The 98,076-nt window shown below is 74.1% G+C and carries 84 protein-coding genes, 1 tRNA gene and 1 pseudogene; 49 read left to right on the top strand and 37 right to left on the bottom strand.

All coding sequences use genetic code 11. From position 1 onward, the window contains the following. Positions 1-195 precede the first annotated feature (195 nt). Positions 196-1,146 (top strand): deoxyribonuclease IV, encoded by a 951-nt coding sequence (locus ACFVX9_RS12995; protein WP_387981596.1) that lies wholly within the window; start codon positions 196-198, stop codon positions 1,144-1,146. Between the two features lie 75 nt (positions 1,147-1,221). On the opposite strand, the gene ACFVX9_RS12990 is transcribed toward ACFVX9_RS12995, so the two are convergent. Then, a complete protein-coding gene (locus ACFVX9_RS12990) occupies positions 1,222-1,428 on the bottom strand; it encodes a hypothetical protein (protein ID WP_063350286.1) in 207 nt (68 codons plus the stop codon). A gap of 451 nt (positions 1,429-1,879) precedes the next feature. Here ACFVX9_RS12990 and ACFVX9_RS12985 point away from each other — a divergent pair, with 451 nt between their 5' ends. Together ACFVX9_RS12985 and ACFVX9_RS12980 are read left to right on the top strand one after the other, a co-directional pair. Next, a complete protein-coding gene (locus ACFVX9_RS12985) occupies positions 1,880-3,262 on the top strand; it encodes an amino acid permease (protein ID WP_063351611.1) in 1,383 nt (460 codons plus the stop codon). 237 nt (positions 3,263-3,499) lie between these two features. Then, positions 3,500-3,919, top strand: coding sequence for a hypothetical protein (locus ACFVX9_RS12980; RefSeq protein ID WP_380486960.1), 420 nt, complete (start codon positions 3,500-3,502; stop codon positions 3,917-3,919). Between the two features lie 66 nt (positions 3,920-3,985). Here ACFVX9_RS12980 and ACFVX9_RS12975 read toward each other — a convergent pair whose 3' ends face one another. From ACFVX9_RS12975 to ACFVX9_RS12950, 6 genes are all read right to left on the bottom strand, one after another. Next, positions 3,986-5,815: an ABC transporter ATP-binding protein gene (locus ACFVX9_RS12975; protein WP_387981594.1), complete on the bottom strand. Its 1,830-nt coding sequence runs from the start codon at positions 5,813-5,815 to the stop codon at positions 3,986-3,988. A gap of 1,470 nt (positions 5,816-7,285) precedes the next feature. Then, positions 7,286-7,936: a VWA domain-containing protein gene (locus ACFVX9_RS12970; RefSeq protein ID WP_387981592.1), complete on the bottom strand. Its 651-nt coding sequence runs from the start codon at positions 7,934-7,936 to the stop codon at positions 7,286-7,288. A gap of 16 nt (positions 7,937-7,952) precedes the next feature. Then, positions 7,953-9,098 carry a hypothetical protein gene (locus ACFVX9_RS12965; protein ID WP_387981591.1) on the bottom strand — a complete coding sequence of 382 codons (1,146 nt, stop codon included), beginning with the start codon at positions 9,096-9,098 and terminating at the stop codon, positions 7,953-7,955. Continuing rightward, on the bottom strand, positions 9,095-10,297 hold the full coding sequence (locus ACFVX9_RS12960) for a protein phosphatase 2C domain-containing protein (RefSeq protein WP_387981589.1): 1,203 nt from the start codon (positions 10,295-10,297) through the stop codon (positions 9,095-9,097). Before ACFVX9_RS12960 ends, ACFVX9_RS12965 begins: the two co-directional genes overlap by 4 nt. After that, positions 10,294-10,710, bottom strand: coding sequence for a hypothetical protein (locus ACFVX9_RS12955; RefSeq protein ID WP_380431148.1), 417 nt, complete (start codon positions 10,708-10,710; stop codon positions 10,294-10,296). Before ACFVX9_RS12955 ends, ACFVX9_RS12960 begins: the two co-directional genes overlap by 4 nt. A 7-nt stretch (positions 10,711-10,717) precedes the next feature. Further along, on the bottom strand, positions 10,718-11,461 hold the full coding sequence (locus ACFVX9_RS12950) for a hypothetical protein (RefSeq protein ID WP_387981588.1): 744 nt from the start codon (positions 11,459-11,461) through the stop codon (positions 10,718-10,720). A gap of 173 nt (positions 11,462-11,634) precedes the next feature. On the opposite strand from ACFVX9_RS12950, the gene ACFVX9_RS12945 reads away from it, so the two are divergent. The 3 genes from ACFVX9_RS12945 to ACFVX9_RS12935 all read left to right on the top strand — a co-directional run bounded on the left by ACFVX9_RS12945 (position 11,635) and on the right by ACFVX9_RS12935 (position 15,208). Beyond that, a complete protein-coding gene (locus tag ACFVX9_RS12945) occupies positions 11,635-12,369 on the top strand; it encodes a Crp/Fnr family transcriptional regulator (RefSeq protein WP_063350279.1) in 735 nt (244 codons plus the stop codon). An 81-nt stretch (positions 12,370-12,450) separates the two neighbouring features. Then, a complete protein-coding gene (locus ACFVX9_RS12940; protein WP_387981586.1) occupies positions 12,451-14,943 on the top strand; it encodes a hypothetical protein in 2,493 nt (830 codons plus the stop codon). 31 nt (positions 14,944-14,974) lie between these two features. Beyond that, the gene (locus ACFVX9_RS12935; RefSeq protein ID WP_387981584.1) at positions 14,975-15,208 is read left to right on the top strand and encodes a hypothetical protein; all 234 of its coding nucleotides are present in this window, start codon (positions 14,975-14,977) and stop codon (positions 15,206-15,208) included. An 8-nt stretch (positions 15,209-15,216) separates the two neighbouring features. Here ACFVX9_RS12935 and ACFVX9_RS12930 read toward each other — a convergent pair whose 3' ends face one another. Beyond that, entirely contained in the window at positions 15,217-16,011 is a 795-nt protein-coding gene (locus tag ACFVX9_RS12930) for an FHA domain-containing protein (protein WP_380486970.1), read from the bottom strand. A 141-nt stretch (positions 16,012-16,152) separates the two neighbouring features. On the opposite strand from ACFVX9_RS12930, the gene ACFVX9_RS12925 reads away from it, so the two are divergent. From ACFVX9_RS12925 to ACFVX9_RS12895, 7 genes are all read left to right on the top strand, one after another. Next, positions 16,153-17,880 (top strand): serine/threonine-protein kinase, encoded by a 1,728-nt coding sequence (locus ACFVX9_RS12925; RefSeq protein WP_387981583.1) that lies wholly within the window; start codon positions 16,153-16,155, stop codon positions 17,878-17,880. Positions 17,881-18,084: 204 nt separating this feature from the next. Next, positions 18,085-18,273, top strand: a complete 189-nt coding sequence (locus ACFVX9_RS12920; RefSeq protein ID WP_063350276.1) for a DUF1508 domain-containing protein — start codon at positions 18,085-18,087, stop codon at positions 18,271-18,273. 108 nt (positions 18,274-18,381) lie between these two features. Next, positions 18,382-19,599, top strand: a complete 1,218-nt coding sequence (locus ACFVX9_RS12915) for a glycosyltransferase family 4 protein (protein ID WP_380372178.1) — start codon at positions 18,382-18,384, stop codon at positions 19,597-19,599. Next, the gene (locus tag ACFVX9_RS12910) at positions 19,596-20,837 is read left to right on the top strand and encodes a glycosyltransferase (protein WP_380486974.1); all 1,242 of its coding nucleotides are present in this window, start codon (positions 19,596-19,598) and stop codon (positions 20,835-20,837) included. The genes ACFVX9_RS12915 and ACFVX9_RS12910 overlap by 4 nt, the downstream gene beginning before the upstream one ends. Further along, complete coding sequence (locus tag ACFVX9_RS12905; RefSeq protein ID WP_380372172.1) at positions 20,812-21,693, top strand: SGNH/GDSL hydrolase family protein; 882 nt, start codon at positions 20,812-20,814, stop codon at positions 21,691-21,693. The genes ACFVX9_RS12910 and ACFVX9_RS12905 overlap by 26 nt, the downstream gene beginning before the upstream one ends. Positions 21,694-21,801: 108 nt before the next feature. After that, on the top strand, positions 21,802-22,917 hold the full coding sequence (locus tag ACFVX9_RS12900; protein ID WP_387981580.1) for an NUDIX domain-containing protein: 1,116 nt from the start codon (positions 21,802-21,804) through the stop codon (positions 22,915-22,917). 115 nt (positions 22,918-23,032) lie between these two features. After that, positions 23,033-23,449, top strand: coding sequence for a DUF6188 family protein (locus tag ACFVX9_RS12895; RefSeq protein ID WP_063350273.1), 417 nt, complete (start codon positions 23,033-23,035; stop codon positions 23,447-23,449). Positions 23,450-23,521: 72 nt separating this feature from the next. On the opposite strand, the gene ACFVX9_RS12890 is transcribed toward ACFVX9_RS12895, so the two are convergent. From ACFVX9_RS12890 to ACFVX9_RS12870, 5 genes are all read right to left on the bottom strand, one after another. Further along, positions 23,522-23,896, bottom strand: coding sequence for a hypothetical protein (locus tag ACFVX9_RS12890; RefSeq protein WP_063350272.1), 375 nt, complete (start codon positions 23,894-23,896; stop codon positions 23,522-23,524). Between the two features lie 77 nt (positions 23,897-23,973). Then, a complete protein-coding gene (locus ACFVX9_RS12885) occupies positions 23,974-24,369 on the bottom strand; it encodes a roadblock/LC7 domain-containing protein (RefSeq protein WP_350879110.1) in 396 nt (131 codons plus the stop codon). Between the two features lie 82 nt (positions 24,370-24,451). Beyond that, positions 24,452-25,486 (bottom strand): hypothetical protein, encoded by a 1,035-nt coding sequence (locus tag ACFVX9_RS12880; RefSeq protein WP_380424856.1) that lies wholly within the window; start codon positions 25,484-25,486, stop codon positions 24,452-24,454. A gap of 88 nt (positions 25,487-25,574) precedes the next feature. Then, complete coding sequence (locus tag ACFVX9_RS12875; protein ID WP_063350270.1) at positions 25,575-25,958, bottom strand: hypothetical protein; 384 nt, start codon at positions 25,956-25,958, stop codon at positions 25,575-25,577. Positions 25,959-26,597: 639 nt separating this feature from the next. Next, entirely contained in the window at positions 26,598-27,206 is a 609-nt protein-coding gene (locus ACFVX9_RS12870; protein WP_363370975.1) for a TetR/AcrR family transcriptional regulator C-terminal domain-containing protein, read from the bottom strand. Positions 27,207-27,417: 211 nt separating this feature from the next. Between ACFVX9_RS12870 and ACFVX9_RS12865 the strand changes: the two genes are divergently transcribed. After that, positions 27,418-29,028, top strand: coding sequence for an amidohydrolase (locus ACFVX9_RS12865; protein ID WP_387981578.1), 1,611 nt, complete (start codon positions 27,418-27,420; stop codon positions 29,026-29,028). Positions 29,029-29,158: 130 nt separating this feature from the next. After that, positions 29,159-30,721 (top strand): APC family permease, encoded by a 1,563-nt coding sequence (locus ACFVX9_RS12860; protein WP_387981576.1) that lies wholly within the window; start codon positions 29,159-29,161, stop codon positions 30,719-30,721. An 89-nt stretch (positions 30,722-30,810) separates the two neighbouring features. Here the strand turns inward: ACFVX9_RS12860 and ACFVX9_RS12855 are convergent, their stop codons facing one another. Beyond that, a complete protein-coding gene (locus ACFVX9_RS12855; protein WP_387981575.1) occupies positions 30,811-31,818 on the bottom strand; it encodes an MsnO8 family LLM class oxidoreductase in 1,008 nt (335 codons plus the stop codon). A gap of 95 nt (positions 31,819-31,913) precedes the next feature. Continuing rightward, positions 31,914-33,113 (bottom strand): peptidoglycan-binding protein, encoded by a 1,200-nt coding sequence (locus ACFVX9_RS12850; protein ID WP_387981574.1) that lies wholly within the window; start codon positions 33,111-33,113, stop codon positions 31,914-31,916. Positions 33,114-33,487: 374 nt separating this feature from the next. Between ACFVX9_RS12850 and ACFVX9_RS12845 the strand changes: the two genes are divergently transcribed. The 13 genes and pseudogenes from ACFVX9_RS12845 (at position 33,488) to ACFVX9_RS12785 (ending at position 48,804) form a co-directional block, all read left to right on the top strand. Beyond that, entirely contained in the window at positions 33,488-34,813 is a 1,326-nt protein-coding gene (locus tag ACFVX9_RS12845) for a DUF6271 family protein (RefSeq protein ID WP_387981573.1), read from the top strand. Then, the gene (locus ACFVX9_RS12840) at positions 34,810-35,313 is read left to right on the top strand and encodes a GNAT family N-acetyltransferase (RefSeq protein ID WP_363370988.1); all 504 of its coding nucleotides are present in this window, start codon (positions 34,810-34,812) and stop codon (positions 35,311-35,313) included. Before ACFVX9_RS12845 ends, ACFVX9_RS12840 begins: the two co-directional genes overlap by 4 nt. A 125-nt stretch (positions 35,314-35,438) precedes the next feature. Beyond that, positions 35,439-36,452 (top strand): alcohol dehydrogenase AdhP, encoded by a 1,014-nt coding sequence (gene adhP / locus ACFVX9_RS12835; protein ID WP_387981571.1) that lies wholly within the window; start codon positions 35,439-35,441, stop codon positions 36,450-36,452. A gap of 256 nt (positions 36,453-36,708) precedes the next feature. Then, positions 36,709-37,698, top strand: a complete 990-nt coding sequence (locus ACFVX9_RS12830; protein ID WP_387981569.1) for a hypothetical protein — start codon at positions 36,709-36,711, stop codon at positions 37,696-37,698. 218 nt (positions 37,699-37,916) lie between these two features. Further along, positions 37,917-39,542, top strand: a pseudogene (locus ACFVX9_RS12825) (AMP-binding protein); the annotation flags it as partial. Continuing rightward, complete coding sequence (locus ACFVX9_RS12820) at positions 39,543-39,944, top strand: thioesterase family protein (protein WP_244293727.1); 402 nt, start codon at positions 39,543-39,545, stop codon at positions 39,942-39,944. Beyond that, on the top strand, positions 39,941-42,340 hold the full coding sequence (locus tag ACFVX9_RS12815; protein WP_387981568.1) for an FAD-dependent monooxygenase: 2,400 nt from the start codon (positions 39,941-39,943) through the stop codon (positions 42,338-42,340). The genes ACFVX9_RS12820 and ACFVX9_RS12815 overlap by 4 nt, the downstream gene beginning before the upstream one ends. A 17-nt stretch (positions 42,341-42,357) precedes the next feature. Further along, entirely contained in the window at positions 42,358-43,329 is a 972-nt protein-coding gene (locus ACFVX9_RS12810) for a carbon-nitrogen hydrolase family protein (RefSeq protein WP_350879099.1), read from the top strand. Further along, positions 43,326-44,507: a cupin domain-containing protein gene (locus tag ACFVX9_RS12805; protein ID WP_387981566.1), complete on the top strand. Its 1,182-nt coding sequence runs from the start codon at positions 43,326-43,328 to the stop codon at positions 44,505-44,507. Before ACFVX9_RS12810 ends, ACFVX9_RS12805 begins: the two co-directional genes overlap by 4 nt. 57 nt (positions 44,508-44,564) lie before the next feature. Further along, the gene (locus ACFVX9_RS12800) at positions 44,565-45,467 is read left to right on the top strand and encodes a fumarylacetoacetate hydrolase family protein (RefSeq protein ID WP_387981564.1); all 903 of its coding nucleotides are present in this window, start codon (positions 44,565-44,567) and stop codon (positions 45,465-45,467) included. A 48-nt stretch (positions 45,468-45,515) separates the two neighbouring features. Next, a complete protein-coding gene (locus ACFVX9_RS12795) occupies positions 45,516-46,274 on the top strand; it encodes an Asp/Glu racemase (protein WP_363371001.1) in 759 nt (252 codons plus the stop codon). A 53-nt stretch (positions 46,275-46,327) separates the two neighbouring features. Beyond that, positions 46,328-47,182, top strand: coding sequence for a PaaX family transcriptional regulator C-terminal domain-containing protein (locus ACFVX9_RS12790; RefSeq protein ID WP_380486754.1), 855 nt, complete (start codon positions 46,328-46,330; stop codon positions 47,180-47,182). After that, complete coding sequence (locus tag ACFVX9_RS12785; RefSeq protein ID WP_387981562.1) at positions 47,179-48,804, top strand: amidohydrolase; 1,626 nt, start codon at positions 47,179-47,181, stop codon at positions 48,802-48,804. Before ACFVX9_RS12790 ends, ACFVX9_RS12785 begins: the two co-directional genes overlap by 4 nt. A gap of 144 nt (positions 48,805-48,948) precedes the next feature. Here ACFVX9_RS12785 and ACFVX9_RS12780 read toward each other — a convergent pair whose 3' ends face one another. From ACFVX9_RS12780 to ACFVX9_RS12765, 4 genes are all read right to left on the bottom strand, one after another. Next, on the bottom strand, positions 48,949-51,342 hold the full coding sequence (locus ACFVX9_RS12780; RefSeq protein WP_363371080.1) for an excinuclease ABC subunit UvrA: 2,394 nt from the start codon (positions 51,340-51,342) through the stop codon (positions 48,949-48,951). Positions 51,343-51,604: 262 nt separating this feature from the next. Further along, complete coding sequence (locus tag ACFVX9_RS12775) at positions 51,605-52,408, bottom strand: carbohydrate ABC transporter permease (RefSeq protein ID WP_063351601.1); 804 nt, start codon at positions 52,406-52,408, stop codon at positions 51,605-51,607. A gap of 131 nt (positions 52,409-52,539) precedes the next feature. Beyond that, the gene (locus ACFVX9_RS12770; RefSeq protein WP_380370330.1) at positions 52,540-53,550 is read right to left on the bottom strand and encodes a carbohydrate ABC transporter permease; all 1,011 of its coding nucleotides are present in this window, start codon (positions 53,548-53,550) and stop codon (positions 52,540-52,542) included. Positions 53,551-53,633: 83 nt separating this feature from the next. Continuing rightward, entirely contained in the window at positions 53,634-54,944 is a 1,311-nt protein-coding gene (locus ACFVX9_RS12765; RefSeq protein WP_387981561.1) for an extracellular solute-binding protein, read from the bottom strand. 426 nt (positions 54,945-55,370) lie between these two features. Here ACFVX9_RS12765 and ACFVX9_RS12760 point away from each other — a divergent pair, with 426 nt between their 5' ends. Next, positions 55,371-56,264 carry an IclR family transcriptional regulator gene (locus ACFVX9_RS12760; protein ID WP_387981559.1) on the top strand — a complete coding sequence of 298 codons (894 nt, stop codon included), beginning with the start codon at positions 55,371-55,373 and terminating at the stop codon, positions 56,262-56,264. Positions 56,265-57,261: 997 nt separating this feature from the next. Continuing rightward, positions 57,262-57,337: transfer RNA gene (locus ACFVX9_RS12755), tRNA-Val, on the top strand. A gap of 153 nt (positions 57,338-57,490) precedes the next feature. Here ACFVX9_RS12755 and ACFVX9_RS12750 read toward each other — a convergent pair. Next, a complete protein-coding gene (locus tag ACFVX9_RS12750; RefSeq protein WP_380486759.1) occupies positions 57,491-58,048 on the bottom strand; it encodes a universal stress protein in 558 nt (185 codons plus the stop codon). A 166-nt stretch (positions 58,049-58,214) separates the two neighbouring features. Then, positions 58,215-58,886: a TetR/AcrR family transcriptional regulator gene (locus ACFVX9_RS12745; protein WP_063350252.1), complete on the bottom strand. Its 672-nt coding sequence runs from the start codon at positions 58,884-58,886 to the stop codon at positions 58,215-58,217. 124 nt (positions 58,887-59,010) lie between these two features. Here ACFVX9_RS12745 and ACFVX9_RS12740 point away from each other — a divergent pair, with 124 nt between their 5' ends. Next, on the top strand, positions 59,011-59,829 hold the full coding sequence (locus ACFVX9_RS12740) for an MOSC domain-containing protein (protein WP_387981557.1): 819 nt from the start codon (positions 59,011-59,013) through the stop codon (positions 59,827-59,829). A gap of 125 nt (positions 59,830-59,954) precedes the next feature. Here the strand turns inward: ACFVX9_RS12740 and ACFVX9_RS12735 are convergent, their stop codons facing one another. Continuing rightward, on the bottom strand, positions 59,955-60,347 hold the full coding sequence (locus ACFVX9_RS12735) for a ribonuclease (protein WP_063350250.1): 393 nt from the start codon (positions 60,345-60,347) through the stop codon (positions 59,955-59,957). Between the two features lie 291 nt (positions 60,348-60,638). Here ACFVX9_RS12735 and ACFVX9_RS12730 point away from each other — a divergent pair, with 291 nt between their 5' ends. Next, the gene (locus tag ACFVX9_RS12730; protein ID WP_387981556.1) at positions 60,639-62,258 is read left to right on the top strand and encodes a carboxyl transferase domain-containing protein; all 1,620 of its coding nucleotides are present in this window, start codon (positions 60,639-60,641) and stop codon (positions 62,256-62,258) included. A 551-nt stretch (positions 62,259-62,809) separates the two neighbouring features. Next, positions 62,810-63,184 (top strand): transglycosylase SLT domain-containing protein, encoded by a 375-nt coding sequence (locus ACFVX9_RS12725; RefSeq protein ID WP_244293519.1) that lies wholly within the window; start codon positions 62,810-62,812, stop codon positions 63,182-63,184. A gap of 269 nt (positions 63,185-63,453) precedes the next feature. Here ACFVX9_RS12725 and ACFVX9_RS12720 read toward each other — a convergent pair whose 3' ends face one another. Then, a complete protein-coding gene (locus tag ACFVX9_RS12720; RefSeq protein WP_380342521.1) occupies positions 63,454-63,933 on the bottom strand; it encodes an HD domain-containing protein in 480 nt (159 codons plus the stop codon). 108 nt (positions 63,934-64,041) lie between these two features. On the opposite strand from ACFVX9_RS12720, the gene ACFVX9_RS12715 reads away from it, so the two are divergent. From ACFVX9_RS12715 to ACFVX9_RS12700, 4 genes are all read left to right on the top strand, one after another. After that, positions 64,042-64,965, top strand: coding sequence for an AEC family transporter (locus ACFVX9_RS12715; RefSeq protein ID WP_063350247.1), 924 nt, complete (start codon positions 64,042-64,044; stop codon positions 64,963-64,965). 119 nt (positions 64,966-65,084) lie between these two features. After that, positions 65,085-65,432 (top strand): hypothetical protein, encoded by a 348-nt coding sequence (locus ACFVX9_RS12710; RefSeq protein WP_159398553.1) that lies wholly within the window; start codon positions 65,085-65,087, stop codon positions 65,430-65,432. Between the two features lie 168 nt (positions 65,433-65,600). Further along, entirely contained in the window at positions 65,601-66,488 is an 888-nt protein-coding gene (locus ACFVX9_RS12705) for an alpha/beta fold hydrolase (RefSeq protein ID WP_380486766.1), read from the top strand. A gap of 183 nt (positions 66,489-66,671) precedes the next feature. After that, the gene (locus ACFVX9_RS12700) at positions 66,672-67,199 is read left to right on the top strand and encodes a hypothetical protein (protein ID WP_380370351.1); all 528 of its coding nucleotides are present in this window, start codon (positions 66,672-66,674) and stop codon (positions 67,197-67,199) included. A gap of 64 nt (positions 67,200-67,263) precedes the next feature. On the opposite strand, the gene ACFVX9_RS12695 is transcribed toward ACFVX9_RS12700, so the two are convergent. Further along, a complete protein-coding gene (locus tag ACFVX9_RS12695) occupies positions 67,264-67,527 on the bottom strand; it encodes a dsRBD fold-containing protein (RefSeq protein WP_063350242.1) in 264 nt (87 codons plus the stop codon). A gap of 317 nt (positions 67,528-67,844) precedes the next feature. Here ACFVX9_RS12695 and ACFVX9_RS12690 point away from each other — a divergent pair, with 317 nt between their 5' ends. Both ACFVX9_RS12690 and ACFVX9_RS12685 read left to right on the top strand, forming a co-directional pair. Further along, positions 67,845-68,825 carry a DMT family transporter gene (locus ACFVX9_RS12690; RefSeq protein WP_380487255.1) on the top strand — a complete coding sequence of 327 codons (981 nt, stop codon included), beginning with the start codon at positions 67,845-67,847 and terminating at the stop codon, positions 68,823-68,825. A gap of 90 nt (positions 68,826-68,915) precedes the next feature. Next, a complete protein-coding gene (locus ACFVX9_RS12685; RefSeq protein ID WP_387981553.1) occupies positions 68,916-70,145 on the top strand; it encodes a GNAT family N-acetyltransferase in 1,230 nt (409 codons plus the stop codon). Between the two features lie 49 nt (positions 70,146-70,194). Here ACFVX9_RS12685 and ACFVX9_RS12680 read toward each other — a convergent pair whose 3' ends face one another. The 3 genes from ACFVX9_RS12680 to ACFVX9_RS12670 all read right to left on the bottom strand — a co-directional run bounded on the left by ACFVX9_RS12680 (position 70,195) and on the right by ACFVX9_RS12670 (position 73,128). Then, on the bottom strand, positions 70,195-71,646 hold the full coding sequence (locus ACFVX9_RS12680; protein WP_387981551.1) for an MFS transporter: 1,452 nt from the start codon (positions 71,644-71,646) through the stop codon (positions 70,195-70,197). Next, positions 71,643-72,320 (bottom strand): ArsR/SmtB family transcription factor, encoded by a 678-nt coding sequence (locus ACFVX9_RS12675; RefSeq protein ID WP_380487261.1) that lies wholly within the window; start codon positions 72,318-72,320, stop codon positions 71,643-71,645. The genes ACFVX9_RS12680 and ACFVX9_RS12675 overlap by 4 nt, the downstream gene beginning before the upstream one ends. Positions 72,321-72,423: 103 nt before the next feature. Beyond that, the gene (locus ACFVX9_RS12670; RefSeq protein WP_380370365.1) at positions 72,424-73,128 is read right to left on the bottom strand and encodes a hypothetical protein; all 705 of its coding nucleotides are present in this window, start codon (positions 73,126-73,128) and stop codon (positions 72,424-72,426) included. 328 nt (positions 73,129-73,456) lie between these two features. Between ACFVX9_RS12670 and polX the strand changes: the two genes are divergently transcribed. Continuing rightward, positions 73,457-75,226 carry a DNA polymerase/3'-5' exonuclease PolX gene (gene polX / locus ACFVX9_RS12665; protein WP_387981549.1) on the top strand — a complete coding sequence of 590 codons (1,770 nt, stop codon included), beginning with the start codon at positions 73,457-73,459 and terminating at the stop codon, positions 75,224-75,226. Positions 75,227-75,392: 166 nt separating this feature from the next. On the opposite strand, the gene ACFVX9_RS12660 is transcribed toward polX, so the two are convergent. Both ACFVX9_RS12660 and ACFVX9_RS12655 read right to left on the bottom strand, forming a co-directional pair. Then, a complete protein-coding gene (locus ACFVX9_RS12660; protein WP_387981547.1) occupies positions 75,393-76,271 on the bottom strand; it encodes a carbohydrate kinase family protein in 879 nt (292 codons plus the stop codon). Positions 76,272-76,274: 3 nt separating this feature from the next. Beyond that, positions 76,275-77,258, bottom strand: a complete 984-nt coding sequence (locus ACFVX9_RS12655; RefSeq protein WP_363371028.1) for a pseudouridine-5'-phosphate glycosidase — start codon at positions 77,256-77,258, stop codon at positions 76,275-76,277. Between the two features lie 136 nt (positions 77,259-77,394). Between ACFVX9_RS12655 and ACFVX9_RS12650 the strand changes: the two genes are divergently transcribed. Both ACFVX9_RS12650 and ACFVX9_RS12645 read left to right on the top strand, forming a co-directional pair. Then, entirely contained in the window at positions 77,395-78,297 is a 903-nt protein-coding gene (locus ACFVX9_RS12650; protein ID WP_063350236.1) for a LysR family transcriptional regulator, read from the top strand. A 192-nt stretch (positions 78,298-78,489) separates the two neighbouring features. Next, the gene (locus tag ACFVX9_RS12645) at positions 78,490-80,154 is read left to right on the top strand and encodes a peptide-N4-asparagine amidase (RefSeq protein ID WP_387981546.1); all 1,665 of its coding nucleotides are present in this window, start codon (positions 78,490-78,492) and stop codon (positions 80,152-80,154) included. A 349-nt stretch (positions 80,155-80,503) separates the two neighbouring features. Here ACFVX9_RS12645 and ACFVX9_RS12640 read toward each other — a convergent pair whose 3' ends face one another. Next, entirely contained in the window at positions 80,504-81,208 is a 705-nt protein-coding gene (locus ACFVX9_RS12640; RefSeq protein WP_363371036.1) for a response regulator transcription factor, read from the bottom strand. 211 nt (positions 81,209-81,419) lie between these two features. Between ACFVX9_RS12640 and ACFVX9_RS12635 the strand changes: the two genes are divergently transcribed. Next, on the top strand, positions 81,420-83,003 hold the full coding sequence (locus tag ACFVX9_RS12635; protein WP_387981544.1) for a purple acid phosphatase family protein: 1,584 nt from the start codon (positions 81,420-81,422) through the stop codon (positions 83,001-83,003). A gap of 133 nt (positions 83,004-83,136) precedes the next feature. Then, positions 83,137-83,889, top strand: a complete 753-nt coding sequence (locus ACFVX9_RS12630; RefSeq protein ID WP_387981542.1) for a (2Fe-2S)-binding protein — start codon at positions 83,137-83,139, stop codon at positions 83,887-83,889. A gap of 70 nt (positions 83,890-83,959) precedes the next feature. Here ACFVX9_RS12630 and ACFVX9_RS12625 read toward each other — a convergent pair whose 3' ends face one another. Beyond that, a complete protein-coding gene (locus tag ACFVX9_RS12625; protein ID WP_380487274.1) occupies positions 83,960-84,712 on the bottom strand; it encodes a FadR/GntR family transcriptional regulator in 753 nt (250 codons plus the stop codon). A 179-nt stretch (positions 84,713-84,891) separates the two neighbouring features. Here ACFVX9_RS12625 and ACFVX9_RS12620 point away from each other — a divergent pair, with 179 nt between their 5' ends. Beyond that, positions 84,892-86,433 carry an APC family permease gene (locus tag ACFVX9_RS12620; protein WP_387981541.1) on the top strand — a complete coding sequence of 514 codons (1,542 nt, stop codon included), beginning with the start codon at positions 84,892-84,894 and terminating at the stop codon, positions 86,431-86,433. Between the two features lie 252 nt (positions 86,434-86,685). On the opposite strand, the gene ACFVX9_RS12615 is transcribed toward ACFVX9_RS12620, so the two are convergent. The 5 genes from ACFVX9_RS12615 to ACFVX9_RS12595 form a co-directional block, all read right to left on the bottom strand. Continuing rightward, on the bottom strand, positions 86,686-87,738 hold the full coding sequence (locus ACFVX9_RS12615) for a hypothetical protein (RefSeq protein WP_380487278.1): 1,053 nt from the start codon (positions 87,736-87,738) through the stop codon (positions 86,686-86,688). Positions 87,739-87,912: 174 nt separating this feature from the next. Beyond that, positions 87,913-89,493 carry an alpha-amylase family glycosyl hydrolase gene (locus ACFVX9_RS12610; protein ID WP_387981539.1) on the bottom strand — a complete coding sequence of 527 codons (1,581 nt, stop codon included), beginning with the start codon at positions 89,491-89,493 and terminating at the stop codon, positions 87,913-87,915. 206 nt (positions 89,494-89,699) lie between these two features. Further along, complete coding sequence (locus tag ACFVX9_RS12605; protein ID WP_063350231.1) at positions 89,700-90,326, bottom strand: bifunctional 4-hydroxy-2-oxoglutarate aldolase/2-dehydro-3-deoxy-phosphogluconate aldolase; 627 nt, start codon at positions 90,324-90,326, stop codon at positions 89,700-89,702. Between the two features lie 26 nt (positions 90,327-90,352). Continuing rightward, complete coding sequence (locus ACFVX9_RS12600; RefSeq protein WP_387981538.1) at positions 90,353-91,972, bottom strand: amidohydrolase family protein; 1,620 nt, start codon at positions 91,970-91,972, stop codon at positions 90,353-90,355. Further along, on the bottom strand, positions 91,972-93,273 hold the full coding sequence (locus ACFVX9_RS12595) for an amino acid deaminase (protein WP_380370398.1): 1,302 nt from the start codon (positions 93,271-93,273) through the stop codon (positions 91,972-91,974). The genes ACFVX9_RS12600 and ACFVX9_RS12595 overlap by 1 nt, the downstream gene beginning before the upstream one ends. A 126-nt stretch (positions 93,274-93,399) precedes the next feature. Between ACFVX9_RS12595 and ACFVX9_RS12590 the strand changes: the two genes are divergently transcribed. Genes ACFVX9_RS12590 through ACFVX9_RS12580 form a run of 3 tightly spaced genes read left to right on the top strand, consistent with a single transcriptional unit; the run spans position 93,400 to position 95,742 of the window. Further along, positions 93,400-94,503: a sugar kinase gene (locus tag ACFVX9_RS12590; protein WP_380370401.1), complete on the top strand. Its 1,104-nt coding sequence runs from the start codon at positions 93,400-93,402 to the stop codon at positions 94,501-94,503. 37 nt (positions 94,504-94,540) lie between these two features. Beyond that, positions 94,541-95,290 carry an IclR family transcriptional regulator gene (locus ACFVX9_RS12585; protein WP_380487284.1) on the top strand — a complete coding sequence of 250 codons (750 nt, stop codon included), beginning with the start codon at positions 94,541-94,543 and terminating at the stop codon, positions 95,288-95,290. Between the two features lie 26 nt (positions 95,291-95,316). After that, positions 95,317-95,742, top strand: coding sequence for a RidA family protein (locus tag ACFVX9_RS12580; RefSeq protein WP_371521326.1), 426 nt, complete (start codon positions 95,317-95,319; stop codon positions 95,740-95,742). Positions 95,743-95,855: 113 nt separating this feature from the next. Here the strand turns inward: ACFVX9_RS12580 and ACFVX9_RS12575 are convergent, their stop codons facing one another. Continuing rightward, a complete protein-coding gene (locus tag ACFVX9_RS12575) occupies positions 95,856-97,070 on the bottom strand; it encodes an MFS transporter (RefSeq protein WP_063350226.1) in 1,215 nt (404 codons plus the stop codon). A 179-nt stretch (positions 97,071-97,249) separates the two neighbouring features. Between ACFVX9_RS12575 and ACFVX9_RS12570 the strand changes: the two genes are divergently transcribed. Continuing rightward, positions 97,250-97,969, top strand: coding sequence for a DUF2470 domain-containing protein (locus tag ACFVX9_RS12570; RefSeq protein WP_380370405.1), 720 nt, complete (start codon positions 97,250-97,252; stop codon positions 97,967-97,969). The last annotated feature ends 107 nt before the right edge of the window (positions 97,970-98,076 follow it).

The following is a 98,076-nucleotide window of genomic DNA, read 5'->3' as shown; positions in this document are numbered from 1 at the left end:
GAGTTGGTTTTTTCCCTTTCCTGTTTTTGGCCGTTGGGATGGGGGGTTGGTTGTTTGTTGTTTCGTTCCCTGGCGTTCGTTTGTGTGTTCCATCCCCCCCCGCCCCCCCCCCCACGGCACGCCACCGGACCGACCCCGGCACCGCCGGCCGGGCCGCGTGCCACCGCCGGCCGGCGGCGTGACATCCTCGGGGCCATGACCACCGCACCCGCAGCGCCCCTCGGCACCCTCCGCAACCCGGTCGGCGCCCACGTCCCGGTGGCCGCCCGCGGGCTGGCCGGCACGGGGCTGGCGTACGCGCGCCGGGTCGGCGCCGAGACCGTGCAGGTGTTCGTGGCCAACCCGCGCGGCTGGGCCACTCCGCCGGGCAACCCCGCGCAGGACGAGGAGTTCCGGGCGGCCTGCGCCGAGCAGGGACTCCCCGCCTGGGTGCACGCGCCGTACCTGATCAACTTCGGCTCGGACAACCCGGCCACCCGCGAGCGCTCGGCCGACTCGCTGCGGCACTCGCTGCGCCGCGGCCAAGCGATCGGCGCACTGGGCGTCGTCCTGCACACCGGCTCGGCGGTCGGCACGGCGCCCGGCGGCGGCTCCCGGCGGGCCGAGGCGATGGCACAGGTCCGGGCCGACGTGCGGCCGCTGCTGGACGAACTGGACGCCCTCGGCGAGGACGCGCCCTGGCTGCTGCTGGAGCCGACGGCGGGCCAGGGCAGCTCGCTCTGCTCCCGGCTGGAGGAGCTCGCCGAGTACGTCGAGGCGCTGGACGGGCACCCGAAGGTCGGCGTCTGCCTGGACACCTGCCACGCCTTCGCCGCCGGGCACGACCTGGCCGTACCGGGCGGGGTGACGGCCGCGCTGGACGCCCTGGCGTCGGCGGCCGGGCCGGGCCGGCTGCGGCTGATCCACGCCAACGACTCCGAGGACGTCGTCGGCGCGCGCAAGGACCGGCACGCCAACATCGGCGCCGGGATGATCGGCGCGGAACCGTTCCGCGAGCTGTTCGAGCACCCGGAGACGGCCGGTGTCCCGCTGCTGGTGGAGACCCCGGACCGCAAGCACGGCGGGGACGGCACCGGGCACGCGATGGACATCGCCGTACTGAAGGAACTGCGCGAGCGGGCCGCCGCCCCCGCCCTGCCCGCCTGACCTGCTCGGACCGCCGCGCGGACAGCCGTGAGCCCGGAGGCCCACAGCGGCCCCCGGGCTCCGAGCTCGGACGGATCAGCCCTCGCTGTGCTCGTGGTAGTTGAACCAGTTGGCGTGCGGGCCGAACAGGCCGACACCCGCCGAACCGGACTCCAGGCCCTGCCCGGAGGACGGCACCGGCGTGTGGCCGAACGCCATGGCCGAGGTCGGCACGGCCACCACGGCGGCACCCGTCACGGCCACGATCACCGCGAGCTTGCGGATCTTCCCACGAAGCGACATCTACTGTCCCCTAGTTCGTCTCTGGTCCTCTGACCCGCGCCCCCGACCGGCCACGTCGACCGCCCGCAGGCTGGGCGACGCCCCACGGGGAGGCGCCGGGCCAACGTTTGCACACGAACGCGCACGCGCCGCGGCGCGCCGCAACCCGGCTGAGGCATCCGGGTGACGACATCCCTCCCCCGGGTGAACGCCCTCGGACACCCGGCCGCACGCCGAACGGCCGCGCCGGACCGGCACTGGACGAGCGCCCGTCCGACCGGCACTGGACGAGCGCCCGCCGGAGCGGCGCAGGACGAGTGCCCGTCCGACCGGCGCAGGACCGCAAGTCTTGCGGTGACATGCCAGGCCGACTGAACAAATCCCATCGATTTGGTACAGAGCGCCACCCGGTTCGAGCATGAACGGTGGCTCCACCGAGCACGAGCAGGACCACGAAAGGCGCACCACCCTCATGCAGACCAGCCCGGCCGCACCCCGGCAGGCGACCCGACCGAGCCCGCCGCAGACGCCGGAAGCGGTCACCGCGACACCCCGCAAGGGCGGCCGCTTCGGCCTGCCGACCGCCACCGCCCTGGTGATGGGCAACATCATCGGCGGCGGCATCTTCATGATCCCCGCCGCCGTGGCCCCCTACGGGACGGTCAGTCTGGTCTCCTTCGTCGTCCTGACCGTGGGCGCGATCGCCCTCGCGCTCGTCTTCGGGCAGCTCGCGCGCCGCAACCCGCGCACCGGCGGGCCCTACGTCTACGCCCGGGAGGCCTTCGGGGACTTCGCCGGGTTCCTGTCGGCCTGGTCGTACTGGATCACCACCTGGGTCAGCAACGCCGCGCTCGCGGTCGCCGCCGTCGGCTATCTCGACGTGCTGCTGCCCGTCGGCCACTCCATCGGGCTCAGCATCGCCGCCGCGATGGCCTTCCAGTGGCTGCCCGCGCTGGCGAACCTGGCCGGCACCCGCTACGTCGGCGCCGTCCAACTCGTCTCCACTGTCCTCAAGTTCATCCCGCTGCTGCTGGTCTCGGTGGGCGGTCTGGGCTTCTTCGACGCGCGCAACCTGGGCCCCTTCGACGCCACCGGGCACGGCTGGGCCGGCGGGATGACGGCGGCCGCGGCCATCCTGCTCTTCAGCTACCTGGGCGTGGAGTCGGCCGCGATGAGCGCCGGCCAGGTCCGCGATCCGGAGCGCAACGTCGGGCGGGCCAGCGTGCTCGGCACGGCCGGTGCGGCGGTGGTCTACCTGCTGGGCACGCTCGCGGTCTTCGGCACCGTCGCCCACGACCGGCTGATCCACTCCACCGCGCCGTTCTCGGACGCCGTGGACGCCATGTTCGGCGGCACGTGGGGCGGCACGGCCATCGCCGTCGCCGCGCTCGTCTCGATGACCGGCGCGCTCAACGGCTGGACGCTGCTGGCCGCCCAGGCGCCGTACGCGGCCGCCAAGGACGGGCTGTTCCCGGCCGCCTTCGCCAAGGAGCGGCGCGGCGTCCCGGTGTTCGGCGTCGTGACCAGCGTCGCGCTGGCCTCGGTGCTGACCATCCTCAACTTCGCCACCGGCGCCAAGGGCGCGTTCGAAATCCTGGTGCTGGTCACCACCTTCACCGCGACCGTCCCGTACCTGCTCTCCACCGCCGCGCAGCTGTACTGGCTGGTGCGCGGCATGCCCGACAAGGTCTCCGGGGGCCGGCTCGCCCGGGACGCGGTGCTGGGCCTGGGCGCCTTCGGCTTCTCCCTGTGGCTGGTGGCCGGCGCGGGTTACGCGGCCGTCTACCAGGGCGTGCTGTTCCTGTTCGCCGGGATCCTGGTCTACGTCTGGATGGCGGCCCGCCGCCGGGACTGACGGCCCGAGGACCGGGGCCGCGGCGGCTCGGAGTAACGAGCGCCTGACGTATCGTCACGCACCTTGCCGGAGGCGGCAGATGTGGACATCCTTGGCCGGAGGTTTCCCTCCCGGGCGGCTCCGCGCCATCGGCCGGGCCGCCCGCACCGGATAGACGGGAGGCCGGAACCTCCGCACCCTGCACCGCCGTTCCACGCGAACCTCCGTTTCCGTGAACCTTCGAGTACCGGGAGTGCCATGAAGATCCTGAGGCTGTTGACAGTCCCCGCCGCCGTCCTCGCCCTGACCGCCGGCACCGTCACCGCCGCCGCAGCGGCCCCGGCGCGGCCGGCCCTGAACGACGTCGTGGTCCTCGGCGTCGCCTCCAACGGCCAGACCGTGCAGGTCCACCCGGGTGACGTGGTCCAGGTCAACCTGCCGCCCTACCGCGACAGCACCGTCACCTGGCTGTCCTCCGTCCCGGCGACGACCGCGCCCTCGGTGCTGCCGCAGACCTCGGGCAGCACCGACCCCGACAACACCGCGCACGCGACCTTCAGCGCGGCCACCGCCGGGACGAGCGACATCACCTGGATCTGGCGCTGCGCCTTCCCGGACCGCGGCTCGGCCTGCCCGCCGTTCGTCTACTACCTGCGGACCACCATCGTCGTCTCCTGACCGCACGCACTCGAACGGCCGGGGTCCGCAGCCTGCGGATCCCGGCCGTTCGAGTGGGGGCGAAGGTCACCCGGGCCCGTGGTCCCGCTCACCGGGAAGCCCCGCCTCGGACACGTTCACCGCGACGGCCTCCGGGCGCCCGGCGGCCGATTCCGCGAAGCGGGGGCGCGGGGCGTCCGGCGGCTGGAGGGTGAGGACGTGGTCGGCCAGCGGGAGGAAGGCCGGGTCGTGGGTGATCAGGATCGTGGTGCGGCCCGCCATCAGGCGGCGCAGCGGGGGGATCAGCTGCTGGACGGTCTTCGGGTCCAGGCCGGTGGTGGGTTCGTCCAGGACGAGGACCGGCGCGCCGCGCAGGAAGGCCCGGGCGATGGCGACGCGCTGGGCCTGCCCGCCGGAGAGCTGGAAGCCCTCGTCGCCGATGACCGTGCCGTACCCCTGCGGCAGCGCGGTGACGAAGCCGTGGGCGCCGGCGCTGCGGGCGGCGCGTTCGATCTCGTCCTGCGGGGCGTCGGGCCTGCCGTAGGCGATGTTGTCCCGGATGGTGGCGTGGAAGAGCTGCGCCTGCTGGGGCAGGAAGCTCATCGCCCCGCGCAGCGAGGTGATGGTCAGGTCCTGGATGTCGACGCCGTCGAGACGGACGGTACCGGCCTGCGGGTCCAGGAAGCGGACCAGGAGCTTGGCGAGCGTGGACTTGCCGCTGCCGCTGGGGCCGATCACGGCCAGGACCTTGCCGGGGCTGACGTCGAAGCTGACGTCGGACAGCACCGGGGCGTCGTAACTGCCGGGGTAGGCGACGTGGACGCCCTCGAAGGAGACCCGGCCGCGGACCGCGCCGGCGTCCCGCGCGGCGGGGCTCTCCCGGACCGGACTGGACAGGTCGTGGATCTCCAGCAGGCGCTCGCCCGAGGCGCAGGCCGCGCCCGCGAGCGGGACGAGCCCGGCGAGCTGCTGGATCGGCTCGAACAGCTGCGCCATGAAGGCGGCGAAGGCGAGCAGACCACCCAGGCTCAGCTCGCCGCGGATCACCTGGAGGGCGCCGACGCCCACCACGACCAGCCCCGCGAGCATCTGGAGGACGTTGAGGAGGGGCTGGTAGAGGTCGGACATCCGGGCGGCGGAGAGCTCGGCGTCCAGCAGGGCCTTTCCCTCGCGGTGCACCCGCTCGACCTCGCGCTCCTCCTGGCCGCAGGTGCGGGTGACCACCACGTTGCGCAGCGTCTCCTCCAGCAGCGCGGTCACGCCGCCGGCGCGGCGCTGGACCTGCCGCTCCCGGATGCGGATGCGGCGCCCGAAGAAGCCGGTGGTGAAGATGAACAGCGGCGCGACGATCAGCGCCGCCAGGGTGAGGGGCCAGCTCAGGTAGAACGCCGCACCGGCGAACAGCACCAGGCTGGTCGAGGCCACCGCGCCCTCGACCAGGCCGGTCGCGACCATCTGCTCGATCGTCGCGATGTCGGCGGTCATCCGGGCCACCAGGTCGCCGCGCCAGCGGGTCTCCAGGGTGTCGGGCGGCAGGGTGTGCAGATGGGCCAGTGTGCCGGTCCGGAGCCGGAGCAGGTACCGCTCGGCGATCCAGGTGCCGGTGTAGGTGCCCGCGAAGGTGAACAGCGCCGCCGCCGCGGCCGCGGCGAGCATCGTGCCACCGAGCGGCCAGAATTCGGCGAAGTGCCGCGGCACCAGGACTTCGTCGATCAGGTCCTTGAACATCCAGACCGAGACGACCTCGCCGAAGGCGCCGAGAACGAGCAGCACCGCGCTCAGCGGCAGCCAGCGCACGTCCGGTCGGACCCACGGCCAGAACCGCCGGAACAGATCACGCAGCGAGATGACGGGCGAGTCCGCCACCGGCCCCTGGTCGATGGCCCGGTCGGCTGCCCGGTCCTCCGGACCCCCCATGGGCGTCGCACCGTGCATGGAGGAACCCCACTCAGGATGAGGGGCCGGCGGTGATACCGCCGGCCCCAGGGATGGGTGTCATGCCGGGCTGTTAAGCACAGCCCGGACCGCCCTTATCTGTCACCAGAAGCCAAACCGACGACGGCGGCCGTGGCGACGGCGGCGACGGTCACGTTCACGTCCGCGACCGCGGTCCCTGCGGTTGAAGTAACTCATCACGACTCCATTTCTTCCCTTGCATTGGCACGCCGCACGTCCACGGCCGACGCCGACGGCGCGGACCCGGGGAGCACGACAGAGACTGCCGTTGCCGTGAGACAGCCCTAAGCGGCGGGCACGTCAGGGATGTGCCTGCCAGAGCCGTTCTCACATCTCCAGTATCCGCCTGACGCCCCGGCTCGCAGCTTCTGGACGGCAACCGCGAACGGTCCTCGGCATGCGAAGGGCCCCCGGACGCGGCCGCCCGATCACCGCCCCGGCGGCCGGATCCGACCCTCCCGCCCGGCCCCCCGACGAGCCGGGTCGGGCGAGGATCCGCCCGGTCGACTCCTCGACTGACCCACCGTCAAGTGCCGTTCGTCCGGCGTCTCGAAACAGCCACCCCCGCGCACCGAGCGCCGCCGCCCACCGGTCGACCGCAGGCCCCCGCGACGACGGCTTCGGCGCGAGCCCCCGGCCCTCGCGCCCCTCCCCGAAGACCCCCGCCCGGGCCGCCGACCCCGCCCGCCGAGGCCTACCCGGATGGCGCAGCCGACCGACGGGGCGGGGGTGGGGAGTCCCGCGCGGCGAGAGGCGAGACCCCGCGTCGAGCCCCGCGGAAACCACCGGAACGACGCCCCGGCACCGCCGACGCCACGGCAGGTCCGCCTTGAGGAGGCGCCCCGGAGCCGCCTTCCGGGCGACTCCGGGGCCGCGCGAGAACCCGAAGCGACTGCGTTCGGGTGACGGCGCCACCATCGGCGCCACCATCAGCCCCCCGCCCCACTCCCCGCCCACTCCCCGGCCCGCCCGCCGGCTGCCCGTGTTGCTCGGCCCCTCAGTGGCCGCGCCGGTATCGCAGCTACGGGGCGGCGTTCCTCGTCACAGGAGCCTTCGTCCGGGATGCCCCTTTCCCTGGAGGGTGCTCCGAAGGAGACGCCGGTGTGGTGGGGGTGGTGGGGGCGGTCGTCGGCTCGGGCAACTGGGTGGGTGAGGCCGAGGGCGAGTAACTCGGCGACGGCGCCGCGGCGGGCGAGGAGACCTCAGGGGTCCGGGTCCGGGTCGGGGCCGGGGTAGGGGTCGGGGCCGGTTGTACCGGCACCGGCGTCGCCGGGTGCGAGCCGCCTCCGCCCCCGTTCGTCGAGGGGCCGCCGAGATGGCCCGCCACCTCGACCACGCCGCCGCAGGCGAGCAGCACCGCGGCCAGCACGGACAGCCCGGCGGAGGCCCTCAGCGCCCGGGGCGCCGTGGTACGCGGGTCGGTGTCCACGCTCAGTCCACGTATTCCTGGGCGACCTGCACGTACTCGAAGCCCTTGACGTCCGTGGCGATGTGCATCTGACCGGTTTGCGAGGAGGCGATCAGGGTGTTGAGCAGGCCGGTGATCGCCCCGCTCAGCGCCGACTCGGTGTCCGAACCGTCGGCGATGAACAGCGCCTTGGTCGCCACCTCCTTCAGCACGTCGCGCCTGGCGGCGCCGAAGCCGTAGGCGATCACGTGCGGGTGGCGCGGCCAGTTCCGGTCCACCAGCGTGCGGAAGGAGTCCTGCCACCTCGCGTCGGTCGGGGCGCCGTCGGTCAGGAAGAAGATCGCCGGCCGCAGCACGCTGTACTGCTGCGCCCGCAGGCTGCTGACGTCCTGTTCGATGCTCTGCCGCAACTGGTCGAAGGCCTTGCCGTACTCGGTGCCCCCGCCGCAGATCACTTCGGGCATGCTCGGGACCTGCTCCATGTCCGACATCGGGATCACCACGTGCACGTCGGTGGAGAAGGCGACCACGCTGACCCTGGCGAACTCCGAGACGCGCGGATTCGTCGCCAGGTTGTAGTGCAGACGCGAGAGGGTCGCGTTGAGCACTGCCTCGTGCGGCTTCATCGACGAGGAGGCGTCGATCACCACGTAGGTGGGCAGGCAGAGTGACATTGTGTGCACCTCTGAGCTAGTGGTTGGAGGCGATGACGATGACGATGACCAGGATCACGACGAAGGCGAGCACCCAGATCCACTTGGTGGACGAGCCGGTCTCGGGCTTCTGCTGCTCCTCGACCGTGCTGATGCGGGCGACGGCGGGGGGCTTCGGGGTCGTGTGCGGCACGGGCTGCGGAAGCACCACCGTCGGCTGCTTCGGGGGCAGTTGGGGCAGCGGCGTACGTGTCGGACGCGGCACGGCCCTGAGGTAGGGCCCGTTGTTCAGCGCCTGGTTCAACTGGGCGGCCGCGGGCCGTCGCTCCCGGTCGGTCGCGAGCAGCATGTCCAGCAGGACCTCGGAGACGGCGGGCTGGTTCAGCCAGTGGGACGCGGCGACGCCGTGGAAGGTGCTCGCGTCGCGCCGGCCGGTCATGCACTTGGCGACGAGCAGGGCGAGCCGGTAGCGGTCGGTGTACTGGTCCGCGTCGGAGCCCGGCGGCGTGAGCGGGTCGGCCCAGTTCGGCTGGTGGATGTCGGGCATCTTCTTCGGCTGGCAGCCGTCGACGTCGATCAGGTAGACGGAACGCCCCTCCGGGCTCCAGAAGGCGTTGGAGAACGACCAGTCCGAGTAGACCAGGCCCAGGCCCTCCAGGATCGCGGCGAGTTCCGTCAGCCGGCGGCAGGCAGCCAGTCGGCCCTCGAAGCCGGGGCACGGCAGGCCGACGCGCCGGATCGACTCGTCGGACTTCGCCAGCCAGTCGATCTCCAGGAACCGGCGCTCGCTGAACTTGCCGCGCCGCAGCTCGGAACGGTACTGCTCGGGCGCCATCGGGATCACGCACCCGACGGCCGGGTTCCCCGGCTCGCGGATCCGGGCCGCGGGCCAGCACGTCCCGGCGTACAGGCTCGCCCGCTCCGCCTCCGGCAGCGTGTCCGGAGCCGAGATCAGCAGGTCGATCCGGTGGCCGTCCTCCTGGTGCGGGCCGGGCCGGTAGAGCTTGGCCAGCCAGCCCGGATGGTCCGTCAGCGGCCGTACGGCGACGGCCTGGCCGTTGTGTTCGGAGATCGGCTCGGCGAGCGGTCCGAGATCGCCGAGGCCCACGGTCCTCGGCAACGCCCAGCCCCGCGGGTCCACCGCCGGGGCGCCGCCGCCGGCGACGGGATCGGAGTCGGTCATGTCCCGCTGCCGTTCCACACCACGACGGCGGTGCGGTCGTCGAGGCACTGCGGTGCGTCGAAGCCGACGTCGGCGGTGAACCGGGTGGCCGGGACCGGCGAGCGCCAGGCGTTCGCGAAGTACTCGTTGACGTTGCCCGCCCGGTCCGCCCACGCGTCGCCGATCCCGTCCGTGACCAGGGCGAGGGCGGCACCGGCCGCCAGGGTGACGTAACCGTCCACGGCCAGGTGCGGCGTGTCCGGCAGTCGGCCGGCGACCTCGTTCGAGACCACCGCGGCCGCGCGGTCCTTGGCTTCGCCGGCGGAGAACTGCCACAGCGGGACGCGCGGGTCGAGTGTCCAGGCCGAACTGTCACCGAGCCAGCCGACCCATGCCCGCGCCACGCCGTTCGCGTCCGGCTCGGCGATCACCGCGGTGATCAGCACGGTCGCCAGGTGCGAGGTGCCGACGCCGCGTCCGGCCGCGTGCGCGGCGATCGATTCCGCGACCCGCCCGTACAGCGCCTTGACGTCGAGCCGGTCGAAGCCGACCGCCTCGATCTGCTCGCGCAGCAGGGTGACGGCCTGGCTGGAGGCCGCGGTGGCCCCGATGTCGGACCAGGCCGCGCTGGACAGGCCGTCGGCCACGGCCACGATCGCGTACCGGCTGTCCGGGCTCCGCCCGATCCGGTAGGAGTCCTGTCGCGGCTCGGCGGGCTGGCCGCAGCGGTGGCCGGGCCCGACGACCGAGGCGGCGCGGATGGTGAGGGCACCGACCCTGGCTTCGTCGGCGGCGATGCCGTTCTGCACCGTGCGCTCCGGCAGCAGCCAGGGGTAGCCCTGTGCCCGCGCACCCTCGCCGAAGCGGGGCACGCTCAGATCGGTCGGCCTCTCGCGCAGGAACGGCCGGGGCCTGCCGGGCTGGGCCGTCGACACCGCCGGTGCCGCGACGAAGCGGCAGACCGGCGCCGTCGCGTCGGGCCGGGGCCCCCGTTCGGGCCGGTCCCGCTGCCGGGCGGGCGGCGCGGCGGCCTCGGACCCCAGCGCGGCCGCCGCGCCGACGACACCCACCGCCGCGAGGGCGAACGCGTTCACCAGCCAGCCGTAGTGCCGGTGCGGCGTGCCGACCTCGGCGAAGGCCCCGATGACGACGGCTGCGAGCAGCCCCGCCCGCACCCAGCCGTCCGTCAGACCGTCCCGCCGGCCGTCGCCCCCGCTCACGGCCGCTCCTCACGATCGCGGGACCTCGGCCCGGAGGCGAAGTGCTGGTCACCGTGCTGCACCGCGAACACCTCACCGGAACCGGTGGCGGAGTTGACCTGGACCACGACGTCCGGCCGTTGCGCGGTCCGCAGCGTCGCCAGAGCTATGACGTCCTGGGCGAGAGCCGGGTCCCGGTCGAGCAACTGGAGCAGGGCCTCGGTCCAGAAGTCCACGGCCGCGGCGTCGACCGCTCCCCTCGTGGCGGTCGACCCCCGCTCCAGCGCGACGGACAGTTCCCTGCGGCGGCTGCCGTGGGCCCGGGCGATGACGCCGCTCATCAGTCGCCTCGCCTCGTTCCACAGATCGGTGCCCATCGCGGACACCAGAGCGGTGGCTCCGCTCGCGGCCAGCTCGGCGAGTTCCTGGTTCATCGGCGCTTCAGCCCCCTTCGTTGTAGTGGATGTGCTGGCCACCTCGGCCGACGGCGAAGACCGTGCCCTTCCCCGTGGCTTGGACGAGTTGCTCCACGGCCCGCGGCTCGGCTTCCGCAGGCCGCTCGCGGGAGCCGGATTCCGGGCCGGGACCGCCGTGCGGCCCGACCGGGCTGCCCGGATACCAGAGCCAGGCCCGTGCGGCGTACTCCTTGACCCGGACCTCGGCCGCGGTGAAGGCACCAGCTTCGAGCCCCTCGTAGCCGTGCCCGACCGTCTCCTCGTAGTAGTGCTGCGACAGCACCGCGGCCACCGGGGTGCCGTCCGGACCGTCCAGGAGCGCATGCCGCAGCGGGGGCGAGTCGAGCAGCCGGGCGAGCGCCTCGAACGGGGTGCCGGAGACCGTGCCGTCCGGATCGGGCCGGACCTCCCCCGCGTGCGCGGCGGCCCGTACCCGCAGCCGGGTGTCCGGGCCGGCGTGCCGGTTGTGCTCGCGGATCCGCGCGCCCAGCTCCGGCAGCAGCGGGACCAGCAGTCCGGCCTTGGGCAACCCGGCCGGGGCGACGAGCCGGCAGCCGTCGCCGGTGTCCACGTACGCGAAGTCCCGCCGGTCCAGCTCCGCGACGCCGAGGGCGCCGAACAGCGCGGACCGCAGCACGCCGCGGATCTCCTGCAGCCGCTGCTGACCGCGGCCCGCGGAACCCGCGATGTCGCACGCCAGCAGAGCTCGGTACTCGTACCTCGGATTCACATTCCCTCCGCGATCACGACGAGGGCCGGCGGTTCGAGGATCGAACTGCCGTCGGCACCGAATTCCCGGTGCCGACACGATGGTTAACCAGAACGTAGAGGAGGGGTCCTCGGGTAAACCGGCTACTAATACGGCTTGTCCGGCTTCGGCCGGACGAGGAGGAGGAGTGACCGATGAGCAACACACGGATGCGCGGGGCCGGGGCCTACTGGCCGACGACCGGGCTGCTCGGCCGGGTCGGCGAGGCCGATCGCCGAGTCCTGCTGGAGCTCGGCCACGGCGTGGCCTACCCGGCCGGTCAGATCACCATCCGCGAGGCCGACACCTCGGACTTCTCGCTGCTCCTGATCGGCGGCACGGTGAAGGTCACCGCGCACGCACAGGACGGTCGGGACGCACTGCTGGCCGTGCGGATGGCCGGGGACCTCGTCGGGGAGTTCGCCGGGATCGACGGTCAGCCGCGCATCGGCACCGTGACCGCCTGCGGCCGGGTGCTGGCCCGCTACATCCTGCCCACCGAACTGCTGGCGTGCACGAAGCAGCACCCCGCCATCGGGCTCGCACTCAACGCGAGCGTGGTGGCCAAGCTGCGCACGGCGACCAGCCGGATCGTCGACTTCACCGGTTGCGACGTGCTCGGGCGGCTGGCCAGGATCCTGCACCACCTCGCCGTCACCTACGGGCGCCCCGGCCGCAACGAAGCCCATCTCCCGCTGTCGCAGCCGGAGATGGCCACGCTGGTCGGCGCCGCGGAGTCGTCGATCCACAAGGCCCTGCGGGCCCTGCGGGAGTCGGGCGCGGTCGTCACGGGCTACCGCAGGATCACGATCCTCGACCTGGACCACCTCGCCCGGATCGCCGCCGCGGCCGAACCGGCCGGTTCACGGGCGATCTCACCAAACAGGTAAAAGCGCCGGGTTCCGACGACGGGTCGGCGCCAGCATGACCGAGTGCCGGAACCCGAGCGTTGGAGAGGACCGGAGAAACAGATGCCAGAGAACAACGGTGCTCCGGACGGTTCCACGCGAATCCGGGCGGGCGACGTGTCCGGAACGATGATCGTCGGCAACCGGAACACCGTGACCAACCTCAACATCACCACCGGACACGGTTCGGCCATCACCGTGAACGCGGGGCCTCCGCCCAACCCGGTCAAACGTCAGCCGATCTCCCACCTGCCGCGTTCCGCCGCCGATCCGCTGATCGGCCGGGAACGGGAGCTCCAGGCGCTGCAACAGGCCATCGGAGCACGCCAGTTGGTGCAGGTCTGGGGCACCTCCGGGGTCGGCAAGAGTGCCCTGCTGCGCCACCTCGCCCGCACCCTGCCGCGCGGGCCCGAGGGCGCGGCCTACATCGAAGCCGGCGGACGGACGGCCGACGACCTCGCGCAGGCGATCTTCGACATCAGCTTCGACGCACCGAACTACAAGCCGTCGCTGGAGGTGCTGAAGGAGCACCTGAAGACCCTGCGGCTGCGGATCTACCTGGACGACGCGGGACTCGACGAGAAGGACCTGCACCGGCTCTTCGACCTGGCCGAGCACTCCACGTTCGTCTTCACCTCGCAACGCCGGTCGTCGGTCACCGGCGTCCACCCGATCCGGCTCGACGGACTGGCGGCCCCGGCAGGGGTGGTCCTGGTCCAGACGGTCCTGGCCCGCGCGCTGCGGCCCGACGAAGCGCGGACCGTGACGGCGCTGTGCGACGCCCTGCACGGCAATCCGCTCCGACTGCGGCGCATCGCCCTGTCGGCCGCGACCGGCAAGGGCCTGCCGGGCATCGCCGATCTCCCCGCGCTCCTTCCCGCGCTGCTCAACAGGCTCCGGCCGGAGGAGCGGGACCTGCTGTACCTGCTCGGCTCGCTCTCCGGCGCCGAGTTGGCCGCCCGGCAGCTCAACGCCCTGCTCAGCCGGACGGACAGCGACGCGCTCGCCAGCGGGCTGGTGCGGCACGGCCTGCTGGTCGCCTCGGAAACCGGCTACGGGTGTCCGCCGGACGTCGCCGAGTGCGTGCTCAAGAGCCGGATGACGCAGTACCCCGCCGCGCCGCTCTGCCGGGCGCTCACCGCGTGGGTCCAGTCGCGGGAGACCACCCCGGACGAGGTCGCGGCCCACTTCCAGGCCCTGGACGTCGCGGTGCTGGGAGCGGAGCGGAGCGGACAGGCGCAGCTCGGCGTGGAGTTGGCCCGTGCCGCCTCGCCGAAACTGGCGCTCTCCCGGCAGTTCGACGCGTGGGGCAGCCTCCTCGGAGCCGGCTGGGCCGCCGCGAAGAGCGCGGGAGACCGCGCGGGCGAGGAGTTCTTCCTGGGAGAGGCGCGCACCCGCCGCAAGGCGATCGGCCGGGCGGCACTGACGACGACCCTGGTGCTGGAGGCGGGGGCGCTCTGGCAGGAACTCGCCGCCCTGCAAGCGCACTCGGTGGCCCACCAGGCCGCCACGACGACGATCACCGCCGTGCCGCCGATCGACCCGGCCACCACGGCACACGCCATCGGCCAGTCCCCGCTGATCACGCACCCGGTGGTCAGCCCACCGACGGTCACCCACCCCGTCGTCCAGCCGGTCGTCCAACCACCGACGGTCACCCACCCCGTCGTCCAACCACCGGCCGTCACCCACCCCGTCCCCGCCTCCGGCGCTCCGGCGCCCGTGCACCCGCCGGGTACACCGCACGTGATCGACCTGTCCCAGTCCGCCCAACAGCCCCCGGCCGGGGGCCATGTGGCCGGCGCACACTCCCCCTCGCAGGCGGCGCCGCACCGAATCGACCTCTCGGGGGCGCACCATCCGCACACCGCGAGCGCCACCACCACGTCCAGCACGGGCCACGCGGTCACCACCGCCGGCGCAGCGGCCGCCAAGGGCGGAGCAGCCCTCGCCGTCGCCTGCGTGGTCGGCGCCTCAGCCGTACTCGGTGTGGGCGCCATGGTCTACACCCAGAACCAGTCGAACCTGGCTAAGCCGGCCCAGGTCACCTACCCACCGCTCCCGACACGGCCGATCTACACCCCCAAGCCGCCGGTCTACACCCCCGAGCCGCCTGTCCCTGCCCCCGTCGTCACACCGGACCCCGTCGATCCCGTGTGCGCAACGGTGGTCCCGGACCTGGGACGAGAGATCCAGCAGTACAACACCGACGCCGACACCGTAGACAGCGCGATCGGCTCCTACAACAACGCTGTGGGCATCTACAACTCGGGGCGGACCTCCACAGTTCCTGACGACAGCACGATGAAATCCAACATCGCCACCGTCCTCAACGACCTGCGCTCCACCGAGCGCACAGCACAGGGAGCCGCATCGAAAGCGCGGGACAGATCCGTGGCATCCGACCTCAAGAACATGCTGGCTCCCCTCCAGCAGATCGAGAGCCAATACCAGTCGTTCAGGAACCATCCGGGCGGCTCCAGCATCCACACAGCAAGTCCTACCTCGGCGCTCAACTCGGCCATAGACAGCCTGAAAACCCACTGCAGAGGCTGACCTCCACAAGACCAACCGAGAAAGGCCGACCATGCCTGCGGAATCCACCCCCGGCACCATCCACGCCGGAGACGTCTCCGGCACCTTCATCGTGGGCGACAACAACCACGTGACGAACACGAAGCATCACCCCGAGCAGCCGCAGCCCCAGCCGCGCCAGCAGAACTCGGCCGAGGACCAGGCAGCCGTCTTCGCCGTGGAACACGGCACCATGCACGTCACCTACAACCACAACGCCGAAGCCGCGCCCGAGACGGAGGCCTGAGAAACGCGTCAGCCCCGATCGGCCAGCAACTCCAGGTCCTGGGCGTTCAGCGTCGCCGTCTTCAGCAGTTCCCTGATCAGGTTGACGCTGAGCGTCGAGCCGACCGGCTCGCCGACCTCGTCGCGCGTCAGTCCGCGCACGCCCCGTCGGCGCAGCCGTTCGCGCACGTCCTCGACCGTGTTGGCGACCGACTTGTGGGTCCAGAACTTGGTCACGTGGGGCGAGGCGTTGACCAGCCGGGCGGTCTCCTCCCAGGCCGACGGGAGCGGGAAGGCGTCCTGGCCCTCCAGGTAGCGCCGGGCGAGCGCGGTGAGCACCAGCCGCTCCTGGAGGGAGAGCAGGTAGACCGTCTCGGGGGCCGCGGTATCGGCGCCGCTCGTGGAACGGGGGTGCAGGTCGTCCCCGTCCATGACGCGGACCTCCACCAGGTGGGACCGCCGCTTGGACGAGTTGATCACCAGCGGGGTGTACCCGGGCCCGATGATCCGCTTGTGGCTGGTGAGCATCAGCACGCCGTCGGGCAGTTCGATCGGCAGATTGCCGGTGTTGACCAGCCACCAGTCGCCGTCCGTGCCGGCGCAGGTGAAGACGCCGTGCCGACGGCTGACGGTCGGGTCGTCGACACCGACCGGTACGTGCACGTCCTCGCGGTCGCGCCCGAACAGCAAGGTGTACCGGCGCGGCGGCACGGCGTACCCACCCTCCGGGCCGAGCACGAAGATCGTCCCGGGTGGCGCCGAGGGCACTCTGCCGGAAGGACTGCCCGGCGGCAGCATCTGGGGTGGGAAGTTTTCGTACGCCATCTCACATACCTCCGCCTCGGGTCGCGCCAGTGTATGAGCGCACCGGGAGGACCAGTCCTCCTGCGGGCATGCGGTGTGTCGAGCTTGCAGAACCACCAACTCCGCTTGTCCGGAGTGGACTTGCCCGATAGCCTGCCCGCCGTGAGCGAGATCAGCCGGCGAGCTGCTGCGATCGACGGCATGGTCGCCGAACCACTCGGTCCGGGCGATCCGCAGGAGATCGGCAGCTTCAGCATCATCGGCCTGCTCGGTACCGGCGGCATGGGCGAGGTCTACCTCGGGGTCTCGGACAGGGGCTACGCCGCTGTCAAGCTCGTCCGGCCGCGGCTGGTCCCCGGCGAGCGCTTCGAACGAGAGGTCGGCATCCTCTACCGTGTGCCGCTCGGAGTCGGACCTCGGGTGCTGGCGAGCGACGCCACTCCGGAACGCCCGTGGTTCGCCACCGAGTACGTCCCCGGGCTCACGGTGGACGAGGCGGTCCGGCTGCACGGCCCGCTGCCCGCCGAAGCGCTGTGGCTACTGCTGGCCGAAACGGCCGCTCAACTGCGGGCCGTACACGCGTCCCGGATCGCGCACCGCGACATCAAGCCCGCCAACGTCATGCTGGTGCGCGACGGCGTGAAGCTGATCGACTTCGGCATCGCGCGCGCCGCGGACCAGGCGAGGCTCACCAGGAGCGGTGGCAGCTACGGAACGCAGGGCTTCTCGGCACCGGAACAGCAGACCGGGGAGGAGGACGTGGCAGCGCCCGCGGACGTCTACTCGCTCGCGGCGCTCCTGCTCTACGCCGCCTCGGGTCGCACGCCCGGCGCCGTCCCCGACGTGGAGCCGCTGCGCGCCGTGGACGCCGACCTCGCCGCCCTCCTCGGGCCCTGTCTCGTCACCGCCCCCGGAGCACGCCCCACCGCCGACGAGATCGTCCTGGCGACGCGCACGCACCGGCTCGCCCCTCCCCCGTCCTGGCCGCCCGAGGTCATGTCACGCATCGGCGCTCGACGTGCGTTCGCCGAAACGCCGGTCGGCAAGCTGGAGACCGTCCCGCCACCGGATACGAGCACGGACCCGAACCCCGACGTCGGGCCCGCACCCCTCGCATCACCTCGCCGCCCGCGCAAGCACCTGTTCCTGCTGCCGGTCGCCGCGGCGACCGCCCTCGGCGCGGTCGCGGTGTTCGTCCTCAGCCCGTCCACCTCCCCGCAGCACCACGACGCGCAGGAGTCCGGCGGCGTGCAGGTCGCCGTCGAACCCTTGGCCGGGACGACGCAAGGACCCTCCGCGAGCCCGAGCGCCTCGATCTCCGCCACCGCCACCGCCACCGCCACCGCCGAACCCTCTCCCCCGCCTTCAACCGCCCCGGCCGCCACCACGCGGGCACCCTCCCCGAGCCTGCGGCCCTCGACCTTCGCTGCCGCCAAACCCGCTACCCAGCCCCCGACCACCCCGCCTGGCGAAACGGCCACCCCGCCGAGCACGGCCACCGCCGCACCCTCAACGGCCGCCCCCAGCCCCACCTCGTCATCGATCCGCGGCATCAACGGCAGCGACGACCCGGCACAGGTCAAGGGCTCCGAGGCGGACACCGACTGGCTCGGCCCCACCGCCGCCTGTTCCGCCTGGCTGGACGACAACGGCTCCGGCTCGCTCGCGGGCGTGCTCAACACCTCCCTGATCCAGACCTGCGTCGCCGAGCTCGCCCGCAGCGACGGCATCACGTACACCTTCCGCGCCTCCGTGGGCGCCGCGAAGACGAGCTTCGTCCCGGACATCGGCTACACGATGTGGATCTGCGTGTGGAACGCGAACAACCGATCCGGCGAGCAGTGCTCCGCTCGCTTCGGTATGAACGGCACCACCCCGGTCCGCCGGTGAAACGAGGCTTCCGCAAGGAGCGCTCCCGGGCCACCACGCCCAGCCGCCCGCAGGCCCACAGCTCCCCCGCGAGCACCGCCTGACCCGAACGGGCCAGGTGGGCAGGGCCGGATGACTCGGATGCCCCAGCCGGCGGGCGGACCAACCGGGCTGGACCTACGGTGCGGTGCGAGGGGGTCACCTGAACGGAAGGCTGTTACAGGCATGGCTGGAAAGTTCGAGCTGTACAAGGACGAGAGCGGGATGCACCGCTTCCGGCTCAAGGCGAGCAACGGGACGGTCATCGTCACCGGGGACCCGCACGAGAGCAAGGACGAGTGCCTCAGGAGCATCGAGTCGCTCCGCAAGCTCGCGCCGTACGCGGAGCTCAAGGAGGCGGCCGGGTCGCACTGAGGCGGCGCGGTGCGGGCGCGGGTCGGCGGTGCAAATCGCCGACCCGCGTTCGCTTGTACGACAGATCCCTTTGGCCGGGTGCACGCCGGGCGCGGACAGAACACTGGCATGCGCGTCGTCATCGTCACCGAATCCTTTCCGCCCGAGGTCAACGGAGTCGCCCACAGCGTGCTGCGGACGGCCGAGCATCTGGTCCGCCGGGGCCACCAGCCACTCGTCGTCACCCCCGCACCCGCACGGGGCGCCGCGTGCCCGCCGCACACCTTCGGCGGCTCCGAAGCGGTGGAGCTGCCGGTGGTGCGCATTCCGTCGGTGCCGCTGCCCGGGTACCCGCAGGTGCGGATCGCGCTGCCGAGCCGGCAGTTGGCGGCCGCCGTCGCCGGGCACCGGCCGGACATCGTGCACCTGGCCAGCCCGTTCGTGCTCGGCGCGCGCGGGATGCAGGTCGCGGCCCGCCTCGGTGTCCCCGCCGTGGCCGTCTACCAGACCGACCTCGCCGGGTACGCGCACGCCTACCGGGCCGGGCGGGGCCTCGGGGAGGCGGCCGCCTGGCGGCGGATCCGGGCCGTGCACCGGGCCGCGGCCCGGACGCTGGCGCCGTCCACCCCCGCCGCCCAGGACCTCACCGCGCACGGAGTGCCCCGGGTGCAGCTGTGGCCGCGCGGGGTGGACTCGGTGCGGTTCCACCCCCGGCACCGGGACGAGGCGCTGCACCGGGCGCTCGCCCCGGGCGGCGAGGTGCTGGTCGGGTACGTCGGGCGGCTGGCGCCCGAGAAGCGGGTCGACCTGCTGACCGCCGCGTCGGCCCTGCCCGGGGTGCGGGTGGTGGTGATCGGGGACGGGCCGTCCGGGCCCGGGCTGCGGGCCTCGATGCCCGGCGCGGTGTTCCTCGGCCGCCGGACCGGCGAGGAACTGGCCCGCTGTTTCGCGACCCTGGACGTGTTCGTGCACACCGGCCCGCTGGAGACCTTCTGCCAGACCATCCAGGAGGCGATGGCGAGCGGCGTGCCGGTGATCGGCCCGGCCGCCGGCGGCCCCCTGGACCTGGTCGCGCACCACCGGACGGGCCTGCTGGTGCCGCCCCGGGACGGCGCCGCGGTGGCCCGGGCGGTGGCGGAACTGGCCGCCGACCCCGGGCGGCGGGCCGCGTACGGGCGCGCCGGACGGGCCGAGGTGACCGCGCGGACCTGGGAGGCGGTCGGCGACCTGCTGCTGCGGCACTACGCGGAGGTCCTCGCCGAGCACCGGGGCACACCGGCGGCTCCCCCTGCCGCTCCCCCGGCGGTCGTCGAGCCGGTCGCCGTCGTGGAGGAGCTGCCGGCATGACGGACACCGCCGACCGCGAGCCGCTGACCATCGTGCGGCTCGCGAACTTCGTCACCCCGGTCTCCGGGGGCCTGCGCACCGCGCTGCGCCACCTCGGCGCCGGCTACCTGGCCGCCGGGCACCGGCCGGTGCTGATCGTACCCGGGGAGCGGCGCAGCGAGGAGGAGGGCGAGCAGGGCCTGGTGGTCACCCTGCCCGGACCGGTGCTGCCGGCCAGCGGCGGCTACCGGGTGCTCACCGACCGGCGGGCGGTGGCCGCCGAACTGACCCGGCTGAAACCCGACCGGCTGGAGGTGTCCGACCGCACCACGCTGCGCTGGACCGGCAGTTGGGCCCGGCGGCACGGCGTCCGCTCGGTGATGGTGTCGCACGAGAGCGCCGTCGGGGTGCTGCGCGCCCAGGGGCTGCCCCGCCCGCTCGCCGACGCGGCCGCCGACCGGCTCAACGCGGCGACGGCCCGTACGTACGACGCGGTGCTCTGCACCACCGACTGGGCGGCGGCGGAGTTCCGGCGGATCGGCGTGCCCAACCTGGTCCGGGCCCCGCTCGGCGTGGACCTGGACGCGATGCGCCCGCTGCCGCCGGCCGCGCGGGCCCGGGAGCGGGCGCGGTACTGCGGGCCGGGCGACGTGCTGCTGGTGCTCTGCTCCCGGCTCTCGGCCGAGAAGCGGCCCGAGCGGGCGGTCGAGGCGCTGGCCACGCTGCGGGCCCGGGGGCTGCCGGCCGTCCTGGTGGTGGCCGGGGCCGGACCGCTGCGGGACCGGCTGGCGGCCCGGGCGGAGCGGCTGCGGCTGCCGGTGCGCTTCCTCGGGCACCTGGGCCGGCGGGAGGAACTGGCCAGGCTGCTGGGCTGCGCGGACGTGGTGCTCGCGCCCGGGCCGGTGGAGACCTTCGGGCTCGCCGCGCTGGAGGCGCTGGCCTGCGGGACTCCGGTGGCGGTCAGCCGCTCCTCCGCGCTGCCCGGACTGATCGGCCTGGCCGGGGTGGCCGCCGCCGACACCGGGGCCGGATTCGCCTCGGCGGTACGGGAGTTGCTGGCACGCCCGGAGCAGGCGCGGCGGGCCGGCGCCCGGGCCCAGGCCGAGCGGTACGGCTGGCCGGCCGCGGTGGCCGCGTTCCTCGCGGCCCACGGCGTGCGGAACCCCGGCACGCGCAACCCCGGCACGCGCAACCCCGGTGCACGCAACCCCGGTGCGGTGGAGGAGGGTTGGGATGAGCGTGCTCGGCACCGGGCGTGACCGGTCCGCGGACGGCCGGCCGGCCACCGGCGGGCCGGTGCGGTTCGTCGCGCTCGGGGACTCGCTGACCGAAGGGGTCGGGGACCCGGTCGGCGAGGGGTGGCGCGGCTGGGCCGCCGTCCTGGCCCGGTCGCTGGCACCCGAGGGCGGCGTCGAGTTCACCAACCTGGCGTGCAGCGGCGCCCTGACCGCTGATCTGACGAATCGTCAACTCCCCGCCGCACTGGCACTGCGGCCGCGGTTCGCGGCCGTGGTGGTCGGCGGCAACGACACCCTGCGGGCGGGCTTCGACATCCGGCGCACCACCCTGGAGCTGGACGCCACCCTGGGCGAACTCTCCAGCCACGGCGCCGTCCTGCTGACCGCCTGCCTGCCCGATCCGGGCACCCTGCTCCGCCTGCCCGCGCCGCTGGCCCGACCGCTGGCGCGGCGGATGCAGGCCGTCAACACCGTCGTGCACGCCCTCGCCGCCCGGCACCGGGCGGTGCACCTGCACATCGCCGAGCTGCCCTGGTGCGCGCAGCGCCGGCTGCTCAGCGTCGACCGGCTGCACCCCAGCGCCGAGGGCCACCACCTGATCGCCCGCGGGTTCCACGAGCTGCTCGCCGCCGCCGGCCACCCCCTCGGCCCGCCGCCCGTCGACACCCCCGCCGAGGCTCCGCCCGGCCGGGCCGCCGACCTGTGGTGGATGGCCACCCAGGGCACCCGCTGGGTCGCCGCCCGCAGCACCGACCTGCTGCCCGGGCTGCTCGCCCTGGCGGCGGCCGAAGGCCTCGCCCGGCTGCGCGGGTCCAGCGGGCGGCACGACGAGCAGATGGCCCGCGCGGCGGCCCAGGCCCTCGCATCACTGGGGTGAGGCGGCGCGGGCTCGGCTAGGACGGCTCGTGGGGGGAACCATGAAAGGGGTCCACCGAGTCGTCGGGGGGACACGGCCTTCGAACCGGGCCTGACGGAGGGAGCAGCGGTGGACGCGTCATCCGGGAGCGGGCGGGAGTTGCTGGCGGCGGCGGGGGTCCTGTTCCCGGACGAGCGGGGGCGGGTGCTGGTGGTGCGGTTGCCGTACGACCGGAAGCATCCGGTGGCGATCCCGGGCGGCGGGTGGGAGCCGCAGGACCGCTCGCCCCGGGAGACCGCGCTGCGCGAGGTGGTGGAGGAACTCGGGTTCACGCCCCGGCTGGGGCCGCTGGCCTGCGTCGACTGGACGCTCGACCACTTCCGGCCGCCGATCGCCGCGTACCTGTACTGGGCGCAGCCGCTCACCGCCGAACAGGCCGCGGCGATCCGGCCGGACGCGGCGGAGGTCGGCGGCTGGGCCTGGCTGACCCCGGAACAGGCGGGCCACGCGCTGCCGCCCCTGCTGTCCCGCCGGGTCACGGCCTGCCTGCGGGCGCCACGGTCGGCCGGTCCGCTGGAGCTGGAGGACAGCAGGCCCGTGGGGCACACCCTCGACCACCTGCCGGCGGACGAACCGCCGCCCGCGTACACGGGGCTGGCCGACGCGCCCGCCCTGGGCTCCGCCCCCGGCGGGCCCGGGTACGAGCCGCCGATGGACCGGGCCACCTACATCGCCACCCGCCCGCGGATCCGGGCCAAGGCCCGGGCCCTGTTCACCGACGACGCCGGGCGGGTCCTGCTGGTCCGGCTGCGGCCGTGGGACGGGCCGCGCGGCCGGGTGCCGTACTGGACGCTGCCGGGCGGCGGGATCGAGGCGGACCGGGAACTGCCCCGGGCGGCCGTCCGGCGCGAGATCCGCGAGGAGCTCGGCTGGGAGGTCGAACCGGGGCGGCTGCTGGCGCTGGACTGGCAGCCCGGGGCGGCCGCCGACCCGGAGGCCGACCCGGCCACCGGGCGGGACACCGCCGTGCTGGTGTCCGTGTTCGACGGGGGCACGGTGACGCAACGGATGCTCGGTTCGATCGCGCTGCCGGAGGAGGAGCTGGTGGAGTGGCGGCTCTGCGGCCCCGCCGAGGCACGGGCGCTGCTGACCGGCCCGTCCTGGGCCCGGACGGCCGCCGCGCTGGCCGCGCGGGAGCGGGCGGGAGGGCCGGCCGAGCTGGTGCGCGGACGCGCCGCCGGGTAGCGGCGGGCGGGCCGGGCGGGTCTAGCGGGTTCAGGAGGGCAAGTCAGGCGGGCCGGTCGGGCGGGGCTGTTGGGCGGGGCGGACAGGGCCGGGTCGGGTGGGTCACACTGGGGCCATGCAGAACGGGATCACGCAGCACGGGATCACGGAGGCGCTGGCCGGCCGCCGGGTGGCATCGGTCAGCGGCGGCGACCGACTGGACCTCACCCTCGACGGACCGGTGACCGTCCGGGTGGCGCACGAGTTCCGCCTCGCCGCGCCCTCCTTCACCGCCCCAGCGGAGGTCGAGCACTACTTTCCGGCGCTGACCGTCCGTCCGACCGGCACCCTGCTCGCGCTCGTCGGCCGGACCGTCGACACCGCCGAGATCACCCTCGCCGGCGGCCTGGAGCTGGCCTTCGCGGAGGGCGGCGCGCTGTCCGTCCCGCCGCACGCGCAGCTCGCGCCGTGGAGCGTGGAGACCGCCGAGGGGGCGGTGTGCGCGGGGCTGCCGGGCGGCGAGGTCCGGTGGACGGCGCCCGGCGCGGCCTGAGCCGACGCCGGAGCCGACGCGTCGTCGGTCGGACTCTCCGGCCTGTCCGGCCTGTCCGAGCTGTCCGACCTGTCAGACCTCCAGGTCGGCCTCGATCCTGGTGAGCTGGTGGCGGGCCATCGCCAGGTTGGCCCGCGCCTTGTCCAGCGCCAGGTAGAGGAAGAGGCCCTTGCCGGTGCGGCCGGCGAGCGGCCGGATCAGGTGGTACTGGCTGCTGAGAGTGATCAGGATGTCCTCGATCCCGTCCTGTAGGCCGAGCATGTCCATGGTGCGCATCTTGGCGCGGACCACGTCGGTGTTCCCCGCCGCGGCCACGTTGAGGTCCAGCCCGCCGGGGCCGTCGAGGGTGGCGAGCGCCATGCCGCTGTTGTAGTCCACGAGTGCCGCGCCGATGGCGCCCTCGATGCTGGTCATGGCCTGCTTGAGCGCGCCGGCTGCGTCGGTCATCTGGGTAACTCCCTTTCGATGGTGGGGTGCTGGGGTGATAGGTGCGGTCGGGCCGGGGGCCTGGCCGGTCAGGCCGGTCAGGCCGGGTCGCGGGGGTCCTTCGGCAGGAGGCTGTCGCTGAGCAGCCCGGCGATCCGCTGGGCCGAGCGGCGGGCCTCCAGGTGCAGCCGGCCGACGTTGACGTCCGGGTGCGCCAGCAGGGCCAGTACGCAGCTGCCCCCGGCCGCGTAGGTGGCGACGTAGCCGTGCTCGCCGCGCACCAGCGACTCGCGGAACTCGCCCTGGCCGGTGGTGTCGGCGAGCCGTTGGGCCAGCGACAGCGAGGCCGCCGTCATCGCGGCCAGGCCGGAGGGTTCCGCCCCGTGGGTGTCGTGCGCGACCAACAGGCCGTCCACGCTGGCCACCAGGCCACCCGCGAGGTGCGGGACGCGCTGCTTGACGGCGCGGAGCTCGGCGAGCAGTTCGGTCTCCAAGGCGATCAGTTGTCTCCTTCCGACACGCTGCTTGAGCACCCGCCTCATGGCCGGGACGGCGGGGTCGCGGGTGGAGAGTGGTTCAAAGTCGGGCCTCCAGAAGGGTTCGGACCCGGGTCAGCAGCGCGATGTCCGGGTCGGGGACGGCCAGCGGCGGGTGGGCCGCTGCCGTGGTGGGCGGGCGATCGGAGCGGGTGGGGGCCACGAGGCCGGACGGCGTGGCGCCGGTGAGGGTGGCGCCGGGGACCCGGCGGTGCAGGCCTCCTCCCGGCGGGCGGGCGGGGGCCGGCGCCTCGGCTTCCGCGACGGGCGCCGCGGGCCTCGGCGCCCCAGGTGCCCCAGGTGCCGCGGGTGCCCCAGATGCCCCAGGTGTCGCGGCGCTCGGTGCCACCGCCGACGCGGCCGCCGGTGCGGCGTGCCGCGGGGCGTCGAGCAGCCCGGCGGCGGCCAGGCGGCGGACGTCCGCCGTGACGCCGAAGCCGGACCGGCCGAGCAGGCGTGCCAGGTCCGCCGGGGTTCTTCGGCCGTCGGCGTGGTCCAGCAGTTCGCGCCGGCGGCGGCCGGGCGGGCGGTGCGACGGCCGTGGGACCGGCGCCACCGGGCGGACCGGCGCGGTGTCGAGCTGCGGCCAGGGCCAGATGCGTTCCAGCAGCCGGCCCCGGCGCTCGACCTCGCGGCGCAGCCGGCCGGGGTCGACCGTGGCCACCGGGCCCAGCCAGTGCCGGGCGTCGGGCTCGAACCGCCAGACGCCGCCGGTCCGGTCGGCGAGGACGAAGAACGCGGCGTCGAAGAGCGTGCCCAGGTGGCCGAGTTCGAGCTCGCCCCGGGTGAGCAGCCGCCGTTCGACGAGTGCCTCACCGACCCGGGCGCGCGGGCCGTGGAGCCGGAGCAGCTCCGCCCACTGCCCGGGGGTGATCCGGCCGCAGCCGGTGAGCAGTTCGGCCAGGCCGGGCGCGCGCGGGGAGTCGGCGTGGGCCACCTGGCCGTCGACGAGGTGCAGGTTGCCGAGCGGGCCGCACAGGGCGCCGGTGGCGCGGCGGGCCGCGAGCAGACCGAGGGCCTCGCCGGGGGTCTGCGGCGTGGCGGGCGGGCGGACGGCGGCGGGCGCGGCGTTCATCGGGGCCACCGCCCGGTGGAGCGCGGGCGGCGGGGGCGGCCCGTCCGGCGTGCTGGCCGAAACCCGATGGCCTCGGTGGGCGTCCCGCTCACCCCAGCACCAGTTCCTCGGCGAGCGCCTGGAGGCGGTAGCGGGCGGCGGCGAGGTTGCCCTGGGCGCGGTCGAGCCAGAGGTGGAGGACGAGGCGGCTGTCGAAGACGGTGTCGATGAAGCAGATGAGGTGGTAGCTGCGGCCGGCGGTGACGATGACGTCCTGTAACGGCGACCGCCGGTCCTCCGCCCCGGTGAAGGTCTGGCTCTCAACGGCCGCCCGTACCAAGTCGGTTGTCTCGGCGGCCGCGGTCTCGTGGTCACCGGTCGGGCACTCGCCGAGGCTGCCGAGTGCGAGTCCGCTGCTCCAGTCGACCAGGCTCGCGGAGCGTGCCCCGGAGATCGACATCGCTCCGGCGAGGCATTCGTCGATACCCGGCACACCGGCTCCTTCGAGGGGGTCTGGGCAGCCGGGCGCAGCACGGCACGGCCGGGCCGCCACCAGCAGTGGCGGGCTCGACACGGAAGGCTACTGCCGGATTCCATATGACGAACATTCCAATGGCATATTCACATCAGCAGCGTCCACTTCCGGCCAAGGTGTGACAAGGCGTCAGCCGCCGCTGCCGGGCGAACCCGCTGGCCCGGGGACGGTCGCGGACCGCAGCCCACCGCCACCCGCCGACCACCTGGCAGGGGAGCTTGGCCGAGAACCGGCCGCACGGCAGGGTTTCGACCGCCGACATGCGATAGGGGCCCGGGCAAACAGGTCTACACCACCGGGTCGCCGCCCGACTGCCGCCGGAGCTCCCGGACATGACGAAGGGGCCCGTTCCGCTGGACGGAACGAGCCCCTTCGGGTGGAGCGCCAGGCCCGGGTCGCACGGACTCTTCCTACTGAAAGTAGGACGTGCTCTGGTAGCACCGCTGACGCCTGCTCGGGAGTTTGTTTCCCTCCCGACGAGAAGAACATTAGCAGGTCATCACGCCTGCTCAGAAACCGGATGGAGGAACGGGACCGGACCCGGCGGAACTGCGGCGACCCGACCCCGGCGCGCCCCGGCTCCAGCACGGAGGGCGGTCAGGGCAGCAGCGCCCGGTAACCCGCGATCAGGGCGGTGAGGCCCAGCTCGAAGGCCCGGTCGGCGCGTTCGCGGCCGGCGGGGACGGCATCGAGGGCGTCGGCCAGGCGCGGGGTGGCGTCACGGTCGACGGCGTCGACCATGACGTCCGGGGCGACCAGGTCGAGGGCGGAACCGAGGATGAAACTCTCCAGGGCGGTGATCACGCCCATCACGTCCCGCGCGGCGAAGCCCGCACCCTCCAGGGTGGCGACGGCACGCTCGTACAACTCGTGCATGAACGATTCGGCGAGCGGGGCGGTGGCGAGCAGGCGGACGATGCCGGGGTGTTCGGCGAAGGCGTCCCGGTAGGCGTGCGCCCAGGTGCGCAGCGCCGCGTCCCAGGGCTGGTCCCACATCGACTGCTCGCCGATGGTGCGGACGAGTTCGGCACGCATCAGGGCGACGATCTCGGCCCGGCCGGCGACGTGGTGGTAGAGCGCGGAGGGGCTGACCTTGAGGGCGCCGGCGAGGCCGGGGATGGTGAGGTCGCCCGACTCGTCGACCAGCCGCAGCGCGGTGTCGACGATGCGCTGCCGGTCCAGCAGGGGTGTGCGCGGCCTGGCCATGCCGGTTCCTCGTCTTTCGGGGAGTTTTTCGGGGAGCCCTTCAGGGAGCCTTCCGGAGAACCCTCAAGATCATCGTTACCCAAGCGTTACTGAATGGCTTTCAATAAAACTCTTCCGCACCCGCCGGTGCCGCGCCTACGGTAACCGAACCCCATTCGGTTTAGGCAGGTCGCCCTCGTCGCCTGCCGCGACCCGGAGAGGACGCTCCCCCATGCGTGCCGACACGATCTTCACCGGCGGCCGGATCCACACCGGAGACCCCGCCCACCCCGCCACCCACGCCCTCGCCGTCACCGCCGGGCGGATCACCGCCCTCGGCGACGCGGCGCTCGCCCTGCGCGACGACCGCACCGAGACCGTCGACCTGGCGGGCGGCGCCCTACTGCCCTCCTTCGGCGACGGCCACCTCCACCCGCTGATCGGCGCCATCGGGCTGCGCGGCGTGCCGGTGCGCGACTGCACCAGCCTGGAGGAGCTCGTCGAGGCCGTCCGCACCTGGGCCGCCCGGCACCCCGAGGCCGAGTGGATCACCGGGGACGCCGTCGACCCGTGGCTCGCCGAGGGCGGCCTGTTCGACGCCCGGCTGCTCGACGCCGCCGTCCCCGACCGGCCCGTCCTGCTGCGCACCATGGACCACCACACCGGCTGGGCCAACAGCGAGGCGCTGCGCCGCGCCGGGTACGGGCCGGACACGCCCGACCCCGTGGGCGGCGAGATCGTCCGTCGCCCGGACGGCGCCCCGCTCGGCACCCTGCGCGAGTTCGGCGCCCTCAACCCCGTCCTCGCGCTCGTCCCGCCGCTCCCGCTCGCCGAGCAGGTCGTCGCCCTGCGCGAGACCACCGCCGCGCTCGCCGCCGCCGGGCTCACCTGGCTCCAGGACGCCTGGATCGAGCCCGCGCAGGTCGACACCTGGCTCGCCGCCGTCGCCGAGCACGATCTGCCCGTCCGGGCCGGGCTCGCACTGCTGCTCGAACCGGACGGCTGGCGCGCACGGCTCCCCGCCCTGGCCGCCGACCGGGAGCGGGTCGAGGCCGGCGGGCGCGGCCGGCTCACCGCCCGGGCGGTCAAGTTCTTCGCCGACGGCGTCGTCGAGTCCGGGACGGCCGCTCTGCTGGCGCCCTACAGCGACTGCCCGCACTCCCACGGCGTCGCCAACTGGACCGGCGCCGAACTGGCCGACGCCGTCACCGCCGTCGACGCGCTCGGCTTCCAGCCGCACATCCACGCCATCGGCGACCACGGCGTCCGGATCGCCCTGGACGCCGTCGAGGCCGCCACCCGCCGCAACGGCCTGCGCGCCCGCCGCCCGGTGATCGCCCATGTCCAGCTCGTCGACCCGGCCGACCTGCCCCGCTTCGCCGAACTCGGCGTGATCGCCAACTTCGAACCGCTGTGGGCCCAGACCGACCCGCTGATGACCGAACTCACCCTCCCCCGGCTCGGCCCCGAGCGCGGCGCCCGGCAGTACCAGATCGCCGCCCTGCTGCGCGGTGGCGCCCGGGTCTCCTTCGGCAGCGACTGGCCGGTCACCCGTTACGAGCCGCTGGCCGGTCTCGCCACCGCCGTCACCCGGCAGACCCCGGACGGCCTGCCGGCCGGCGGCTGGCTGCCCGAGGAGCGGATCGGCCTCACCGAGGCACTCGCGGCGTACTCGACGGGCGTCGCGCACCAGGCCTTCGAGGAGACGGAGTGGGGCGTGCTGCGCCCCGGGATGCGGGCCGACCTGGTGCACCTGGCGGCCGACCCCTACGCGGTGCCGGCCGCCGAGCTGGCCGCCGTCCCGGTGGCCGGGACCTGGCTCGGCGGCCGCCGCACGCACTGACCCCCCGGGATCCCCCCGTACCCCGCCCGCCGGAACGCCCCCCACGGCGTCCGCTCCCCCGTCGACCGCCCGCACCCGATCGGCGGCCGACCGCTCTACCCTCGTCCGTACGACCCCAGGAGAGCTCCCCATGACCCTGCCCTCCGACGCGGCCTCCCCGACCGCACCCGGCTCCCCCCGCACCGGCCCCGACACCGGCCGCGCCGGACCCAGCGCCGGGCCCGGCACCACCGGGCCCGGCACCGCAGCCGCCGGCTCCACCGGCCCCGCCCGCCTGGAAGGCGGCGTGCTCGGCACCGGCGACATCGTCTTCTTCGTCGTGGCCGCCGCCGCACCGCTGACCGTGATGGCCGGCGTGGCACCGTTCGCGATCGCCTTCGGCGGCATCGGCACGCCCGTCGCGTACCTGGCCACCGGCGTCATCCTGGCGCTCTTCGCGGTCGGCTTCACCACCATGACCGCGCACATCCGCAACGCCGGCGCGTTCTACGCCTACGTCACCCGCGGCCTCGGCCGCCCCGCCGGACTCGGCGCCGCGCTGCTCGCGGTGCTCTCGTACAACGCCATCCAGATCGGCATGTACGGCGCCTTCGGCTTCTTCGCCCACACCACCGCCGCCGACCTGCTCGGCCTGGACCTGCCCTGGCCGGTCTGGGCGCTGCTCGGCGTCGCGGTGGTCTGGCTCCTCGGCTACCGCTCGATAGACCTCGGCGCCAAGGTGCTCGGCGCGCTGCTGATCGCCGAGACCGGCATCCTGCTCGTGCTCGCCGTGGCGGTGCTGGTGCGCGGCGGCGCGCACGGGCTCGACCTGTCCTCGTTCGCCCCGCACAACGTGTTCTCCGGGGGCATGGGCGGGGTGCTCGGGCTCTCCTTCGCCGCGTTCATCGGCTTCGAGGCCACCGCCATCTACCGCGAGGAGGCCCGCGAACCACGGCGGACGGTGCCGCGCGCCACCTACGCGGCGATCGCCTTCCTCGGCCTCTTCTACACCTTCATCACCTGGATGATCGTGCAGGCCTTCGGCGCCACCGAGGCCGTCGCGACCGCCACCGCCGACCCGGCCGGGATGTTCTTCACCGCGATGACCGACTACGTCGGCGCCTGGGCCACCGACCTCCAGCGGGTGCTGATCGTGACCAGCCTGCTCGCCGCGCTGCTCGCCTTCCACAACACCATCACCCGCTACGGCTACGCCCTCGCCACCGAGCAGGCCGCCCCGGCCGCGCTCGGCCGGGTCCACCCCCACCACGGCTCCCCGTGGATCGGCGGCATCGCGCAGTCGGTGCTGGCGGCGGCGGCCGTCGTGGTGGCGGCGCTGATCGGGGCCGACCCGTACAACCAGTTCTTCCTCTGGGTGAACTCCCCCGGCGTGGTCGGCATCCTGGTGCTGCAGGCGCTCGCCGGGCTGTCCGTGTACGCCTTCTTCCGCCGCAATCGCGAGGCGGCCGCGAGCGCAGGGGTGTTCCGGACGGTCGTGGCGCCGGTCGCCGCCACCGTGCTGCTGTGCGGGGCGACGGCACTGGTGGTGTGGCGGCTCGACCTGTTCACCAATGCCGGGCCGGAGGTCAACTGGCCGCTGGTGGCGATCGTGCCGGTGGTGTTCCTGACGGGCGTCGCCATCGCGCTGCGGCTGCGGGCGCGGCGGCCCGAGGTGTACGCCCGGCTCGGGACGTCGGAGGTCGACGCGGGCTGAGCGGGGCGGCTGCGCCGCAGGGCCGGCCCACCGCCTCAGGCCTGGCCCGACCGCCGCACACCCGACCGGCGCACACCCGGCCGGCGGCCTCAGGCCTGGCCGACCGCCTCGGCGAGCAGCCGGTAGGAGTCGAGGAGGGCGGCGCGGTCGTAGGTGCTGGTGGTGACCAGGAACTCGTCCGCGCCGCTGCGCGCCACCAGGGCGGCGAGTTCGGCGGCGGCCCGCTCCGGGGTGCCCGCGATGTGGCCCTTCAGCGACTGCTCGTAGGCGGCGTGCTCGCGCGGGCTCATCGGCCGGGCCAGGATCTCGGCGGCGGGCGCCAGCGGCGGGAACTCGCCGTGGGTGCGGGAGTACGCGCCGGACCACGCCTCCGGGACGAGCAGCTCCCGGGCCCGGTCGGCGCTCTCGGCGACCGCGACCGTGCCCGAGACCACCACGTACGGCTCGGCGGCCTGCGCCGAGGGGCGGAACCGGCTGCGGTAGCGGTCGATCGCCGCGAGCATCCGCTCCTCTCCCCGGGCGGCGGCGATGACCAGCGGCAGCCCGGCGTCGGCGGCCAGGTCGGCGCCCGCGCCGGTGGCCAGGACGAAGGCCGGCACCCGCAGGCCCTCGGCCGGGCGGGCGTGGACGCCGGGGTGGGCCCGCTGCGAGCCGTCGAAGTAGCCGAGCAGTTCGGCCAGCTGGGCGCCGAAGTCGTCCGCGGAGTCCTTCTCCCGGCCCAGCGCCCGCCGCACGCCGTCGGTGAACCCGACCGAGCGGCCGAGCCCCATGTCGATCCGGCCGGGGAAGAGCGAGGCGAGCACCCCGAACTGCTCGGCCACCACCATGGGCTGGTGGTTGGGCAGCATCACCCCGCCCGTGCCGACCCGGATCCGGGTGGTGGCCGCCGCCACCGCCGCGGCGAGCACCGTCGGCGCGGATCCCGCGACCCCGGGCACGCCGTGGTGCTCGGAGACCCAGAAGCGGTGGTACCCGAGCCGCTCGGCCTCGCGGGCGAAGGCCACCGTGTCCCGCAGCGCCTGCGCCGGCTCCTCGCCCCGTCTGGTCCGGGAGCGGTCGAGGACGGAGAGCCTGGTGATGGGCGCAGCGCTGGTCACGCGGTGGACAACGCCCGCCGCCGAACCGGGCATTCCCCCACCGCCACGCCCCCGGTACGGACGGGCCGCCACGCCCCGGATACGGGGGGTCCCGGTCAGTCCGTGACGGCGAAGCCCTGTGCCGCGCCCAGCCGGTGCAGCGAGTCCTGCCCGGGGATCCCGTCGGCGGCGGCGTCGGTGTACCCGCACCGGCGCTGCCACCCGGCGTAGGCGGTGACCGTCAGGCTGCCGAACGAGCCGTCCACCCAGCGCTGTTCGAGCAGCCCCTCGTCCGCCAGGGCCTGCTCGACGATCGCCACCTCGGCGCCGTACGTCCGGTGCCCCTGCTCGGCGCCGGGGTCGGTGCGGGCCGCCGCCACGACGTGCGCGAGCGACACCGTCCGGGGCCCGGGCAGGTAGCCGAGCAGCCGCCGCAGCGAGCTCTCCCCCGGCACGCCGTCCGCCGCCTGGCCGGAGTAGCCCAGGCTCTGCTGGTAGTCCGCGTAGTTCTCGGTGTCCGCGTCGCTCCAGTTCGGCCCGGGGCCGGAGCGGTAGTGAGCGCCGAAGCCCTGGGCGACGAGCCCCCGGCCGACCACGGTGACCTGGTAGCCCTGGGCGCCGTAGCCGTACGGGAGGCCGTTGATGGTGGTCTGGTACCGGGCCGGGGTCGGGTCCGCCGGGGGCACCGGGGGGTGCTGCGAGGGCGAGGGGATCGGGGTGCCGGGGCCGGCCGTGAAGTCGGGCCAGGAACCGGGGTCGGTGTGGTCGTTGAACGGGACGTGGGCGTGTGCGTACCAGCCGCCGCTGGCCTCCCACACCTGCTCGTCGCGGTGGCTGGTGAAGTCGACCGGCCGGCCCATCGGCCACGCGTCGGGCACGCCCCAGGAGGCGATCCAGGCGTGGATCCGGTCCCAGCCCGCGCACGGGGTGTCGACCAGCCGCGCGTACACGGTGCCCTGGTAGTTGCAGTAGGGGAAGAACACCGCCTCGATCTGGATCACCACGCGCCCGGCCCGGTTGGTGCGGGTCGGGCTCGCGGTGGGGCTGAGCAGGCTCTTCGAGCGGGAGTCGGCCGGGAACAGCTGGGCGATCCGGCCGCTGAACGGGTCCCAGATGAGGTGTGGCGCGTCGCCGGCGCCGCTGCCGGTGAAGTAGCTCACCAGGTCCTCGTAGGTGCACCAGTCCTGCGGCGCGGCGGCGGTCGCGTTGCGGTCCCAGGTGATGTGGGCGATGGCCTTCGGGGGGTACTGCTGGTCGGTCGGCGCGTGGTCGCCGAGGTCGTGGATCTCGGCACCGGGCAGCCACAGGTCGGACATGCGGTCTCCTCCAGGCGGCGAACGGACGTCGTTGCGGGTATCGGCAGGTTCACCCTCCGGATTGACCCCAACGGCGCAATACACGGCAATGAACCACCCATGCTCGCGCGCCCGTTCGGATCTGTGACGGGAATTCGTCCTCGCGTACGGACCCGGGGGCCCGCACCGCGTGCCACCGGACCCGCGCTCCGCCCTGCCCGGAAGGAAGCCCGAGAGGCTCCGGAAAGCCGTCGGGCGGGGGCGCATTCCACCCCGCCGCAGCCGCTCTGTCAATCGTTGACTTCGGAACTGGTCTAGTCCACGGTGGTGCGCGAAAAGCACTCATACCGTCATCACCGCCACGATTCTGACGAACCGACGGAGATTCCACCGTTATGCAACGAGTCTGCCTCGCCCTGCCCACCATGCGATCCTGCCCCGACACCATCGTGGAACTCGCCGAGGAAGCGGCCTACGCCGTCGCGAACTTCGACGTCGAGGTGCACCTCCTCATCCTCGACACCACCGACGCCGTCCAGTTCGCGAAGAACGCGGGCGCCGTGGCCGCCCTGGAGCCCACCCCCGGCGTGGTCGTCCACCACCTCGGCAACGCGCAGCAGCGGGAGTTCCTGCGCCGGGTCGCCGAGCGCTCCGGCGCCGCCGACCCCGGACTGCTGCTCGACCTGATGCTCCCGCCGGCCGTCGCGTACGGCTCCTGCGTCAACCGGCTCTTCCTGGGCGCGGCCGCCCTGGGCTGCACCTCGGCGCACCTGCGCAACGACGACGCCGACTTCCAGGTCGTCGACGGTCGGAAGATCTTCCCGATCCACCACGAGCTGCTCTCGATCGGCCGACCGGCCGGCGAGGCGGCGGCCGGCGTGACCCGCTCCGAGCTCGACCCGGCCGACGCGGACAAGCCGGTGATGCTGGTCAGCGGCTCCTTCATCGGCGAACTCAACGTGGACATCAGCGAGATCCACGAGTTGGACCCGGACATCTACCGCGACGTGGTGCGCCTGTGGACCCCGCCGGTGTGGCCGGAGGAGGACCGGGACGCGATGGTGGACGTCTCCTTCAAGGGCGCCGGCTCCGAGCCGTTCACCACCGACGAATCCGTCCTCGGCGTGCCCGACATCTGGGACGTCTACATGTGCAACATCGCCCTGGACCACCGGGCCTACGAGGTGCTGCCGCTGCTGCCCTCGGTCAAGACCATCGGCAGCGACTACGCCCTGCTGCACGCCATGGTCCACTCCCGGCTGCCCGGCGTCGTCCACAACCGCCACATCGTCAACTACTACACGCCCGAACGCCGCATCGGCGCCGGCTTCATCTCCTACCAGATGCGGTTCGTCAAGTTCCTGCTCTCGATGCTGTACCTGTACCCGGTCTACGGCGGGATGATCGACCTCGGCCGCGAGCTGCTGGACGAGCGGCACGGGCTGAAGATCGAGCCGATCCTCGGCCTGGTGCGGGGCAGCGTCGACTGGGACCGGGCCGGGAACGAGCACTGCCTGGACGTCCTGGACCGCTCCTACCGCAAGCTGGGCGGCAAGTACACCGAGCTCGCCGACGCGGTGGCCGAGCAGCGCCAGCAGCTCCTGGACGAGGCGCAGGAGGACGCCGAGCGCTGGGCGGTGCTGATGGGAGCCTGGGCGGCGCTGGTGGCCGCCTCCCGCGCGGAAGGGCTCGGCACCGCCTCGGAGGTCGCGGCCGGGTGAGCGAGGACCTCCGGATCCGGCTCCTGGCCGACGGCGACTGGGACGCCGTGGTCGCACTGGAGCACGACGCCTACGCGGCCGACGGCCTGTCGGAGGGCAGGGAGGCGCTGCAGTCCCGCGCCCTCGCCTCGCCGCGGACCTGCTTCGTGCTGGAGCAGGACGGCACCGTCCGCGGCTACCTGCTGAGCCTGCCGTACCCGCCGCTGCGCTGCCCGAGCCTCGACCGGCCGGAGGAGGCGGTGTTCGCGTCGGACAACCTGCACGTGCACGACCTGGTGATCGCCGAGGACCTGCGCGGCCGGGAGGTCGCGCTGGGGTTCATCCGGCACTTCCGGGAGCAGGCGTCCGAACAGGGCTTCGAGCGGATCTCCATGGTCGCGGTCCGCGGCACCGACATCCTGCTGCGGCTGCTCGGCTACCGCGCCCACCGCGAGGTGACGGTGCCGGCCTGCTACGGCAAGCGCGCCGTCTACATGTCGATGCCGGTGGCGGCCGGCTGACCTTCACTCGTCCACTCGTCCACTCGTCCGGAGTAGTCCGGGCTGCGGCACTCACCCCGTCGAGTGATGCTGCTGACGGCTGCGCCCAGCCGCCAGCAGCATCACCACCGACCGAGGGAGAGCGCATGAAGGCCGCCGTCGTCCACGACTTCACCGCGCCGCTGGTCATCGAGGACCGCCCCGTCCCCGAGCCCGCGGCGCACCAGGTCCGGGTCAGGATCGAGGCGTCCGGCCTCTGCCACACCGACATCCACGCCGCCCACGGCGACTGGCCGGTCAAGCCGAACCCGCCGTTCGTGCCCGGCCACGAGGGCGTGGGGATCGTCGAGGCGGTCGGCGAGGAGGTGCGCAACGTCCGGGTCGGCGAACGGGTCGCCATCCCCTGGCTGGCCGACGCCTGCGGGCGCTGCGACCAGTGCGTCTCCGGCTGGGAGACGCTCTGCCTCCAGCAGCACAACAGCGGCTACTCGGTGGACGGCGCCTACGCCGAGTACGCGCTGGCGCACGGCGACTACGTGGTGCCCGTCCCCGACGGCCTCGACCCGCTCGACGCCGCGCCGCTGTCCTGCGCGGGTGTCACCACCTACAAGGCGCTCAAGGTCTCCGGCGCCCGCCCGGGCACCCGGGTCCTGGTCTCCGGCATCGGCGGGCTCGGCCACCTGGCGCTGCAGTACGCGCGGATCTTCGGCGCCGAGACCATCGCGGTCGACGTCACCGACGACAAGCTCGCCCTGGCCCGCGAACTCTGCGCCGACCACGTCCTCGACGCCCGCACCCAGGACATCGCGGCGGAGGTCCAGCGGCTCGGCGGCGCCCACGCGGCCATCGCCCTCGCCGTCAGCAACGCCTCCTTCCAGGCCGCTTACGGGGCCCTGCGGCGCGGCGGCACGCTCGTGCTGGTGGCACTCCCGGCCGGCGGGAAGCTCGAACTGCCGGTGTTCGAGACCGTGTTGAACGGCACCAGGGTGATCGGCTCGATCGTCGGCACCCGCCAGGACCTCGCCGAGGTCTTCCGCCTGCACGCCCTCGGCCGCACCCGCGTCATCCTTGAACCCCGCCGCCTGGAGGAGGTGAACGCCTGCTTCGACGAGGTGCTGGGCGGCAAGGTCTCCGCCCGCCTGGTCTTCGACCTGCGCTGAGCGGCCTGCGCTGAGCACGGCCCCGGCCGAGCAGGTGCGCCTGGCATCCGTCCGCCCCCCCTTGTCAGGACACAACTCGCGGCCGATCCGCCCCCTCGGCCGGCCCGTTCGGGTACCAGTGGCCCCCCGGGTCACGCCCGCCCCACGTCCGTCCGGGCCCGGTTGCAGTTCCGTCTCCGTTCCGTCCGGTGGGGGGCGCGGCGCCGTCCGGTCCGGGATCGTGGGGGCAACGACTCGTGGGGCGGGGGAAGTTGCCATGGGGGACGGCCAGGATTTGGTGCCCGTGGTGGTGGGCGTGCTGATACGGGCGGCCGAGGGGGTGGCGGGCGGCCCGGGGCGGGCGGTCGCGGATCTGGTGCGGGCGCGGCTGCGGGCCACGCCGGAGGGCGCCCGGGCCGTGGACGCGGTCGACGCGAGCCCGGGGGACGCCCGGGCGCGGGCCGGGCTGACCGCCGCCGTCGGCGAACTGCTCACCACGGACCCGGCGTTCGCCCGGTACCTGGCCACCACCGAACTCGGCCGGCCCGCCGACCCACCGACCGTCCACCTCCGGGTCGATCCGGCCGTCGCCGGGGCCCAGGCCCGGGCCGCCCGGATCGGCGCCGCCCCCGTCCTCGTCACGCTGGCGCTGATCGTGGTCGCCGCCCTGGTCGCCGTCGGGATCAACCTGGGCTCGCGCCCGCTGCTGCGGCCGGGCGGGCCCGACCTGGCCCACGCCGGGCGGACGCTGCGCGACCCCGCCCAGGTGCAGGGTGTACTGCCCGATCTGCGGGCCATGCCGGGCGGCTGGCAGGTGGAGAGCGGCCCGCAGTCCGGAGCGGGCCCGGGCGAGGACGTGCCCTGCCTGCTCCCGGACGCCTGCGACCAGCAACTCGCGTACGCCACCGTGACGTTCCGTGCCGTGACCACGCACAGCGCACAGTTCACCGTGGTCACCTTCGCCTCCGCCGACGCCGCCGGCCGGGCCTTCGAGGCGATGCTCGCCCACGTCGGCGGCGCCGACGCGGCCGCCGCCGTCCCCCTCCCCCCGATCGGCGACCAGCGGGCCGCCCGGACGCACGGCGCGGAAGGGGCGGAGGCCCTGGTGCGGGTCGGCACCACGCTGCTGTACGTCCGCGATTCGGGCCCGGGCGCCGACGCCGCCATGCCGGTGCTGGTTCTGTTCGCCCGCCTGCTGGCCGAACGCGCCCAGCAGGCCGAGGACGGCCGCGAGCCCGACGCCGCCGCCCAGGGGGCCACCGCCTGACCCGGCCGCACCCCCGCCTGCCGCAGCCCCTACCCAACCCGCCGCACCCCGACCGCACCGGTCGCCGGGTGCGGCTGCCGTTGCGCCGGGACACCGGTGGGGCCACTGGTGAGGCCGCGCGACGCCCGCTCCCCCGAATGCATGTATCGCTCTCTTGACTGGCGTCACCAACACGCCATACTGGCCTCACTCCCGCTCGCACGATGAGGTGCCCGCCCATGGAGCTATCCCCCTCCGCGCACGTGGACACGTTCTGCCGCGACCATCTCCCGCCCTTCGACCAGTGGCCCGAACTCCTCTTCGACATACCGGAGTTGGCCTATCCGGACCGACTGAACTGCGCCCAGGCGCTGCTCGACGCAACGATCACCCGGTACGGCCCCGACCGCCGCTGCCTGCTCACCCCGACCGGCCAGTGGACCTACGGCGAACTGCGCGACCACGCCGACCGGGTGGCCCGGCTGCTGACCGAGGACCTCGGCCTGGCCACCGGCAACCGGGTGCTGCTCCGCGGCCCCAACACCCCCTGGCTGGTGGCCTGCTGGCTCGGCGTCCTGAAGGCCGGCGGCGTGGCCGTCAGCACCATGCCGCTGCTGCGGGCCGCCGAACTGACCGGACTGCACCGGATCGCCCGGCCCGCCATCGCCCTGTGCGACCACCGCTACCTGGACGACCTCGCCCGGGCCGAGACACCCGGCCTGCGGGTGCTCGCCTTCGGCGGGCCCGGCCCCCAGGACCTGACCGCCCGCTGCGCCGCCAAGAGCGGCGGCTTCACCGCCGTCCCGACCGCCGCCGACGACGTCGCGCTGATCGCCTTCACCTCCGGAACCACCGGACGGCCCAAGGCCACCCTGCACTTCCACCGCGACGTGCTCGCCAACGCCGACACCTTCTCCCGCCACCTCCTGCGCCCCACCCCCGACGACCTGTTCGCCGGCACCCCGCCGCTCGCCTTCACCTTCGGGCTCGGCGGCCTGGTGGTCTTCCCGCTGCGCGCCGGCGCCGCCAGCCTGCTGCTGGAGCAGGCCACCCCCGAGCAGCTCGCCGAGCAGGTCCACCGGCACCGGGTCGGCGTGCTGTTCACCGCTCCGACCGCCTACCGGGCGATCCTGGCCGCCGGGCTCGCCGACCGCCTGTCCGGCGTACGGCGCTGCGTCTCGGCCGGCGAGCACCTGCCCGCCGCCCTCTGGGAGTCCTTCCACGCGGCCACCGGGCAGCGGCTGATCGACGGCCTCGGCGCCACCGAGCTGCTGCACGTGTTCATCTCCGCCGCCGACGGCGACATCCGCCCCGGCGCGACCGGCCGCCCCGTCCCCGGATACCGGGCCACCGTCCTCGACGAGCAGGGCCGGCCGGTGCCGGACGGCGTGCCCGGGCTGCTCGCCGTCAAGGGCCCCACCGGCTGCCGCTACCTGGACGACGAACGCCAGCGCGACTACGTCCGCAACGGCTGGAACCTCACCGGCGACACCTACCTCCGTGACCGGGACGGCTACTTCTGGTACCAGGCGCGCAACGACGACATGATCGTCTCGGCCGGCTACAACATCGCCGGCCCCGAGGTCGAGCAGGCCCTCTCCGCCCACCCCGACGTCGCCGACTGCGCGGTGGTCGGGGCGCCGGACGAACGGCGCGGCACGGTGGTGAAGGCCTACGTGGTGCTGCGCGAGGGCGCGCCCGCCGGGCCGGAGCAGGTGCGGAGCCTCCAGGAGCACGTCAAGCGGACCATCGCCCCGTACAAGTACCCGCGCGCGGTCGAGTTCGTCACCCGGCTGCCGCGCACCGCCACCGGCAAGCTGCACCGCGCCGAACTGCGCCGGCGGGCCGCGACCGCCCCGGCCAGCGTGGCGATCGAGCGCCGGGTCGAGTGGTCCGACACCGACGCGGCCGGGCACTACCACTTCTCGGCCGTCCAGCGCTGGGCCGAGGCCGCGGAGGCGGCGCTGCTGCGCCGGCTGGGCCTGGCCGAGCTGTTCGGGCGGATCCCCCGGGTGCACTTCGAGGCCGACTACCGCGAGCGGCTCTGGTTCGGCGACCTGGTCCGCACCGAGCTGCGGGTGGTCCGGGTCGGCGGCTCCTCGCTGCACTACGCCTTCGAGGTGCACGGCCCGCAGGGCCTGGCCGCGTCCGGGCGGATGTCGGTGGTGCACGCCGCGCCGAACGCCAAGGGCGCCGAGCCCTGGCCCGCGCCGGTGCGCCGCGCGCTGGCCGAGGCCGGACCGCAACAGCCGGAGGTGGTGCGGTGACCACCGCGGCCCGCACCACCACACCCGCCGCCGCCCGCACCAGCGCGGCCCGCCGCATCGCGGTGATCGGCGCCGGTCCGGGCGGGCTCTACTTCGCCGCGCTCGCCAAGCGGTTGGCGCCGCACCGGGAGATCACCGTCTTCGAACGCGACGGCCGACAGGACGAGTTCGGCTTCGGCGTGGTGTTCTCCGACGAGACGCTGGACGGCATCGCCCAGGCCGACCCAGAGGTCTTCGCCGCGATCGGCGCCGAGTTCGCCCGCTGGAGCGACATCGACGTGCGCTACGCGGGCGAGGTCCGCACCTGCGGCGGGCACGGCTTCGCGGCACTCGACCGCAACCGGCTGCGCGCGATCCTGCAACGGCGCTGCGAGCAGCTCGCGGTGGACGTGCGCTACCGCACCCCCGCCCCCCCGGTCGGCCGGCTCGCCGCCGAGTACGACCTGGTGGTCGCCGCCGACGGCATCCACTCGGGCACCCGCGCGGCCTACGCCGACACCTTCCGGCCCGACCTGGACGAGCGGCACTGCCGCTACATCTGGCTCGCCACCGACAAGGTCTTCGAGGCCTTCACCTTCATCGTCGAGCGGTTCGACTTCGGCGCCCTCCAGGTGCACGCCTACCCGTACAGCGCGACCCGCTCCACCTTCATCGTGGAGATCGCCGAAGACGCCTGGCGCCGGGCCGGGTTCGACGCCCTCGCCGCCCGGGAGCCGGCCCGCGGCGAGAGCGACGAGGCGAGCGTGCGGCGCTGCGCGGACCTGCTCGCCGGACACCTGGACGGCCACCGGCTGATCCCGAACGCCTCCCGCTGGATCCGCTTCACCACCGTGCGCAACGCCCGCTGGCGCCACCGCAACGTGGTGCTGCTCGGCGACGCGGCGCACTCCGCGCACTTCTCGATCGGCTCGGGCACCAAGCTCGCCCTGGAGGACGCCCTCGCGCTCGCCGCGAGCCTGCACGAACAACCGGCGCTGGAGCAGGCGTTGGCGGCCTACGAGGCGGAGCGGCGCCCGGTGGTGGAGTCCACCCAGCGGGCCGCGCAGGCGAGCCTGGAGTGGTTCGAGACGGTGGAGCGGCGCACCGGGCAGGGCGCCGACCGGTTCGCGTTCAACCTGCTCACCCGCAGCCGCCGGGTCACCTACGGCAACCTGCGGGCCCGCGACCCCGGCTTCGTCGACGCGGTGGACGCCGCCGCCGGCGGCCCGCCCGGAATACCACCGATGTTCCGCCCGCTGAAGCTCGGCGCCCTGGAGCTGCGCAACCGCGTCGTGGTGCCCCCGCTCGCCACCTTCACCTCCACCGACACCCTGCCCAGCGGCTTCGACCGGGCCCAGCTGACCGCGCACACGCTCGGCGGCGCCGGACTGGTCCTCGCCGGGATGGCCGCCGTCAGCCCCGGGGGCCGGGCCACCGACCGCTGCCCGGGGCTGTGGAACGACCGCCAGGAGACGGCCTGGCGCGAACTCGTCGACGCCGTCCGCGCGGTGAGCGACACCCCGGTCGGCCTCCAGCTGACCCACGCCGGCCGCCGGGGCGCCACCGCCGCACCCGGCCCGGACGGGATCGGGCGCCCGCTCGCCGACGGCTGGCCGCTGCTCGCCGCCTCCCCGCTCCCCTGGAGCCCGGACAGCCCCGCCCCGAACGCGGCCACTGCCGCCCAACTGGCCACCGTGGTCGCGGACTTCGCCGAGGCGGCGGAACGCGCGGCGCGGGCCGGCTTCGACGCGCTGGAGCTGCAGTTCGGCCACGGCCACCTGGTCTCCGGCTTCCTCTCACCGCTGACCAACCACCGCACCGACCGCTACGGCGGCCGGCTCGCACACCGGCTGCGGCTGCCGCTGGAGGTGCTGGCGGCCGTCCGCGCGCTCTGGCCGGCCGGGCGGCCGCTGCTGGTGCGGATCTCGGCCTGCGACTGGGCGCCCGGCGGCACCACCGCACCGGAGGCCGTCACGATCGGCCGCGCGCTGGCCGACGGCGGGGCGGACGCGGTGGACGTGTCCACCGGCGAGGTGGTCGCCCACCAGCGGCCGCCGTACGGCCGCGGCTACCAGACGCCGTTCGCCGAGCTGATCCGCGCCGCCACCGGCCTGCCGACCATCGCGGTCGGCGCGATCTCCGGGCACGACGACGCCAACTCCGTGCTGCTGGCCGGGCGGGCCGACCTGGTCGCGATCGGGCGGGCCCAGCTGTACGACCCGCTCTGGACGCTGCACGCCGCCGCCGAGCAGGGCTACACCGGGCCGGGCGCGCACTGGCCCGGCCCCTGGTCGGCGGGCAGCCGCAGACCGCCGGGCCCGAACGCCGACCGGGTCGCACCGCGCCTGCACCTGCTGGCCGGGCCCGCCGCGCCGGTGCACCGCCGCTGGCCGCCGCCCACCCCCGAACCGCGCTGAGCAGCCGAGGAGGAACCATGCCCGACCTGCCCCGCTTCACCGCCGCGGCCGTCCAGGCCGCCCCCGTCTACCTGGACCCGGCCGCCACCGTCGACAAGGCCGTCGCCCTGATCCACGAGGCGGCCGGCCACGGCGCCGCCCTGGTGGTCTTCCCCGAGGTCTTCGTCCCCGGCTACCCGTACTGGAACTGGACGATGAACCCGGTGCAGGGCTCGCCCTGGTACGAGCGCCTCTACCGCGCCGCCGTCGACGTCCCCGGCCCGTACGTGGACACGCTGCGCGCCGCCGCCCGGCAGGCCGGCGTGGTGCTGGTGATCGGCGTCAACGAACGCGGCCGGCACAGCCTCGGGGTGCTCTACAACACCCTGCTGATCATCGGCGCGGACGGCGAACTCCTCGATGTGCACCGCAAGTTGGTGCCGACCTGGGCCGAGAAGCTGACCTGGACGCCCGGCGACGGCAGCTCCCTGCGGGTGCACCGCACGGCCGTCGGCCCGCTCGGCGCGCTGGCCTGCGGCGAGAACACCAACACCCTGGCCCGCTTCACCCTGCTGGCCCAGGGCGAACTCGTCCACGCCGCCAGCTACATCGCCCTGCCGGTGGCCCCCGAGGACTACGACATGGCGGAGGCGATCGCGCTGCGCGCCGCCGCGCACTGCTTCGAGGGCAAGCTGTTCACCGTGGTCTCCTGCTCCACCATCTCGCCCGAGATGGTGGACCTGATCGCCGGTGACGACCACCAGGTGCGCAAGCAACTCGCCCGCCCGCGCAGCGCGTTGTCCGGCGTCTTCGGCCCCGACGGACGCCCGGTGGGCGAGCCGCTGGTGGACGAGGAGGGCATCGTCTACGCCGAGATCGACCTCGGCCGGTGCATCCAGCCCAAGCAGATGCACGACATCGTCGGCCACTACAACCGCTTCGACGTCTTCCGGCTGCACGTGGACAACCGCCCGCTGCGGCCGCTGGTGTTCCCGGAGGAGCAGGCATGACCCGCCACGACGACACGACCGACCGCCACGGCACCACCGACCCCCACGGCGCCACCGACCAGGAGCGCACGGCCGGCCACGACGACGACCGGCTCGGCCGCGCCAGGGTCACCGACAGCCCCGAACTCGCCGCCTACTACGAGGAACTGGCCGAACACGAGGCCGGCGCCCTGTGGACGGTGGCGAACGAGATCGAGCCCTGGTACCCGCAGCCCAAGTCGGTGCCGGTGCTCTGGCGCTACGCCGACCTGCGCCCGCTGGTCCGCAAGGCGCTGCCGCTGGTCAAGGCCGACGACGCCGGCCGCCGGGTGGTGATGCTGGTCAACCCCGGGCGCCGCGAACTGAGCGCCGCCGTCGGCCTGCTGTACACCGGCCTCCAGATCATGGGCCCCGGCGAGGCGATGACCGCGCACCGCCACCAGGCCGCCGCCCTGCGCTTCGTCCACGAGGGCACCGGCGCCTGGACGGTCGTGGACGGCCAGAAGCTCAAGGTCGGCCCGCGCGACTTCGCCATCACGCCCAACAACTCCTGGCACGAGCACGGAAACGAGTCCGACGACGCCCCGGTGATCTGGCAGGACGGCCTGGACATCCCGCTGGTCAACATGCTCGACGCGAACTTCTACGAGGTCCACCCGGAGCTCTACCAGCGGCCCGGCCCGGTGGTGAACTCCTCCCTGCTGAGCTACGGCGGCAACCTGCTCCCGTACGGCGTCGAGACCTGGAGCAGGCCCTACTCCCCCCTGCTCGGCTGGCCCTGGGAGCCCAGCTACCACGCGCTGCGCCAACTCGCCCGCGCCACCGACGGATCGCCGTACGACGGCGTCATCATGGAGTACACCAACCCGGTCACCGGCGGCCCGGTGATGCCGACCATGGCCGCCCACCTGCAACTGCTGCGCCCCGGCCAGGCCACCCGCGCCCACCGCCACACCGGCTCGGTGGTCTACACGGCGGCCAAGGGGCGGGGCGTCTCGGTGATCGCCGGGCGGCGCTTCGAGTGGCAGCAGGGCGACGTCTTCGTCGTCCCGTCCTGGGCCTGGCACGAGCACGCGAACCTCGACCCCGGCGAGGACGCCTGCCTGTTCTCCTTCAACGACTTCCCGGTGATGCACTCGCTCGGCCTCTACCGCGAGGAGGCATACCCGGAGCACGACGGGCACCAGGGCCCGGCCTGACCCACCGGACCCGCACCCCGGCCCACCATCGCCCGGCACCCCCAAGGAGCCCCGACCATGCACCTGTTGACCTATTGCACGGACGGCGACGAGACCCCGCGCCTCGGCGCCCGGCTCGGCGACCAGGTCGCCGACCTGACCGCCCTCGCCACCGCCGCCGACGCCCGGCTGCCCGACGGCCTGCTCGGCCTGGTCCGGGCCGGCGAGGCCGCGCTGACCACCGCCCGCACGCTGCTGGCCCACGTCGGGCCCGGCCACCCCGCCGTCCGCCCGCTCGCCGAGGTGTCGCTGCGCGCGCCCCTGCGGCCCGGCAAGATCGTCGGCGTCGGCCTCAACTACGTGGAGCACGTCGCCGAATCGCACCGCACCCTGGACACCGAACGCGAACTGCCCGACCGGCCCGTGCTGTTCAGCAAGCCCGCGACCGCCGTCACCGGCTCGGGCCAGCCCATCCGGCACAACGCCGACCTGACCAAGCAGCTCGACTGGGAGTGCGAACTCGCCGTGGTGATCGGCGAACCGGCCTTCCGGGTGGCCGAGCAGGACGCCTGGCGGCACGTCTTCGGCTACAGCATCGTCAACGACGTCAGCGCCCGCGACCAACGCCGCTCCGGGCAGTGGTTCTTCTCCAAAGGGCAGGACAGCTACGCGCCGTTCGGCCCGGTCGTGGTCACCGCCGACGAGATCCCCGACCCGCAGGACCTCGACCTCTCGCTCAGGGTCAACGGCGAGCTGCGGCAGGACTCCAACACCCGCCACATGCTGTTCGGCATCGCCCGCCTGATCGCCGACATCTCCTCCGGCGTCACCCTCGAACCGGGCGACGTGATCGCCACCGGCTCCCCGTCCGGCGTCGGCGCCGGCCTGGTGCCGCCGCAGTTCCTCCAGCCCGGCGACCTGGTCGAGGCCACCATCGAGCGGATCGGCACCCTCGCCAACCCGGTGGTCGACGCCCGCTGAGCGGAGCACCCCACCCCGGCCAGCTCCCGAGAGGAACCCCAGCACCCCATGACCACCTACCGGATCGGCCAGATCGTCCCCAGCTCCAACGTCACCATGGAGACCGAGGTCCCCGCCCTGCTGCGGGCCCGCGAGGCGGTCGCGCCCGAGCGGTTCACCTTCCACTCCAGCCGGATGCGGATGACCAGGGTCACCCCCGAGCAACTGCGCGCCATGGACGCCGAGTCCGACCGCTGCGCGGCCGAACTCTCCGACGCCCGGGTCGACGTGCTCGGCTACGCCTGCCTGGTCGCCGTGATGGCCACCGGCCCCGGCTACCACCGCGAGGCCGAACAGCGCCTGCACCGGCGCACCGCCGAGAACGGCGCCCCCGCCCCCGTGGTCACCAGCGCGGGCGCCCTGGTGACCGGCCTGCACACGCTCGGCGCCAAGAAGGTCGCCCTCGTCACCCCGTACCTGCGGCCGCTGGCCCGGACCGTGGTCGACTACCTGGCCCACGAGGGCATCGAGGTGCTCGACTACGCGGCCCTGGAGATCCCCGACAACCTCGACGTGGCCGCCCACGATCCGGCGCGGCTCCCCGCCATCGCCCGGCGCCTCGCCCACGCCGAGGCCGATGCGGTGGTGCTCTCGGCCTGCGTGCAGCTGCCCTCGCTGTCCGCCGTCGAGGAAGCCGAGCAGCAGCTCGGCAAGCCGGTCGTCTCGGCGGCGATCTGCACCACCCACCAACTGCTGCGCGCCCTCGGCCTGCCGGCCGTCGCCCCCGGCGCCGGGCACCTGCTCTCCGGCGCCTACGCCCACGCCTGACGCGGAGCTCCCACCGCTATGATCACCACGAGCTGCCGGGGAGGAGGCGCACCATGTCGGAGAGCACGCCCCGGCCCAGCTCCCTCATCCACACCGTGTACGGCGAGTTCGTGCGCCGCCTCGGCGGCTGGATCTCGATCGCCGACCTGATCGCGCTGATGGCCGAACTCGACGTCGACGGCCCGGCGGTGCGCTCGGCCATCTCCCGGCTGAAGAAGGCCGGCACCCTGTTCCAGGAGCGCCGCGACGGCACCGGCTACCGGCTCGCCCCGGCGATGGGCCCGGTCTTCGAGGAGGGCGACCGCCGGATCTTCCACAGCCTGGAGCCCGCCGAACTCGCCGACGGCTGGGTGGTCGCGGTCTTCTCGGTGCCCGAGTCCGAGCGCGCCCACCGCCACCAGCTGCGCTCCCGGCTGAGCTGGCTCGGCTTCGGCAACGCCGCCCCCGGCGTCTGGCTGGCGCCCGCCCGGCTGCTGCCGGACGCCCGGCGGCTGCTGGAGCGCCTCGGGCTGAGCGCCTACGTGCACCTGTTCCTGTCCGCCGAGTACGCGGGCTTCGCCGAACTGCGCACCGCGGTGGCCGGCTGGTGGGACTTCCCCGCGATCGAGGCGCAGTACGCGGCCTTCGACGACGCCTGGCGCCCGGTCGCCGCCGAACTGCGCGGCCGGCCGCGGGTCGACCCGGTCGAGGCGTTCCGCGACTACGTCCCGATGCTCACCCAGTGGCGCCGGCTGCCCTACCTGGACCCGGGCCTGCCCGAGCCGCTGCTGCCCGCCGACTGGAACGCCGTCGCCGCGCGGGCCGTCTTCACCGAGCTGCACGCGCTGCTCGCCGAGCCCAGCCTGCGGCACGTCGAGCAGGTCACCGGCCTGCCGGCCGGCGCCCCACCCCACCAGGAGCCGCGATGACCGACCCCGCCCCCGCCGACCTCCTCGTCCGCGCCGCCGCCGTCCACACCCTCGTCCCCGGCCGGCCGCCGCAGCGGGCGATCGCCGTCACCGGGGCACGGATCACCGCCCTGTCCGCCGACCCGCACGGCCTGGACGACCTGATCGGACCGGACACCGAGGTCCTGGACACCCCCGCCGCCACGGTGCTGCCCGCCTTCGACGACACCCACACCCACCTGATCCTGGCCGGCCACAGCGTCCACGGCGTCCCCGTCCACCGGGCCCGCGACCTCGCCGCCTTCCTCGGCCTGATCCGCGAACGCGCCGCCCGCACCCCGCCCGGCCAGTGGATCCACACCACCGTCAACTGGCAGGAGGTGCTGCTCGCCGAGCAGCGGCTGCCCACCACCGCGGAACTGGACGAGGCCACCGCCGACCACCCCGTCCTGGTCCGCCGCGGCGCCTACAACATGGTGCTCAACTCGGCCGCGCTGCGCCTCGCCGGCATCACCGACGACACCCCCGACCCGCCCGGCGGCCTGCTCGAACGCGACGACCGGGGGCGGCTCACCGGGCGGCTGGTCAACAAGGCGGTCGAACTGGTCGAGCGGGTGCTGCCGCGCCCCGCGCTCGCCGAACGGGTGGCCGGCCTGCGCGCCGCCTCCGCCGACTACGCCGCCACCGGCATCGGCACCGTCCGCGACTGCCTCGTCCCGGTCGAGGACCTCGACGTGCTGCTCGCGGCCCGGGCGGCCGGCGCGCTCGCCGTCCGGGTCCGGGCGCTGGTCTCCGGCTTCGCCGCCCGCACCCCCGAACAGGTCGACGAGCTGCTGGACCGGATGGACGCCTGGCGCGCCGCCGGCGAGGACGACGACCTGCTGCGGCTGTGGGGGGTGAAGTTCGGCATCGACGGCGGCTTCGAGGCCGGCGCGCTGGAGGAGCCGTACCAAGGCCGGCCCTGCTACCACGGCCGGCTGCTCTGGGAGCCGAAGGAACTGGTCGCGGCCGTCGACCGGGTGGTCGGGCGCGGCTGGCGGGTCGGCGTGCACGCCTGGGGCGACCGCGGCCTGCGCACCCTGCTGGACGTCTTCGAGGAGGTACTCGACCAGCGCCCCGGCCTGCCGCCCGGCACGCTGGTGGTCGAGCACGGCGGGCTGGCCCGGGCCGACCAGCGGGCCCGGGCGATCGCGCTCGGCATCCCCGTCACCGTGCAGCATCCGCTGCTGCACGACGGCGCGCTCGCCCAGCAGCGGGCCTGGGGCGAGGAGCGCACCGCCGGGATCTTCCCGCTGCGCGAATGGCTCGACGAGGGCGCGCTGCTGGCCGCCGGCTCGGACTTCCCGGTCGGCCCGTACGGCGCGATGGTGTCGGTGTGGGGCATGACGACCCGCCGGACCACCGCCGGGGTGGTCGGGCCCGAGCACGCCGTCGACCGGGCCGAGGCGGTCGCGCTGCACACCGTCCACGCGGCCCGGCTGATGGGCGAGAGCGCCGAACGCGGCAGCCTGCGGCCGGGGGCGCTGGCCGATCTGACGGTGTGGCCGGTCGATCCGCTGAGCTGCCCGGTCGACGTGCTGCGCGAGCTGCGGCCCGAGCGCACGGTCGTCGGCGGGCGGACCGTCCACCCCGCTCCCGCGTGACGGTCCACCACCACCGCGCACCGGGTCCAGCAGCACGAGCCGGACCCGGTGGTGGATCGCCATGGCGGCAGGGTAGTGCCCGGGGCGTGGCACCACCCTGCCGCCGAAACGTTCGACCGCCGAGACGTTCGACCGCCGGGGCCGTCAGCCCCCGACGTAGGCCGCGAGGTGCTCGCCGGTGAGGGTGGAGCGGGCGGCGATCAGGTCGGCGGGCGTGCCCTCGAAGACGATCCGGCCGCCGTCGTGGCCGGCGCCCGGGCCGAGGTCGATGATCCAGTCGGCGTGCGCCATCACCGCCTGGTGGTGCTCGATGACGATGACCGACTTGCCGGAGTCCACCAGCCGGTCGAGCAGCCCGAGCAACTGCTCGACGTCGGCGAGGTGCAGGCCGGTGGTCGGCTCGTCGAGGACGTAGACGCCGCCTTTCTCGGCCATGTGGGTGGCCAGCTTGAGCCGCTGCCGCTCGCCGCCGGACAGCGTGGTGAGCGGCTGGCCGAGGCTGAGGTAGCCGAGCCCGACGTCGGCGAGGTTGGCGAGGATGCGGTGCGCGGCCGGGATGCGCGCCTCGCCGGTGCCGAAGAACTCCTCGGCCTCGGTCACCGGCATCGCGAGCACCTCGCTGATGTCACGGCCGCCGAGGTGGTACTCCAGCACCGAGGCGTCGTAGCGCTTGCCCTCGCACTCCTCGCAGGTGCTGGCCACGCCGGCCATCATCGCCAGGTCGGTGAAGACCACCCCGGCGCCGTTGCAGTTGGGGCAGGCGCCTTCGGAGTTGGCGCTGAACAGGGCCGGCTTGACGCCGTTGGCCTTCGCGAAGGCCTTGCGGATCGGCTCCAACAACCCGGTGTACGTCGCCGGGTTGCTGCGCCGGGAGCCGCGGATGGCGCCCTGGTCGACGGACACCACGCCCGCGCCCCCCGGAATCGAACCGTGCACCAGCGAGCTCTTCCCGGAGCCGGCGACGCCGGTGATCACGGTCAGCACCCCGAGCGGGATGTCGACGTCGACGTCGCGCAGGTTGTTCGCCGTCGCGCCGCGGATCTCCAGGGTGCCGTTCGGCTCGCGCACCGCCTTGCGGACGGCGGCCCGGTCGTCGAAGTGGCGGCCGGTGACGGTGCCGCTGGACCGCAGCCCCTCGACGGTGCCCTCGAAGCAGACCGAGCCGCCCGCCGTCCCGGCGCCGGGGCCGAGGTCGACGACGTGGTCGGCGATCGCGATGGTCTCCGGCTTGTGCTCCACGACCAGCACCGTGTTGCCCTTGTCCCGCAGCCGCAGCAGGAGTTCGTTCATCCGCTGGATGTCGTGCGGGTGCAGGCCGGTGGTGGGCTCGTCGAAGACGTACGTGACGTCGGTGAGCGCCGAGCCGAGGTGCCGGATCATCTTGACCCGCTGCGCCTCGCCGCCGGACAGCGTGCCGGAGGGCCGGTCGAGCGAGAGGTAGCCCAGCCCGATCTCCACGAACGAGTCGAGGGTGTGCCGCAGGGTCCCGAGCAGCGGCGCCACGGCCGGCTCGTCGAGGTCGCGGACCCAGGCGGCCAGGTCGCTGATCTGCATCGCGCAGGCGTCGGCGATGCTGGTCCCGCCGATCAGCGACGACCGGGCCGCCTCGCTGAGCCGGGTGCCCCCGCAGTCGGGGCAGGCGGTGAAGGTGACCGCCCGGTCGACGAACGCCCGGATGTGCGGCTGCAGCGCGTCCCGGTCCTTGGTGAGCATCGACTTCTGGATCTTCGGGATCAGCCCCTCGTAGGTGAGGTTGACCCCGTTGACCTTGACCTTGGTCGGCTCGCGGTGGAGGAAGTCCTGCATCTCCTTCTTGGTGTACTTGCGGATCGGCTTGTCCGGGTCGAGGAAGCCCGAGTTCGCGTAGATCCCCACCGTCCACCAGCTGTCGGTCTTCCAGCCGGGGATGGTGATCGCGCCCTCGGAGATCGACTTGGTGTCGTCGAAGAGCTGGGTGAGGTCGATGTCGGACACGCTGCCGCGGCCCTCGCAACGCGGACACATGCCGCCGGTGATGCTGAAGCTGCGCCGCTCCTTGACGGTCTTCCCGCCGCGTTCGACGGTGACGGCGCCCGCCCCGCTGATCGAGGGGACGTTGAAGGAGAACGCCTTGGGCGAGCCGATGTGCGGCTGCCCGAGCCGGCTGAAGAGGATCCGCAGCATCGCGTTGGCGTCGGTGGCGGTGCCGACCGTGGAGCGGGGGTCGGCGCCCATCCGCTGCTGGTCGACGATGATCGCGGTGGTCAGCCCCTCCAGCACGTCGACCTCGGGCCGCGCCTGGGTCGGCATGAAGCCCTGGACGAAGGCGCTGTAGGTCTCGTTGATCAGCCGCTGCGACTCGGCGGCGATCGTGTCGAACACCAGGGAGCTCTTGCCGGAGCCGGAGACGCCGGTGAACACCGTCAGCCGCCGCTTCGGGAGCTCGACGCTGACGTCCTTGAGGTTGTTCTCGCGCGCGCCGTGCACGCGGATCAGGTCGTGACTGTCGGCACCGGGTGCCGCCGGCGGCTGCGCGGCCGTCCTCGTGGGCTTGCTCATCGTCTTCCCCATCTGTGCGGCGGAGCCGCCGTCGCGGTGGATGATCGCCGGCCGCCGCACCCGGGAGGGGAGCCCCGTCCACCGGTGCCGGCCAGGCATGGCGGAAGCCTAACCGCCGCCCCGGAGACGGCCCGGCCGGTGGGCCCGCGGATCGGCGTCCGGTACCGGCCGCACGGCGTGGCACGACCGCCGGGGCGGCCGGACGGGGGGAGCCCGCCCGACCGCCCCGGCCGGCGTCAGTCCTTCACCGCCCCGGCCGACGTCAGTCCTTCACCGCGCCCGCCAGCCCGGACACCAGCTTGCGCTGGACCGCGATGAAGAAGATCAGCACCGGCACCGTCATCAGCGTCGACGCCGCCATGATGCCGCCCCAGTCGTTCTCGTCCGGCTTGAAGAAGACCAGCAGCGCGGACGGCAGGGTCTGGTTCTGGGTGGCGCTGATGATGAAGGTCTTCGCGAAGACGAAGTCGTTCCACGCGGCGATGAAGGAGAACACGCTGGTCGCGGCGAGGCCCGGCGCCACCAGCGGCAGCAGGATCCGCCACAGGATGCGGGTGCGGCTGGCGCCGTCGATCTGCGCGGCCTCCTCGATCGACACCGGGACGGCCGCGACGAAGCCGCGCATCATCCAGATGCCGAACGGCAGCGAGAACGCCAGCTGCACCAGGATCAGCGAGGCGAGGGTGTTCAGCCCGATGCCCGGCGCGAACCGGCCGGCGTCGCGGAACATGAAGAACAGCGGGATGGTGAGTGCCTCGACCGGGATCATCTGGGCGATCAGGAACATCACCATGATGGTGGTGCGGAACCTGAACCGGAACCTGGTCACCGCCACCGCCGCCAGGAACACCACGACGGCCGAGAGCACCACCACCGACACCGCGATCACCAGGCTGTTCACGAAGTACCGGCCGAAGCCGTCCACGCTGAGCACCTGGCGGAAGCTCTCCAGCGTGGGGTGGGCCGTCCACGGCTTCGGGTCCAGCGACCGCACCTCACCCTTGGGCTTGAACGCGGACAGCACCATCCAGAAGATCGGGAAGGCGGTGACCACGGCCAGCACGATCGCGCCGGTGTTGGCGGCGAACCGCCAACGGCCGCGGGTGTTGCGGGTGTTGCGGCTCCGGGTATTGCGGCTCCGGGTGGTGCCGGTTCCGCCGGTGCCGGTCCGGGAGTCCCGGACGGGGTTCAGGGCGCTCACAGTTCGTTCCCCGTCCGTCGCAGGGTGCGGATGTAGAGGACCGTCGGGATCACCAGGATCAACAGCATGATCACGCCGATCGCCGCGCCGAGCCCGTACTGCGAGGAGGCGAACGCCTTCTGGTACGCGTACACGTTGAGCACCAGGTTCTGGCCGGCGATGCCGCCGCCCTCGGTCATCACGTAGATCTGGGTGAAGACCTTGAAGTCCCAGATCACCGACTGGATCACCACGATGGTCAGGATCGGCCGCAGCATCGGCGCGGTGATCCGGCGGAAGGTCGTCCAGGTGTTGGCGCCGTCCAGGGCGGCGGCCTCCATGATCTCCTCCGGGATCGCCCGGATCCCCGCGTAGAGGGTGACCATCACGAAGGGGAAGGAGTGCCACACCACGACGGCGCCGACGATCAGGAACGCCGTCCACTTGTCGTAGAACCAGTTGAACTCGTGGAAGCCGGTGAGCCCGAGCTTCACCAGCGTGTGGTTGACCAGGCCGAGGTTGGTGTCGAACAGGAAGCTCCACACCGTCGAACCGGTCATCGCCGGCGCCGCCCAGGCCGCCATCGCGGCGGTGGTCAGCACCAGCCTGGGCCACCGCCCGACCTTGGTCAGCAGGACGGCGAGGGTCGCGCCGACGGCCAGGGTGGCGACCACGCAGAACGCGGCGAAGCCGACCGTCTGCAGCAGCACCGACCAGAACTGGCCGTCGCTCAGGATCTTCGAGTAGTTGCCGAAGCCGACGAAGGAGGTCGGGGCGCCCCCCGAGGCCTGGGCCTGCCCGAAGTCCAGCACGGACAGCAGGCCCAGCTGGTAGATCGGGTAGGCGACCAGCGGGATCAGGATGACCGCGGCCGGCAGGAGCAGCAGCAGCGGAGGCCGGCGGCGCCGGCCGCCCGAGGGTGCGGCCGGCGCCGTGCCCCCACGGCGCCCGCGCGGGGAAGGCGGCGCCGTCGGGGCGGTCGTGGTGGATGCGGACACGTGCGGGACCTGCTCTCTTCCGCGGACCATGAGGTCGGTGCGGGACCAGGAGGTGGTACGGGACCAGAGGTTGGGGGTGGGGCCGGGGGTCGGAGGCGGGTGGGCAGCCGCCGTCAGTGCACGGCGAAGGCCGAGGTGATCTGGTTCGCGGCGTCGCCCGAGGCCTTCGCCACGTCCGCCTTGCCGGTGACCACCTGCTGCAGCATGGTCGGGATCACCGCCTGGGCGTCGATCTGCGCCCACGCCTGGTCGAGCGGGACGAACCTGGTGCCGGCCGCGATGGTGTCGGTGAACGGCTTCAGGAAGGCGTCCTTGGCGGCGACCTTGCCGCTGACGGACTTGAGCGTCGGCAGGTTGCCCATCGCGTCGTACATCTGCTCCTGGTACGCCGGGCCCGCCAGCAGTTCGGCGAATTCGAGGGCGAGCGTGCGGTGCTTGGCCGCCTTCATCACGCCGAGGTTGTTGCCGCCCGCGAACGCCGGGGCGATCGAGCCGGCCTTCTCCCCGGGCAGCGGCACCACGCCGTACTTGCCCTTCACCGGGCCCCCGTCGACCTTGCTGCGGCTGGAGTTGGGCAGGATCGCCATCGCCGACTTGCCGGCCGCGAACAGGTCGACGGTCTTGCCGCCGGTGAGGTCGGCGCACTGCTGGGCGGGGCAGCCGTCGGCGCCGAAGAGATCGGTGTAGCGCTTGATCCCGGCCTGCGAGGCGGGCGAGTTGATGGCCGCCTTGTACGCGGAGCCGTCCTTGGCGGCGATGTCGCCGCCCGCGTCCCAGACGAACGGCAGCGCCCCGAAGGTGTACTTGCCGCCGACGGCGATGCCGAAGGTGTCGGGGTGCGCTGCGTGGATCTTCTGGGTGGCGGTGACCAGTTCGGCGTACGAGGTCGGCGGGGTCAGCCCGGCCTCGGTGAACAGGTCGCTGCGGTAGTAGAGCGCGCGCACGGCGACCCACCAGGGCAGGCCGTACGTCTTGCCGTCCACCACGGCGGTCTTGACGATCGCCGGGTCGAGGTCGCCCTTGTCCTGCCACTTGTCGAGGTCGGCGCCGATCTCGGCGAGGCCGCCGGCCGCGACGTAGCCGGGGAGGTCGGTGTTGCCGAACTCGACCAGGTCCGGGGCGCTGCCCGGGTCGTTGAAGGCGCCCTTCATCTTGGCCGCGCGGGCGGAGGCGTCGGTGTCGATGTAGCTGACCTTGACGGTGACGCCCTGGTGGGAGGCCTGGAACTCGCTCACCGCCTTGCCGACCACGGCCTCCTTGGCCGCGTTGCCCGCCTCGTTGTACAGCCAGACCTGGAGGGTGCCGGTCCGGTCGTCGGCGGCCTTGTCGCCGGCCGGCGCGGCGGTGCCCGGCGCGCAGGCGGTCGCGGCGAGGCAGCTGGCGGCGAGCACGGCGGCCGCGGCAGTCCGTCTGATGAGTCGCATGGGTGGAGAACCTCCCCTCCCGACAGTTGCCGCCGAGACGTGCGCCGCTGGGGACGGGTACGTCGAAGCAGGCCCTGACCGGGGCCGATGGTGGGTGTGGGTGGAGGACGGCCCGGACGCGTTGGGGGGCGTCCCGGGCAGGCCGGTACGGGGGTGCGGCAGGGCGGACCGTTCGGGTGGGGCGGCGTCGCCTGCTCGATGGCAGGGACGTTAAGCGCGGGCGATCGGCGCCAACAAGAGGGGGTTCGGGAAGTTTTGCACTGCACAACGTTGTGTCGAAGAAGCGGCGTTGCGAACGCGAACGGGTACCTTCTGACAACCGCCGCCGTCGAGCGGGGGAACACCGGCAGAACGCGGCAGCAGCACACGGCAGCAGTACATGGCAGCAGCACTCGACAGCGGAACGAGACAGGGGACGGACCACCCATGACGGAGACGGGGCCCGACGCGGAGACCGAGCGGCCCGCGGGCACGGCGGCCGACAGACCCACCGGCGCGGCGGCCGAACGGCCCTCGGGCGCGGCCGCCGGGCGCAAACCCGCGACCGAACGCAACCAGTCGTCCTCGCTGCGCCGCGCGCTCGCCGTCCTCGGCCACGTCCGCGACCACAGCGACGGGCGCGGCGTCCCGCTCGCCCAGCTCGCCGAAGCGCTCGGCCTCAACAAGAGCACCGTGCTGCGGCTCGCGGGCCCGCTGCTCGACGAGCACCTCCTCGACCGCGACCGCGAGACCGGCTGGTTCCGGCTCGGCCACGGCTCACTGCGCCTCGGCCAGGCCTACCTCTCCACCCTCGACCTGCGCAGCGTCGCCGCCGAACACCTGCGCCGGCTCCAGCGCGAGGCCGGCGAGACCGTCCACCTGACCGTCTGGCAGGCCCCCGGAATCGTCTACCTGGACAAGGTCGAGGACGAGACCAACGTCCGCATGGCCTCCCGCGTCGGCAGCCGGGCCCCCGCCTACTGCACCGCCACCGGAAAGGCCATCCTCGCCTGGCTGCCCGACGAGGCCGTCACCGAGGTCGTCGCCGCGGGCCTGCGCCCGGTCACCGCCTGGACCATCTCCGACGAGACCCGGCTGCGCGCCGACCTCTCCCGGATCCGCGCCCGCGGCTACTCCATCGACGACCGCGAGAACGAACCCGAGGTCCGCTGCGTCGCCGCACCGATCTTCGACCACGCCGGCGAGGTCACCGCCGCCCTGTCGGTCTCCGGCCTGACCTCCCGCATGACCGCCGCCCGCGTCCGCGCCCTCGGCCCCGTCGTCGCCCAGGCCGGACTGCGGATCTCCCGCGAACTCGGCTCCGACCGCCAACCGTCCTGAATCACCGGCGGAACTCGCCCGCCTCACCAAGTCCTGACCGCGCACCGAAACAGCCCGAAAAAGCGAATGAGGCCCGGCGCCTTTTGAAAGGCACCGGACCTCGTCCGACAATTGGAGCGCCAGGCCCGGATCGCACGGACTCTTCCTACTGAAAGTAGGACGTGCTCTGGTAGCACCACTGACGCCTGACGAGGAATCATCTCCCTCGCGACACCCAGAACAATACCAGCCCCACAGCCACACACCGAACCCCCGCCAACCCCCACCCCAAAAGCAAACAAGGCCCGGCACCCTTTGAAAGGCACCGGACCCCGTCCGACAATTGGAGCGCCAGGCCCGGATCGCACGGACTCTTCCTACTGAAAGTAGGACGTGCTCTGGTAGCACCACTGACGCCTGACGAGAAATCATCTCCCTCGCGACGAGAAGTACAGTACCAGCTCCGTGATCAGGCACCGAACCGGAGGCGAACCCCGCATGACGAGCGCTCAACCCGAGGCCATCCCGTACGCCGACGGGCGGCTGATGGACGTGCACCGCCCGCCCGTCGGCACCGTCGGGCCCGCGCCCGTCGTACTGCTGTGGCACGGCCGGGGCCCTGACGAGCGCGACGTGCTGCGGCCGCTCGCCCGGGAGGCCGCCGGGCTCGGCCTGCTGGTGCTCGTCCCGGACTGGCGCTCCGACCTGCCGGACGGCGGCCGCGCCGAACTGCTCGCCTCGCTCGCCCACGCCCGCCACACCGCCGCCGCGTACGGCGGGGACCCGGACCGCCTGGTCCTGGCCGGCTGGTCACTGGGCGGCCGGGAGGCCATAGCCGTGGCCACTCACCCGGACACCCCCGCCGAGCAGCGTCCCATCGCCGCCGTCGGCATCGCCTCCAGCTACGCCCGCCCGGCGATCACCACCGGGGACGCCCCCCTCGACCTGCTGGCCGATCAGCCCTCCCCCGTCCCGCTCTGGCTGGTCCACGGCACGGAGGACGGGGTGCTGGACATCGAGCACACCCGGCAACTGAGCGCTGCTCTGACAAAGCAGATGTCGGCGGTACGGGTTCTCGAATCCGCCACCGACCACGCGGGCGTCGTCATGACCGTGTACGACGCCGGCGCCGACCGCTGCCTCCCCACCACCGCCGAAGCCGTGCTGCGCGCCGGCCGCCGGACCGCCGCCGTCCTCGCCGAGGCGGCCGGGCTGTCGTAGGCGGGCGGCGCCGCGGCGGGCGCGGCCTACTGCCCCCCGACGAGGGAGCGCAGGCCGTGGCCGCGTTCCATGGCCTCCAGGTCGCGCTGCAGCGGCGGCCGGGGGACGGCCAGGACGGGGCAGCTCGCGTGCCGGACGCAGTAGGCGGCGACGGAGGGACGCAGCGCGCGGGAGAGGCAGCCGCGGCTGCTGCCGGCGCCGAGGACGAGCAGGTCGTCGGGGTGGTCGGCGAAGCGGACCAGGGTGTGTCCGGTGTCGCCGCGGACGGCCTGGCAGCGCAGCCGGACTCCGGCGTAGCGGCCGGCGAAGGCCTCGTCGAGGGCTTGCCGGAGCCGGGCGACGGCGGCGTCGCGGCCTGCGGTGATGGCGGCCGGGCAGGGTGTGCGGCGGTAGCCGATCTCTTCGCCGGGTGAGGTCCAGCAGAGGAGGGCGAGGACCTCGGCGTCGGTGCGGTGGGCTTCGGCGACGGCGTGGTGGAGGGCGGCGAGGCTGCCGAGCGAGCCGCTGACGCCGACGACGATCCGGCCCGCGCGGTCGGCCCGCTCCGCTGCCTCGTCCGCGCCGGATATCTCGCTGTCCGCCATGGTTCGCCCCGCCTCTCGGTCCGTACCGCCGTGCCGTGCTGTCGTCCTCCAGCAAAGCGGGCCGGCACCGCACCTCCGGCGCCCGTTGACACGCCTCTGACGCGCGCGCGGGTGTTCCGTACGTGTCCCTGATGCTCCGGGGCCGCTACGGCGTGGAGCAGCTCGCCTACGCCCCGGGTGGTTCGGCTTCCCAGAGGTCGGCGAACATCCGGTCGAGGTGTTCCTCGCCGATCGGGGGGACGGGCAGCGGGTGGATGGCCTGGGCGCGGAAACCGTCGAGGAGCAGGGCGAGGTAGCGGCGCCAGAGGTCGGGGCGCAGGTCGGTGGTGGCGGGCAGGGCGCGGCAGAGCGGGCCGAGCAGGAAGAGCAGGTCCATGGCGACCACGTCGCGCCGCATGGTGCCCTGGTCCTGGGCGCGGGCGATGAGGGCGCCGACGGTGGCGGCGTTCCGGCGGCTGATCTCGATCATGCCGGGGATGGTGGGGATGGCCTGGGTGACGAGGTCGTTGATGCCCCGGTCCGCGGCGACGAGTTCGAAGATGCGCTCGAAGTAGCGTTCGAGGGCGGTCCAGGCGTCCGCGGCGGCGAGGGCTTCCTCACCGGCCCCGGCCAGGCCGACGGCGGCGTCGGCGAACACCTCGCCGATCAGCGCCTCACGGGTCGGGAAGTGGCGGTAGAGGGTGGCGTTGCCGACGCCGGCCTCCTTGGCGATCTGGTCCAGCGGGACGTCGAGGCCGTGCCGGGAGAACATGCCGCGGGCGGCGGCGAGCAGCAGATCGCGGTTGCGCTGGGCGTCGCGCCGGAGCCGTCCCGGGGGGTTCGCGCTGCTCGGTGCCATGTCCCGACCCTAGCAATCCCGGGGGCGGGCGGTCGGGGGGCGGTCAACTACCCTACGGAGGCGTTGATTCCGCACGGGGTCCGCGGCGGCCCGCGAGGGGCCGCGGTGAGTCGAGGGGGCGGCCATGGCCGAAGTGGTGGAGTTGCGGTACTACCCGGTGAAGGGGTGTGCCGGGGTCGAGGTGGCGCGCGCGGAGCTGACTCCGGCGGGGCTGGCCCACGACCGGGCGTTCATGGTGGTGGACGAGGACGGGGTGTTCCGTTCCCAGCGCCGGGACCGCCTCCTGGCCACGGTCCGCCCGACGGTCGGGGAGGACGGCCGCCGGCTGACCCTTGACGCCCCGGGCGTGGAGCCGGTGACCGTCACCGTGGACACCGAGGGCCCGCGCCGGGCGGTCCAGCTGTTCGGCGCCCCGTTCTTCGGGATCGACCAGGGCGAGGAGGTGGCCGACTGGCTGTCCGGGGTGCTGGGTGTCCGCAGCCGGCTGGTCCGGGTGCCGCCGGAGCACGACCGGGTGTCCGACGGGCTGGTACCGGGCACGTCCGGCTACGCCGACAGCTGCGCGGTGCACCTGCTGTCCCGTGCGTCGCTGGAGCGCTTCAACGCGCTGAGCGGCGGACTCCCCATGTCGGTGGACCGGTTCCGCCCGAACCTGGTGGTGGACGGCTGGGACGAACCGCACACCGAGGACCTGACCCGCCGGATCACCGTGGGCGGCGCCGAGCTGGCCTACGCCAAGCTCGCGATCCGCTGCTCGGTGACGCTGGTCGACCAGTCGACGGGCGCCAAGGCCGGTCCGGAGCCGCTGCGGACGCTGGCCGGCTACCGCCGGGCGGCGGGCGGCGGGGTCGCGTTCGGCAGCAAGTTCGCGGTGCTGCGGCCCGGCACGCTGCGGGTCGGGGACGAGCTGGTGGTGGACGCCTGGGGGCCGTCCGAGCTCTGAGGCCGGTCGCGGCGGGCCGCCAGGGCGGGGGCCGCCCCTGGCGTTCCTGCGGGCCCGGTGTTCCTGCGGGCCCGGCGGCCCCGGCGGATACGTGCGCCGGGGCCGGGAGGGGCGTGGGGCGCGTGTCAGCAGCCCTGGTCGATCAGCGAGAACGTGACGTAGTGGTCACCGGTGTAGTAGTCCTCCTGGGTCGCCTGGCCGGTGATGATCCGGCGGGTGCCGCGGGTCGGGGCACCGGGCGTGATGACGGTGTACTCGTGGTAGTAGCCGTAGGACTGGCCGGGCAGGACGTGCTCCCTGTTCTGGAACACGACGCCGTCCTGGGAGTACGGGAACGGCCCGTCGGTGGCGATCAGGTTGAGGGTGTCGGTCGCCTCGGGCGGGAGGGTGGACAGACACACCGTGCCGCTCACGTCGGCGTGCGCCTCGGTGGCGACGGCGACGGGCGCGAGGGTCATCAGGGCGACGGCGGTGACGGCGGCAGCGCGGGTCTTCCACGCGCGTAGAGTGCGGGTCATGTCCACCAGTGTGACCAGCCACCGACAACTCCGGAAGCCCTGCGACAAACTATTAACCGACGGGTAACTCGCCTGCCTGACCAGCGACTTGAGCCGTATCCCGACCCCGGACCGAACCCCGCCGGAGCCGTCCACGAACCGCCCGGACACCCCATGGGTCGACCGCCGTCGAACTAGCGACCTGACCGCTGTCGGCCTCCTCACAGCTTCCTCACGTTCGCTCCCCGCTCCAGTCGCGCCGCATAGAGTGACGGATCATGTCGGGCCGGAACGACCGCTGACGGGGTGGGCATGAACACGGGGACAACGGGCACGGGCACGGGAACGGGCGCGGGAGCGCACCCGAGCCCGAGTGCGGGAACGGGCACGGGCGCGCCGCTGACCGCGCGGCAGCTGATCGGACTGCTGGTCGACCCGGGCGCCTTCCAGGGCTGGGACGAGCCGCCGACCGACCCGCCCGCAGGCCCGCCCGCCGACCCCGGCTACCGCGCCTCGCTCGACCGGGCCCGCGCACGCACCGGTCTCGACGAGGCCGTCCTCACCGGCGCCGGCCTGGTCGGCGGGCGACCGGTGGCGCTGGTCGCCTCCGAGTTCGGCTTCCTCGGCGGCTCGATCGGCGTCGCCACCGCCGAGCGGATCACCCGCGCCGTCGAGCGCGCCACCGCCGAGCGGCTGCCGCTGCTCGCCCTGCCCGTCTCCGGCGGGACGCGCATGCAGGAGGGGTCGGCAGCCTTCCTGTGCATGCTGCGGATCACCGCCGCCGTCCAGGCGCACCGCGCAGCCGGTCTCCCCTATCTCACCTATCTACGGAACCCGACCATGGGCGGGGTCTTCGCCTCCTGGGGCACGCTCGGCCAGCTGGTGTTCGCCGAGCCGGGCGCCCGGCTCGGCTTCCTCGGCCCGCGCGTGTACGAGGAGCTGCGCGGCGTGGAACTGCCCCCGGACGTGCAGCGGGCGGAGACGCTCGCCGGGCGCGGTCTGGTGGACGCCGTCGTGCCGCCGCAGGAGCTGCGCGAGCTGGTCCGCCGCACGCTCGCCGTCCTCGCCACCACCGCGCCCGCCCCGGGCAGCGCCGACGCCGGCGGCACCGGCGCCCCCGGCCCCGACCACACCCCCGACCACACCCCCGACAAGACCGCCGAACACCCCGACGCCTGGGATTCCGTGCGCCGCACCCGTCGCCCCGACCGCCCGGGCACCCGCGAGCTGCTGCGCCACACCGCTGAGGAACTGGTGCTGCTGGACGCCCCCGGCGGGCGGGACGGCGCGCTGGTCCGCGCCCTCGCCGTCCTCGGGGGTCGGCCGGTGCTGGTGGTCGGCCAGCAGCGGCAGACCCCGGAGCACGAGCGCCCGTTCACCGCCGCCGACCTGCGGGCCGTCCGGCGCACCGCGCGGGTCGCGGAGCAGCTGGGGCTGCCGCTGGTCACGGTCGTGGACACGGCCGGGGCCGAACTGTCCGCGCAGGCCGAGCTGGACGGGATCGCGGTCGAGATCGCGCACTGCCTGACCACCCTGCTGGCGCTGCGCACGCCCGTCCTGGCGGTGCTGCTCGGCCAGGGCTCGGGCGGCGGCGCGCTGGCGCTGCTCCCGGCCGACCGGGTGCTCGCCGCCGGGCACGCCTGGCTGGCGCCACTGCCGCCGGAGGGCGCGTCCGCGATCGTCCACCGGGACGGCGGGCACGCCGCCGAGCTGGCCCGCTCCCAGGGCATCGGCGCGGGCCACCTGGCGGAGGTCGGGCTGGTGGACGAGGTGGTCGAGGAGCGGCCGGACGCGGCGGACGAGCCGGAGGCGTTCTGCGCACGGCTCGGACGGGCGGTCGGTGCCGCGCTCGGCGGGCTGGCGGCGCTGCCGGAGCCGGACCGCCTCACGGCGCGGGCCCTGCGTCACCGCCGCCTCGGCGATCTCCGCTGAACGTCGGCGACCGCCGCTGAACCCCTGGTGGGGGCCGTCGATCTCCGCCGCAGCCCGACGGTCTCCCCCGGGCCCCAGCGGGTGTGGCGCCGGTCTCAACGGGGGCGAGATCGTCTGTACCCAACGTGCCGGCCGCAGACCGGCGGGTGACGGCCGCAGCGGCCCAAACGGTGAGTGCGCTCACACCGGAATGCGGTCCACGACGGGCGATAGTGGCAGCTTCCGGGCACCCGCGCCACAGCCTGCCGACGGGGTGTTCGCACAGGTCACGACCGGTCGGCGCGCCCCGCGCAGCCGGCCCTTCGAATCCACGGCGGCCGCCCCCCGTACGACCGGAGGTCGTAACAAGGGGGTCTTGGCGGCGCCCGATCCGGCATGCCAACAATGGCTCAGTCGTCAGCCGCACCGGCACCTGTCCCGCCGGTAGCGACTTACTGCCAGGTCACGCCCCACGACCGTTTCGGCCCCTGTCCGGCCGTGGTCCAAGGCGGGGCGTGACCCGGCCCAACCTGATTGAGGTCCTGTTCTAGATGCCCACTTTCAAGCTCCGTATGCGCACTTCCGCCGCGATCCTCGCCGGCGCCGCCGGTCTGACCGCCCTGGGCGCGGGTGTGCTGCCCGCCACCGCGAACGCCGCCACCCTGTCCCCGCAGGCCGTGGCCGCCCAGATCGTCCCGGCGAACCAGCTGGCCTCCTTCAGCCAGATCATCGCCCACGAGTCCAGCTGGAACGTGACCGCGACCAACGCCAGCTCGGGCGCGTACGGCCTGGCCCAGGCGCTGCCGGGCTCCAAGATGGCGACGCACGGCTCCGACTGGAAGACCAACGCGACCACCCAGATCAAGTGGGCGCTGGACTACATGAACACCCGCTACGGCAGCCCGAACGCCGCCTGGAACTTCTGGCAGGCCAACCACTGGTACTAAGCCGACCACCTCGGCTCACCGGACTCCACCCGCATCCTGACCACTCCCCCCTCACCCCGGGGGTCGGACAGGGATCACCGGGGTGACCCCAGAGGGCCCGGGCCCGCGCGATCCGCGTGGCCCGGGCCCTCTCGTGGTTCGCGCACACCTCTCGCAGGTCGTGCGGCGCCTCCCGCGGTTCGCCCAGCCCGCGCCCCGGCTCGCCCGACCCGCCCCGCCGTTCGCCCAGCCTGCTCCTGGTTCGCCCAGCCCGGGCCACGCCCCGCCGCTCAGAGCTCGCCGGTGAGCCCGAGCAGTTCCCGCATCCGCGCGTACTTGGCGGCCAACCGCTCGGCGGTGGCGACGTCCAGCGCGGCCAGCCGGGCCGGGTCCGAGTTGTGGGCGAGGTCGGCCCGCTTGACCAGCAGCGCGCCCGGCGTGGCCAGGACCCGCGCGGTGTACGCCTCGACCGGCTCGTCGGGGCGGCGGGTGAGCGCGTCCACGATCGTCTTGGTGGCCCCGGGCAGCGCGGCCCCCGCCAGCCACTCCCGGCTCAGCCGGTCGTCCTCGACGGTGTCGTGCAGCCAGCCCGCCGCGATCTGGGCGTCGCTGCCACCGCGCGCGGCCGTCCCGTGCGCGACCGCCGCGATGTGCTCGCCGTACGGGTGGCCGTTCTTGTCGACCTGCCCCTCGTGCGCACGGCGGGCGATCGCCTCCACCTCGGCCAGGCTCAGGTACTCGGGTTCCGTCGGCGCGTTCTCGGGCTCCATCGGCTCATCGTAGGCCCGTGGTCTGCCCGTTCACGCTCACTGGTTTACTGCCCCGGGGCGGGAGACCCCCGGCCCACCTGGCAGACCGTCCGAGCGATCCGAGGAACCATGCCATCCCTGCACCCCCTGCTGTCCGGATTCGCCCCGATCTGGGCGCTGACCGGGATCGGCTACCTGGTCGGCCGGACCGGGCTGCTCGGGCCGCACGCGGAGCCGGTGCTCAACCGGTTCGTCTTCCACGTGGCGATGCCGGCCTCGCTGTTCCTGATGATCGCCCGCACCCCGCTGGACCACTTCGCCAACCCCTCGATGCTCGCCTTCACCGCCGGCACCGTCGTCTCGATCGGCCTCGGGCTGCTCGCCGGGCGCCTGCTGTTCCGTCGCAAGACCGGCGAGTTGGCGATCGGCGCGATGGCCTGCGGGTACGTCAACTCGGCCAACCTCGGCATCCCGGTGGCGATGCAGCTCCTCGGCGACGCCTCCTTCGTCGCGCCGGTGGTGCTGTTCCAGATCCTGGTCGTCACGCCTGCGGTGCTGGCCGTCCTCGACGGCGGCGCGGCCGGCCGCCGGGCCCTGCTCACCCTGCCGCTGCGCAACCCCATCCTGTTGGCCACCGCGCTCGGCGCCGCCGCCTCCGCCGGCGGGCTGCACCTGCCCGCCGAGCTGAACCGTTCCTGCGAGCTGCTCGGCGGCGCCGGCGTGCCGACCGCCCTGGTCGCCCTCGGCATGTCGCTGCACAACCGCCCGCCGGCCACCGGCCGTTCGCGCCACGCCGAGGTCGGGCTGACCGTCGCGGTCAAGACCCTGATACAGCCGCTGGTCGCCTTCGCGGTGGCCGGCCCGCTGCTCCACCTCCCTGCGCACCAACTCCTCACCGTGGTGCTCTTCTCCGCCCTGCCCACCGCGCAGAACGTCTACGTCTACGCCCGCGAGTACGGGCAGGGCACCGGGCTCGCCCGGGACTCGGTGCTCTGGTCGACCCTGGCGTCGATGGCGACCCTGTCGGTGATCAGCTGGTCCCTCGCCGCGTAGCCGGAGCCTTCCGGAGAGGTGACGGCCACCCGTACACGGCACGACAGTTGTCACCCGCGAGCCGTACAAAAGCGGGGAACCGGGGCCCTCGCCGGGCTCCCGGTGGAATGCTGGCGGCCATGAGCCAACCGGACCTTCGTTCCGCAGAGTTCCACCACTGTCCGTCCGTCGTCACGCTGCCGCAGACGGACGTGGACCACTACAACACCGTTCCGCGCGGTGCCTTCCTGATCGATCCGCGCCTGCGCTGCGACCTCGCCGGCGGGCACGGCGGCACCCATTCCGCGCTGGTCCAGGGCGTCGGCTTCGACCTGCACTGGGCGTCCTGGCCCGAGTACCTGGTCGAGGTCGGGCCGCGCTGCCCGGCCGTCGGCCCGCACGAGGGGCCGGAGCCGCCGCGCGACCCCAACATCTGCCTGCTGCGCGAGGACCACCCCGGGCCGCACTACGGCGAGACCTGGTTCTGACGCCCCGCCGGTCACTCCACCAGACCGGTGGTGCCCGCCGAGTCCAACCGCAACGCCTTCCCGAGCCGGCCCGGGGGCACCACCCGGCCGGCCCGGGAGGCGCCCAACAGACGGATCAGCGCCCGCAGACCGGTCGGGTGCCTCCTTACACCCCCGCGGAGGCCCATCATGTCCGCCCGCACCACGCCCTCCCCCACCCGCACCGCCGCCTTCCTCACCGCCTACGACGCGCTGCTGGCCCGCTGGCCCGTCCCGGTCGAGCACCTCACCGTCCGAACAGCCCACGGCACCACCCGGATCAACGCCTGCGGCCCTCCCGACGGCCGCCCCCTCGTCCTGCTGCACGGCGGCGGCGCCACCTCCACCATGTGGTTCGCCAACGTCGCCGCGTGGACGGCCGCCGGGCACCGCGTCCTCGCCCCCGACCTCATCGGCGACCCGGGCCGCAGCGTCCACGACGGCGCCCCACTCGCCGGCGTCCCCGGGCTGCTCGGCTGGCTGGACACCGTCCTCGACCGACTCGGCCTCCCCCGGGCCGACTTCTGCGGCCACTCCTACGGCGGCTGGATCGCCCTGGAGTACGCCCTGCACGCGCCCGCCCGGGTCGGCCGGCTCGCCCTCCTCGATCCCACCCAGTGCTTCGCCGGCTTCCGCCCCGACTACCTGCTGCACGCCCTGCCGCTCTTCCTCCCCCGCCGCACCGCCGCCCGGGCCCGCTCCTACCTCGACTGGGAGGCCGGCGACGGCCCCCACCCGGACCCCGGCTGGCGCGAGGTCTACGCCCTCGGATACGCCGACTTCCCCGCCACCCGCGTCATCACCGGCCCCCGCCCCGGCCTCGACCGGCTGCGCTCCCTCACCACCCCGACCCTCGCCCTGTTCGCCGAACACAGCCGCACCCACCACGCCCCCCGGATCGCCGAGGCCGCCCGCCGCGCCCTGCCCGAGGCGACGGTCGCCGTCCTGCCGGGCCTCTCGCACCACCACCTGCCCATGGCGGGCGCGGCGGAGGTCAACGCCCGACTGACCGGATTCCTCGCCGCCTCCCGCGGCTGACGGCGGGGCCGTTCGGACGGCACGGACGCCACGCCCGCGCCGAACCGGCCCGGCCGCTGCGCGCAAGCCGCCGGCGACGGATTGGCCCGAACTCACCAGTGTCGCCAAATCCCTTGTACCGCACTCGACTTGGCGCTGGCAGACTGGCGTCGCCACGTCGGCCCACCACTCCCTGGAGCAGCCATGCCCACGTTCGTCCGACGCCTCGCCCCCGCAGCGGTGCTCGCGCTCACCGCGCTGGCCGCCACCCCGGGCAGCGCGTTCGCCGTGGACCGCGACGGGCCGGCCGTCGCCGCCTCGGCGGGCGAACACCCGGGGCTGACCTGGACCGCCCTGGAACAGCGCGCCGGTGTGGTGCACGTCGGCACCGACGGCGCCAGCAACCCCTACCTCGGAGACACCTCCGCCGACACCGAACTGCCGGTGCTCTGCCTCCACCAGGACGGCCGCCCGGCCCCCACCGGGATCCCCACCGCCGGCTTCCACAGCTGGGCGGGCGGGGAGGTCGCCGCGACGGCCCCGACGGCCGGGTCCGACCTGACCAGCCGGGACGACGCCGACGGGCTCTGCGAGGACTCCTTCGGCGCCGGCTGGCGAATGGCCGAGTTCCACGACGGGCAGGGCTGGTCGCTCTGGGCGGCCGGCACCCTCCCGGCGGGCACCCGGTTCTGGACGGCGATCAACGACCAGCCGGCCAACCCCTGGTCCTGACGCCCGCGCGGCCCCGAGCCGCCCCGCGCAAGCGCGGCGACGGGGACGGGGACGGGGACGGGGATCAGTAGATCAGGTACCCCGGGCGGTGTCCTTCGTCGTCGATCTCCCCGGTGGCCTGCGCCCGCAGCTTGCGGGACAGCTCCTCCAGGGCGCGGGAGGCCGCGACCTCCTCACCGATCCTGGCGAGCGGGCGGTCGTCCGTGCTCTTCATCGACTCCCCGTGGGCGCGCAGGCCCGGCGCCCGCGCACCGGTCAGCCTGGCCTCGCACGCCGTGTGCACTCCGTCTTCCTCGAAGCTCAGCTCCACGTCCCACTGGTTGTGCATGCCACACCTCCTGGCAGCGGCCCCCTCGCGCCTGTCCGGACCGGCACGGACGGTGAGCCGTGGCGGCCGCTCACACCAGCGTGCGCCCGTCCGACCCATGGCGGCAAGCGGGCCCGGCCCGGGGCTGCGGGCCCGGCCCCCGGGACCAGCTCCCCCGCCCCGGAGCTCCCGGCCCTGCCTGCTCCCCGCCTGCTCCCCGCCGCCGACCGGGCCCCGCCGCCGACCCGGCGGTACGCTGACGAAAGCGCGCCGCGACCGCCGACCGAACCTGGACCCGCCGGTGCGGCGCGGGCAGTGACAAACCGGGTGGTCCCTCCGTGGCGGTCTTCCTCCTCGCCCTCGGCGCCGCCTGCTGCCTGGGCCTCGGCTTCGTCCTCCAGCAGCACGCGGCGCAGCGGGCGCCCCGTGCCGACCTGCTGCACTGGCGGCTGCTCCTGGACCTGATGCGGATGCCCGAGTGGCTGCTCGGCACCGGGTTCATGGTGTGCGGACTGATCCTGTCCGCGCTCGCCCTCAACCAGGGCGAAGTCTCGCTCGTCGAACCGCTGCTCGCGACCAACCTGCTGTTCGCCATGGCGCTCTCCCGGGTGCTGACCCGCCAGACCCTCGGCCGCTCGGGCTGGGCCGGGGTGCTGCTGCTCGGCCTCGGGGTGACGGCGTTCATCGTGGCCGGCCGGCCCACCGGCGGCGGTGCGCCCGCCGGGGAACTGCGGCACTGGCTGGTGGTCGGCACGGTGGTCGGGCTGACCCTGCTGCTGGTCTCGCTGGCCCGGCGGCTGCCGCTGTTCGAGGAGGCCACCCTGCTGGCCCTCGCCGCCGGCCTGCTCTACGGCCTCCAGGACGCGCTGACCCGCACCACCACCCAGCGCCTCGACCACAGCGGACTGGACGCGGTGCTGCGCAGCTGGCAACCGTACGCGGTGGTGGCGGCGGGCGTGGTCGGGCTGCTGCTGGTGCAGAGCGCCTTCGAGGCCGCGCCGCTGCGGATGTCCCTGCCGGCACTGACCGCCGCCCAGCCGCTGTCCGGGATCGCCTGCGCGGTCGGCTTCCTCGGCGACCGGCTGCGGGTGACGCCGGGTGCGCTGGCCTGGCAGTCCGCCGGACTGCTGGCCATCGTGGTCGGGGTGATCGTGATCGGCCGCCACCCGGCGATGCCGGGCAGCGTCCGCGAAACCCTGGAGGGCGTCGGGGCACCGCCGGAGGACGAGCGGCCCGAGGAAGGCCCCGGGAGCCGTCCGGGAAACAGTCCGGCCGAGAACCCGAACGACCCGGGGCACAGCTCCGGCGCCGGAGCGTAATTCGCTTGACCGGGCCACAGGTCAACGCTGCACTGTGGCGAGGCACACGAGCCGTGGTGCCGTCGTCATCCAGGGGAGGAAGCGGCAGCAATGGAGATCCGTCCGACAACCGATCAGGACCTCGACGTCTACGTCGACACGCTCCATGCTGCGTTCGGGCTCTTCCCGGAAACCCCGACCGACGGCGGCGGGCTCTGGTGGTCGGCGACCGAGATGGACCGCAACCTGCTCGCCGTGACGGCGGACGGGCGGCCCGTCGGCACCGCCGGCGCGTACACCTTCGAGCTCACCCTGCCCGGTGAGGCCATCGTCCCCACCAGCGGGGTGACCGGCGTCGGCGTCCTGCCCTCGCACCGGCGCCAGGGCGTGCTCACCGCGATGATGCGGCGCCAGCTCGCCGGGTTTCGGGCCCGCGGGGAGTTCCTCTCCGTACTGCTGGCCTCCGAGGCCGTGATCTACCGCAGGTTCGGCTACGGACCGGCGACCTACACGCAGCGGCTGACGGTGCCGCGCCACCGGGCCGCCTTCGCCCTCCCCCGGGCGCGCGGAACGGCCGACACCCCGGCGGCCGGCCCGGACACCGGCTCGATCGAGCTGCTGCGGCGTGCCGAGTGCGGCGAGATCCTGGAGACGGTCTACGACCGGTACCGCCGCACGCAGCCCGGCGCGCTGTCCCGGCCGCACCGCTGGTGGGCCTCGGGCGCGGGGCGGCCCCCGGTCTCCTCGGCGTCGCGCTACGTCGCCGTCCACCGGGATGCCGGCGGTGTCCCGGACGGCTACGCCTGCTACTCGCTCGCCGACGGCACCTTGACGGTCGACGAGACCATCGCCACCGACGACGCCGTCGCCACGGCCCTGGCCCGGTTCGCGCTCGAACACGACCTGGTCTCCCAGGTCGTGTTCAAGCACGTTCCGTCCGACCACCCGCTGCGCTGGCAGCTTGTGGACTTCAACGCCGGCGAGAGGAGCAGCAGCACCGACTGGCTCTGGGTGCGGCTGCTGGACGTCCCGCGTGCGCTGACCTCGCGCGGCTGGTTCGTGGACGGCGAGCTCGTCCTCGACGTCGACGACCCGTTCCTCGGCGAGCACGGCCGCTACCTGCTGACCGTCCGGGACGGGAAGGCCGAGTGCGTCCCGACGGACCGGGAGCCCGACCTGTCCCTGGACGTGAGCGACCTGGGCTCGGTCTACCTCGGCGGCACCACCCCGAGCACGCTCGTGCGGGCCGGGCACATCCGGGCCCACCGCCCGGGCGCGGCCGCCCTCGCCGACGCCCTCTTCAGCGCCGAGCGCGCCCCGCACTGTCTGCACTGGTTCTGACCGGCTGGTTCCGACCGCACGCCCGCCTCGCCGCCCCTGCACGACAGGCCTACGAGCGTGCCGGGATCGACGCGGGCGCAAGCTCGGGCTCGGGCTCTGTCCCGGGCTCGGGCTCTGTCCCCAGCTCAGACTCGGGCTCGGGCTTCGCCCCGTCGACGGTGCCCGTCCGGCCGCGCCGGCGGTCCATCTCGCGCCACTCCGGCCGCAACCCGGCCAGGTTGGTGGAGGCGAAGTAGAGGGCGCCGCCCGCGACCAGGGTGGGTATCAGCCCGACAAGGCTGACCGCTGCGCCGGCCAGCAGGCCGCCGAGCGGGATACCGGCCCAGGCGAGGGAGTCGCCGAGGGCGTGGACACGGCCGAGCAGGTGGCGGGGCACCCGCTCGAAGAGCACCGCGCCGAGGATCGGGTTGAGGAAACCGCCGCCGAAGCCGCCGACCGCGAAGACCGTGAGCACCACCCACAGCGGCGCGCCGCACGCGAGCACCAGGAAGCGCGGGGCCCCGACGAGCAGGAAGCCGGCGAAGAACACCGTCCGGCGGGGCAGCCGGTGGGCGATGGCCGCCGCGATCAGACTGCCGACGACCGCCGTGATCCCGCCGGCGGTGCCGGTCAGGCCGATGGCGGCCGGGCCGTTCCCCGACTCCCGCGCCCAGACCGGGAGGAGGACCGTGATGAACCCGGCGTCGAGCAGGTTGGTGATGCCGACCAGCACCGTCACGGTGAGCAGCAGCGGATCGGAGCGCAGGAAAGTGAAGCCCTCGCGGAACATCCGCCAGTAACCCGCCGGTTCGGCCCCGGTTCCGGCTCCGGCGCCAGTTCCGGCGCCGGCTCCGGTCCCGATCCCGGCCTCGGCCTCGGCCTCTGCGGCCTGCGCGGCAGCGGGTGCCGGGGCCGCCGCGCGCCCCATCCCGCGCGGCAGGGCGAAGGCGATGACGAGGGACCCCAGGGCGAAGGTGGCGGCGTTGAGCGCCAGCCCGGCCAGCGGGCCCATCAGAGCGACCAGCCCGCCACCGACCGCCGGGCCGACCGTGGAAGCCAGCCGTTCGGTGACGCCGGAGAGACCGGTGGCGCGCTCCATCGGCACCCGGGCGCGGTCGGCGGCCTCCGGGACCATGACCGACTTGGCCAGATCCCCCGGGCCGCGCATCGCCCCGATCACCGCGACCATCGCCAGCAGCACCCCGAACGGCAGCAGCCCCAGGGCGTGCAGCAACGGGACCAGCCCGGCCGCGACGGCGCTCACCAAGTCCGTCGTCCAGGACACCACCCGCGGCCCGAGCCGATCGACCAGCGGCCCGGTCAGCGCCTTGACCAGCACGTACGGCGCCATCTCGGCGAAGGCGACCAGGCCCGTCATGGTGGCGCTGCCGGTGGTGGCCAGGACGAACCAGGGCAGGGCGATGGCCGAGACACGCGTCCCGGTGATGGAGACGGCCATGGCGGAGAGCACCCCGACCAGCGGCCGGAGGCTGCGCGCGGGCGCGTCGACGACTGTGGTCATCGGGACCCCGCCTCACCGGTGTCGGTGTCGGTGCTGGCATCGCTGTCGGTATCGGTGTCGGCATCGGTACCAGCGCCGGTGCCGACGCTCGCGTCGGGCAGCACGTGGACGACCACGGCGACCCGCTCGGTGCCCTCCGGGGCCGGCCCCTCCGCATCCAGCGCGCGGTAACGCCGCACCACCGCGGACAGATCAGCGGCCAGTTGCCCGGCCTCCTCGGGGGTGAGCTGCAACAGCACGTCGCTGAGGCCGACCGCCTTGCGCCACTCCCGCGGCATCGTCTCGAAGGCGTCGACCGACCGCTGTGCCGCCAGGGCGTGGGCGGTGAGGACGGACCGCAGGAAGCCGACGGCCGTGTCGAGCTCCTCGTCGGCCATGTCGTCACTCGTCCAGACGGTGAACTTGTGGGCCGAACGCCACCACCGCTCCCGGGCGTTTCCGCGCTCGGGATCCTCCTCGACGAAGCCCGCGGCGGCGAGCTGGCGGAGGTGGTAGCTGGTCGCCCCGGAGTTGAGCCCCAGCTGCTCGGCGAGCCTGGTCGCCGTGGAGGGACCGTGCTTGCGCAGCAGCCCGACCAGCTGCATGCGCACGGGGTGGGCCATCGCCCGCATGCCCTTGGCCGTGAGGACGATGTGCGGGTCATCGCTGTGCATCCAGCCGCGTTCATCGGTCATGGCAGGAGCGTAGAACCGCAAAGACATCTTTGCAAAGGGTTTTTTGCGAAGAAGTCTTTGCGGTGAAGGGTGGAGCCCCGAAGAGCTGCCCGCCGGCCGTCCGTCAGTCGTGCGCGACCACCAGCAGCAGCACCACCGTCAATCCGCCGCCCGGTGTGGCCTCCACCGCCAGTCGCCCGCCCGCCGCCAGCACCAGGCTGTGCACGGCGGGCCCGACCGGCCCGTCGGCGCGGGCGCCCGCGAGCAGCCACTCCCGCGCCCCGGGCAGCTCGGACGACCCCCGGTCGGCCACCCGGATCTCCACCCGCCCGCGCGGTCGCGCCGCCCCGCTCAACCCGGCCGCCCGCAGGGCCGTCGCGGCCGGGCCCGGCCCGCCCGCCACCTCGGCGCGGACCAGCACCCGCCCGCCGGGCGGGTTGCGCCGGATCGCGTGGTCGACCAGGCCGGCGAGCGCGGCCTCCAGCCGCCGGGCGTCCCCGACCACCACCGGCAGCCCCGGCGCCAGCCGGGCCGTCACCGCCGCCGCCCGGCCGCCGCCGCGCACCACCCTGCGGACCACTTCGGTCACCTGGACGTGCCGCGCCTGCGGCTCGCAGCCGGCCTGCCGGTCGGTCCACTCGACGCGCTCAAGTTCCGGCCGGGACAGCGCCCGGGGCCCGGCCATCTCGCCCGGTCTGAACGGTCCGGCCTCCTCGCCCGCCACCGCGCCGCCGGGCCCTCCCGTACGGCCGGGGCCACCCGGCCCGCCGAGGGCGCCGAGCGCCCTGGCCCCCGATGCGACATAGCCCCAGAGCTTCCCGCTTGCCATCGCCCTGCCCCTCGTGCATCGCCGGCGGCCGTCATCAGTGCCGCGGCCGACCGGCGCGGGCCGCTTCCCAGGCCCTGCTGTCAGCCTGCACCTCACTCGTTCGGGTGACAATCCGGCTCCGGGACGCGAACCGGGCACCACCCCCGCCGGTCGGCCGATGCCACACCCGCCGACCGGCGGGGCAGGCCCGGCCACCGGCCCGGCCCGGCCCGCCCTGGGCCCGCGACGCAGCGCCGCCGGCCCCGGGCCGGGCCTCACGAACTCCCTTCGCCCGCCCGGAGGGCCGCCGCCCAGGCCGGAGCCCGAGGACCCGCCCTAGACTGGCCCCATGCCCCGGCTCAACGACCAGGTGCGGGAGCTGCTCCAGGAGTACGCCGACCTGATCAACATCACCGACGGGGACGCCTTCCGGGCGCGGGCCTACGAGAAGGCCGCCCGCGCGGTGGGCGGCCACTCCGAGGACGTCGCCGGCCTGGACGTCAAGGGCCTGCAGCAGATCCCCGGCGTGGGGAAGTCCACCGCCGAGAAGGTCGCCGAGTACCTCGCCACCGGGCGGATCGCCGCCCTGGAGGCCCTGCGCGCCGAAGTCCCGTCCGGGGTCCGGGAGATGACGGCCGTGCCCGGCGTCGGCCCCAAGCGCGCCCTCGCCCTCCACCGCGACCTGGGCATCTCCTCCGTCGACGACCTGGCCGAGGCGGTCCGCTCCGACCGGCTGTCCGGCGTGGCGGGCTTCGGCGAGCGCAGCGGCGAGAAGATCCTGCACGGCATCGAGTTGCTGCGGCGCTCCGGCGGCCGCACGCTGCTCGACGCGGCCACCGAGCTGGCCGAGCAGCTCGTCGCCGCACTGTCCGCCGTACCCGGCTGCGCCCGCTGCGCGTACGCGGGGTCGCTGCGCCGGATGCGCGAGACGGTCGGCGACGTCGACGTGCTGGCGACCGCCGCCGACTCCGCCCCGCTGATGGCCGCGCTCACCGGACTCCCGTACGTGGCCGAGGTGATCGCGAGCGGTCCGACCAAGACCTCGGTGCGCACCACCGGGGGCGTGCAGGTGGACCTGCGGGTCGTCCCGGAGGAGGACTGGGGCGCGGCGCTCGTCTACTTCACCGGATCGAAGGCGCACAACATCAGGCTGCGCACGATGGCCGTCCGGGCCGGGCTGAAGCTCTCGGAGTACGGCCTGTTCCGGACCACCGCCGAAGGAGAGGGCCGCGAAGGAGAGGACGGCGAGAAAGAGGACGGCGCCAAGGTGGCGTCCGCGACCGAGGACGAGGTGTACGCGGCGCTCGGCCTGCCGTGGATCGCGCCGCCGCTGCGCGAGGACCGGGGCGAGATCGAGGCCGCCCTGCGCGGTGAACTCCCTGATCTGGTCCAGGAGTCGGACCTGCGCGGCGACCTGCACACGCACACCGACCTGACCGACGGCCTGGCCACCCTGGAAGAGATGATCGACACCGCGGCCGCCCGCGGCTACTCCTACTACGCCGTCACCGACCACGCCCCGGACCTGGTGATGCAGCGGATGACGGACGAGAAGATGCTCGCCCAGCGCGAGCGGCTGCGCCGACTCGCCGACCGCCACCGGAAGCTGCGCCTCCTGCACGGCACCGAGCTGAACATCGGCCCGGACGGCGGGGTGGACTGGCCGCCCGGGTTCCTGGCCGGCTTCGACGTCTGCGTGGCCTCCGTGCACTCGCACTTCACCGCCGACCGGGCCGCCCAGACCCGCCGGCTGATCCGCGCCTGCGAGAATCCGCACGTGCACGTCATCGGCCACCTCACCACCCGGAGGATCGGCCGCCGCGGCCCGATCGACGTCGACCTGGACGCGGTGTTCGCGGCCGCCGCGCGCACCGGCACCGCGATCGAGATCAACAGTTCCCCGCAGCGGCTCGACCTGCGCGACGAGGACGTCCTGCGGGCGAAGCGGCACGGCGTCCGCTTCGCGATCGACAGCGACGCCCACGCCACCGGGCAGCTCGCCTACCCGCGCTTCGGCATCGGTACGGCGCAGCGCGGCTGGCTCACCGCCGAGGACGTGATCAACACCTGGCCCTGGCAGCGGCTGAAACGTTTCCTCCGCAAGGACGCACTGCACTGAGCGAGCCGCCGGGCACCCCGGCGGGCGGCCCCCACGCACGGGGCCGCCCACCGCACGGTCAGCTCGACGCCGCCCCGAGCCCACCCCGACGCAGCCCCGACGCAGCCTCAACGCCGCCCCGACACCGCCCGACGCCGCCCCTGAGGTCACCGCTCCGCGAACGAGGTCACCGCTCCGCGAACGAGGCCCCCGGCGTGGCCAGCACCCGGGCCGCGCTGCGGTGCCCGAGTCCGGCGGCCAGGTGCAGGTCGCCGGTCTCCAGGAAGCCGGCCAGGAATCCTGCCGCGAAGGCGTCCCCCGCGCCGGTGAGGTCGCGCACCTCGCTCACCGGCGGCACGGGCACCGTGAACGGCGCGTCCCCGGGCACGTCGACGGTGGTCGCCTGGGCACCGGCCTTGGTGACCACGGTGGTGGCCGCCAGCCGGGCCCGCTCCGGCCCCGGCAGCCCGCCCACCAGCAGGCCCAGGTACTCCGCCTCGGACCGGTTGGCGAACACGAAGGTCGGCGCCAACTCGGCCAGCAGGGCGAGGAAGCGCTCCCGCCCGTACTGCTCCAGCATGCCGGTCGAGGAGGCGTCCACCGAGGTGGTGCCGCCCGCCCGCCGGACCCGCGCCAGCGCGTCCACCGCGGAGCGGCCGACCGGGTCGCCGTCGAAGGAGTAGGCGGGCACGTGCAGGTGGGTCAGGCCGGCCAGCCACTCGTCCGGCACCCGGTCCAGCAGCTTGGCCGCGCCGCGGTCGGGCAGCATGGTCCGTTCGCCGGCCTGGTCGATCAGGACCACGATGCTGCCGGTCTGGCCGCGCCGGGCGACCCGCACGTCCACGCCGTGCCCGGTCAGTTCGGCGACGATGCCGTCCCCGACCGGGTCGGCGCCGACGCAGCCGATGAACCGGGCCGGGTACTGACCGGCAACGAAGCTCGCGACGTTCGCCGCGCTGCCGCCGCGTCGCCGGAAGACCTGGGCGCTGGAGTCGGTGCCGTGCCGCAGCGGGCCGTCGACCCAGACGACGATGTCCTCGACGAGGTCGCCGAGCACCCCCAGCACGGGTCAGGCCCCGCTGCGGGCGGCGGCCGCCAGCGCGGTCGCGATCTGGCCGCCGAGCCGGACGTTGCCCCGGTAGACCTCGACGTTGACCTCCAGGCTGCGGCCCTGGGTGTCGCGCTGGATGTGGTCGAGCAGGAACGGCGTGGAGGCGTTGCCGGTGACGCCCTGGCGCTCGGCCTCGGCCCAGGCGCGGGCCAGGATGCCGTCGAGCTCCTCCGGCGGCAGCTGCTTGGCGGGGTCCACCGGGTTGGCGATCAGGACGGCCTGCGGCAGGGCGAGGCGGTCGCGGGCCTCGATGAGCCGCGCGGCCTCCTCGGGCGACTCGACGCTGAAGTTGATCTCGTGGCCGGAGTCGGTGACGTAGAAGCCGGGGTACTTGCGGGTGCGGTAGCCGATGACCGGGATGTTGAAGGTCTCGAAGCGCTCCAGGGTGGCCCGGATGTCGAGGATCGACTTCACGCCCGCGCTGATCACGGTGACCGGCGTGGCGGCCAGGGTGGTCATGTCGGCCGACTCGTCGAAGCTCTCGGAGGCGCCGAAGTGGACGCCGCCGAGGCCGCCGGTGGAGAACACCCGGATGCCCGCCCGGTGGGCGAGGAAGGCGGTGGCGGCGACGGTGGTGCCGCCGTGGCGGCCGAGCGCGGCGACCACCGGCAGGTCGCGCAGGCTCACCTTGTCCAGGCCGTCCGTCGCGGACAGTTCGGTGATCTGCTCGGTGCTCAGACCGACCGTGGGCACGCCCGCGTGCACGCCGATGGTCGCCGGGACGACGCCCGCCTCGCGCAGCTGCCGCTCGGCCTCCAGCGCGACGGCCAGGTTGCGGGGGCGCGGCAGGCCGTGGGTGAAGATGGTCGACTCCAGCGCGACCACGGGCCGGCCGTCGGCCACGGCCTGCGCGACCTCCTCGGAGACGTGGATGGCCCGCGCGGAACGGGTGGCCGGCGCGGAGCCGGCGGCTTCGGGGGTGCTGGGGGGCAGTCCGGTCATGGTCGGATCTCTCTGTGAGATGCCACTGCGGTGGGGCAACGTGTCGCTCAGCGTATGGACGGTTCGCATCGGAATCCAGAATGAGTCCTGGGGCTTTCCATAGGCTCTGGCCTATGAGTTGGCTTAGGCTTGGGCCATGGGCTTCACCTTGCGTCAACTTGAGGTCTTCCTCACCGTCGCCGAGACACTGCACTTCGGACGGGCCGCCGAACGGCTGCACATCTCCCAGCCGACGGTCAGCCAGGAGGTCGCCCGGCTGGAGCGGACCGTCGGTGTCGAGCTCTTCGACCGCAGCCGCCGCTCGGTGGCGCTGACCGAGGCCGGCGAGGTGATGGCCGCCGAGAGCGCCCGGCTGCTCGGGCAGGCCCAGACGCTGCTGGCCCGGGTGCGGCTGCACGAGGAGTCCCGGCTGGGGACGGCCCGGATCGTGGCCTCCCCCAGCGTGGTGAACCGGCTGCTGCCCGCCGTGGTCAGCCGCGCCGAACAGGAGCTGCCCGCGCTCACCACCGCCGAGGTCGCCGTCGACACCGGCCAGGTCTCCACCGCGCTGGCCGCCGAACTCGCCGACATCGGCCTCGGCCGCTTCCTCGACGAGGTGGCCGGCTACCGGCTGGAGCGGATCGCCGACGAGCCGGTGCGGGTCGCCCTCGGCCGGGACCACCCGCTGGCCGGTCGGACGAGCGTGCGCCTCGGCGAACTGCGTGACCTGCCGCTGCTGCTGTGGCCGCGCGAGCAGCACCCGCGCTACTACGACCACGTGCTCGGCCTGTGCGCGGACCACGGCGTCGACCCGCCGGTGCTGGTCAGCCCGCCGCGGATCGTCGGCTCCCGGCTCTACCTGCTCGCCCGCAACCGCGCGTTCTCGCTGGTGCCCGGCTCGATGACCGGCCACCTCACCGAGGACGTGGCCACCGTCCGGCTGGACGGCCGGGCCACCCTGCCGCTGGAGATGCAGTGGCGGCTGGACGACCGCCGGCCCCGGCTGGCCACCCTGCGCGACCTGATCCGGCAGGAGGCGGCGGCCCTGGAGGTCGACTAGGCCCTGCCCTGCCGATCTTGCCGGGCCCGGATCGGCCGGACCGGACCCGGCCACTCGTGACGGGTCACGCCGGGTACCCGAAGCACCCCCGGCAAATCCTTGACGCTGGCATGCCACCGCCGAAAGGATGCCCGGACCGCCCACCCGGCCCGCGGCAGCGCCCGCCGGCCGCCCGACCCCTGGGGACCAGCCTTGGCCGTCCGCCCGCTGCTTCGCCGCGCCGCCCGCCTCCTCGGCGCCGCCGCCCTGACCCTCGCCGGCACCCTCACCGCCGCCACCCCCGCCCACGCCGACTTCGGCACCGACTACCACGACCCGGTCACCGCCCCCCGGCCGCTCACCCGCCCCGACACCCGCTCCTGCACCGTCGAGGTGATGCACGACCAGCAGTTCCGCAACGGGTACGGCAACCCGCCCGACACCCCGTACACCACCACCCTCACCCCGCCCGCCGACTGCGCCGGGCCCTGGTCGGCGGTGGTCCTGGACCTCCACGGGCAGGTCGCCGGGCGGCAGTTCGACCGCATCTTCAGCGCCCGCGTCGGCGGCGTCCAGGTGCTGCTCTCCTCCACCCCCGAGCCGTCCAAGGACGGCATCGAATGGAAGCTGGAGCGCGATCTCACCCGCTACGCCCCGCTGTTCGCCGCCGGACCGCAGCCGTTCTCCCTCGACCTCGCCAACGTCACCGACGCCACCTACACCGGCGTCTTCACCATCAGCGCCAGTGTCACCTTCTACACCGCGAACGACCGCCGGCCCGCCGCCCACGCCGCCGACCGCCTGCTCACCACCGGGCCGTTCGCGCTCACCCAGGCCGCCCCCGCCGCCACCCGCGAGCTCACCTTCCCGCAGAACCTCGAACGTCTCACCGCCGAGGTCTACACCCGGGGCGGCGGCGCCTGCGAGGAGTTCGCCTACGCCTCCGCGCCCGACGCCTTCGTCAGCGCCAACCCCGGCCTCGGCTCCTGCGGCAAGGGCCCGTTCCGCGAACTGCGGCTCACCGTCGACGGGCGGACGGCCGGCGCGGTCTGGCCCTACCCCGTCATCTACACCGGCGGGTGGGACCCACTGCTCTGGCGGCCCGTCCCCGGCGTCTTCGCCTTCGACCTGCCCGCCTACCGGCTCGACCTCACCCCCTACGTCGGACTGCTGCTCGACGGCCGCCCGCACACCGTCGGCATCGCGGTGAACGCCAGCGAGGCACAGAACAACGACACCTGGACCGGCCAGATCAACCTCTTCGCCGACGTCGACCACGGCACCGCCCGCACCACCGGGCAGCTCACCGACCACCGGGTCGCCCCCGAGGCCGCCGTCGACACCCGGCTCACCGACCACGGCGGCGGCAGCGGCGACTGGACCGTCACCGCCGGCCGGCACGACCTCGCCCGCGGCTGGGTCCAGACCTCGCACGGCCGGATCACCACCGAGGTCCGCGACGACCTCGCCTTCCGCTCCGCCCAGCAGCTGCGCGACAGCGGCAACGACGTGACCCTGCACAACCGCACCGACCTCACCCGCACCACCGCCACCTGGGGCGGCGGCCCGCACCGCACCACCACCGTGCGCGAGGGCGAACCGCTGGACGTCACCTACCGCGTCACCCACGACGCCGCCGGCAACACCGACCAGCAGACCGCCATGGACCTCGGCTACCACCGCGAGAGCACCGCGGCCACCGGCGGCCACGTCACCGAACGCTCCACCGTCGACCACACCCTGCGCCCCACCGCCCGCCGCCACGACGGCGACTCCACCGTCCGCACCGGCACCAGCACCGAGGACTACCGCAGCACCGGGCCCGACGGGCCGTACCACCGCACGCTCTCCTTCGTCGACGGCTGGCCGAAGCCGTAACACCGCCCGAAATCTCCCGACTTGCGAAATCCATCCGATTTCAGGCGGTTGACCCCTGGTGCACACGGCGTGGGAAGCGCATGATGGGAAGTGGACCTGCGAGGCAGCTGAAGGAGTTCGACCGCAGGAGGCAGTGGTGACAGATCGAGACGGATCAGGGTCTGCCACTGGTACTACCTCGGTCGACGATCGAACTGCCGGCCGGAGGACACGATGTCCGGAGGCCACCCCCGCCTCGTAGGTTCCCCGCGTCCACGGAGCGCCCCCTCGGCTCCGTGGACGCGTCCGTCGCGGCAGGGGCCCGTCGCGGCGGCGCCCGTCACTACGGTGCCCGTGACTGCGAGACCCGTCACTGCGGCACCGGGTAGCCCATCTCCCAGGCGTGGACGGCGATGCCGACCCGGTTCGCCACCCCGAGCTTGCGCTGGACGCTCGCGACGTGCGTCTTCACCGTGCCCGGCGAGATGAACAGTTCGGCGGCGATGTCCGCGTTCGTCCGGCCCGCCGCCACGTGACCGGCGATCTCCACCTCCCGCTCGGTCAACGGCACCACCGGCGCCGAGCGGGGCTCCGGACGGCGCGGCGCCGTCACCTGCCGCAGCAGCCGGACCGTGACCGACGGACTGATCAGGCTCTCCCCGTCCGCTGCCGCCCGCACCGCCTCGACGAGCAGCGCCGGCCCCGAGCGCTTCAGCAGGAACCCGGACGCACCGTGCCGCAGCGCCGGGTACACGTACTCGTCCAGGTCGAAGGTGGTCAGCACCACCACCCGCACCGGCTCCGCCACCCCCGGCCCGGCCAACCGCCGGGTCAGCTCCAGTCCGTCCATCCGCGGCATCCGGATGTCCACCAGCGCGACGTCCGGGCGCAGTTCGGCCGCCAGTTCCAGCGCGGCCAGCCCGTCGGCGGCCTCCCCCACCACCTCGATGTCCGGCTGCGCCGCCAGGATCCGCCGGACGCCGCGCCGGACGCCCTCCTGGTCGTCCGCGATCAGCGTACGGATGATCCGCGGGCACTCACCGTTCGCACTCGTCACACCGTTCGTACTCGTCACGGCAGGCAGTCTGCCACGCCCGTCCGGACCGCCGGCCCCGCCCGCCGCCAATGCGGCCCGGTGGGTGGGAAGTTCACGTCACGAGCCCGGCGGGCGGGAAGTTCACGTCGCGGGCCCGACGGACGGGAGGTTCACGTCACGAGCCCGGCAGGCGGGAAGTTCACGTCGCGGGCCCGGCGCGGTTCACCAACGCCCGGTGAGGCTGGCGGCCATGAACGCTTCCAGTGGACATCCCCCCGTCAGCCGCCGCGGGATCCTGGCCGGTGCCACCGGTCTCGGTCTCGGCGGCGCCGTCTCCCTCTCCGGCATCGCGGCCACGCCCGCCGCCGCCTCCCCGCTGCTGCTGGAGCGGCCGGACCGCTCCGGCGCCCCGCGCGTCGCCGGGCTGCACCTCCAGTTCGGCTCGGACGCCTCGCGCGAGGTCGTGGTCTCCTGGCACACCACCGCCTCGGTCGGCAACCCCCGCGTCCGGTACGGCACTTCGAACGGCGGCCTGGGCCGCAGCGTGCAGGCCGACACCAGCACCTACCGGGACGCCAAGTCCGGCACCGAGGTCCAGATCCACCACGCCCGGCTGAGCGGCCTGCACCCCGACACGGACTACGTGTACGCCGCCGTCCACGACGGCGCCACCCCGGAGCTCGGCACCGTCCGCACCGCCCCGCGCGGCCGGGCCGCCTTCACCTTCACCAGCTTCGGCGACCAGGGCACCCCCACCCTCGGCAAGAAGACCGCGAACGGCTACGCCAACGACAACCTGGGCAGCCCCGCCGCCGGCGACACCACCGCCGGAGTCGAGCGGATCGCCCCGCTGTTCCACCTCGTCAACGGGGACCTCTGCTACGCCAACCTCGCCACCGACCGGGTCCGCACCTGGTCCGACTGGTTCGAGAACAACAGCCGCTCCGCCCGCCACCGCCCCTGGATGCCCGCCGCCGGCAACCACGAGAACGAGCGCGGCAACGGCCCGACCGGCTACGGCGCCTACCAGGCCTACTTCGACCTCCCCCCGTCCGGCTCCGACGACGAACTGCACGGCCTCTGGTACGCGTTCACCGCCGGCGCGGTCCGCGTCATCAGCCTCAACAACGACGACGTCGCCTACCAGGACGCCGGCGACTCCTACGTCCACGGCTACACCGGGGGCGCCCAACAGCGCTGGCTGGAACGGGAGTTGGCCGCCGCCAACGCGAACCCCGAGATCGACTGGATCGTGGTCTGCATGCACCAGGTCGTCATCTCCACCGCCGACAAGTTCAACGGCGCCGACCTCGGCATCCGCGAGACCTGGGTGCCGCTGTTCGACAAGTACGGCGTCGACCTGGTGGTCTGCGGCCACGAGCACCACTACGAGCGCTCGCACCCGATCCGCGGCCAGCAGCAGACCGACACCCGCACCCCCATCCCGGTCGCCACCGACACCCGGACCATCGACACCACCCGGGGCACCGTCCACATGGTGATCGGCGGCGGCGGCACCTCCGCCCCCTCCAACGGCCTCTTCTTCGAGCCCGCCAAGGCCCGCGTCATCACCGGCGTCGGCGCCGTCGACCCGGCCACCGGCAAGCGGCCCCCGCAGTACGTGATCGAGGACGCCCCCTGGTCGGCCTTCCGCGACGCCGACAACCCGTACGGCTTCGCCGCCTTCGAGGTCGACCCGGGCGAGCGCGGCGGCCGGACCACCATCGATGTCACCTACTACTCCGTCAGCGGCCCGTACGGAGACCTCGTCCCCGTCGACCGCTTCACGCTCACCCGCCCGCGCGGCGCCCGCGGCGGCGGCCGGGGACGCTGACCCCGGTCGCGCCCGTCAGGGTGGCGCGCTCACCGGCCGCCACCCCGACGGGCGCGGTACCGTTCCTCCGCGCGCCCGAACGCACCGATCACACCGAACGTCTGAACGCCTGAACGCCCTGGAGGCCCGCCCGATGCCCGTCGACCGCCCCGCCGACGGCACCGGGAACGCCGGCCGCCCCGACTACGGCCGACTCGCCGCCGTCGGCCCGTACTTCGCGCTCGACACCCCCGCCACCCCCGGCGCGGGGCCGCCCCCGGGCTTCCGGCCGCTGCCCGAGCTGTACGGCACCGGGCCGGACGCGCCGCTGGCCCGGCGGATCCGGGTGGTGGCGCAGCGGCTCGGCACCGCCGAGCCCCGGGTCGCCGCGTCGATCCTGCACCTCGGACTGGCCGCCCGCTTCTGGTCGGTGGGCCTCGGGGCGGCCGTCCTGCTGGGTACGGTCCCGACGCTGGAGCACGCCTGGGTGCGGATCCCGGATCAGGGGCCGCTCGACCTCTGGACGCCGCCGGAGCCCCCGCTCCCCGCTCCGCTGCCGCTCGCCGACCAGCTGTACGATGCCGTCCTGGTGGGCCAGTTGGAGCCGCTGGCGGCGGCGGTGCGGTCCGCCGTCCCGCTCTCCGCCCGGCTGCTGACGGGCAACGCCGCCTCCGCCCTGGCCGGTACGCTGCGGGTCCTGGACGCCCACGCGCCGGGCCCCGCACGGGCGTTGGTCGCGGAGCTGCTCGCGCGCCCGCCGCTGGCCGGCACCGGGACGCTGCGGACCGGCCCGCACGGTGCCGCCTTCCGGCGGACGAGCTGCTGCCTGTACTACCGGGTGGGGCCGGGCGCCGGGGTCTGCGGCGACTGCTGCTTCACCCGGCCGCCCGCGCCAAAACAGGGCTGATACATCCAGGAGTGCAGGTCATATCCGGGCCTCCGGTCAGCCGTCGTCCGTCAGCCGTGTCCGTCAGCCATCAGCCGTCGCCCGCCAGCTGGAGGTGCCCCCGCACCAGGTGGTGCACGCAGGCGACGGTGTGCACCTCGGCGGCGGCCCGGGCCCCGGCCGCGTCGCCGGCCAGGACGGCGACCAGGATCTCCCGGTGCTGCTCGGCGAACCGCTCCTGGTCGGGGCCGTGCGGTGCGGGCAGCCAGAGCAGCGGCCCGAGTTCGGCCTGGAGCCGTACGGCGAGCCGGGTGAGGCGCACGGACCGGGCGGCGACGGCGAGTTCGATGTGGAAGCGGGCGTCGGCGCGGCGCTGTTCGGCGGGCCCGGCGGCGTCGCGCAGGTCGTGCACCAGCCGGGTGAGCCGGGGTGCGAGGTCGGCGGGGGCGCGTTCGGCGGCGAGCCGGGCGGCGGTGCCGGAGACGGCCAGTTCCTCGTCGCCGAGGTCGCGCAGGTCGACGGTGGCGAGGTCGCGCAGCCGGGCGAGTTGGAGGCGTTCGGAGCCCTCGCCGGGGGTGCGGACGAAGCTGCCGCCGTTGCGGCCGCGCCGGGTCTCGATCAGGTCGGCCTCGCGGAGCAGGGCGAGCGCCTCGCGGACGGTGCCGTTGGCGACGCCGAGCCGGTCGGCGAGGTCGTTCTCGCTGGGCAGTTGGTCCCCGTCGGCGACCAGGCCGAGGGCGATCGCCTCGGTGATCCGGCGGGCCACGGCATCGGCGCGGCCGAGGTCGGTCAATGGCGCGAGGACGGCGCTGAGCAGCGGGGTCGTGCTCCCGATCGTCGCCACGCCGGCCCCCTCCTCGATCACCGTCGGACTGGGTGCTCCCGGCAGGGTACCTCCCGGTCGGGCACGCACCCTTGCCGCTAGAAACCCGATCTCGTATGTTTTCCCGCGATCCCGGTCCGAGCACCACCCCCGGGAAGCCCTCACGCGTCACGCCACGTTCCCAGGAGCAGGAGCAGGTCATGACCGATGCCAGCGCACGTGCCACCTCCCCGACCGGCCCCCTCCCCCCTCAGGGCCCCGACATCGATGCCGACATCGATGCCGATGCCGATGCCGCTCGGCTGGCCGCCCTCGGCTACACCTCCGAGTTCAAACGCGACATGAGCCTCTGGGCGAACTTCTCCCTCGGCTTCACCTACCTCTCCCCGGTCGTCGGCGTGTACACACTCTTCGCCTCCTCCCTCGCGACCGCCGGCCCGCCGATGGTGTGGAGCTTCCTGATCGCCGGGGTCGGCCAGTTGCTGGTGGCGCTGGTGTTCAGCGAGGTGGTCGCCCAGTTCCCGGTGGCGGGCGGGGTGTACCCGTGGTCGCGCCGGCTCTGGGGCCGCACCTGGGGCTGGCTGACCGGCTGGGTGTACCTGCTGGCGCTGATGTCCACCATCGCGGCGGTCTCCTACGGCGCCGGCCCGTACGTGGCCGCGCTGCTGGGCGTCGAACCGAGCACCACGACGACCGTCTGGTGCGCGCTCGGCCTGCTGCTGCTCGCCACCGTGATCAACCTGGGCGGCACCAAGGTGCTGTCGGCGGCGGCCGTGTTCGGCTTCGCCGCCGAGCTGCTGGGCGCCCTGGCGGTCGGCGCCTGGCTGCTGCTGACCCACCGCTACCACGGCCTCGGCGTGGTCTTCGACCGCTTCGGCGCGGGCGACGGCGGCTCGTACACCGACGCCTTCCTGGCCGCCGGACTGATCGCGGTCTTCCTCTTCTTCGGCTTCGAGGCGTGCGGCGACGTCGCCGAGGAGGTGCCGAACCCCGGTCGACAGATCCCCAAGTCGATGCGGCGCACCCTCTACGTCGGCGGCGCGGCGGCGATCGGCGTCAGCCTGGCGCTGGTGATGTCCATCCAGGACATCGGCGCGGTGGTCTCCGGCGACGACAAGGACCCGGTGGCCTCGGTGCTGCACGACGCGTTCGGCGCCACCGGCGCCCGGGTGGTGATCGGCGTGGTGCTGATCTCCTTCCTGTCCTGCGTGCTGAGCCTCCAGGCGGCGGCGAGCCGGCTGGCGTACTCCTTCGCCCGGGACCGGATGATCGTGGGCAGCCGGCTGCTCGCCACCGTCTCGGACCGCCTGCGGGTGCCGCCGTACGCGCTGCTGCTCGCGGCGGCAGTGCCGGGCGTGATCATCGTCGGCGCCTCGGCCCTCTCCGAGGGCGCCCTGACGAAGATCATCTCCTTCTCCAGCATCGGCATCTACCTGGCCTTCCAGATGGTGGTGCTGGCCGCCCTGCGCGCCCGGCTGCGCGGCTGGCGCCCGAGCGGGGACTTCCGGCTCGGGCGCTGGGGCCTGGCGGTGAACATCGGCGCGCTGGTGTACGGGCTCGCCGCGATCGTCAACATCTGCTGGGGCCGCACCCCGGACGCCGCCTGGTACGACGACTACCTCGTGCTGCTCTCGGCCGTGGCGGTGCTCGCGGCCGGCGGGCTCTACCTGCTGCTGGCCCGCCCGCACCTGCGCAGTGACGCCCCGTCCGGCGACGCGACGGCCCCCGCCGGGGACGCCTGATGGCCCTCACCCCTGGAGGAATCCCCGTCGCCGCCTCCGGCCGCGCCCCGGACGACGGGCACCCCGAAGGCGCGCCATGAGCCAGGAGTCATGAACCCGGAGTCACGGAACCGGAGTTACGAAACCGGAGCCACAGAACCGGAGCCACGAAACCGGCCCGCGTCCGGCTTGTCCAGAGCCGGGCGCGGGCCGTCGGTCCCCACCCGGTGCCGATGCCCTCAGCGCCGGGTGGAGTGCTCACGTGCGGTGCGGTCAGACCGCGACCGCCTCCGCCATCTCCTCCTCGGCCTCCACCGGGCTCTCCACCGCCCGGCGCCCGCGCTCCTCGTGGAGCGCGGCGGCCACCAGCGCGGCCCCGCCCAGCAGCAGCCAGACCACCAGGGTCACGACGTGCCCGCCGAGGCCCGCGCCGCCGTCGAAGTACAGGATGCTGCGCGCGCCCTCCAGGAAGCCGGCGCCGGTCCAGAAGCCGTGCAGCGCGCCGAAGAAGCCGTTCTGCAGCTCGGGCCGGAAGACGCCGCCGGAGCTGGTGAAGTTCAGCATCACGAACAGCACCATCAGGGCCAGGGTGGTCCACTTCTTCAGGAAGCTGTGCAGGCCGATGCCGATCAGGACGATGCCCGCCGAGTAGAGCCAGCCGAGCGCCCACACCGCGGCCAGGTCGTGGTCGACCACATGGAAGACCGGTCCGGCGGTGACGATCCCGATCACGCTCACCACCAGCGACACCGCCACGCCGACCAGCGCCCGGATCCGCATGCTCAGCCCGGCGCCGGCCGCGCCGATCACGGCGACGCTGGCGTAGGAGCCGATGCTCAGCGCGACCAGCAGGAAGAACAGGCCCTGGCCGGTCGGGTCGCCCTCGGCCGGGGTGGTGAGGTCGGTGACGTGCAGCGGCACGCCCTGCCGGTCGGTGACGTTGCTGAACACCGCCGTGGCGGCCACCGCCGAGGTGTCCGAGTTCCCCTTGGCGACGAGCAGTTCGGGGCTCCTGGCGTCCGGGAGGAAGGCCCCCACCAGGTCGCGGTCGCGCAGCTGCTGCTCGGCGGTCGCCCGGTCGGGCAGGGTGCGGACGTCGACCGCCGCCCCGGCCTTTGCCTGGATCGCCTGTGCCAGGCCCTGCGCCTGCGGGGTGGTGCCGACCACGGCGACCTTCAGGTGGTGCGGCTCGGGCTGGTGGAAGGCGCCCTGGTAGGCGAGCGCCATGCCGAGGCACATCAGCAGCGGGGTGATCAGGTGGACGGCGAGGTGCTTGAGCGAGTGCCCCAGGGCGGGCGCTGCGACGGGGGTCTGGGGTGTGCTCATGGCGTTCGTACCGTCCTCCGGTGGCGTCGAGTGGAGATGAGTGGCAAATGCAACCATCAAGGGTGCCACGTGCACCCATATCAGGTGGTAAATGCAACCATCTATGGATGTAGCTTACAACTATCCGACGCCGATCGAAAGCCGCCCGCCCCAGCGCGGGCCACGGCCGAACGCTCAGGACAGCTCGAACACGCCGTACGAGAAGCCGTCCGCCCGCAGCTCCCCGTCCGCCACCCGCACGCCCCGCACCTCCAGCGGGCGCGCCCCGCCGTGCTCCAGCCGCACCACCCCCGGCTCCCGGCGCGGGTTCACCGCCACCAGGTACCGTCCGGCCCGGGTGTACACCAGCGGGTACCCGGCGTGCCGAACCTCCACCCCGCCGGAGGCGCCCAGCCCCGGATGCGCCCGGCGCAGCGCGATCAGCCGCCGGACGGTGTGCAGCAGCGAGGTCGGATCGACCCGCTGCGACAGCACGTCCGGGCGCCCCGGGTCCGGGTCGACGGGCAGGTAGAGGCGCTCGGGCGGCGCGCTGGAGAAGCCCGCCGCCGGCCCGGGCTCCCACTGCATCGGGGTCCGCGAGCCGGCCCGGTTGTACCGCGGGCCGAGCACGCTGCCCTCGACGTCGGGCAGTCCGGGCAGGTAGCGCATGCCGATCTCGTCGCCGTAGTAGACGGCCGGCAGGGTGGGCCAGGTGAACAGGAACGCGAAGGCGGCAGCCAGTTGCTCGTCGGTGCGCGGGCCGGTGGCCAGCCGGGAGAAGTCGTGGTTGGCGGTGGGCAGGGCGATGTGGCCGACGCCCTCGGTCGCTTCGGCGGCGGCGCGCCAGGCGTCCAGGAACACCTGCGGGGTGCCTCGCCCCTCGGCCTCGAAGTAGCACGGGCCCTGCTGCCAGAACTCCTCGACCGTGCCGGCGCCGTTGTTCCACAGCGAGCGCAGCGGCAGGCCGCGGTCGGCGCCGCCGAACTGCAGGAAGAAGTCCGCGTGGAAGCCCGCCGCGACGGCGGCCGCCGGATCGCCCCACTCGGCGAACAGCGCGGCCTGCGGGTGGGCGCGGTCCAGCCAGGCCCGCAGCCCGGTCCACAGCTTGGCGGTCTCCACCAGGCCCGGGTCGTCCTTGACCAGCGAGGACGCCATGTCGACCCGGAAGCCGGCCAGGCCGAGGCCGAGCCAGTGCGCCATGACGTCGCGCAGGGCCGCCCGGTTGGCGCGCGGACCCTCGGCGTCCACCGGCTGGCGCCAGGGCTCCACGGAACTGGGGCGCGCGTAGCCGAAGTTGAGCGCGGGCTGGCAGTCGAAGAAGTTCGGCCGGTACCAGCCGGGGCGGCTGCCGGGCGAGGCGACGAAGCCGTCCACCCGCTGGTCGGACCAGATGTACCGGTGGTCGGCCGGGTCCTCGGCGGCGGCCAGGAACCAGGGGTGGCGGTCGGAGGTGTGGCCGGCGACCAGGTCGAGCAGGATCCGGATGCCCTTGCGGCGGGCGGCCTCGACCAGCGCGACCAGGTCCTCGGTGCCGCCGTAGCGCGGGGCCGGGGCGAGGTAGTCGACGACGTCGTAGCCGGCGTCGCGGAACGGGGAGGCGAAGCAGGGGTTGAGCCAGACGGTGTCGACGCCGAGCCAGGCGAGGTGGTCGAGGTGCGCGGCGATGCCGGCGAAGTCGCCGATGCCGTCGCCGTCGGAGTCCGCGAAGCTCTGCGGGTAGATCTGGTACAGGACGGCGTCGGCCAGCCAGTCGGGGCCGGGGCGGGGCGAGGTCATGGGGGTGGGTCCTCCTGCCGGATCCGGGGGCCGGGGCCAGGGCTGGGGCCGAGGCTGGGGCTGGGGCTGGGGAGCACGATTCTCGCCCATCCCCGGCCGTCCCGACAGCCCACCGACCGGCCGTCCCTACTACCCGCCGACGGCCGTCCCGACAGCCCCGACAGTCCGCCGACCGCCGCCCCGGCACCCCGCCACCCGCCGGCCCCTCAGGCCCGGGCCACCGCGCACGCCGCGGTGAACGCCCGGGCCCGCCGGGTGATCTCCGCCCAGTCCCCCGCCGCGACCGCGTCCGGCGGCACCACGTCCGTGCCCGCGCAGACCGCGAGCGCGCCGTGCGCCAGGAAGTCGGCGGCGTTGCCCGCGTTCACCCCGCCGGAGGCCACCAGCGGGACGTCCGGGTACGGGCCGCGCAGGTCCTTGAAGTAGCCGGGGCCGAACGCCCGGGCCGGGAAGATCTTCACGGCGGCGGCCCCGAGGTCCACCGCCCGGGCCACCTCGGTCGGAGTGAGCGCCCCGAGCACCACCGGCACCCCGGCGGCCCGGGCGGCCTGCGCCACCTCGGGCCGGCAGCCGGGGGTGACCAGGAAGGACGCCCCGCTCGCGACCCCGCGCTCGGCCTGCTCGGCGGTCAGCACGGTACCCACGCCGACCCGCCAGCCCGCGTCCGCGGCACGCCGCAGGTGCGTCGTCACCTCCGGTGTGGTGTAGGTGAATTCGGTCCAGTTGATGCCGCCGTCGGCGAGCGCGGCGCACAGCGCGGCCGCGTCCGGGATGCGGGGCGCGCGGACCACGGCGATCACCGGGTCGTCCCGCAGGTCGGCGAGGGGGTTCACGGAGGGAGGATTCACGGAGGGGGGATTCACAGGGATCTGGTTCCTCGGTCGGTGCGGCGCAGGGCGCGCCCGGGCCGGGCGCCCGTGGTGCGGCCCTGCCGGACGACGGCGGTGCCGTTGACGTACACGTGCTGGACGCCCTCGGCGGGCAGCCGGGGGTGCTCGAAGGTGGCGGCGTCCCGGACCTTCTCGGGGTCGAGGAGCACCAGGTCGGCGTGGTGGCCGGGGGCGATCAGGCCGCGCCGGTGCAGCCCGAGCCGGGCGGCGGGCCGGCCGGTCATCCGGGCGATGGCCTCCTCCAGCGTCAGCACGCCCAACTCCCGGCTGTAGTGGCCGAGGTAGCGGGGGAAGGTGCCCCAGGCGCGCGGGTGCGGCCGGGCGCCGACCAGCAGCCCGTCGCTGCCGACGGTGTGCGCCGGGTGGCGCATGATCGCCCGGACGTTCTCCTCGTGCCCGACGTGCTGGAGGATCGTGGTGGCCAGTTCGTCGCGGCGCAGCAGGTCGAGGAAGACCTCCGTCCCGCTGCGGCCCTGCTCGGCGGCGAGTTCGGCGACGGTCCGGCCGACCGTCCGTGCCAGCTCGGCCGTCCGGACGCCGGAGATCTGGATCGTCGCCCAGTCGGTGACGACGCCGTGGCAGCCGTCGCTGCCCTTCTCCTCCACCTCGTACCGGATCCGCTCGCGGGCGGCCGGGTCGGCGAGCCGGGTGAGGGTCGCTTCCGGGCCGCCCTCGGTGGCCCAACTGGGCAGCAGGGCGGCCAGGGTGGTGGAGCCGGGCAGGTAGGGGTAGCTGTCCAGGGTGAGGTCGACGCCGTCGGCGAGTGCCTGGTCGACCAGTTCCAGCAGTTCGCCGGCCCGGCCCCGGTTGACGCCGAAGTTCATCGTGGCGTGGGTCAGGTGCAGCGCGCAGCCGGTCCGCCGGGCGATCTCCACCATTTCCGCGTAGCCCTCCAACGCGCCCTCTCCGTACGAGCGTTGGTGCGGGGCGTGGAAGCCGCCGTAGGCCGCGACCACGGTGCACAGCTCGACCAGTTCGGCGGTGTCCGCGTACATCCCGGGGGTGTAGCTGAGGCCGCTGGACATGCCGACCGCGCCGTCCAGCAGGCCCTGCGCCAACTCCTGGCGCATCCGGTCGAGTTCGGCCGGGGTGGGCGGCCGGTTGGCCCAGCCCATGGCGAGCATCCGCAGCGAGCCGTGCGGGACGAGGTAGCAGGCGTTGACGGCGACGCCGGTGCGGTCGATCCGGTCCAGGTAGCCGGCGACGCCGCGCCAGTCCCAGTCGAAGGCCTCCGGATCGCCGTTCCAGCCGGCCAGTTGGCGGCGCAGCGCGGGCAGGGTGGTGTCGTCCACCGGGGCGTAGGACAGGCCGTCCTGGCCGAGGACCTCGCAGGTGACGCCCTGGGTGACCTTGGCCGGGTGCTCGGGTTCGAGCAGCAGGGCGAGGTCGGAGTGGGCGTGCATGTCGATGAAGCCGGGGGCGAGGACCAGCCCGTCGGCGTCCACCACCGTCGGCGCGTCGAGGCCGGGGCCGATCCCGGCGATCAGCCCGTCGGCGATCCGCACGTCCGCCCGGTAGCGGTCCGCGCCGGTGCCGTCGACGACGGTGGCGCCCCGGAAGACGGTGTCGGGCGTTCTGCCGCCCGCCATCAGAAGAACGTCCTGACCAGCCCGGTGACCTTCGGCTCGGCCGCGTCGGCGGAGTCGAGCACCGGGATCGCGGTCCACTTGTCGAAGGCTGTGCACGGGTGGGAGACGCCGAGTCGCAGCACCGCTCCGATCGGGGCGAGGTCGCCCGCGTCGCGCAGGAAGGCGTGCTGGTCGTTGAGTGCGGTGATCCGGGCCGCAGTGCCGGTCAACTCGGCGCCGCCGCGCACGTGTTGCGGCTCGGGCAGGCCCTCGTCGAAGGGCAGGTCGCGCTTGCCGGCGTCCAGCAGGGCCAGTTGCGGCTCGGGCCGGGACACCACCCGGGCCCAGCCGTGCAGCGCGCTGCGGAACGGCGTGGCGCCGGCGCCCCGGACCAGCGGCGAGATGCCCCGGTAGAAGCCGTCGTCGTGGGCGATGTACGCGCCCGAGCGCAGGACCACGAGGGCTTCCGGCAGGCTTGCGAGTTCCTCGACGACCAGGTCGAAGTAGGCGCTGCCGCCGGCCGTCACGATCGGCCGGGCGTCGTCCGGGTAGGCGCGGGCGAGCCGGCCGTGCAGGTCGGCGAGCGCCTTGAGGTAGCCGCGGACGGTGGCCAGCCCGTCGGCGGTGGCGTCGTGGGCGAGCGCGCCCTCGTAGCCGCCGACGCCCGCGAGGCGCAGGGTGGGGGCGCGCAGCACGGCGGCGGCGATCTCGACGGCCGCGTCGACGCCGCGGGCGCCGGTGCGCCCGCCGGGGCCGCCGAGTTCGACCAGGACCTCGACGGGCCGCTGGGCCCCGGCGGCGCGCAGCGCCTCGTCCATCAGCCGGACGCTCTCGGTGGAGTCCACCCAGGAGACGAAGGCGAACGCCGGGTCGGCGGCCAGTTCGGCGGCGAGCCAGGCCAGTCCGGCCGGGTCGAGCAGGGTGTTGGCGAGCAGGATCCGCTCGACTCCGAAGGCCCGGGCGACGCGCACTTGCGGCAGGTTGGCGAGGGTGATGCCGTGGCTGCCGGCGGCGAGCTGCGCCTGCCAGAGGGCGGGCGCCATGGTGGTCTTGCCGTGCGGCACGAGCGCGACCCCGGCCTTGGCGCACCAGTCGGCCATGGTGCGCAGGTTGTGGTCGAGCGCGGCGCCGTCCAGGGTGAGCAGCGGGGTGCCGAGCCCGGTGAGGGTGGGCCCGGTGGCCAGCCAGTCGCGGACGGAGTGCCCCCAGGCCTCCGGCGGGGCGGCCTTGAACCGCCAGTCGAGCGTCTCGTCGGCGAGGGCCGCCACCGCGCCGTCGTCGATGCCCGGCCCGGTGCCGATGCTTGCGAAGGTCTGCTCCACCGTCTTCCTCCATCTGCCGTGTTGCAACATGTGCAATGAGGGTTGCACATGTTGGCATGACGGTTCTAGCATCGGCGCCGGATCACGGTCAACGGAACGGCCGCCGCAGACGGAGGAGCCCAGCAGATGCCGCGACAGGACACCCCGGGCCCGGCCCGCCCCGGTCCTTCCCCGACGGCCGTGTGCGTGGGCGAGTCCATGGCGGTGCTGCTGCCGGACCGGCCGGGCCCGCTGGAGGCCGTGGAGAACTTCCGGCTGTCGGTCGGCGGCGCGGAGTCCAACGTGGCCGGCGCACTGGCCGCGCTCGGCGTGCCGACCGCCTGGATCAGCCGGGTCGGCGACGACGGCTTCGGCCGCCGGCTGCTCGCCGAGGTCGCCGCCCGCGGCGTGGACGTCTCGGCGGTCGCCGTCGACCCGCACCGCCCCACCGGCCTGTACCTCAAGGAGGTCGGCGGCGCCACCGGCCACCACCACGACCTCGGCCCCGGCCGCAGCCGGCTGCACTACCACCGGCGCGGCTCCGCGGCCGCCGCGCTCTCCCCCGCCCTGCTGGCCGACCCCGCGGCCGTCCGGCTGCTGTCCGGCGCCCGCCTGCTGCACCTGTCCGGCATCACCGCCGCGCTCTCCGACGACTGCCTGGCGCTGCTGCGCGCCCTGCTCGCCGACCGCCGCCCGGAGCGGACCGTCAGCTTCGACCTCAACTGGCGCCCCGCACTCTGGCACGACCGCGACCCGGCCGTCCTGCCGCCGCTGCTGGACGCCGCCGACCTGCTGCTGATCGGCGCCGACGAGGCCGAGGCCGCGTTCGGCACCGGGGAGCCGGTCGCGCTGCGCCGCCGCTTCGCCTCCCCGGCCACCGTGGTGGTCAAGGACGCCGCCCGGCTGGTCACCGCCCTGGAGCGGGACGGCACGTCGGTGAGCGAACCGGCCCTGGCCGTCGAGGTGGTCGAGGCCACCGGCGCGGGCGACGCCTTCGCCGCCGGATACCTGGCCGGCACCGTCCGCGGCCTGGACCAGCGCCGCCGGCTGCGGCTCGGCCACCTGAGCGCCGCCTGCGCGCTGACCGCCCACGGCGACCAGGCCGAACTGCCGCCCGCCGCCGTGGTGGCCGCGCTGCTCGACGCCTCGCCCGCCGACTGGGCCGCCACCCGGGTCTCGGTGGAGGGCATCACCGGCCCGGCCGTCCCCGCGGACCGGTCCCGCGACACCCGGCGGGCCCGGGCACAATGAGCACCAACCCGAGCCCGAACGACCCCGGCGGAGCACGATGAGCCAGACCGTCACCCGCGCCCTGCGCCTGCTCGCCGAACTCGGCGAGGGCGAGCGCTCCCTCGACCAGCTGGCCGAGGTGCTCGGCGTCCACAAGACGACCGTGCTCCGACTGCTCCAGAGCCTGGAGGAGGAACGGTTCGTCTACCGTGACGCCGCCTACCGCTACCACCTGGGCGCCGGCCTGTTCGCCCTCTCCGGCCTCGCCCTGGAACAGCGCGGCGTCCGCCGGATCGCCGCCCCGCACCTGGCCGAGCTGAACGCCACCACCGGCCAGACCGTGCACCTGGCCGCGTACGAGGGCGGCGAGGTCGTCTACATCGACAAGTTCGACTCCCGGCACCCGGTCAGGATGTACTCCCGGATCGGCCTGCGCGCCGCCCTGCACAGCGCCGCCGTCTCCAAGGTGCTGCTCGCCGACCTGCCGCTGCCCGAACGCCGCCGGGTGGCCGCCGGGATCGACTTCACCCCGCACACCCCGCGCACCCTCAGCACGCCCGAGGCGCTGCTCGCCGAGCTGGAGAAGGTCGCCGTCCAGGGCTGGGCGCAGGACCACGCCGAGCACGAGTCGTTCATCAACTGCGTGGCCGCCCCGATCCGGGACGCCAGCGGCCGGGTCGTCGCCGCCGCGTCCATCTCCGTCCCGGACGTCGTCCTCCCCTACGAGCAGGTGCTGGACCTCCTCCCGCAGCTGCTCGCCACCACCCGCGCCATCTCGGCCGACTGCGGCCGCCCGGACCACAACTGATCAACCGTCAGACCGTAAGGAACCCCATGAACGAGCAGCACCCGACCAGCGGCAAGACCGAGATCCGCACCGACGGCGCCCCCGCCCCCGCCTGGATGTTCTCCCAGGGCGTCCGCAAGGGCCCGATCCTCCAGGTCTCCGGCCAGGGCCCGCAGGACCCGGCGACCGGCGAGTACCTGTACCACGGCGACGTGAAGGCGCAGACCCGGCGCACGCTGGAGAACGTCAAGGCGATCGTCGAGGCCGGCGGCGCCACCATCGAGGACGTGGTGATGTTCCGGGTCTACCTCACCAAGCGGGCGGACTTCCCGCTGATGAACGAGGTGTACGCCGAGTTCATCGACGAGAACATCAAGCCCGGCGGCGTGAAGCCCTGCCGCACCACGATCTTCGTCGAGCTGCCGCAGGAGCCGATGCTGGTCGAGATCGACGCCCAGGCCGTCGTCGCCTGAAACACCGTCGAGCAGCCCGACCACCGCAAGGGCCCGGACGCGCACCAGGCGTCCGGGCCCTCCGCCGCCCCCCTCGTTCACCGCCCCGCGGGCACTCCCTGCTCGGCCGGAGCTCACCGCCCCGCGGGCACACCCTGCTCGGCCGGGGCGCCCGAGCGCGCCACGACCCGCCCCTCGCCCGCCGCGCCGCGCCGGTCCAGCGCCGCCGCGAACACCGTCACCCCGAGGGCGACCGCGGTGAGCAGCCCGCCCACCCAGTTCGGCGCGTCGTAGCCGAGGCCGCCGGAGATGACCAGTCCGCCGAGCCAGGCGGCCAGCGCGTTGCCCAGGTTGAACGCGGCGATGTTGGCGGCCGAGGCCAGCGTCGGCGCGCCCGCCGCCTGGTCCATGACCCGCTTCTGCAGCGGCGCGACGGTCGCGAAGCCGAACAGCCCGATCAGCGGGATGAGGACGATCGCGGCCGGCTTGCTGTGCGCGGCGAAGGTGAAGGCGAACAGCAGCACCGCGAGCACCGCGAGGATCACGGTGAGGCTGCGCATCAGCGCGCGGTCGGCGAACCAGCCGCCCAGCAGGTTGCCGACGAACAGGCCGACGCCGAACAGGAAGAGCAGCCAGGTGACGCTGCTCGGGGCGAAGCCGGCCAGTTCGGTCATCATCGGCGTGATGTAGGTGAACATCGCGAAGATGCCGCCCCAGCCGAGCACGGTCATGGCGAGCGCGAGCCAGAGCCGCAGGGTCCGGAAGACGGCCAGTTCGGGGCCGAGACGGGCGGCGCCGGTCCGCGGCTGGACGGGCACCAGCGCCGCGATTCCGGCGAGGCCGAGCAGGCCGAGCCCGGCGACGACGTAGAACGTGGAACGCCAGCCGAAGTGCTGGCCGAGCAGGGTGCCCATCGGGACGCCCAGCACGTTGGCGGCGGTGAGGCCGGTGAACATCAGGGCGATGGCGCCGGCCCGCTTGTGCGGGGCGACCAGGTCGGCGGCGACGACCGAGCCGATGCCGAAGAACGCGCCGTGCGCGAAGGCGCTGACGATCCGCCCGACCATCAGCAGCCCGAAGGCGGGGGCGACGGCCGCGATCAGGTTGCCCACCACGAACAGGCCCATCAGCGTCAGCAGCATGCCCTTGCGGGGGGCACGGGTGCCGAGGATGGTGAGCAGCGGGCCGCCGACCACGACGCCGAGCGCGTAGCCGGAGATCAGCAGACCGGCGGTGGGGATGGCGACCGAGAAGTCGCCGGCGACCTCGGGCAGCAGGCCCATGATCACGAACTCGGTGGTGCCGATACCGAAGGCGCTGATCGCCAGCGCCAGGAGCGCGAGGGGCATGAGGGACCGCTTTCCAGAGAGAACCGTTGCGCATGCAACTACCAGCGTCGACAATACGAGACATCCGCAGGTACTTGCAAGCGCTTTCTATCCCCGATGGCAGCGACCCCGGCCTCGCCACTTGCCACACTCCCGAGCGGAGATTAGGTTAGGCTCACCTAACTAACTGGAGGTCCGTCATGAGCCTGCCCGCCGGCGACGCCGAGGTGCCCGAACCCACCACCGCCGAGCGGGTCCAGAGCCTGCTCAGCGCGACCTCCTCGCTCACCGTCCGCGCCTGCGGCGAGCACCACGACCTCGACACCCCGGTCTCCGTCCACGGCTCCCGGCTGCGCCTGCGCGCCCCGCTGGGCGACCCGCTCGCCACCGCCGCCGCCCGCGCCACCGACGGACTCGCCGTCGTCCTGGACGTCACCGACATCTCCCCCGTCGCCGTCCGCGACCGGATCCGCGCCCGCCTCACCCTGGCCGGCCGACTGCACCTGGCCCACCTCGCCGACGACGGCCTCAGCGTCCACCTGCGCGTGGACGTCGCCCACGCCGTCCTCTCCACCCCGTACGGCACCGGCGCACTCACCGCCGGCGACCTCGCCCACGCCGCACCCGACCCGCTGGCCCGCTACGAGGCCGCCATGCTCACCCACCTCGCCGACGACCACGCCGACGCCCTCGCCGTCCTCACCCGGCTGCTCGACCCGGACCTGCTCGCCCAGCACCCGGAGGTCCGCCCGCTCGCCCTGGACCGCCACGGCCTGGTCCTGCGCCTGGACCACCCGCACGGCCACCGCGACGTCCGCCTGGTCTTCCCCGAACCGGCCGCCGACACCGAGGACTTCGGGCAGCGGATGCACGAGCTGCTGACCGCCGCCCAGCACGGGCTGCCCGCCCACCGGATCTGAACCGGCCCACCAACGCGCCTGACGTATCGTCAACTTGCCCCGAGGGCACCCGAAAAGGTCCGGAAACGACAGCGGCCGGCCCGGCTCGCGAGAGAAGTCTCGCGAGC

Source organism: Kitasatospora sp. NPDC058243 (genome assembly GCF_042882025.1).
GTDB lineage: Bacteria > Actinomycetota > Actinomycetes > Streptomycetales > Streptomycetaceae > Kitasatospora.
The sequence above is the reverse complement of the archived record's forward strand: the minus strand, read 5'-3'. Positions and strand labels throughout refer to the sequence as shown.

What these genes read in the sequence shown, in the direction of transcription:
- ACFVX9_RS12995 (WP_387981596.1), top strand. Translation starts at nt 196, where the DNA reads ATGACCACCGCACCCGCAGCGCCCCTCGGCACCCTCCGCAACCCGGTC.
- ACFVX9_RS12990 (WP_063350286.1), bottom strand. Translation starts at nt 1,428, where the DNA reads ATGTCGCTTCGTGGGAAGATCCGCAAGCTCGCGGTGATCGTGGCCGTG.
- ACFVX9_RS12985 (WP_063351611.1), top strand. Translation starts at nt 1,880, where the DNA reads ATGCAGACCAGCCCGGCCGCACCCCGGCAGGCGACCCGACCGAGCCCG.
- ACFVX9_RS12980 (WP_380486960.1), top strand. Translation starts at nt 3,500, where the DNA reads ATGAAGATCCTGAGGCTGTTGACAGTCCCCGCCGCCGTCCTCGCCCTG.
- ACFVX9_RS12975 (WP_387981594.1), bottom strand. Translation starts at nt 5,815, where the DNA reads ATGGGGGGTCCGGAGGACCGGGCAGCCGACCGGGCCATCGACCAGGGG.
- ACFVX9_RS12970 (WP_387981592.1), bottom strand. Translation starts at nt 7,936, where the DNA reads ATGTCACTCTGCCTGCCCACCTACGTGGTGATCGACGCCTCCTCGTCG.
- ACFVX9_RS12965 (WP_387981591.1), bottom strand. Translation starts at nt 9,098, where the DNA reads ATGACCGACTCCGATCCCGTCGCCGGCGGCGGCGCCCCGGCGGTGGAC.
- ACFVX9_RS12955 (WP_380431148.1), bottom strand. Translation starts at nt 10,710, where the DNA reads ATGAACCAGGAACTCGCCGAGCTGGCCGCGAGCGGAGCCACCGCTCTG.
- ACFVX9_RS12945 (WP_063350279.1), top strand. Translation starts at nt 11,635, where the DNA reads ATGAGCAACACACGGATGCGCGGGGCCGGGGCCTACTGGCCGACGACC.
- ACFVX9_RS12940 (WP_387981586.1), top strand. Translation starts at nt 12,451, where the DNA reads ATGCCAGAGAACAACGGTGCTCCGGACGGTTCCACGCGAATCCGGGCG.
- ACFVX9_RS12935 (WP_387981584.1), top strand. Translation starts at nt 14,975, where the DNA reads ATGCCTGCGGAATCCACCCCCGGCACCATCCACGCCGGAGACGTCTCC.
- ACFVX9_RS12930 (WP_380486970.1), bottom strand. Translation starts at nt 16,011, where the DNA reads ATGGCGTACGAAAACTTCCCACCCCAGATGCTGCCGCCGGGCAGTCCT.
- ACFVX9_RS12920 (WP_063350276.1), top strand. Translation starts at nt 18,085, where the DNA reads ATGGCTGGAAAGTTCGAGCTGTACAAGGACGAGAGCGGGATGCACCGC.
- ACFVX9_RS12915 (WP_380372178.1), top strand. Translation starts at nt 18,382, where the DNA reads ATGCGCGTCGTCATCGTCACCGAATCCTTTCCGCCCGAGGTCAACGGA.
- ACFVX9_RS12910 (WP_380486974.1), top strand. Translation starts at nt 19,596, where the DNA reads ATGACGGACACCGCCGACCGCGAGCCGCTGACCATCGTGCGGCTCGCG.
- ACFVX9_RS12905 (WP_380372172.1), top strand. Translation starts at nt 20,812, where the DNA reads ATGAGCGTGCTCGGCACCGGGCGTGACCGGTCCGCGGACGGCCGGCCG.
- ACFVX9_RS12895 (WP_063350273.1), top strand. Translation starts at nt 23,033, where the DNA reads ATGCAGAACGGGATCACGCAGCACGGGATCACGGAGGCGCTGGCCGGC.
- ACFVX9_RS12890 (WP_063350272.1), bottom strand. Translation starts at nt 23,896, where the DNA reads ATGACCGACGCAGCCGGCGCGCTCAAGCAGGCCATGACCAGCATCGAG.
- ACFVX9_RS12880 (WP_380424856.1), bottom strand. Translation starts at nt 25,486, where the DNA reads ATGAACGCCGCGCCCGCCGCCGTCCGCCCGCCCGCCACGCCGCAGACC.
- ACFVX9_RS12870 (WP_363370975.1), bottom strand. Translation starts at nt 27,206, where the DNA reads ATGGCCAGGCCGCGCACACCCCTGCTGGACCGGCAGCGCATCGTCGAC.
- ACFVX9_RS12865 (WP_387981578.1), top strand. Translation starts at nt 27,418, where the DNA reads ATGCGTGCCGACACGATCTTCACCGGCGGCCGGATCCACACCGGAGAC.
- ACFVX9_RS12860 (WP_387981576.1), top strand. Translation starts at nt 29,159, where the DNA reads ATGACCCTGCCCTCCGACGCGGCCTCCCCGACCGCACCCGGCTCCCCC.
- ACFVX9_RS12850 (WP_387981574.1), bottom strand. Translation starts at nt 33,113, where the DNA reads ATGTCCGACCTGTGGCTGCCCGGTGCCGAGATCCACGACCTCGGCGAC.
- ACFVX9_RS12845 (WP_387981573.1), top strand. Translation starts at nt 33,488, where the DNA reads ATGCAACGAGTCTGCCTCGCCCTGCCCACCATGCGATCCTGCCCCGAC.
- adhP (WP_387981571.1), top strand. Translation starts at nt 35,439, where the DNA reads ATGAAGGCCGCCGTCGTCCACGACTTCACCGCGCCGCTGGTCATCGAG.
- ACFVX9_RS12830 (WP_387981569.1), top strand. Translation starts at nt 36,709, where the DNA reads ATGGGGGACGGCCAGGATTTGGTGCCCGTGGTGGTGGGCGTGCTGATA.
- ACFVX9_RS12810 (WP_350879099.1), top strand. Translation starts at nt 42,358, where the DNA reads ATGCCCGACCTGCCCCGCTTCACCGCCGCGGCCGTCCAGGCCGCCCCC.
- ACFVX9_RS12805 (WP_387981566.1), top strand. Translation starts at nt 43,326, where the DNA reads ATGACCCGCCACGACGACACGACCGACCGCCACGGCACCACCGACCCC.
- ACFVX9_RS12800 (WP_387981564.1), top strand. Translation starts at nt 44,565, where the DNA reads ATGCACCTGTTGACCTATTGCACGGACGGCGACGAGACCCCGCGCCTC.
- ACFVX9_RS12795 (WP_363371001.1), top strand. Translation starts at nt 45,516, where the DNA reads ATGACCACCTACCGGATCGGCCAGATCGTCCCCAGCTCCAACGTCACC.
- ACFVX9_RS12790 (WP_380486754.1), top strand. Translation starts at nt 46,328, where the DNA reads ATGTCGGAGAGCACGCCCCGGCCCAGCTCCCTCATCCACACCGTGTAC.
- ACFVX9_RS12785 (WP_387981562.1), top strand. Translation starts at nt 47,179, where the DNA reads ATGACCGACCCCGCCCCCGCCGACCTCCTCGTCCGCGCCGCCGCCGTC.
- ACFVX9_RS12780 (WP_363371080.1), bottom strand. Translation starts at nt 51,342, where the DNA reads ATGAGCAAGCCCACGAGGACGGCCGCGCAGCCGCCGGCGGCACCCGGT.
- ACFVX9_RS12770 (WP_380370330.1), bottom strand. Translation starts at nt 53,550, where the DNA reads ATGGTCCGCGGAAGAGAGCAGGTCCCGCACGTGTCCGCATCCACCACG.
- ACFVX9_RS12765 (WP_387981561.1), bottom strand. Translation starts at nt 54,944, where the DNA reads ATGCGACTCATCAGACGGACTGCCGCGGCCGCCGTGCTCGCCGCCAGC.
- ACFVX9_RS12760 (WP_387981559.1), top strand. Translation starts at nt 55,371, where the DNA reads ATGACGGAGACGGGGCCCGACGCGGAGACCGAGCGGCCCGCGGGCACG.
- ACFVX9_RS12750 (WP_380486759.1), bottom strand. Translation starts at nt 58,048, where the DNA reads ATGGCGGACAGCGAGATATCCGGCGCGGACGAGGCAGCGGAGCGGGCC.
- ACFVX9_RS12745 (WP_063350252.1), bottom strand. Translation starts at nt 58,886, where the DNA reads ATGGCACCGAGCAGCGCGAACCCCCCGGGACGGCTCCGGCGCGACGCC.
- ACFVX9_RS12740 (WP_387981557.1), top strand. Translation starts at nt 59,011, where the DNA reads ATGGCCGAAGTGGTGGAGTTGCGGTACTACCCGGTGAAGGGGTGTGCC.
- ACFVX9_RS12735 (WP_063350250.1), bottom strand. Translation starts at nt 60,347, where the DNA reads ATGACCCGCACTCTACGCGCGTGGAAGACCCGCGCTGCCGCCGTCACC.
- ACFVX9_RS12730 (WP_387981556.1), top strand. Translation starts at nt 60,639, where the DNA reads ATGAACACGGGGACAACGGGCACGGGCACGGGAACGGGCGCGGGAGCG.
- ACFVX9_RS12725 (WP_244293519.1), top strand. Translation starts at nt 62,810, where the DNA reads ATGCGCACTTCCGCCGCGATCCTCGCCGGCGCCGCCGGTCTGACCGCC.
- ACFVX9_RS12720 (WP_380342521.1), bottom strand. Translation starts at nt 63,933, where the DNA reads ATGGAGCCCGAGAACGCGCCGACGGAACCCGAGTACCTGAGCCTGGCC.
- ACFVX9_RS12715 (WP_063350247.1), top strand. Translation starts at nt 64,042, where the DNA reads ATGCCATCCCTGCACCCCCTGCTGTCCGGATTCGCCCCGATCTGGGCG.
- ACFVX9_RS12710 (WP_159398553.1), top strand. Translation starts at nt 65,085, where the DNA reads ATGAGCCAACCGGACCTTCGTTCCGCAGAGTTCCACCACTGTCCGTCC.
- ACFVX9_RS12705 (WP_380486766.1), top strand. Translation starts at nt 65,601, where the DNA reads ATGTCCGCCCGCACCACGCCCTCCCCCACCCGCACCGCCGCCTTCCTC.
- ACFVX9_RS12700 (WP_380370351.1), top strand. Translation starts at nt 66,672, where the DNA reads ATGCCCACGTTCGTCCGACGCCTCGCCCCCGCAGCGGTGCTCGCGCTC.
- ACFVX9_RS12695 (WP_063350242.1), bottom strand. Translation starts at nt 67,527, where the DNA reads ATGCACAACCAGTGGGACGTGGAGCTGAGCTTCGAGGAAGACGGAGTG.
- ACFVX9_RS12685 (WP_387981553.1), top strand. Translation starts at nt 68,916, where the DNA reads ATGGAGATCCGTCCGACAACCGATCAGGACCTCGACGTCTACGTCGAC.
- ACFVX9_RS12680 (WP_387981551.1), bottom strand. Translation starts at nt 71,646, where the DNA reads ATGACCACAGTCGTCGACGCGCCCGCGCGCAGCCTCCGGCCGCTGGTC.
- ACFVX9_RS12675 (WP_380487261.1), bottom strand. Translation starts at nt 72,320, where the DNA reads ATGACCGATGAACGCGGCTGGATGCACAGCGATGACCCGCACATCGTC.
- ACFVX9_RS12670 (WP_380370365.1), bottom strand. Translation starts at nt 73,128, where the DNA reads ATGGCAAGCGGGAAGCTCTGGGGCTATGTCGCATCGGGGGCCAGGGCG.
- polX (WP_387981549.1), top strand. Translation starts at nt 73,457, where the DNA reads ATGCCCCGGCTCAACGACCAGGTGCGGGAGCTGCTCCAGGAGTACGCC.
- ACFVX9_RS12655 (WP_363371028.1), bottom strand. Translation starts at nt 77,258, where the DNA reads ATGACCGGACTGCCCCCCAGCACCCCCGAAGCCGCCGGCTCCGCGCCG.
- ACFVX9_RS12650 (WP_063350236.1), top strand. Translation starts at nt 77,395, where the DNA reads ATGGGCTTCACCTTGCGTCAACTTGAGGTCTTCCTCACCGTCGCCGAG.
- ACFVX9_RS12635 (WP_387981544.1), top strand. Translation starts at nt 81,420, where the DNA reads ATGAACGCTTCCAGTGGACATCCCCCCGTCAGCCGCCGCGGGATCCTG.
- ACFVX9_RS12630 (WP_387981542.1), top strand. Translation starts at nt 83,137, where the DNA reads ATGCCCGTCGACCGCCCCGCCGACGGCACCGGGAACGCCGGCCGCCCC.
- ACFVX9_RS12620 (WP_387981541.1), top strand. Translation starts at nt 84,892, where the DNA reads ATGACCGATGCCAGCGCACGTGCCACCTCCCCGACCGGCCCCCTCCCC.
- ACFVX9_RS12615 (WP_380487278.1), bottom strand. Translation starts at nt 87,738, where the DNA reads ATGAGCACACCCCAGACCCCCGTCGCAGCGCCCGCCCTGGGGCACTCG.
- ACFVX9_RS12610 (WP_387981539.1), bottom strand. Translation starts at nt 89,493, where the DNA reads ATGACCTCGCCCCGCCCCGGCCCCGACTGGCTGGCCGACGCCGTCCTG.
- ACFVX9_RS12600 (WP_387981538.1), bottom strand. Translation starts at nt 91,972, where the DNA reads ATGGCGGGCGGCAGAACGCCCGACACCGTCTTCCGGGGCGCCACCGTC.
- ACFVX9_RS12590 (WP_380370401.1), top strand. Translation starts at nt 93,400, where the DNA reads ATGCCGCGACAGGACACCCCGGGCCCGGCCCGCCCCGGTCCTTCCCCG.
- ACFVX9_RS12585 (WP_380487284.1), top strand. Translation starts at nt 94,541, where the DNA reads ATGAGCCAGACCGTCACCCGCGCCCTGCGCCTGCTCGCCGAACTCGGC.
- ACFVX9_RS12580 (WP_371521326.1), top strand. Translation starts at nt 95,317, where the DNA reads ATGAACGAGCAGCACCCGACCAGCGGCAAGACCGAGATCCGCACCGAC.
- ACFVX9_RS12575 (WP_063350226.1), bottom strand. Translation starts at nt 97,070, where the DNA reads ATGCCCCTCGCGCTCCTGGCGCTGGCGATCAGCGCCTTCGGTATCGGC.
- ACFVX9_RS12570 (WP_380370405.1), top strand. Translation starts at nt 97,250, where the DNA reads ATGAGCCTGCCCGCCGGCGACGCCGAGGTGCCCGAACCCACCACCGCC.